92 protein-coding genes and 2 pseudogenes (2 of these 94 only partly in view) are annotated in these 115,343 nt (G+C 44.4%); 75 read left to right on the forward strand and 19 right to left on the reverse strand.

The annotated features are described in order from the left end of the window. Window positions 1-292 carry the start of a helix-turn-helix domain-containing protein gene (locus tag OM416_RS00800; RefSeq protein ID WP_264926183.1) on the reverse strand. It extends 476 nt beyond the left edge of the window, so the window shows 292 of its 768 coding nt (coding positions 1-292); the start codon lies at window positions 290-292; the stop codon falls past the left edge of the window. Between the two features lie 274 nt (window positions 293-566). Between OM416_RS00800 and OM416_RS00805 the strand changes: the two genes are divergently transcribed. The 14 genes from OM416_RS00805 (at window position 567) to OM416_RS00870 (ending at window position 21,729) form a co-directional block, all read left to right on the forward strand. Next, window positions 567-1,922, forward strand: coding sequence for an extracellular solute-binding protein (locus tag OM416_RS00805; RefSeq protein ID WP_264926184.1), 1,356 nt, complete (start codon window positions 567-569; stop codon window positions 1,920-1,922). Window positions 1,923-2,027: 105 nt separating this feature from the next. After that, window positions 2,028-4,925: an extracellular solute-binding protein gene (locus OM416_RS00810; RefSeq protein ID WP_264926185.1), complete on the forward strand. Its 2,898-nt coding sequence runs from the start codon at window positions 2,028-2,030 to the stop codon at window positions 4,923-4,925. A gap of 19 nt (window positions 4,926-4,944) precedes the next feature. Further along, window positions 4,945-5,901 (forward strand): carbohydrate ABC transporter permease, encoded by a 957-nt coding sequence (locus OM416_RS00815; protein ID WP_264926186.1) that lies wholly within the window; start codon window positions 4,945-4,947, stop codon window positions 5,899-5,901. 2 nt (window positions 5,902-5,903) lie between these two features. Beyond that, window positions 5,904-6,779 carry a carbohydrate ABC transporter permease gene (locus OM416_RS00820; RefSeq protein ID WP_026081082.1) on the forward strand — a complete coding sequence of 292 codons (876 nt, stop codon included), beginning with the start codon at window positions 5,904-5,906 and terminating at the stop codon, window positions 6,777-6,779. A gap of 15 nt (window positions 6,780-6,794) precedes the next feature. Beyond that, window positions 6,795-8,258 (forward strand): hypothetical protein, encoded by a 1,464-nt coding sequence (locus OM416_RS00825; RefSeq protein WP_264926187.1) that lies wholly within the window; start codon window positions 6,795-6,797, stop codon window positions 8,256-8,258. Beyond that, window positions 8,242-8,877 carry a YIP1 family protein gene (locus OM416_RS00830; RefSeq protein WP_124114702.1) on the forward strand — a complete coding sequence of 212 codons (636 nt, stop codon included), beginning with the start codon at window positions 8,242-8,244 and terminating at the stop codon, window positions 8,875-8,877. The genes OM416_RS00825 and OM416_RS00830 overlap by 17 nt, the downstream gene beginning before the upstream one ends. Before the next feature lie 17 nt (window positions 8,878-8,894). Beyond that, the gene (locus OM416_RS00835) at window positions 8,895-11,471 is read left to right on the forward strand and encodes a DUF5696 domain-containing protein (RefSeq protein ID WP_264926188.1); all 2,577 of its coding nucleotides are present in this window, start codon (window positions 8,895-8,897) and stop codon (window positions 11,469-11,471) included. A 53-nt stretch (window positions 11,472-11,524) separates the two neighbouring features. After that, window positions 11,525-12,370 (forward strand): carbohydrate ABC transporter permease, encoded by an 846-nt coding sequence (locus tag OM416_RS00840; RefSeq protein ID WP_264926189.1) that lies wholly within the window; start codon window positions 11,525-11,527, stop codon window positions 12,368-12,370. Window positions 12,371-12,387: 17 nt separating this feature from the next. Further along, on the forward strand, window positions 12,388-13,335 hold the full coding sequence (locus OM416_RS00845) for a carbohydrate ABC transporter permease (RefSeq protein ID WP_105598719.1): 948 nt from the start codon (window positions 12,388-12,390) through the stop codon (window positions 13,333-13,335). A gap of 285 nt (window positions 13,336-13,620) precedes the next feature. Then, on the forward strand, window positions 13,621-15,324 hold the full coding sequence (locus OM416_RS00850; protein WP_264926190.1) for an RICIN domain-containing protein: 1,704 nt from the start codon (window positions 13,621-13,623) through the stop codon (window positions 15,322-15,324). A gap of 290 nt (window positions 15,325-15,614) precedes the next feature. Then, complete coding sequence (locus OM416_RS00855) at window positions 15,615-17,966, forward strand: helix-turn-helix domain-containing protein (protein WP_264926191.1); 2,352 nt, start codon at window positions 15,615-15,617, stop codon at window positions 17,964-17,966. Window positions 17,967-18,241: 275 nt separating this feature from the next. Next, window positions 18,242-19,096 (forward strand): ABC transporter permease, encoded by an 855-nt coding sequence (locus OM416_RS00860; protein ID WP_319951898.1) that lies wholly within the window; start codon window positions 18,242-18,244, stop codon window positions 19,094-19,096. A gap of 27 nt (window positions 19,097-19,123) precedes the next feature. Beyond that, window positions 19,124-20,053: a carbohydrate ABC transporter permease gene (locus tag OM416_RS00865; RefSeq protein ID WP_264926192.1), complete on the forward strand. Its 930-nt coding sequence runs from the start codon at window positions 19,124-19,126 to the stop codon at window positions 20,051-20,053. A 35-nt stretch (window positions 20,054-20,088) separates the two neighbouring features. Continuing rightward, complete coding sequence (locus OM416_RS00870) at window positions 20,089-21,729, forward strand: ABC transporter substrate-binding protein (protein ID WP_264926193.1); 1,641 nt, start codon at window positions 20,089-20,091, stop codon at window positions 21,727-21,729. Window positions 21,730-21,956: 227 nt separating this feature from the next. Here the strand turns inward: OM416_RS00870 and OM416_RS00875 are convergent, their stop codons facing one another. Next, window positions 21,957-23,099, reverse strand: coding sequence for a glycosyl hydrolase family 8 (locus tag OM416_RS00875; RefSeq protein WP_264926194.1), 1,143 nt, complete (start codon window positions 23,097-23,099; stop codon window positions 21,957-21,959). 290 nt (window positions 23,100-23,389) lie between these two features. Here OM416_RS00875 and OM416_RS00880 point away from each other — a divergent pair, with 290 nt between their 5' ends. The 13 genes from OM416_RS00880 (at window position 23,390) to OM416_RS00940 (ending at window position 37,898) form a co-directional block, all read left to right on the forward strand. Next, window positions 23,390-24,673: an SGNH/GDSL hydrolase family protein gene (locus OM416_RS00880; RefSeq protein WP_264926195.1), complete on the forward strand. Its 1,284-nt coding sequence runs from the start codon at window positions 23,390-23,392 to the stop codon at window positions 24,671-24,673. 48 nt (window positions 24,674-24,721) lie between these two features. Beyond that, on the forward strand, window positions 24,722-25,495 hold the full coding sequence (locus tag OM416_RS00885; protein ID WP_264926196.1) for an alpha/beta hydrolase: 774 nt from the start codon (window positions 24,722-24,724) through the stop codon (window positions 25,493-25,495). 70 nt (window positions 25,496-25,565) lie between these two features. After that, window positions 25,566-26,201: a glycoside hydrolase family 11 protein gene (locus OM416_RS00890; protein WP_264926198.1), complete on the forward strand. Its 636-nt coding sequence runs from the start codon at window positions 25,566-25,568 to the stop codon at window positions 26,199-26,201. 138 nt (window positions 26,202-26,339) lie between these two features. Next, complete coding sequence (locus OM416_RS00895; RefSeq protein WP_264926199.1) at window positions 26,340-27,179, forward strand: formylglycine-generating enzyme family protein; 840 nt, start codon at window positions 26,340-26,342, stop codon at window positions 27,177-27,179. A gap of 263 nt (window positions 27,180-27,442) precedes the next feature. Then, window positions 27,443-28,555 (forward strand): response regulator, encoded by a 1,113-nt coding sequence (locus OM416_RS00900; RefSeq protein WP_264926200.1) that lies wholly within the window; start codon window positions 27,443-27,445, stop codon window positions 28,553-28,555. 4 nt (window positions 28,556-28,559) lie between these two features. Next, entirely contained in the window at window positions 28,560-30,341 is a 1,782-nt protein-coding gene (locus OM416_RS00905) for a sensor histidine kinase (protein WP_264926201.1), read from the forward strand. A gap of 13 nt (window positions 30,342-30,354) precedes the next feature. Further along, window positions 30,355-31,896 carry a response regulator gene (locus OM416_RS00910; protein ID WP_264926202.1) on the forward strand — a complete coding sequence of 514 codons (1,542 nt, stop codon included), beginning with the start codon at window positions 30,355-30,357 and terminating at the stop codon, window positions 31,894-31,896. A 139-nt stretch (window positions 31,897-32,035) separates the two neighbouring features. Further along, window positions 32,036-33,691, forward strand: a complete 1,656-nt coding sequence (locus OM416_RS00915; RefSeq protein ID WP_264926203.1) for an ABC transporter substrate-binding protein — start codon at window positions 32,036-32,038, stop codon at window positions 33,689-33,691. Window positions 33,692-33,803: 112 nt separating this feature from the next. Next, window positions 33,804-34,769, forward strand: a complete 966-nt coding sequence (locus OM416_RS00920; protein WP_264926204.1) for an ABC transporter permease — start codon at window positions 33,804-33,806, stop codon at window positions 34,767-34,769. Window positions 34,770-34,781: 12 nt separating this feature from the next. After that, the gene (locus OM416_RS00925) at window positions 34,782-35,684 is read left to right on the forward strand and encodes a carbohydrate ABC transporter permease (protein WP_062834432.1); all 903 of its coding nucleotides are present in this window, start codon (window positions 34,782-34,784) and stop codon (window positions 35,682-35,684) included. A gap of 250 nt (window positions 35,685-35,934) precedes the next feature. After that, window positions 35,935-36,309, forward strand: coding sequence for a response regulator transcription factor (locus OM416_RS00930; RefSeq protein ID WP_264926205.1), 375 nt, complete (start codon window positions 35,935-35,937; stop codon window positions 36,307-36,309). Beyond that, window positions 36,299-36,934, forward strand: a complete 636-nt coding sequence (locus OM416_RS00935) for a chemotaxis protein CheC (RefSeq protein WP_264926206.1) — start codon at window positions 36,299-36,301, stop codon at window positions 36,932-36,934. The genes OM416_RS00930 and OM416_RS00935 overlap by 11 nt, the downstream gene beginning before the upstream one ends. Continuing rightward, window positions 36,927-37,898, forward strand: coding sequence for a diguanylate cyclase domain-containing protein (locus tag OM416_RS00940; RefSeq protein ID WP_264926207.1), 972 nt, complete (start codon window positions 36,927-36,929; stop codon window positions 37,896-37,898). The genes OM416_RS00935 and OM416_RS00940 overlap by 8 nt, the downstream gene beginning before the upstream one ends. A gap of 155 nt (window positions 37,899-38,053) precedes the next feature. Here OM416_RS00940 and OM416_RS00945 read toward each other — a convergent pair whose 3' ends face one another. Continuing rightward, complete coding sequence (locus OM416_RS00945) at window positions 38,054-38,725, reverse strand: Crp/Fnr family transcriptional regulator (protein WP_264926209.1); 672 nt, start codon at window positions 38,723-38,725, stop codon at window positions 38,054-38,056. A gap of 184 nt (window positions 38,726-38,909) precedes the next feature. Here OM416_RS00945 and OM416_RS00950 point away from each other — a divergent pair, with 184 nt between their 5' ends. Continuing rightward, a complete protein-coding gene (locus tag OM416_RS00950) occupies window positions 38,910-40,088 on the forward strand; it encodes an adenosylhomocysteinase (RefSeq protein WP_264926210.1) in 1,179 nt (392 codons plus the stop codon). A gap of 676 nt (window positions 40,089-40,764) precedes the next feature. Here the strand turns inward: OM416_RS00950 and OM416_RS00955 are convergent. Continuing rightward, the gene (locus tag OM416_RS00955) at window positions 40,765-41,118 is read right to left on the reverse strand and encodes a helix-turn-helix domain-containing protein (RefSeq protein ID WP_319951881.1); all 354 of its coding nucleotides are present in this window, start codon (window positions 41,116-41,118) and stop codon (window positions 40,765-40,767) included. Window positions 41,119-41,382: 264 nt separating this feature from the next. Between OM416_RS00955 and OM416_RS00960 the strand changes: the two genes are divergently transcribed. The 5 genes from OM416_RS00960 to OM416_RS00980 all read left to right on the forward strand — a co-directional run bounded on the left by OM416_RS00960 (window position 41,383) and on the right by OM416_RS00980 (window position 47,702). Beyond that, window positions 41,383-42,486, forward strand: a complete 1,104-nt coding sequence (locus tag OM416_RS00960; protein WP_264926211.1) for a Gfo/Idh/MocA family protein — start codon at window positions 41,383-41,385, stop codon at window positions 42,484-42,486. A gap of 19 nt (window positions 42,487-42,505) precedes the next feature. Then, complete coding sequence (locus tag OM416_RS00965; RefSeq protein ID WP_264926212.1) at window positions 42,506-43,852, forward strand: NtaA/DmoA family FMN-dependent monooxygenase; 1,347 nt, start codon at window positions 42,506-42,508, stop codon at window positions 43,850-43,852. Window positions 43,853-43,864: 12 nt separating this feature from the next. Then, window positions 43,865-44,605, forward strand: a complete 741-nt coding sequence (gene nfsA / locus OM416_RS00970; protein ID WP_264926213.1) for an oxygen-insensitive NADPH nitroreductase — start codon at window positions 43,865-43,867, stop codon at window positions 44,603-44,605. 142 nt (window positions 44,606-44,747) lie between these two features. Further along, window positions 44,748-45,173: a MarR family winged helix-turn-helix transcriptional regulator gene (locus OM416_RS00975; protein ID WP_264926214.1), complete on the forward strand. Its 426-nt coding sequence runs from the start codon at window positions 44,748-44,750 to the stop codon at window positions 45,171-45,173. A gap of 210 nt (window positions 45,174-45,383) precedes the next feature. After that, window positions 45,384-47,702, forward strand: a complete 2,319-nt coding sequence (locus OM416_RS00980; RefSeq protein ID WP_264926215.1) for a glycoside hydrolase family 95 protein — start codon at window positions 45,384-45,386, stop codon at window positions 47,700-47,702. Between the two features lie 108 nt (window positions 47,703-47,810). On the opposite strand, the gene OM416_RS00985 is transcribed toward OM416_RS00980, so the two are convergent. Continuing rightward, entirely contained in the window at window positions 47,811-48,038 is a 228-nt protein-coding gene (locus tag OM416_RS00985; RefSeq protein WP_264926216.1) for an AraC family ligand binding domain-containing protein, read from the reverse strand. A 226-nt stretch (window positions 48,039-48,264) separates the two neighbouring features. On the opposite strand from OM416_RS00985, the gene OM416_RS00990 reads away from it, so the two are divergent. The 4 genes and pseudogenes from OM416_RS00990 (at window position 48,265) to OM416_RS01000 (ending at window position 52,693) form a co-directional block, all read left to right on the forward strand. Next, a complete protein-coding gene (locus OM416_RS00990) occupies window positions 48,265-48,429 on the forward strand; it encodes a hypothetical protein (RefSeq protein ID WP_264926217.1) in 165 nt (54 codons plus the stop codon). A gap of 164 nt (window positions 48,430-48,593) precedes the next feature. Continuing rightward, window positions 48,594-50,138 (forward strand): response regulator transcription factor, encoded by a 1,545-nt coding sequence (locus OM416_RS00995; RefSeq protein ID WP_264926218.1) that lies wholly within the window; start codon window positions 48,594-48,596, stop codon window positions 50,136-50,138. 98 nt (window positions 50,139-50,236) lie between these two features. Continuing rightward, window positions 50,237-50,350 (forward strand): annotated as a pseudogene (locus OM416_RS31870) (alpha/beta hydrolase); the annotation flags it as partial. A gap of 81 nt (window positions 50,351-50,431) precedes the next feature. After that, window positions 50,432-52,693 (forward strand): glycoside hydrolase family 3 N-terminal domain-containing protein, encoded by a 2,262-nt coding sequence (locus OM416_RS01000; RefSeq protein WP_264926219.1) that lies wholly within the window; start codon window positions 50,432-50,434, stop codon window positions 52,691-52,693. Between the two features lie 91 nt (window positions 52,694-52,784). Here the strand turns inward: OM416_RS01000 and OM416_RS01005 are convergent, their stop codons facing one another. Both OM416_RS01005 and OM416_RS01010 read right to left on the reverse strand, forming a co-directional pair. After that, on the reverse strand, window positions 52,785-53,432 hold the full coding sequence (locus OM416_RS01005; RefSeq protein WP_264926220.1) for a TetR/AcrR family transcriptional regulator: 648 nt from the start codon (window positions 53,430-53,432) through the stop codon (window positions 52,785-52,787). Next, window positions 53,425-54,627 carry an MFS transporter gene (locus OM416_RS01010; RefSeq protein WP_145147773.1) on the reverse strand — a complete coding sequence of 401 codons (1,203 nt, stop codon included), beginning with the start codon at window positions 54,625-54,627 and terminating at the stop codon, window positions 53,425-53,427. The genes OM416_RS01005 and OM416_RS01010 overlap by 8 nt, the downstream gene beginning before the upstream one ends. 249 nt (window positions 54,628-54,876) lie before the next feature. Here OM416_RS01010 and OM416_RS01015 point away from each other — a divergent pair, with 249 nt between their 5' ends. The 8 genes from OM416_RS01015 to OM416_RS01050 all read left to right on the forward strand — a co-directional run bounded on the left by OM416_RS01015 (window position 54,877) and on the right by OM416_RS01050 (window position 62,780). Further along, a complete protein-coding gene (locus tag OM416_RS01015) occupies window positions 54,877-56,859 on the forward strand; it encodes a glycoside hydrolase family 2 protein (protein WP_264926221.1) in 1,983 nt (660 codons plus the stop codon). 20 nt (window positions 56,860-56,879) lie between these two features. After that, on the forward strand, window positions 56,880-57,302 hold the full coding sequence (locus OM416_RS01020; RefSeq protein WP_264926222.1) for a DUF3237 domain-containing protein: 423 nt from the start codon (window positions 56,880-56,882) through the stop codon (window positions 57,300-57,302). Window positions 57,303-57,540: 238 nt separating this feature from the next. Further along, entirely contained in the window at window positions 57,541-59,121 is a 1,581-nt protein-coding gene (locus OM416_RS01025) for a histidine-type phosphatase (protein ID WP_264926223.1), read from the forward strand. Between the two features lie 151 nt (window positions 59,122-59,272). Then, entirely contained in the window at window positions 59,273-59,764 is a 492-nt protein-coding gene (locus OM416_RS01030) for an RNA polymerase sigma factor (RefSeq protein ID WP_264926224.1), read from the forward strand. After that, window positions 59,764-60,735 (forward strand): hypothetical protein, encoded by a 972-nt coding sequence (locus OM416_RS01035; RefSeq protein WP_264926225.1) that lies wholly within the window; start codon window positions 59,764-59,766, stop codon window positions 60,733-60,735. The genes OM416_RS01030 and OM416_RS01035 overlap by 1 nt, the downstream gene beginning before the upstream one ends. Before the next feature lie 264 nt (window positions 60,736-60,999). Continuing rightward, window positions 61,000-61,239: a 4-oxalocrotonate tautomerase DmpI gene (gene dmpI, locus OM416_RS01040; RefSeq protein WP_169479394.1), complete on the forward strand. Its 240-nt coding sequence runs from the start codon at window positions 61,000-61,002 to the stop codon at window positions 61,237-61,239. Further along, on the forward strand, window positions 61,239-61,784 hold the full coding sequence (locus OM416_RS01045) for an NAD(P)H-dependent oxidoreductase (RefSeq protein ID WP_264926227.1): 546 nt from the start codon (window positions 61,239-61,241) through the stop codon (window positions 61,782-61,784). Before dmpI ends, OM416_RS01045 begins: the two co-directional genes overlap by 1 nt. A gap of 30 nt (window positions 61,785-61,814) precedes the next feature. Further along, window positions 61,815-62,780 (forward strand): aldo/keto reductase, encoded by a 966-nt coding sequence (locus OM416_RS01050; RefSeq protein ID WP_264926228.1) that lies wholly within the window; start codon window positions 61,815-61,817, stop codon window positions 62,778-62,780. Between the two features lie 97 nt (window positions 62,781-62,877). On the opposite strand, the gene OM416_RS01055 is transcribed toward OM416_RS01050, so the two are convergent. Then, a complete protein-coding gene (locus OM416_RS01055; RefSeq protein WP_264926229.1) occupies window positions 62,878-63,423 on the reverse strand; it encodes a TetR/AcrR family transcriptional regulator in 546 nt (181 codons plus the stop codon). Window positions 63,424-63,771: 348 nt separating this feature from the next. Between OM416_RS01055 and OM416_RS01060 the strand changes: the two genes are divergently transcribed. The 5 genes from OM416_RS01060 to OM416_RS01080 all read left to right on the forward strand — a co-directional run bounded on the left by OM416_RS01060 (window position 63,772) and on the right by OM416_RS01080 (window position 70,380). After that, the gene (locus OM416_RS01060; RefSeq protein WP_264926230.1) at window positions 63,772-64,527 is read left to right on the forward strand and encodes a carboxymuconolactone decarboxylase family protein; all 756 of its coding nucleotides are present in this window, start codon (window positions 63,772-63,774) and stop codon (window positions 64,525-64,527) included. A 128-nt stretch (window positions 64,528-64,655) separates the two neighbouring features. Next, a complete protein-coding gene (locus OM416_RS01065) occupies window positions 64,656-65,537 on the forward strand; it encodes a LysR family transcriptional regulator (protein ID WP_264926231.1) in 882 nt (293 codons plus the stop codon). Between the two features lie 176 nt (window positions 65,538-65,713). Further along, the gene (locus tag OM416_RS01070) at window positions 65,714-67,603 is read left to right on the forward strand and encodes a beta-glucoside-specific PTS transporter subunit IIABC (protein ID WP_264926232.1); all 1,890 of its coding nucleotides are present in this window, start codon (window positions 65,714-65,716) and stop codon (window positions 67,601-67,603) included. Window positions 67,604-67,631: 28 nt separating this feature from the next. Continuing rightward, window positions 67,632-69,056, forward strand: a complete 1,425-nt coding sequence (locus OM416_RS01075) for a 6-phospho-beta-glucosidase (RefSeq protein ID WP_264926233.1) — start codon at window positions 67,632-67,634, stop codon at window positions 69,054-69,056. Window positions 69,057-69,144: 88 nt separating this feature from the next. Then, complete coding sequence (locus OM416_RS01080) at window positions 69,145-70,380, forward strand: MFS transporter (protein ID WP_264926234.1); 1,236 nt, start codon at window positions 69,145-69,147, stop codon at window positions 70,378-70,380. A gap of 59 nt (window positions 70,381-70,439) precedes the next feature. Here OM416_RS01080 and OM416_RS01085 read toward each other — a convergent pair. After that, window positions 70,440-71,006 (reverse strand): annotated as a pseudogene (locus tag OM416_RS01085) (GNAT family N-acetyltransferase). 30 nt (window positions 71,007-71,036) lie between these two features. Then, on the reverse strand, window positions 71,037-71,912 hold the full coding sequence (locus tag OM416_RS01090) for a LysR family transcriptional regulator (protein ID WP_264928757.1): 876 nt from the start codon (window positions 71,910-71,912) through the stop codon (window positions 71,037-71,039). A gap of 108 nt (window positions 71,913-72,020) precedes the next feature. Here OM416_RS01090 and OM416_RS01095 point away from each other — a divergent pair, with 108 nt between their 5' ends. From OM416_RS01095 to OM416_RS01150, 12 genes are all read left to right on the forward strand, one after another. Continuing rightward, the gene (locus tag OM416_RS01095; RefSeq protein WP_264926235.1) at window positions 72,021-73,412 is read left to right on the forward strand and encodes an MFS transporter; all 1,392 of its coding nucleotides are present in this window, start codon (window positions 72,021-72,023) and stop codon (window positions 73,410-73,412) included. A gap of 416 nt (window positions 73,413-73,828) precedes the next feature. Next, a complete protein-coding gene (locus OM416_RS01100; RefSeq protein ID WP_264926236.1) occupies window positions 73,829-75,193 on the forward strand; it encodes a cytochrome ubiquinol oxidase subunit I in 1,365 nt (454 codons plus the stop codon). Then, window positions 75,193-76,206: a cytochrome d ubiquinol oxidase subunit II gene (locus OM416_RS01105; protein WP_264926237.1), complete on the forward strand. Its 1,014-nt coding sequence runs from the start codon at window positions 75,193-75,195 to the stop codon at window positions 76,204-76,206. The genes OM416_RS01100 and OM416_RS01105 overlap by 1 nt, the downstream gene beginning before the upstream one ends. 14 nt (window positions 76,207-76,220) lie before the next feature. Continuing rightward, window positions 76,221-78,044, forward strand: a complete 1,824-nt coding sequence (cydD, locus tag OM416_RS01110) for a thiol reductant ABC exporter subunit CydD (protein WP_264926238.1) — start codon at window positions 76,221-76,223, stop codon at window positions 78,042-78,044. After that, on the forward strand, window positions 78,041-79,768 hold the full coding sequence (gene cydC, locus OM416_RS01115) for a thiol reductant ABC exporter subunit CydC (protein ID WP_264926239.1): 1,728 nt from the start codon (window positions 78,041-78,043) through the stop codon (window positions 79,766-79,768). Before cydD ends, cydC begins: the two co-directional genes overlap by 4 nt. A 242-nt stretch (window positions 79,769-80,010) precedes the next feature. Then, window positions 80,011-80,706, forward strand: coding sequence for a response regulator transcription factor (locus OM416_RS01120; RefSeq protein ID WP_264926240.1), 696 nt, complete (start codon window positions 80,011-80,013; stop codon window positions 80,704-80,706). Continuing rightward, window positions 80,703-81,956: a sensor histidine kinase gene (locus tag OM416_RS01125; protein ID WP_264926241.1), complete on the forward strand. Its 1,254-nt coding sequence runs from the start codon at window positions 80,703-80,705 to the stop codon at window positions 81,954-81,956. The genes OM416_RS01120 and OM416_RS01125 overlap by 4 nt, the downstream gene beginning before the upstream one ends. Before the next feature lie 105 nt (window positions 81,957-82,061). Next, a complete protein-coding gene (locus tag OM416_RS01130; protein ID WP_264926242.1) occupies window positions 82,062-82,751 on the forward strand; it encodes an ABC transporter ATP-binding protein in 690 nt (229 codons plus the stop codon). Continuing rightward, complete coding sequence (locus OM416_RS01135) at window positions 82,744-85,404, forward strand: ABC transporter permease (RefSeq protein WP_264926244.1); 2,661 nt, start codon at window positions 82,744-82,746, stop codon at window positions 85,402-85,404. Before OM416_RS01130 ends, OM416_RS01135 begins: the two co-directional genes overlap by 8 nt. Before the next feature lie 402 nt (window positions 85,405-85,806). Further along, complete coding sequence (locus tag OM416_RS01140) at window positions 85,807-87,216, forward strand: DHA2 family efflux MFS transporter permease subunit (RefSeq protein WP_264926245.1); 1,410 nt, start codon at window positions 85,807-85,809, stop codon at window positions 87,214-87,216. A 36-nt stretch (window positions 87,217-87,252) separates the two neighbouring features. Then, window positions 87,253-87,690 carry a DUF1064 domain-containing protein gene (locus OM416_RS01145; RefSeq protein WP_264926246.1) on the forward strand — a complete coding sequence of 146 codons (438 nt, stop codon included), beginning with the start codon at window positions 87,253-87,255 and terminating at the stop codon, window positions 87,688-87,690. Between the two features lie 38 nt (window positions 87,691-87,728). Further along, entirely contained in the window at window positions 87,729-88,991 is a 1,263-nt protein-coding gene (locus OM416_RS01150; RefSeq protein WP_264926247.1) for an acyl-CoA dehydrogenase family protein, read from the forward strand. An 88-nt stretch (window positions 88,992-89,079) separates the two neighbouring features. Here OM416_RS01150 and OM416_RS01155 read toward each other — a convergent pair whose 3' ends face one another. Then, complete coding sequence (locus tag OM416_RS01155; protein ID WP_264926248.1) at window positions 89,080-89,355, reverse strand: hypothetical protein; 276 nt, start codon at window positions 89,353-89,355, stop codon at window positions 89,080-89,082. A gap of 240 nt (window positions 89,356-89,595) precedes the next feature. Between OM416_RS01155 and OM416_RS01160 the strand changes: the two genes are divergently transcribed. The 3 genes from OM416_RS01160 (at window position 89,596) to OM416_RS01170 (ending at window position 97,234) form a co-directional block, all read left to right on the forward strand. Continuing rightward, complete coding sequence (locus OM416_RS01160) at window positions 89,596-93,645, forward strand: DUF2252 family protein (RefSeq protein WP_264926249.1); 4,050 nt, start codon at window positions 89,596-89,598, stop codon at window positions 93,643-93,645. A gap of 198 nt (window positions 93,646-93,843) precedes the next feature. Next, entirely contained in the window at window positions 93,844-95,460 is a 1,617-nt protein-coding gene (locus tag OM416_RS01165) for a helix-turn-helix domain-containing protein (RefSeq protein WP_264926250.1), read from the forward strand. Window positions 95,461-95,488: 28 nt separating this feature from the next. After that, on the forward strand, window positions 95,489-97,234 hold the full coding sequence (locus OM416_RS01170) for a sensor histidine kinase (RefSeq protein ID WP_264926251.1): 1,746 nt from the start codon (window positions 95,489-95,491) through the stop codon (window positions 97,232-97,234). A gap of 39 nt (window positions 97,235-97,273) precedes the next feature. Here the strand turns inward: OM416_RS01170 and OM416_RS01175 are convergent, their stop codons facing one another. From OM416_RS01175 to OM416_RS01190, 4 genes are all read right to left on the reverse strand, one after another. Beyond that, the gene (locus tag OM416_RS01175; RefSeq protein WP_264926252.1) at window positions 97,274-98,164 is read right to left on the reverse strand and encodes a carbohydrate ABC transporter permease; all 891 of its coding nucleotides are present in this window, start codon (window positions 98,162-98,164) and stop codon (window positions 97,274-97,276) included. An 18-nt stretch (window positions 98,165-98,182) separates the two neighbouring features. Beyond that, entirely contained in the window at window positions 98,183-99,073 is an 891-nt protein-coding gene (locus tag OM416_RS01180) for an ABC transporter permease (RefSeq protein ID WP_264926253.1), read from the reverse strand. An 88-nt stretch (window positions 99,074-99,161) separates the two neighbouring features. Continuing rightward, window positions 99,162-100,763, reverse strand: coding sequence for an extracellular solute-binding protein (locus OM416_RS01185; protein WP_264926254.1), 1,602 nt, complete (start codon window positions 100,761-100,763; stop codon window positions 99,162-99,164). A 186-nt stretch (window positions 100,764-100,949) separates the two neighbouring features. Next, the gene (locus OM416_RS01190; RefSeq protein WP_264926255.1) at window positions 100,950-101,960 is read right to left on the reverse strand and encodes an alpha/beta fold hydrolase; all 1,011 of its coding nucleotides are present in this window, start codon (window positions 101,958-101,960) and stop codon (window positions 100,950-100,952) included. A gap of 124 nt (window positions 101,961-102,084) precedes the next feature. Here OM416_RS01190 and OM416_RS01195 point away from each other — a divergent pair, with 124 nt between their 5' ends. Together OM416_RS01195 and OM416_RS01200 are read left to right on the forward strand one after the other, a co-directional pair. Beyond that, on the forward strand, window positions 102,085-102,969 hold the full coding sequence (locus tag OM416_RS01195; RefSeq protein ID WP_264926256.1) for a LysR family transcriptional regulator: 885 nt from the start codon (window positions 102,085-102,087) through the stop codon (window positions 102,967-102,969). Window positions 102,970-103,080: 111 nt separating this feature from the next. Next, window positions 103,081-103,545: an NUDIX domain-containing protein gene (locus OM416_RS01200; protein ID WP_264926257.1), complete on the forward strand. Its 465-nt coding sequence runs from the start codon at window positions 103,081-103,083 to the stop codon at window positions 103,543-103,545. Window positions 103,546-103,713: 168 nt separating this feature from the next. Here OM416_RS01200 and OM416_RS01205 read toward each other — a convergent pair whose 3' ends face one another. Further along, window positions 103,714-104,061, reverse strand: coding sequence for a winged helix-turn-helix transcriptional regulator (locus tag OM416_RS01205; RefSeq protein ID WP_264926258.1), 348 nt, complete (start codon window positions 104,059-104,061; stop codon window positions 103,714-103,716). Between the two features lie 134 nt (window positions 104,062-104,195). On the opposite strand from OM416_RS01205, the gene OM416_RS01210 reads away from it, so the two are divergent. Both OM416_RS01210 and OM416_RS01215 read left to right on the forward strand, forming a co-directional pair. Beyond that, window positions 104,196-105,122 (forward strand): DsbA family protein, encoded by a 927-nt coding sequence (locus OM416_RS01210; RefSeq protein ID WP_264926259.1) that lies wholly within the window; start codon window positions 104,196-104,198, stop codon window positions 105,120-105,122. A gap of 100 nt (window positions 105,123-105,222) precedes the next feature. Beyond that, complete coding sequence (locus OM416_RS01215) at window positions 105,223-105,795, forward strand: hypothetical protein (RefSeq protein WP_264926260.1); 573 nt, start codon at window positions 105,223-105,225, stop codon at window positions 105,793-105,795. Window positions 105,796-106,160: 365 nt separating this feature from the next. On the opposite strand, the gene OM416_RS01220 is transcribed toward OM416_RS01215, so the two are convergent. Further along, a complete protein-coding gene (locus OM416_RS01220; RefSeq protein ID WP_319951899.1) occupies window positions 106,161-107,654 on the reverse strand; it encodes an alpha-N-arabinofuranosidase in 1,494 nt (497 codons plus the stop codon). 226 nt (window positions 107,655-107,880) lie between these two features. Between OM416_RS01220 and OM416_RS01225 the strand changes: the two genes are divergently transcribed. Further along, entirely contained in the window at window positions 107,881-108,807 is a 927-nt protein-coding gene (locus OM416_RS01225) for an ArsR/SmtB family transcription factor (protein ID WP_264926262.1), read from the forward strand. A gap of 115 nt (window positions 108,808-108,922) precedes the next feature. Then, window positions 108,923-109,090: a hypothetical protein gene (locus OM416_RS01230; RefSeq protein WP_264926263.1), complete on the forward strand. Its 168-nt coding sequence runs from the start codon at window positions 108,923-108,925 to the stop codon at window positions 109,088-109,090. A 344-nt stretch (window positions 109,091-109,434) separates the two neighbouring features. On the opposite strand, the gene OM416_RS01235 is transcribed toward OM416_RS01230, so the two are convergent. Next, entirely contained in the window at window positions 109,435-110,265 is an 831-nt protein-coding gene (locus OM416_RS01235) for an AraC family transcriptional regulator (protein WP_264926264.1), read from the reverse strand. Between the two features lie 197 nt (window positions 110,266-110,462). Here OM416_RS01235 and OM416_RS01240 point away from each other — a divergent pair, with 197 nt between their 5' ends. Next, the gene (locus tag OM416_RS01240) at window positions 110,463-111,869 is read left to right on the forward strand and encodes a glycoside hydrolase family 4 (RefSeq protein WP_264926265.1); all 1,407 of its coding nucleotides are present in this window, start codon (window positions 110,463-110,465) and stop codon (window positions 111,867-111,869) included. 82 nt (window positions 111,870-111,951) lie between these two features. Here OM416_RS01240 and OM416_RS01245 read toward each other — a convergent pair whose 3' ends face one another. Next, window positions 111,952-112,839: a LysR family transcriptional regulator gene (locus OM416_RS01245; RefSeq protein WP_264926266.1), complete on the reverse strand. Its 888-nt coding sequence runs from the start codon at window positions 112,837-112,839 to the stop codon at window positions 111,952-111,954. A gap of 151 nt (window positions 112,840-112,990) precedes the next feature. On the opposite strand from OM416_RS01245, the gene OM416_RS01250 reads away from it, so the two are divergent. From OM416_RS01250 to OM416_RS01260, 3 genes are all read left to right on the forward strand, one after another. Then, the gene (locus OM416_RS01250; RefSeq protein ID WP_264928759.1) at window positions 112,991-113,737 is read left to right on the forward strand and encodes an acetoacetate decarboxylase; all 747 of its coding nucleotides are present in this window, start codon (window positions 112,991-112,993) and stop codon (window positions 113,735-113,737) included. A 14-nt stretch (window positions 113,738-113,751) separates the two neighbouring features. Next, the gene (locus OM416_RS01255; RefSeq protein WP_264926267.1) at window positions 113,752-114,783 is read left to right on the forward strand and encodes a ketopantoate reductase family protein; all 1,032 of its coding nucleotides are present in this window, start codon (window positions 113,752-113,754) and stop codon (window positions 114,781-114,783) included. A 191-nt stretch (window positions 114,784-114,974) separates the two neighbouring features. Then, on the forward strand, window positions 114,975-115,343 hold the 5' portion of the coding sequence (locus tag OM416_RS01260) for a hypothetical protein (protein WP_264926268.1). Its footprint extends 279 nt past the window's final position; 369 of the gene's 648 nt are visible here — the first part of the coding sequence; it begins with the start codon at window positions 114,975-114,977; its stop codon lies beyond the right edge, outside the window.

Raw genomic sequence — 115,343 nt, forward strand, 5'->3', positions numbered from 1 at the left:
CCTGATACGTCAGGGCTTTGCGTACGAACCTGAAGTGATCTCTTCCACCCATCAGGAGAATAGGTATCTGACTTTTTTTTCGAATGTCATTGCATAACCAGAGCCCCGCGGTATCAAACCTCTCTGTATGTACCATAACAAGGGAAAAGTCTCGTTCTGACAATGCAGTCAAAGCCTCAGACGATGAGAACACACAATTTCCTACGGTGTACTGGGATTTGCTCCTTTGCAGAAGCTGCTGCAACTCTCCGCACAAACGATGGCTGAAATCCACAAGTAAAATGTCATACATGAAGTAATACCTCACCTTCTCCTAAATTTCAATCTAATTAATCAACTGAAATATGGCTTGATTTTATTATGCGAATAAAAGAAAGCGCATACAATGTGCATATTTTTGTAGACAGTGCATTTCTTTACCAATTAAAACCTATAATGCACTTTGCTCGCACAAAATTACGAGAATCTATATTCACTCCGGGTAAACATCTGTATTCTGGCAGGTTGTTTGCGCTTTCATTTGAACGATACACTGTGAGAGCAAAAGACAATCAGGGGGGAAGACGATGAGAAAAAACAAGTTCATGCTACTGAGCCTGGTATTTGCGGTCTTGTTGGTGATTGCTGCATGCAGTTCTGCACCTACCGCTCAACCCGAGCCGGAAAAGACAACACCACAGGAGGAACAAAAACCCGCGGAAACTGAACCAAAGAATGAAAACTCTACGCCAGAAATGGATTTTGACATGGGCGGCAGAACGATCAAAGTGGTTGCTTGGTGGGACATGGAAATACAGGGGAACAACCCGGACAACATTCAACGCCTTGAGAATCTCGAAGCGCTGAAGAAAAAACACAACTTTAATATTGAATACGTTTCTATCGATTTTGGCGAATATCAGGAAAAGGTGGTTGCTTCCCTGATGGCCGGTGAACCGCTTGGCGATCTGGTGAGATTGGGCAAAAACTATGCCATTCCGGCATTGACCAAACAGGATCTGTTATGGCCGGTGGATGATTATATTAAAAACGACAAGGTATTCAACCAGAAAACAACCAAGGAATACATGCAGTATGAAGGCAAAGGTTATGGCTTTACCGAGGACCAGTCCTCGTTTATCAACGGAATTTTCTATAATCGCACGCTTATGCAAGAGCTCGGCCTGAAGCCACTTCAGGAGTATGTGGATGCCGATGAATGGAACTGGGATACATTCATCAGCGTTGCAAAGCAAGCGAACAAGGATCGAAACAATGATGGCAAGCTGGACACCTGGGGACTCGCTCAAACGGGCTTGCTGGAACCGATTCTGTATTCCAACGAGGCTTCTCTGACCAATGAGGATAAGCAGAACCTGGAAGATCCAAAAACGAAAGAAGCGTTGAACTTCCTGTCCAAACTGGCTACCGAGAAGGTCGGAAGAGCTTCTGAGGGCGGCGACTGGACAGAGCCATCCACGTTCTTCCGGCAAGGTAACACCTTGATGTATTCAGGTGCGATGTACGAAGTCGAAGGCATTATGACGGATATGAAGGATTATGATATTGGTTTTGTACCGTTTCCAAAAGGTCCAAGTGCAACAGCGTATCACTCCGGTGAGTCACGTTACCAGGCTATAACGATTCCTAAAGCGGTAGAGAATCCGGAACAACTGATGTACATCTGGGAGAAAATTAACGAGATCGATTCGATCTATGAGTATCCGGGGCAATCCACACTGGAGACACATCTGACCGATGAAGCAGATATCAACAACGCCAGAGAGGTTGCGGAAGGTATGTTGGTTCTAGACCATAACACATTCCCGTCTTTGCCTTTCTGGGACTTTGACGCAGAGCTCAAAGAAGGGGTATCCGTATCTACGTTGATCGAGAAATACAAGGCTCCTTTCCAGGCTGCGATTGATGAGGTATACAAATAAGCATCACGTTACACGGGCAGAACGCACCAGTGAAGGTGCGGTCTGTCCGGGTTAGTCAATCGTCCAGTTCTCGCAACACTTAGAGGAAAGGGGATACATTCAAACATGCGGTCACGTAAGAAAAAGGGACTAATCCTGGTTCTTGTCCTGGCCTTGGTGCTCTCCATATGGACACTATATCCATCGCGGGATCGTAATCCGGGAACGGTACATGCGCTTGAGGACTTTGAGGCGGTATCGGGGACCGAGGATTCATTCAGTTATGAGCATTATCTGACTGCTCATGACAATACGGCCAAACCGGATGAAATTGTACGCATCGAAGGTGAATCTTATGTTCAGGCAGAGGATGGGGAATTTGAGGTTGTGCAAGGGTACGCCGGATTAGACGGAAGTGCCGTAATTACGCCGGAAACCGGAACCATCCGCTGGGAAGTTCCCGTTCAGGTGAGCGGTTTGTACAACATTCGCATTCACTATTATCCCGTAGAAGGCAAAAGCTCAGGAATCGAACGCAGGCTTGAGCTTAACGGTAAGGTCCCGTTCAGAGGGGCCGATATTCTTCTGTTTGACAGAGTATGGGGGAATCGCGAGGATAACGTCCGACAGGACGATCGTGGCAATGACCTCAGACCAAGACAAGTGGAACAGCCCGAATGGCAGCTGACCTCCTTCAAGGATAGCGCAGGGTACTTCGAGGAACCGTTTCAGTTTTATTTTGACAAAGGCAATCAGCAGTTATCGCTCACTTCATTAAGAGAAAGCATGGCAATTGATTATATCGAGCTGTACCAGGAAAGCGAAGTTCCTTCCTATGCAGAGCTGGAGCAGACCTATGTCTCACGTGGCTTGAAAGAAGCCGCTCCTGTCATGCTGAAAGTACAGGGGGAGGAGGCTGTCAGCAAGTCATCTCCTACACTGGCACCGATCTCGGACCGATCAAGCCCTTCACTGGAGCCTTATAATGTATCGAAAATTCGGATGAACGCCATCGGGGGCATTAACTGGAAGCTGCCGGGCGAATGGATTGAGTGGGAAATCGACGTGCCGGAAGACGGACTGTACCAACTCGCTCTTAAGGTGAAACAGGATCAATTGCGTGGGATCTATGCCACCCGCAGTCTGACGATTAACGGCGAAGTTCCGTTCAAGGAAATGAAACGCATTCGATTTAACTACAGCCCGGCTTGGCAAACTCAGGTCTTGGGTTCGGGAGAAGATCAGCCATATCAGTTTCATCTGGAAAAAGGGAAACACCGAATCCGAATGACGGTTACACTTGGCGACATCGCTCCGCTGCTGCGGACCGTGGAATCCAGCGTGCTGGAACTGAATGAGATGTATCGCAAAATATTAATGATCACCTCCAATAGTCCGGACCCACTGCGGGATTACCAGCTGGAACGGCGTATTCCGGAGATGACGGAGGTGTTTGAACGACAAGCTGACACCTTGCGCTCTGTTGCAGATTACCTGGAAAAGGCCACGGGTGAGCAAAGTGACAAAGTGGCCGTACTGCACGCCATGGTACTGCAGCTTGAAGATATGGCGGCCAGACCAGAGACGGTTCCCAAACGGCTGGATACGTTCAAAATTAACGTAGGCGGTCTCGGCACGTGGATTCTATCGGTACGTGAACAGCCGATTACGTTGGATTACCTTGTCGTATCTCCGCCGGGTGAATCACTGCCAAAAGCGGAAGCGAGCACCATCCAGCAGGTGAAGCACGAACTGGGCGCATATGTTGCCTCGTATACCGAAGATTACGACAGCATTGGTAACGTGGAACAAAAGAAGGATGCCATCACCGTATGGATCACGACCGGACGGGATCAGGCCCAAGTTTTGAAAGGCATGATCGACGATTCTTTTACCCCGGATACGGATGTGTCCGTGCAGTTACGTCTCGTTCCGCCTAATATTTTGCTGCCCGCAACACTCTCGGGGGAAGGACCGGATGTAGCCATGCAGATGGGCGAGGACATTCCGGTGAACTATGCGATGAGGAATGCAACAGCGGATCTGAGCCAGTTCCCTGATTTTGAGGAAATTTCGGGCAGGTTCCGCGAAAGTGGATTGACGCCTTACCGCTATAACGACGGGGTATATGCCCTTCCGGAGCAGCAGCATTTTCCAATGCTCTTTTACCGCAAAAATATTCTGAATGAACTGGGCCTCGAACCGCCGAAAACGTGGCAGGACGTGTACAACGCCATCGCCGTGCTGCAGAAGCACAACATGGAGTTTTATCTGCCGATAGAGGATACGCTGAACAATGCCAACCTGGTTCCGAATTCAACCTTTGCGATGTTGTTATATCAGAATGACGGAACGTTCTACACCGATGACCAGAAGAAAAGCGCACTGGATTCGGAGATTTCTATGGACGCGTTCAAACGCTGGACGCAATTTTATACCAATTACAAGTTTCCGCTCAAAGCCGATTTTCCGAATCGCTTCCGTACTGGGGAAATGCCAATCGGGATTGCTGATTACACCACGTATAACATGCTGACGGTTATGGCTCCGGAAATCCGCAATCTCTGGGACTTTACGATTGTTCCGGGTACACAGCTTCCGGATGGGTCCATAAGGCACGAAGTAGCCAGCGCAACGAGCGCGGTGATGATGCTGGAAAATGCCGACAACAAGGAAGCGGCGTGGAAGTTCTTGAAGTGGTGGACTGATGAGCAGACCCAGATTGAATACGGGAGAGAAATGGAAGGCCTGATGGGAGCGGCTGCCCGTTATCCGACGGCCAATATCGAAGCCTTGAAGCAATTGCCTTGGCCAGTGAAGGATTATCAAAATCTTGAGAAACAATGGGAATGGGTACAGGGAATCCCGCAGCTTCCGGGAGGTTATTTCACGGGACGACATCTGGACAACGCCTTCCGCAAGGTGGTCAATGCGAATGAAAATCCGCGTGAAGCCTTATCGGACTATGTGTTGTACATCGATGATGAAATAGAGTTGAAACGCAAGGAATTTAATCTGAAATAGAGGAAAGGGAGGGTAACGGTTGCAAGCTAAAACTACTAAGACAGCCGCCGCTCCTGCCGTCCATACCCGCCAGGTCGGCTGGTGGTCCCTATTGAAGCGGGATCTGTATCTCAGCAGGCATTACTATGTGTTGATGGCACCGTTTATGCTGATTTTTTTCATGTTTACTGTCATTCCGGTTGGCATTTCACTCGGGCTCAGCTTTTTTCACTTCAATATGCTGGAGCTGCCGCGATTTGTCGGCTGGCAGAACTATTCCCGGCTTTTTCTGAACGACGACGTATTTCTGATCGCGCTCAAAAACACGCTGCTTTTCGCCGTAATTACAGGCCCTGTCAGTTATGTTGCCTGCTTTTTGTTTGCCTGGATCATTAATGAGCTGTCTCCTAAAATTCGGGCGGTCATGACACTGGTTTTCTATGCCCCTTCCATATCGGGCAACGTTTTCTTCATCTGGCTGATCATCTTCTCGGGTGACAGCTACGGGTATATGAACGGCTTCCTGATGCGCCTTGGCGTCGTACTGGAACCGATCCAATGGCTTGCAGACGAGAAGTATGTACTGGCAATCGTCATTATTGTACAGCTGTGGCTGAGCCTGGGAACCAGCTTCCTGGCCTTTATTGCAGGACTGCAAACCATTGATCGTTCTCTGGTTGAAGCAGGAACCGTAGACGGGATCAAAAACCGCTGGCAAGAGCTCTGGTACATCACCTTGCCTTCGATGAGACCGCAGCTGATGTTTGGTGCGGTAATGCAGATTACCGCTTCCTTCGCCGTAGCCGAGATCTCCATCGCACTGGCAGGTTTCCCAAGCGTGAACTATGCGGCACATACCGTTGTCACACATCTGATGGACTTCGGAACCATTCGTTTCGAGATGGGGTATGCCTCGGCCATCGCAACAGTCCTGTTTGCCCTGATGCTGGGAACGAATATTTTCACGCAAAAAATGCTTAGAAAGATAGGTGAATGACGATGACCAGCAAAGTACGTGCCGTGTTTGGCATGCCAAAAAGGCTTAATCGGTCATTTACCGTCAGCCTGATGTTATTTGCATTGCTGGGCGTGTTCGGCTCCTTTATGGTGCTTCCGCTCATCTATGCTGTCAACAATGCATTCAAGCCGCTGGATGAGCTGTTTATTTTCCCACCACGCTTCTGGGTGAACAATCCGACAACGGAGAATTTTGCCGATCTGATCAACCTCATGGGCAATTCGTGGGTGCCGTTATCCCGCTATATTGCCAACACATTGCTCATTACGATACTTGGCACAGCGGGGCATATCCTGCTTGCATCTGCAGCGGCTTATCCGCTGGCGAAGTATCGTTTTCCGGGTTCCAAAGTGTTGTTCACCATTGTCATTCTGTCCCTGATGTTCTCGCCGCATGTTACGGCGATTCCGAACTACATGGTCATGTCCTGGCTTGGCTGGATTAACACTCATGCGTCCATTATTGTGCCATCACTTGCGTTCTCGCTGGGACTTTTCCTGATGAAACAGTTCATGGAGCAGATTCCCGATGCTTTGCTGGAGGCAGCCAAAATCGACGGAGCCAATGAATACCGGATATTCTGGAGCATCGTGATGCCCAATGTGAAGCCGGCATGGCTCACGCTTATGATCCTGCAGTTTCCAGCATTATGGGGAACGGATGGCGGGAGTTTCATTTACAGTGAAAATCTCAAAACGCTGCATTATGCGCTCAGTCAGATTGTGCAGGGAGGGATTGCAAGAGCCGGTGTAGGTGCGGCTGTTGCCTTGCTGCTGATGATCGTACCGATCACTCTGTTTATCATCTCTCAGAGCAGTGTTATGCAGACGATGGCCACTTCGGGCATGAAAGAATAGAAAGGAGGCAGCGAGGTGCGGAGAAGCACAGGGAAAAAACGTAAATCGATCATCATGGGCATGATCTGCCTCCTGTTGTTCGTTCAAGAGGCGCCCTATGTGAGTGCAGACGGTAAAACGGATGCGTATCATTATTCCTTCTGGGGTGACGCAGTTCCTTCACCGGCGGCATATGAGGCAACAACCATTATCACCGGCAAGAAGCTGAACACAACTCCTATGAAAGAGCCAAGTGACATGCATGTTACCGCTAATCAGCATGTCTTTGTGCTTGATTCGGGCAATGGCCGCATCATTGAGATGGATCGCAACTTCAAGCTGGTACGGACGATTGATTCGTTTGTGCAGGAAGGTAAGGAAGATCATTTTAAAAATCCACAGGGATTGTACGTCATGGAAAAAGGCCATCTGCTGGTCGCTGATTCGGATAATCAACGGGTGGTCCACCTGGATGAACAGGGGAAGCTGGTCAAGATCGTGTCTGAACCAAAATCGGATCTGTTAAAAGCAGACTTCCAGTTTAAACCGATGCGGATTGTTATGGACAAAGGAGATCGTATCTACGTCATGGCCGAAGGTGTATTTGATGGATTCATGGAGTTCAGCGCCGATGGTACATTCTCTTCCTTCATTGGAGCGAACAGAGTTCAGGTGGACCCGGTGGAGTATCTGTGGAAACGGTTTGCAACACGGGAGCAGCGCAGCCAGATGGTCATGTTCACTCCAACGGAATTTACCAATCTGGATATGGACGAAGAGGGCTTTATCTACGCCACAAGCGGGGATCGCGGCAAAGATCCGGTCAAGAAGCTGAATGCCCAGGGTACAGACATCCTGCGCAGAGAAGGCTATCAGACGCCGCAAGGTGACTTGATGTATACGCAGGAAGCCGGCGCATCTCGACTGATTGATGTGGATGTGGGGGACAGTGACATGTATTCCGTACTGGATTCCAGCAAGGGACGAATCTTCACCTACAATGGAGACGGATATCTGCTCCATATTTTTGGCGGCATCGGGAACCGCCTGGGCCAGTTTAATACACCTGTTGCCCTGGAACGTGCGGGAGACCGGATGTTAGTTCTGGATAAAGCGCTGGGTGAAATCACCGTCTTTCAAACAACTCAATACGGACGTACACTCCACGAAGCGGTGCGCAGCTACTATAACGGTGATGAAGATCAATCTTCCGTGCTGTTTGCCCAAGCTGCCGAGATGAACGCTAACTTGGAATATGCATATGCGGGAATTGGCAAAGCATTGCTTCGTCAGAAGGAATACGCCGAGTCTGCGAAATATTTCAAGCGGAGCATGGAACCCAAAGGGTATTCCAAAGCTTTTCTTTTGTACCGCAAAGAGCTGATGCGTGAGCATTTTTCATGGATGATGTCCGGACTATTCCTGGCTGTCGCTGCGATTGTCACCGTCATCATCGTTCGCAGGCAGAAAAGGAGGACTACGAATGCAGGCATCAAGTAAGCAACTATACCAGTACCCGCTGCATCTGATTTTTCATCCGTTTGACGGATACTGGGAATTGAAATATGAACGGAACCAGAGAAATTCACTGCTGATTGCTTTCATGATCCTGGTGCTTCTGGTTATCACCAAAATTTTGCATGCCCAGTACAGCGGTTTTCTCATTAACCTCAGTAATCCAAAGTACCTGAACAGTCTGCTCGAAATGGTATATGTCATTATTCCGGTGCTGTTTTGGTGTGTGGCTAACTGGTCGTTAACCACATTGATGGACGGGGAAGGAAAGTTCTCCGAAATTTTCATGTCAACGTGTTTTGCACTGGTACCATTGTTACTCATTCATTTTCCATGGATCTGGCTGAGTCTTGTGATCTCTGCGCAGGAAACTGCCTTTTATTATTTCTCCAATGCACTCGCCGTTGCATGGACGGTATATCTGTTATTTGTGGGGAATATGACGGTTCATCAGTACACACCAGCCAAAACGGTGCTCACGATGCTGCTGACACTTGTAGCGATGGCGTTTATGGCATTTCTGTGCCTGTTATTCTTTAGTCTTGTACAGCAGATTGTATCGTTTGTCGTAACCATCTATCAGGAATTAGTGCTTCGGGGCTAAGGGAGGAGGAAATTGTTATGAATTATACCGTAGCCAAAAAAATAACAGGAATGCTGCTCGCGGGCAGTCTGCTTCTTGGCGGTTGTCAATTCTCGCCAACACCGCTCGCTCACGTGACAGTGACTGCCGCTGATCTAACGGACTTTCCCTCCCTGCCTCCCGGAGAGAAACTGAAATCATCTTTCAGCGATGTCCGCCTTCCCGGCATGGTAGGCATTGCGCAGAATGCTGCGCTGCAGTTGTTCATTAACGAAGAGACTGCCGAGATTGCTGTGATTCACACGCAGAGCGGCCAGATCTGGCGCAGCAATCCTGCAGATCGTGAGCAGGATGGGGTTGCAGCCGGGATAAACAAAGACCTTTTGTCATCACAAACGAAGCTCAGCTTCTTCAACAGCCTCGGACAGAGCGGCACCGTGAATTCCTTCACGGATAGTGTTGCACACAAGCAGATAAGCTACGAGGTGCTGCCAAGCGGCGCGCGGGTCCACTACCAGTTTGGAAGCACTGAGCGATCCATAGAAGACTTGCCGATGAAGATCAGCAAGGAGCGATTTGAACAAAAGCTGCTTGCACAGCTAGACAAGGCCGGGCAACGGGCCTTGAAGGTCGGCTATGCGGAAGACAAGGATGAAGGCGCTTACGTCCGGATTGATAAGGCGATGCAAGGATTGCAATTGTCCCGGGCCTTGAAGGCTTTTGACACAGCCGGTTACACATCGGAGGATCTGGCTCAGGATCATGCCGAGTTTGGCATTGAAGAGGAACGAAGTGGACCACGGCTGTTTATGCTTACGATGGAATATGAGCTGGATGGAGAGGATCTGCTCGTACGTGTTCCGTCCTCAGGCATTCATTTTCCGGAGGAATATCCGATCAACAGCATATCTGTAATGGATTACTTCGGGGCTGGGGGTTCAGAAGAAGAGGGCTCCATACTGGTGCCGGACGGTTCGGGAGCGCTGATCCATTTTAACAATGGCAAACTGCAGTATCCTGCCTATCAACAAGATATATACGGACCGGATATGACCATGAAACTACGGGAAGCAAGTTCGAATGAAGCCAGAGCCAGGTTGCCGGTATTTGGACTGATTCGGAAAGAGGGAGCTTTCCTGGGCATTATTGAAGAAGGGGATGCCGTTGCAGTTGTGAATGCCGATATCAGCGGCAAACTGAACAGTTACAACAACGTATATCCAAGCTTCTATGTCGTGAACAAGAGCGATGTGACGCTTCAGGCAAGTGATATGGTTCGTACACTTCCGAAATTCCAGAAGAAACCGACTCTGTCCGACTTCGTCGTTCGATATGCTTTTGTGGGGTCGGATAAAGCCTCGTACTCAGGGCTTGCATCTCTCTATCGGGATTATCTGATGCAAAACGGCGGACTTCCCGAGTTGAACGCCAGCAAGGAGCAGAGTAACGTTCCCTTTTATCTGCAACTGTTCGGTGGCATGACAACAAGGCAGCATATGCTGGGCATACCGTATGATTCAACGGAGGCTTTGACCACGTTTGATGAAGCCAAAAACATTCTCTCCGCCTTGACGGAGAAGAAGGTATCCAATATTCAGGTGCGTTATGCGGGATGGCTTAACGGCGGACTTCATCATCGACTGCCGGATTCCATCCAAGTAGACAGCGCGGTAGGCGGGAAAAAGGGATTGAGGGAATTCAGCGCATACACACAAGAAGCGGGTATCGGTTTCTATCCCGATATTGCTCTGCTGAATGTGCAATCCAAAAAAGGGTTCAAACCGTCCAAAGAAGCTTCACGCACATTAACTCAGGAACCGGCGGTCATGTATCCGATGAACCAGGCCATCCAGCGGCGGGACCGGGATCGTTCACCATCCTATGTGCTTTCGCCCAACAAGCTGGAGGACGTGACGGCAGACATGTTAGATGAGCTCAGGTCCCTTCAAAAGGATGGACTGTCGCTAAGCCTGAATGACCTGGCAGGACAGTTAAACAGTGATATGAATCCGAAAAAGCTGATGGACCGAACACAAGCGCTTGGCTCCGTAAAGAAGGCACTCGAACAGATCCAGCAGCAGGTTGAATCGCTTGTTGCTGAAGGCGGGAACGCTTATGCCCTGCCATATGTAACAGGTCTGACAGATGCGCCGATGAACAGCAGTCGTTTCAAGCTGGAGGATGAAGAGATTCCGTTCTATCAGCTCGTTGTACACGGCAGCATTGGCTATACGGGGACGCCATACAATCTCTCCACATATACCAATGCAAGGCAATATGTGCTGAAGCTGATTGAATATGGAGCCAGTCCTTACTTTGCATGGTTCAATGCGCCAAACCATGTTGTGAAAGAAACGGATTATGATGATCTCTACGCGGCGAATTATGAACAATGGATCGATCTGGCTGCCGAGATCTACAACGAGGTGAACCAGGTGAACCAACCGTTTGCCGGACGTTCCATGATGTCCCATGAATCCCTGGAGGAGGGCGTCTTCCGGACAACATATGAAGGTGGCGGGTTCGTAATTGTCAATTATAACGACTTCCCTGTAGAAGTTGACAACGATACAGTGGAAGCCCAAAGCTATGTGACTGGTGGTGAGCAGCTCTGAAGACGCTCCTGAAATGGAAATGGGGAAGTCGTACGTATGCTCAGCAGAAAGCCATGTGGGGCGTAATCTATGTGCTTCCCTGGCTCATTGGTTTTGTGTTGTTTTTCTTCATTCCGCTGTTAGCCTCTCTGCGATACAGCATGAGTACAATTCAGGCTAACGCGGAAGGCATAGCGATTCAGTTCAACGGTGTTGCCAATTACATTCAGGCGCTGACCGTCAATACAAGCTTTAACCGTGCGTTAATTGAGGCGATTACAGACGTACTCATCAACGTACCGCTTATCGTTATCTTCAGTCTGTTCCTTGCCGTTATCCTGAATCAGAAGTTCAGGGGCCGGGCTGTAGCGCGGTCGATCTTTTTCCTGCCCGTTATTCTGGCATCGGGAGTGATTATGACACTGGAGAGCACCAGCCTGATTGAAGCGGTTAATCAGAGCAGCACAGGTGGAAGCTCACTCGGGACATTTGAACTCGAAAATCTGATGGTTAACGCCGGAGTGAGCGATTGGATCGTCACGTATCTGAGCAGCGCCGTAGATCGGATCTATCAGATCGTCAGTCAATCGGGTGTACAGATTTTGATCTTTTTGGCAGGCATCCAGACGATTTCCCCTCAATTGTATGAGGCTTCGAAGATGGAAGGCGCGACGGGTTATGAAGCCTTTTGGAAAATTACGTTCCCAATGGTCAGCCCGCTTATTTTTGTCAATGCGATCTATACGATCATTGATTCGTTTGCCAATAACGCCATGACGGAACTGATCCGGGATACCGGATTCGTCAAATTTGATTTTGGATTAAGTTCTGCCATGGCATGGGTCTACTTTCTCGCCATTGCCTTCATTCTGGTTATCGTAAACATCATTTTCTCGAAGCGAGTCTTCTATCAAGATTAGAAAGGAGGGTGTCCCACGTGACAACATCACGATTATTATCGCTGGAGCATTGGAAAGGCTGGCTGTGGGCCATGATCCGATTCGTTCTGATTACCGGGCTTTCCTTCGTTATCCTGTTTCCCATATTTCAGAAGGTTTCCACATCCATCAAAGCTAAAGGTGATCTGTATTCAGCAGTGGTGGTGTGGATTCCACAGAACTTCTCCATCGACAATTTCAAAGAGGCGATACGCGTAATGGATTACTGGGCAACGCTATTTAATACGTTTGCTCTGTCTGCAACGACAACATTGCTGACTACAGCATCCTGTGCACTTGCAGGATACGGATTCGCCAGACTGAAATTCAGGGGAAGCAACTGGCTGTTTGCTGGTGTAATTCTGACGATTCTTGTACCGCCAACGACCATTCTCATTCCGGTATACCTGAATCTGAAAAGCTTTGACCTGATGGGGCTTATGACGCTTATAGCCGGCAAACCTGTTAATTTGCTTAATACCTATTGGCCGTTTATTCTGACAGCGATTACGGCCAATTCACTTAAAGCCGGCTTGTACATCTTTATCTTCCGGCAATTCTTCAGAGGTATTCCGAAGGAAGTGGAGGAGGCGGCCTATGTGGACGGCGCGGGCATCGGACGAACATTTTCAAGAATCATGCTACCTAATGCCATTCCGTCCATGGTAACAGTCATGCTGTTTTCCTTCGTATGGCAGTGGAACGACAGCTTTTATACGACAACTTATCTGACTTCAAGTAAAGTCATGTCAACCCAGTTATCGTCCCTTCCGTATAATCTGGCCCAGCAGGTTACTGACGGTGCAGCTTCCCAGGCCGATCCGTTCTATCTGAGCATGATCCAGGATACAGGAATTCTTCTTGCCATTCTGCCTTTGATCGTCATCTATTTGTTTGTGCAACGATATTTCGTAGAGAGTGTAGAGCGTACGGGAATCGTCGGTTAAATTAAGTTCTTCTGTAAGTTTGGAGTGGAATCAGAGTGGAATCAGACTGGAAGAGGGAGGAGGAACTTCATGCAATATTCCATCTGTGAAAAGGGGGCATGCAACAATCTCATGAACGTCTGCTTACACCAGAACCGCGACCCTTCCCTACGCAGGATCCCCCTGCTGGTGTGGAACGGATTGCGGGAGCGGGCACCGACTGAGCGATATGTTTGATCAGAGATACTCTGACGGAGCTTACCTCACAATATGGCAAGGCAATATATCAGATCAGGAGGAATTAAAGTGAAGAAGTTCATGACATCTTGTAAACTTGTACTCGTTCTGGCTTTATTGATCACAATTGCTCCATGGGGAGGCAGTCGCGCCGAAGCATGGGTGGGCATGCCGATGGGCAAGCTTCACGTAAACGGCAAAAACCTGGTGAACAGCAACAACCAGCCTGTGCTTCTGAACGGTTGGCATCAACCTTCAGGTGCCTACTGGACATATCAGGACAGCAATTATTATCTCAACCTGCACGGCAATAACCGTCATGCAGCTACACTGGCTTATCTGAAAGACATTACCGATACTTTTGCGGACACCACCCCGAAATACGGAAGCAATCATGGCTGGAATATGAATCAGGTACGTCTGTTCATCGATCGTCAGGACATGGGAGATGTGGCTGCTGGTACATATAACTTTGCCGGTGTGCAGACCGTTACGCAAAATGTAATTATTCCGTACATTCAATATGCCAAAACAAAAGGTGTCTATGTTGTCCTGGGACTGGACTTCACATTGAAGGATGATCAGGCAACAACACCTGCCAACCTGCAAAAATTCAACGAAATCTGGGGTTATCTCGCTTCACGCCCGGAAATCAAAAGTGCAGAGAACGTTCACTTCGAACTGATCAACGAACCAGTGAAATCCTATGCCAATGGACATTGGGGTGGATACAACGGGGAAAATGACTTTGTGGATCACTGGAATGACTTGCGTAATTTCCAAAATTCCATGATTTCAACAATTCGCAGCAAAGGTGCGGACAACGTCATCTGGGCGGCAGGTCTGGGATACAACCAATTTTACAGCTTGACGGCAAGCCATCCATTGACTGATCCGCTCAATAACTATGGATATGCGGTTCACTGGTACCCTGGTTATGGCGCATATGACAACTTCTCTATCCTGCAAGACCAGTGGAATACCAACGTGAAGGCAGCCGCTGACAAGTATCCGATTAATATTACCGAGGTAACCTGGTTCAAAAACAAACCTGGCGATTCGGCCTATTGGAACTTGTTTAATGGCAGCAATGAAGGCTTTGGTAACAATACCAAAACAATTTTTAATGCATCAGGCAATGTCAGCATTGCAGCACATATGAACGGTTTTATTCTAGGTGAAGGACCACGAAGCTCCTTTGCTGATCCTACGGCAGGCCTGAAGTGGGACGGGGATGCTTCACGGAGCGCGATGGGACGGTTCCTGTTTAACTGGTACCATGAACGTGCTCAGACTTACCCGGGCAGTGGAACAGGTGGACCAACAACAGGTCTTGTATCCGGTGCTACCTATAAAATTGTAGCCCGGCATTCCAACAAGGTTATTGATGTCCCAGGTGGTCAAAACGAAAACAATCTTCAGCTCCAGCAGTGGAGTGATCTGGGCGGCAACCCTCAGAAGTGGGTACTGACCTCGATCGACAGCGGCAACTACACTTTGACAAGTGTGAACTCACCTGACAAAGTCATCGACATTCGCAACGGTACCAACACCAATGGGGAAGTGGTCCAGCTCATGAGTAATCTGAACACAACCGCTCAGCATTTCAAAGTGAATGACCTTGGAAACGGATACTGGAGTATCATCAACGTGAACAGCAATAAAGCGATTGAAGTCGCCAACGCTTCAACTTCGGATGGAGCCAAGCTGCAGCAGAACACCTATACGGGTGCAACTAACCAGCAATGGAAATTTGTTGCCGTCAGCAATTAAAAAGCATAATGTTAAACAAAAACCTCCCCAAGCCACTCTTTGTCTTGGAGAGGTTTTTTGCGTACATTTTGATGCTTTGGCATGGAGGCCGTCCCAAGGTAGATACCACTATATTTGTGCGCCAAACGCAAAAAGACAATTATTTTTATGCAAGCATTGTAGGCTGTAGTAAGTAAATGTACCATAAGGAAGAAGTTGTACCTTCACCAGGAAGAAATACCCGTTGTATCATGGAACAGCTACCTTATCACAGAGAAATGTAAGCGCTTGATTAAAACGGGAGGGTACATATGCAGCTCCTATGGTCCAAATTTTCACCCGTGTTCCGCCGTTTCCTCATATCGTATCTTGTCATTCTGATGATTCCTCAAATTGCGGGATATGCCTCTTACCGAGCTTCCATTGAAGCGGCTCGTTCCAGCTCCATTGAGAACAGTTTGAAGTCGCTGAGTCTTGGCAAAGAGATCATTGAGCGAAATCTTCTTCAAGTCGAAGCCTTCACTAGACAGCTTGCCGCCAATCCCGATTTGCAAAATTTAATTGCTGGCCCGAAGCCGGATGATCTCTACAACGTCTACGGGATGAACCGCATGCAGCGGAGCCTCTCCATGTACAGCAGTACCAATGATTACTTGTCTCATTTCTTCATTCACATTCCAAACTACAATGCCATCATTACACCAAGAACCGTGTATTATCGTCCAGAGCATTATTATGCTGCCAATCAGCTGGAGGGTATGTCGTATGAGCAATGGCATGACCAAATTCTCAAACAACCTCACTTTAACGAAATCATACCGCTTCGAAACTATAAACGTGAAATACTCGGCACTGTGCTTGAAGACGTTCCCGCCATTACGTTTCTGCAATCTCTGCCTTTGAACAGCTTCAACAAACCGCAAGCCACGATTGGTGTCATGATTGATCAGGATCAGATGGCCAGCCTTACTCAAAATATTGTGGATCAATATGGCGGCTGGACTCTCGTCACTGATGCGCAAGGACAGATCATTTTCTCCCATGGCATTGAACAAGCCGAAGCAGAGCAAATGGTACAGAGTCGCCAGAGAGAAGGTAATGATGCGGAAACGGAGCTGAACGTGCAGAATGTACAGCCTGGAAGTGATGGTCGGCTGCTGATATCGATGCAATCCAGTCAAAATGGATGGAATTACATGGCAGGGATTCCGGAGAAAGCACTCATGACAAAAGCGGACCAAATCAAACAAGTCACGCTGGTCTTTACTTTGGCAACCATTGCCTTGGGACTGTCATTCGGGCTGGTTCTGGCCTATCGGAACAGTGCACCCGTTTACAGATTGTTGGCCTCTTTTCGGGAACAAATCACCGATTCCCCAGGCAGACGGGGCAATGAATATGATTTTTTGGCAAGCCATATTAATAATCTCATTGCGAATAACGACTCACTTAAAAGCGCCATGAATGAGCAGATTCCGTTATTGAGAGACGGTTTTATCAAACGGTTGTTAACCGGAGAAGTCTATACTTCACTGGAGTTGGAGGTTATCTCATCCCAGGCGCACATTTCTCTTCATAGCAGCAAGGGCTTGGCAGGCTTAGTGAAGGTAAACGGATATGCCAATCCGGACAGTGAGGAAACTATCCATGAACTGGGTGTCGCAAGACTACTCGTCAAACAAGTACTTACAGAGTGGAACGCTCAGGTTCTAATCACGGATTGGGGAACCGATCAGATTGCTTTTGCCTGTCCATTGGATGAGAACCCACTAAATGAAGCTATTGGGAGATGTGAAAAAGAGCTGAACAGCTTGATGGAAGTGATCTACCGGGAGCATCGGATATCCACAACCATTGGCACAGGTGCAGCTTACGAGGTCTGGAATGATGCAGGACGTTCCTTTGACGAAGCCAAACAAGCTCTGGATTATGCCATTCATATGGGAACAGATCATCTGGTGAGATTTGAAGATACGATGAAGGAAAATGAAATGTTCTATTATCCGATTGAGTCTGAACAGCGGCTGCTGAACACAATCAAAGTTGGGGAGCCTGAAGAGGCGATACGCATTCTGGAGCAATTATTTCTTCGTAATACAGAGGAGCGGGAACTGTCCTACGAGATGACACAGCAGTTCATCATGGAGCTGAAGGAGACTTTTCTGAAGCTGGACGAACCAAAATTCAAGCTGGATGCCTCCCTGCTGGAGGAATATAAAACTCGGGTGACATCCATTCAGATGACAGAAACGATCACTTCGCTGCGTGAAAAATTTAAACAGTTAACAGAAGACATCTGCGGTGATTTTCAGAGAAGAAGAGCAGGAGCACATGCGGATACTGTAAACGAAATGATTTGTTTTATCCAACATAATTATGGGGATGCAAACTTGACGATTTATCGGATTGCGGAGCACATGAGCAAGTCCGAGAAGTTTATATCCCAACTGTTCAAAGAACATACAGGAGAGAATCTTTCCGATTATGTAGAACGGGTACGCATTGATGCTGCCTCGAACCTGTTGCACTCCACTGGTCAGACCATTGACGAGATCGCGGAGGCCACGGGGTATAACAGTGCACATTCATTCCGCCGAGCTTTCAAGCGGGTACGTGGTATTTCCCCGAGTGTGTTTCGGAAAATGGACGTTCCTAGCGGTTAATGTAGGCTGTTTCTCGGGAACTATATTCGCTTTTTGTACTTTGCCGGCGCAACTGTACCTTTACGCATCCCCAGCCCAATCTTATGATTACTCAAAAAGTAAGCGCTACCAAATCGAGCTGGAGTTCAGAACGATTGGGAGCCAAGAATGGGGGGATGATTCTGAGAACAACAATGACCAGTGAAACGAAGTCCATGGAGAAACCAAGTAAACCGTCTATCTTGAAGCAAGCATTAACCAGAAGCTGGAGGCGACATTGGCAGCTATATCTGCTGATTCTGCCACCGATTGCTTACTTTATTATTTTCAAGTATGTACCCATGGTGAATGCGGTCCTGGCATTTAAAGATTACAACGTCATCAAGGGGATCTGGGGCAGTCCGTGGGCCGGAACCAAGTATTTCGAATTACTTTTCAAAAATCCGGCGTTTGTCATGCTGATCAAGAACACGCTCTACATTTCGTTTTACAGCCTGATCGTTTGTTTCCCAATTCCTATATTACTGGCGCTGGCGCTGAACGAAATCAAAAACATACGATTCAAAAAAACAGTACAAATGGTGACGTATGCTCCATATTTCATCTCTACCGTTGTTATGGTCTCCATCATTATGCTCTTCCTGTCTCCTAGGCTGGGTATTGTCAACACGATTGCCGGTGCCCTTGGGTTCGAAGCGGTGAATTTTCTCGGTGAGCCCGGACTGTTTCGATCCATCTACGTATTCTCCGATGTATGGCAGGGGATGGGGTACTCCGCTGTGATATATCTGGCTGCTCTGGCAGGTGTTGATCCATCCCTATATGAAGCGGCCAAAGTGGACGGAGCCAACCGTATACAGAAAATCATTAATGTTGATCTGCCTGGACTACTTCCGGCAGCCGTCATCATTCTGATCCTGAGTGTAGGGAATATCATGGCTGTTGGGTTCGAAAAAATATATTTGCTGCAAAATCCGCTCAATCTGTCTGCTTCGGAGATCATCTCCACGTATGTCTACAAAATAGGATTGCTGAATGCGAATTACAGCTTCGCTACTGCGGTTGGCCTGTTCAACTCGGTGATTAACCTGATTCTACTATTAATCGTAAACGCGGTCGCCAAGCGACTGTCCAATACAAGCTTATGGTAACGGGAGCGAAAGGAGGAGAACCAACCCATGCCTAACACACAGACACATGCAGGTCGCTCGCGGATCAAGAGCAGCAGTACGATCCGTGAATCCTGGGGAGACCGCGTATTTATAACAGTTGTTTACTTCATGCTGACTGTGGTGCTGATTGCCGTGCTGTATCCCTTGATCTATATTGTGAGTTCTTCGCTCAGCAGCCCTGCTGCCGTCTCCTCGGGAAAAGTCTGGTTGTGGCCCATTGACCTGACGTTCGACGGTTATAAATCTGTATTACGGAATGATCAAGTACTTACCGGGTATGCCAATTCCCTTTTCTATACAGCCTGCGGCACCTTCATCAGCGTGGCACTGACCATTATGATTGCTTATCCATTATCCAAAAAAACGTTTGTTGGTCGCAGCTCGTTAATGATATTTATTACCTTCACCATGCTGTTCTCGGGCGGTTTGATCCCTACCTATCTGGTGGTTAAAACTATGGGACTGATCGATACCCGCTGGGCGCTGCTGATTCCCAATGCCGTATGGGTATGGCAAGTCATCATTACCCGTACCTTTTTTCAGAATTCGATACCGGAAGAGCTGTCCGAAGCAGCAGACATCGATGGCTGCAGTGACATCCGCTTTATCTACAGTATTATCCTGCCACTCGCCAAACCGATTATCGCCGTATTATCACTTATGTACGCTGTTGGTCAGTGGAATGCATACTTTGACGCCCTCATCTATCTAAAATCACAGTCGCTCTATCCGCTACAGCTGATATTGCGCAGTATTCTTATTCTGAACAGCAGTACAGGGAACATGGATGCATCGGAAATGATCAAACAGCAGCAAATGGCTGAACTCATGAAATACTCGTTAATTGTGATGGCCAGCTTGCCGGTTCTGATCATCTATCCTTTTGTTCAACGGTATTTCGTGCAAGGCATGTTGATTGGCTCAGTCAAAGGATAAGTTCATTTCTATCTATCTGTGAGGAGAGGATTGCATTGAAAAAAGCAGGATTCATCATTCTTGCCTATCTGCTGTTTACCTCGTTGGTACTTGCCGGATGTTCAAGTTCTGATAAGGGGAACGGGGAAGGCAGCGATCCGTCAGGCAAGACGGCCATTAATGTGTTTGCTCACCAGGGTTCGGATACCAACCTGTCCACTAACAAATTCACGAAAAAAATGGAAGAGAAGTTTGATATTCAGTTCAACTGGACTACGGTTCCATTCGACGGTGCAGCGGAGAAAAGGCAGATTTCACTGGCTTCCGGTGATTATCCGGACTTGTATCTGCTTATCCCTTGGGTAGATCGTTTCTCCCAGACAGACTTGTTGAAGTTTGGTCAACAGGGGGTTATTTTGCCGCTGAATGAGCTGATTGAGGAGCATGCTCCCAATATTAAAAAAGTGCTTGAAAGCAATGACTATTATCGGGCCATGAACACTGCTCCCGACGGAAATATCTATGGTCTGACGGGTCTGAATGAATGTTTTCACTGTTCATACCCGAACAAGATGTGGGTCAACACCAAATGGTTGGAACAACTCGGTTTGACCGAACCTTCTACGACAGAGGAGTTTAAGGAAATGCTTCGGGCATTTAAAACGAAGGACCCGAATGGGAACGGTAAAGCCGACGAAGTACCGTTAAGCGGCTCGACTGAAAATTTCGGCGTGCACATTATCCCATACTTGATGAACGGTTTTATCTACGACGACGATCGGAATTATCTCATTGTTAATCAGGGGAAAGTGGAGACCGTAGTGAACAAACCGGAGTGGAAAGAAGGGCTTGCCTATATTAAATCCCTGTACGATGAAGGGTTGATTGATCCAGGGGCATTTACCCAAAATGTCGGGGCCTTCAAAAAAATTGGCGATAACGCCGATGCACAGCTTCTCGGTGCAGGAGCAGCGATGCATCCATCGTTATTTGTAACCACAGCCGAAGGTTCACCCTACGGGAATGATTACAATCCCATCCCTCCATTGAAGGGACCCAATGCTGCTTATGCTACGTACAACTATCCGATTGATCCCGGAGCGTCCTTTGTACTGACAAACAAAGCCAGTGAGGAAACGCAGATCGCGGCCATAAAGCTGCTGGATTATTTCTACACCCAAGAAGGGACTATGGCATCTTATCTTGGAGAAGAGGGCACAAGCTGGCGCAAACCACAGGAGGGCGAAGTGGCGCTCAATGATCAGATAGAGCCGCTATATAAAGCCATTCCGCTTCCTTCTGGTGAAGAACCTCGTAATGACAGTTGGGCTGCATTGAGTCAGTACAACCATCATCGGGCATATCGGGACGCCGAAGTACAGGGAACAGACATCTATGCCAATGATGGTTATGAGCGACGGCTCTATGAGGCGACATTGTTAATGGAGGGTGAGGAACCGAAAGAGGTTTTTCCACATTGGGCATTGTGGGTAGATCCGTCCCTTGCTGATGAAGCCAGCATGATGCAGACCAATCTCAAGGATTACATCGATCAGAACGCCCTGCAATTTATTACAGGTGCCAAAAGTCTGGATAAGGATTGGGATGAATATGTGAAAGGCCTGGAGGGACTGAACATGAATCGATATCTGGAGATTATGCAGTCTTCCTATGATACTTCGTCTGTTTCCAAATAATTAAAGTATCTGAATCATATCCAGTCAGAGCGGAAAAGTTACTGCCTGTATTTGCACAAACAAACGTTACCGGTTCGCAGTCAGTACTTGCGAGCCGGTAACGTTTGTTGTTTGTATAGATTAAATCGTAATATCATTGCATCCTTCTTAAAATTCTGTGGTTGAACCTGTCCTATAAGCCCAATATTCACAGGAAAGGTTCAACGGCTCGTGCACATTCCCTTGGTTTAGTACATGCGATATTGTCCGCTTAGAGCCAGCATGCTGAAAAAATACAGGCAATTGTCGTAATAACGTCGCTCTCCCTGACGCAGAGGTGTGTTCCAGAACTTACGAACGAATGTGTCAGCATGTGGACCGTCCGCAGCAAGTGATGCCATAGCATTGGTAGCCAGCAAACCTACAGGATGCAGTGAAGGTTCGTCGAAAGGTTCACCTTCTATTGTATAACGACGATAATCGGACATTTCAATATCACTGAAGAAGGATTGAATCCGGTTGGATTGATCGATCTGCCATTGATCCTTGCGGAACCACTCCCAGTCCAGCGCAATATTGGCAGCAGTACGATATGCATCACTGTAAAAATGCCTGAAATCTCCATGTGGCTGTATTGGAGCCGGAGAGCCGTCATAGTTCGCGTATTCAGGTGAAAGTCCGGTTACGGGATGGCAAGCTGTATGCAGATAAGCCCGACTTACTGCCGCCGCTTCATTCCAAAAAGCCTGATCAGCTTCATCCGCATATATAGCGAACAGTTCATAAAAATGAGGCAGATGGTAGGAGGGATCGCTAAACGGTGTCTCGGGTATGAATTTGATCAGTTTCGTTTCCGGGTCCCACATCGGGTCACCTTCGCCGTCTTCGCCCTGATGTATACAGGCACGAAGGATCTTGCGTGCTTGTTCCTTGTAATCATAAGGTTCAGCGCCATCGCCCCAGCGGTTGGAGGCAAAAAAAAGCGCCATGGCAAAGAACTCTTCACCGTCCGGCGCCGGTCCTTGCGACAAGCGTGTTCCGTCAGGCTTGCAATGCCAAGCGAAGTAATCTTTGTATCGACCCTCGGTATGCTGCATAAACGTGTGGGAGAAATTCCAGAGTCGGTCAAATTCTTCTTTTTTGTCCATTTGCACAGCCATCATCATGCCATAAGACATACCTTCAGAGCGAACATCGAAATTACCGGTATCCAGCAAATAGCCTTTGTCCTCACCCATGGGATAGTATATTCGAGTATTCTCATCGCCATAAAACAACTCTTTCCATGTGTCTTCCAATCTGGTGGTAATTTCATTCTCATCATAGCCTAATTCGAGAAACAGATTCGTATATGTACGCGTATGCAATGCATCCTGTCCCGTGATATTCATGGGTACTCTCCTTCGTCATGTGGTTTTTCAAAATTATAACATGGAAATAGTATACAAATTAAAGCGTTTACATGAAAAATTATAGGTGTTCGAATCTACGTGTTATTCTAGCCAACTTGAAATGATATAGTGGTTAAAATCCTATAGTTTGCCAGGTTGTTGTAAAATTATGTAAGCGCTACACTTTGGGAGAAGGGATCACATCAGCACTAATAATAACGCAAGTTGTGAACCTTCACATGTTGTTCGAGGATGATCAGAATCTAGCCGAAAGGATGTGATGGCGAGTTATGCTCCAGGATTCAGGAGATATTGGTGGGAACACAGAATTCACTGCACCGCGCGATCCAGTGGGAGTGCCAGAGTCGACAGTCGAGCATGATATTGACTTTGGATCACATGGATATCGCAATATGATTGACCGATCTCTTCTGAACAAAGGAAATAATGTCAGATTAAAACGAGCCATTGAGAAGGCAAAAAACGGCGAGCCTGTCGTGATGGCTTTCATTGGAGGTTCCATTACCCAAGGTGCTGGTTCGGCACCGATTCATCTCCAAAGTTACGCTTATCGCTCGTATCAGTCATTCAAGTTTATGTTTGCGCTTTCAAAAGACAGTCCGATCCATCTGATTAAAGCAGGTGTGGGCGGAACACCTTCAGAATTGGGGATTGTACGTTATGATCGGGATGTGCTACGGGAAGGTACCGTTCAGCCGGATATTGTGATTATCGAATTCGCTGTCAATGACGCAGACGATGAAACCCAAGGCAATTGTTACGAAAGTCTGGTGCTCAAAGCACTTGCTGCAGATAACAAGCCAGCGGTCATCTTGCTATTCAGTGTATTCGAAAATGACTGGAATCTGCAGGATCGTCTCGCTCCAGTGGGCTGGCACTATGACTTGCCAATGGTAAGTGTAAAGGACGCTGTCGTAGATCAGTTCCACAAGACAAAAGGTGAGGGCAACGTTATTTCCAAGAAGCAATTTTTCCATGATATATATCATCCGACTAACTTGGGGCATCGCATCATGGCCGATAGTTTGGAATACTTGTTCGACGTGACGAATCGAACTGAGTGGGACGAGCAAGATCATGATATTGAAAAGGCACCGCTAATTGGAAATGGCTTTGTGCATGTAAAGTTGTTGGATCGGAAAAACGGCAACAATATCGCCCGAATCGATGCAGGTTCTTTTGATAAAACGGATACGGATCTGCAGATGGCTGAGATGGATGCTCATGACTATGGTACACCCCAGTTCCCCAACAACTGGTTGCGAACGGGAGAGGGGAACGACACCCAGAGCAGCTTTAAGATGAGTTTGCGGTGTAAACGACTTATTTTGGTCTTCAAGGATTCCGGTAACGACGAATTCGGAACCGCAAAGATCAAGGTAGATGGGAAATTCATCAAACAAGTCGACCCGCGACAGGTGAACTGGACCCATTGCCATGCCACACTCCTTTTTAACGAAGATCATGTCGGTGAACACTCCATTGAGATTGAAATGGCAGAAGGCCATGAACATAAATGCTTCACCATTCTGGGCTTTGGCTATGTGGATTAACTGAGGGTTGATAGTCACTCATAACGATATGTTCGGTGAGAAAGGAGAATGACATTGATATCATCAGCACCAGCGGGATATGACCAATATCGGGAGAATATACCGCGCGGAGTAATGGAAATTATAGACTATCCTTCAACAACGGTGGGAAATTCGCGTAAAGCGATGGTGTACACCCCACCACAATACTCTTCCACCAATGCGTATCCTGTACTCTACCTGTTGCATGGTATTGGTGGAGATGAAGCCGAATGGCATAATCATGGATCTCCGCAAATTATTCTGGATAATCTGTGCAGCGATAACTTGCTTGAGACGATGATTGTGGTCTTCCCTAACGGTCGTGCCATGGCTAATGACCGGGCTGAGGGAGACCTGTTTGATCCTGAGAAAATTCAGGCATTTGAAAGATTTGAATTCGATCTGCTTCATGATTTGATACCTTACATCGAGTCCAACTATCCTGCGTACACAAGCCGGGACAAGAGGGCGATTGCCGGTTTGTCCATGGGCGGAGGTCAGTCTTTGAATATCGGATTGGGCAATCTCGGCCATTTCGCATGGATCGGTGCTTTCTCCGCAGCTCCAAATACCAGACCACCAGAGATTCTTGTTCCCGATCCATCAGAAACCACGTCACTTCTCTCGCTGTTATGGTTCTCTTGCGGTGATCAGGACAATCTCATCAACATCAGTCTCGGAGTTCACCAATATTTGACACAACACGGAGTACCACACATTTGGCATGAGGAAAGTGGAGGACATGACTGGCCCGTGTGGAAGAATGATCTGTATTTGTTTACACAACGCTTATTCAAGTAAGTTACCAGGAGAATTTCATGTCGGTTGGCGTTTCACCCAAATCTATTAAAATATCAGGAGGTATTATCCTATGTTCAAATTCAGCAAAAAATTAATGACGGTTGTTCTTGCAGCTTCCATGAGTTTTGGCGTCTTCGCGGCAACATCCAGCGCAGCAACAGATTACTGGCAAAATTGGACAGATGGCGGAGGAACGGTCAACGCAGTGAATGGATCGGGCGGAAATTACAGCGTGAATTGGCAGAATGTAGGTAACTTTGTTGTCGGAAAAGGGTGGACATCTGGTACGCCGAATCGAGTGGTCAATTACAATGCCGGCGTATTTTCTCCTTCAGGTAACGGCTACCTCACCTTCTATGGTTGGACCCGAAACGCTCTAATTGAATATTACGTGGTGGACAGCTGGGGAACGTATCGTCCAACCGGAACGTACAAGGGCTCTATGACTAGTGATGGCGGAACATACGATATCTATACAACGATGAGATACAATGCACCTTCCATCGATGGTACGCAGACTTTCCCTCAGTATTGGAGTGTTAGACAGTCCAAGAGACCGACCGGAGTCAATTCTACCATTACGTTCAGCAATCATGTGAATGCGTGGGCGAGCAAAGGGATGAACCTTGGAAGTAGTTGGTCCTATCAGGTGATGGCGACGGAGGGGTATCAGAGCAGCGGAAGTGCTAACGTGACTGTTTGGTAAAAATGACGATGTGATGCAGATGAACGTCTGCATTTGCAATTGGAATTAATATATTCCGGAAGCGTTGAGGACCGCTATTCACCAGACTAACGGCCCTCGACGTTACCGGATTCAAGCTTGGCTAAGGAGGATAGTTGAATGAGAAAGCTGGTATGGTTAACTGTAATCACCATAGTTGTTAGTTTAACTGCCTGTTCAGCAAGTAACTCTGAATTAAATGATGATATGGTATTCGTCGAAGGAGGAGCCTTGAAGAGCAGTAAATCTAGTCAAATTGAACGAAAAGAAGAGCTGGACTCCTTCTATATTGGCAAATACGAAGTGACTCAACAAGAATGGATGGAGGTCATGGGGGAAAATCCGTCTGGCTTCAAGGGAGATGACCTGCCTGTTGAAATGGTGAGTTGGTATGACGCCGTGGAATACTGTAATCAAAAAAGTATAAAAGAAAACCTGAAACCTTATTACAACATAGACAAAGACACACAGGACACGAATAACCACAATGAAAACGACAATATAAAATGGAATGTAACGATTAATGATGACGCTAACGGTTACCGTTTACCGACAGAAGCAGAATGGGAGTATGCTGCAAGCGGAGGTCAAAAGAGCTTAGATTATACCTACAGTGGAAGTAATAATCCCGATGAGGTCGCTTGGTACTGGAAAAATGCCGGTGATACCATACTAAATGGTGATTGGAGCTGGCCCGCTATTGAGAGCAATCGTAATCAAACCCAAAAGGTCGGTACCCAGGAGCCTAATGAGTTAGGAATCTATGATATGTCTGGAAACGTGAGGGAATGGTGCTGGGACTGGTACAGTGATTCGGAGACTGCAAATCAATCTTGGCGAGTGGTAAAAGGCGGTGGCTGGATTGGCGGCGTTAATAATAATGAAATCTCATTCCGAGGCAAATTTGATGCAAATGGTTATGGTCCTGATCAAGGATTTCGGATCGTACGTGGAGAATAGCGTTCTTTTCCGAAAGGAGACCTGCTCACAGTTCTACCTATACTTCGTCGGGTGAAAACCTATACTTTATCAGGTTGTTGTGTGCAATTGTAAGCGTTACACTTGAATTGCATGTTATGAGCGTGTTGCTCTTCTAGTTGGGCGAGCAGACAACAATCCTGCTGTTGTTCTGCTGTTTAGCGTGTTCGAGAATAACTGGAATCTACTATATAGAGGTAGACAAGTTTCATGTAACTGATCACGGAGGAATGGCAGGTGAGGTAATGTACAAGGTTATTGTTGCGGATGATGAGCCGTTTATGCTAGAAGGATGGAGAACCATGATAGACTGGCAAGCCTGTGGATATGAACTCTGCGGGACAGCAACGGATGGAGAAGAAGCGCTTGCTTTATTCAATGCTGTTGAACCGGATCTTGTCGTTACTGACATTCAAATGCCTGTTATGGATGGTCTGGGCTTGATCCACACCTTGCGAGAGGATCTCGCCTACACCTCGAAAATTGTTATTGTTACAGGATACTCCGATTTCAATTATGCCAAGCAAGCTATACGGTATCAGGTCGATCAATATGTGCTTAAACCTCTTGTCCCTGAGGAAATTCACCAAATTCTTACGGAGATGATTGAGCCTCTGGACAAACGTAGGGAGGAGCTCAAACAGCAAGATGGGATCAAATTTACAGATGATGTTCATATAGATCATCTTAATGAACAACGAATAAGTGAAGAATATGATTTAGAGCAAATGATGAATATTGCCAAAGACATATTGGTATTAATTGAAGCGGGGGACACAGATCCCATCGATAATGCAGTGAGTGAATTGATGTTGATGACTGAGAACGCAGAGGTTTCATTGGAATGGATACACCATGTCATCCGATACATTCATGGCGAGTTGCTACGAAAATATGGTAAAAGGGAGGTTTGCAGAGAAATATTATGCGAGAAGGAATGGCATGAGACTGCAAGTTGGTCTCTCGGAACATTGCAAGAGCTATGTGTTCGGATATCTGAGCAATTATCCCAGCCTGATCTGAAAAAGTTGGGTACAGGGCGCCTTGTTGCGGAAGCCGTTCATGAACTGCAGCAACACTATAGAAGTAAAATTAAATTGCAAGATGTGGCTAATCGTATTCACGTTAATTCTGCCTATCTGGGTCAGCAGTTCAAGCGGGAGATGGGGGTCAGTTTCAGCGACTATGTACACCAGCTTCGAATTGCGGAGGCACGCAAACTTCTGCGACGTACCAACATGAAAATCACTGACATTGCATTCAAGCTTGGATATCATGATGCCGAGTATTTTACTCAAAAATTCAGAGCGCATACAGGGGAGCTTCCATCCGTCTATAAAAACAAAAACCAAGGGTGATCACATGCGCCACAAATTCTGGATGTTCCGTAACGTTAATGATATTCCTCTCCGATCTAAATTTCTGCTTATTTATGTACTTAGCATCCTCCTTCCGGTAATAACGATTAATATCTTCTTCTATCAACGAACCTCTGCGGACATCAAGATTCGAGAACAGGAAAATCTGCGTAAATCCATCGACAGAGCGGCGGGGGAGCTACTGGGCATGATTGATGAGAGCGTAGCTCTGAGCCGAATTATCGCGGCAGACGATTCTCTCTATGAGCTACTTGATCGAACCTATCATTCCCCCGTGGATTATTACAACGAGTACCATGCATTTCTGCGAGATAAATTAACACGTTATATGTCGGCCAATATTTTGGAGGTGCGTATCTATACCGAGAACGATACCATTCAGACCGGCAGCCATTATATCGTGATGAAAGACAAGAATATACTTCCCGGATTAAAACAGCTGAAATCCACCAGCGGCGGTATTCTGGTGGTGGACTATATTGAGCCATCCGGATTTAACGCCGGAAGAAGGATCAGCGTGATTGGCAAAATGGATACCTATACTTCGTATGCGAATTATGCAAAGTATTCCAAGATTGATCTGGAAGTTAGCCGGGTATACAGCATTTTAAATCGTGAATCAGACAGTCTTCAGCTTCGTCTGGTGGACAGCAACAATCGTACAGTCGTTTCAAGCGGAGATTTTGGTGAAAACGTATTGTCCCAACCAGTTGACGATTCGATATCTAAGGCAAGCGGGAATTCTGCTTACACGCTCGAAAAATCGTTGGGTAATCTCGCCTACCTGAAGGGCTGGAAATTGATTGGCGTTGCTGATACGCGCCACCTTGACCATTTGCTAAAAGAAGCCCTTCATTCCATTTTGGGGTTATTCGCCATAAGCATTGTGGTCCCGTCTGTGTTAATCTACATTATTTTGCGCTCCTACCACTATCGGATTCGCAAGCTCTCCAGACATATGGAGAAGGTTCGCAATGAACGATTCGATCTTATCGAAATTCAGGAGGGCCGCGACGAAATTGGCGGACTTATTCGTACGTTTAATATCATGATTGGTAAAATCCATACGCTTATCAATGACGTGTATAAACTGGAAATTCGTCAAAAAGACTTGGAACTGGATCAAGTAAGGACCGAATTGTCCATGCTCCAGAGTCAGATGAATCCCCATTTTTTATTTAACACATTGAATGCCTTGCTGGTCGTTAGTACAAAGAATGGATATACAGAAGTAGTTGAGATTATTAAAAGTCTGTCCATGCTGATGAGACAGCTACTCAGTCATTCTGATAATTTGATTCCTTTGCAAGAAGAGCTCCAATTTACGAACCTGTATCTTCAGATTGAGAAGTTTCGCTTTGGAGAACTGTTTGATTACACCTTCGAGGTTGATCCTGACGCAGCATCCTTGCTTATCCCTCGCATGAGTATTCAACCGCTCGTTGAAAATGCATGCAAACACGGATTGCAGGCGCGCAAAGATGGAAGACAGATCAAGGTGACGGCGAGACGAAACGCATCTGAGTTGGTTATTCAGGTCATTGATAATGGAATTGGTATGGATACGGGGAGACTAACCGAGCTTCTGAGAGATATTCGTTCTGAAAGACCGAGGAACGGCGAGCATGTAGGCCTGCGAAATGTCTATCGTAGGTTGGAACTCTTTTATGAAGGGAATGCGATCTTTGATCTAAGTAGTGTACCTGGAAAGGAGACTATCGCGGGATACCGTATACCGATCTCCAGGCTGGAACAGAGGAAATAGGAGGTAGACTCTCATGTATAAAGTGCTGTTAGTAGACGATGAACCTTATGCCATTGAAGGGTTACAGCTTCTGATCAACTGGGAAAAGTATGGTTTTGAAATCAAAGGTGTATGTGCTAACGGGGAGGAAGCCATTCGTATGATGCAACAAGACCGACCTGATCTCGTGGTGACAGATATTCGTATGCCTGTCATGAATGGCCTGGAACTGGTCGAAGAAGCACGGCGTTTGGAATATGAATCTGTACTGTTCGTCATCACGAGTGGATACAGTGACTTCAATTATGCCAGACAAGCTATTCGATTAGGTGTCTCCAACTATCTAACCAAGCCGGTTGATAGTGCAGAAGCAGAGGAAATGTTGGAACGACTCCGTTTGCAGTTGCAGGAACGTGAGAAGCAAGAGCTTGTTCGGGAACATGCAAAGGTGCAAAAGATCAAAGCATGTTTGTCCACACTGATCAGGGATAAACAGAATATATCGGAGCAGGAGATGTCTGAGTTCGCTCCTCATTTGAATAAGTCCCATTGGACCTACCTGCGGATTACTTTCCAGGGAGATGTTCAGGAAGCTTCTTCAGTTGCTGAACAAACGGCTGAACTTACAACCTGTTGTTATGTAATAGATAGAACAAGAGGCACATTGGGACTTGTATGGGGAGTGGAAGCGCTCAGCAGAAGCGAGGCATCTGAATCCATCAAAGCTTACACCCAGCGCTTATTGAACAACATGCAAAATAACGGCTGTGAAGATATTCATATCGCCGTCGGGTTAATGGTCAGCAATCTTGAACAATTATCTGAATCCTTCCACACCGCACAGGAAGTTGGACGTTATTTGTTTTTTAACCAAGAGTGTCTTTTGTTTGCCGAAGATATCGAATTGGAGAAGTGGCAGTTTGATCCGGAAACTATGTCAGAGGTTGATCGTATTGCCGATCTGCTTGAGAACGGTTCTGTAGATGAACTCTCAAGTTCCATTCGGGATGTCTTTGAACTGTTTCTGCAGATGAAGGTTGCGCCAGAGATTGTACATATTTTCTCCACACATATCATGTTCCATGGACACTCCCTATGTAAAGAATTGGGAGGAGAGCCTAATGCTCTAATGAATGATTCGGCGAGCCGAATTCTGGAGAAGAGTCATCGAAATATAGAAGAGGTTGCTAGCAATCTGGAACATTTCTGTTTGCAGTGCAAATCGGAACTGGCTATTCTGCGTGAGAGACAAGTTGGGGGCATTCAGGCAAAGGTAGCTGAATATGTGCAGACGTATTACAGGGAGACCTTTACGATCCAGGAGCTCGCAGAACGATTCTACGTGAACCCGGTCCATTTAGGCCAATCCTTTATACGCAAGTACGGCAAAGGCGTAATAGAGGTGGTTCATGATCTGAGAATGGAAGAAGCGAAACGTCTGCTCCAGGACACAAATCAGACATCAAGTGCAATTGCAGAACAGGTAGGATATCGCAGTTACCAGCATTTTCTCAAACATTTCGAAAAACGCACAGCCATGAAACCTTTGGAATACAGGCAAAAGTTCACGACTTAATCCGACAAAGAAAAGAACCCCTCCTGATGAAGACCTGCAATTACAGGGGGGTGAAACTTAAATGTATATATTTTGTAACCGCATACATTTCTTCATACTAAAAACAGTAAGACATACTACTTCCAAGGAGGGCAAGTACATGGGGGGACTGAAAAAAAAGAAGCTTTGGGGTTCCGTATCACTCGTTCTGGCTTTAAGTTTGGCACTGGCAGGATGCAGTGGTGACAATGAGAAAGCGACTACACCGGATGGTAAAGAGGTATTGAACATCTCGGCCTTTATCGGAACGCCGAATCAGGCGCCAGCTAAAGATAACCGAATCTACAAGAAGATCCAGGATGAACTCGGCGTCAATCTTGAGATGGAGTTTCTGGTAGGTGATCTTCAACAGAAGCTCGGCGTTATGATCGCCGGGGGTGATTTCCCTGACTTGATCACAGCAGACACCAAATTGGTCTCAGCTGGTGCGGTCATTCCACTGGAAGATCTGATCGAGGAGCATGCACCCAATCTGAAGAAGCATTTCGGTAAAGACTGGAACCGGATGAAAGACTCCAGTGACGGACATATTTACTGGTTGCCTAACTATGGCGTGTATACAGGGGAGTTCATTAGTAACTATTATTCTGGCCCTGCCTTCTGGATTCAGAAGTCCGTACTGAAGGATGCCGGGTACCCGACTCCTAAAACGCTGGATGAATTCACACAGTTGATCCGTGATTACGCAGCCAAGAATCCAACCATTGATGGTCAACCGACAATTGGCTTTACTACACTGGCTTCAGACTGGCGGACGTTCCCATTGCTTAATCCACCAGAGCATCTTACAGGTCACCCCAATGATGGCGGTGTGGTTGTAGATGAGAATGGAGTGGCGAGTGTTTTTGCCGACAAGGACATCTCCAAACGATATTATAAGGAACTGAACACATTGTATAATGATGGATTGCTGGATAAAGAAGCCTTTGTTCAGAACTACGACCAATACTTGGCCAAAATCTCATCAGGACGCGTACTTGGCATGTTCGATCAGCACTGGAATTTCCAATCCGGTGAAGACCCACTCGTAGCTCAGGGTAAGATTGGTCAGACCTACGTAGGCTTCCCGCTAGTCTATGATACAAGTATTACAGATCATTATCTGGATCGTCCGGTTATCAACTTGAATAATGGTTTTGGTATCAGTAAAGATGCTGAAGATCCTGTAGCACTCATCAAATTCCTCGATAAGCTTATGGACGAGAAGTATCAGAAGCTCCTGTCATGGGGTGAAGAGGGTGTGGATTATCAGGTAAATGAAGAGGGAAGATTCTATCGTACGCCAGAGCAACGGAAAGAGCAGGACGATCCCGCATGGAGATTGATCAACAAAGCAGAAGGTTTCTACGCTGCGGCACCGAAGCTCGAAGGAACATTTGAAGATGGCAATGCGATTGGAGCGATCAACCAACCTGAGGAATTCTATGATAACCTCAAACCGGAAGATAAAGAACTTCTGGACGCATACGGCTTCAAAACATGGAGTGACTTCTTCTCTCCTGCACCAGAGAATCCGGTGTACTATCCAGCATGGCAGGTCGATCTGAAAGAAGGCTCGGATGCTGCGGTAGCGAACAAGCAAATGACAGACACTTCATTAAAATTCTTGCCTAAGGCAATCATGTCAAAACCGGATGAGTTCGATAACATATGGACTGAATATGTAGACGCTTACAAGAAAATTAATGTTCAATCGTATGAAGACCGAATTAATGAACAATTGAAATGGAGAATCGAGAACTGGTCTGTTAAATAAAAAAATGCGGCAATGATTCCCCTCGGAAGGTATCAACCAAAGGAATCTCAGGCGGGTGCCTTCCGGGAAGATCATGCATAATGTCGCTGCAAGCCAATAGGAGGAGTGAAAGATGGCGAACACGCCTGGAGCCATACCGGAGCAAACTACCCGTACAGCCGTTGCCAAAACACCATTATTAAAACGGTTGCGCGGACAAAGACAACTGATGTTCATGTCATTGCCCATCGTTGCGTACATTCTCGTATTCTCGTATTATCCCATTTGGGGTTGGGTTATGGCCTTTCAGAATTATAGTCCTGCCAAGAGTTTCTCCCAACAGGAATGGGTCGGGCTCAAGCACTTCAAGTTTTTGCTGACAGATGATGCATTTCTAAACGTGCTTCGTAATACCATTGCGATGAGCGTAATCAATATGGTACTCGGATTTGCGACAGCAATAATATTCGCCATTTTACTTAATGAGATCAAACATAAGTTCTATAAGCGAACCATTCAAACGATATCGTATTTGCCTCACTTTCTCTCATGGATCATTGTGACAGGCATCGTGGCAAGCTCCCTGTCTGTAGACGGCGGGATTGTCAATGTGGTGCTCATGAAGCTGAACATCATTCAAGAACCGATCATGTGGCTTAGTGTTCCCGAGTACTTCTGGGGCATTGTAGGCGCATCTCATGTGTGGAAAGAAGTAGGCTGGAATGCCATTATCTATTTGGCGGCCATCACGTCTATCGATCCCTCGCTTTATGAAGCGGCAGAGATTGATGGTGCGAACCGATATAAGAAAATGCTGTATGTGACTTTACCCGGAATCAAATCCATTGTTATCATTTTGCTGATCATGAATATGGGCTGGATTTTGGAAGCTGGATTCGAAGTTCAGTATCTGTTGGGTAATGGTGTGGTTGTGGATTGGTCACAGACGATAGATATATTTGTCCTGAAATACGGACTTCAGATCGGGAATTATTCTTTGGCTACCGCGGCAGGTATATTCAAGACGGTGGTTAGTATTACGCTGATCTTTGCAGCGAATTCTATTTCCAAACGGCTCGGGGAAGACCGATTAATATAAGGGGGACTAGAGATGGGAATCAATAAATCTCGGCTTGAACCGATTGTCTTCCATACGTTAAACGGTATACTGATGATCGCAATCGCGATCGTTACCCTGTATCCGTTTGTGAATACACTCGCTGTATCGTTCAATGCCGGTAATGACACCATCCGGGGTGGGATTTATCTATGGCCTCGGGTATGGACAGATCAAAACTACAGAGCTGTATTTGCAGGAGGGACCATCTTCAGCGCCTTTGGCATCTCGGTAGCGAGAACGGTGCTCGGAACAGTCTTGAGTCTGTTTCTGACCTCCATGCTGGCGTACACATTAAGCCGAAAGGATTATATTTTACGGAAACCAATCACCATTTTCGTTGTACTTACAATGTATTTCAGTGCAGGACTTATTCCAACCTACTTCCTAATGAAAGATTTACATTTGTTAAACAACTTCCTGGTGTACATTATCCCTGGGCTGATCAGTGCCTTTAATATGATTGTTATCCGAACCTATATCCAGACACTGCCCGAAGGACTAATTGAATCGGCCAAAATCGATGGTGCTGGAGATTTCAGAACATTCATATCCATTATTCTACCGCTGTGCCAACCGGTTCTGGCTACGGTTGCACTGTTCATTGCGGTGGGTCAATGGAACTCCTGGTTCGATACGTTTCTGTATGCGTCTTCTAAGCAAAACCTGAGCACTCTGCAATATGAGTTGATGAAACTTCTTTCTTCTTCCATGAACTCCAACAGCAGTGCAGCCGTTGCCAATGGTGCAGATCTCGGGGCTGCGCGTAACATGGTTACACCTGTATCTATTCGGGCAGCGATTACGATTGTAGCCGCATTGCCGATCTTGGTCGTCTATCCATTTTTGCAAAAGTATTTTGTTCATGGCTTGCAGCTTGGTGGGGTAAAAGAGTAAACTTAGATGCAGTTGCAGATAACCGATCAAAAACGGTCACGATGGTGACCGTTTTTTTTATGTTTTCAAGCGTCAGACGATGCCATGTCAATTGTGCACAAATCTAATCTGTTCAATAATGTTGTTGACAATTAAATTAAAGTTACTATACTTTATATTTACTTGATTCACCAGTCAGTCTCTCAAGAACTGTGAACAGCGCCTGACAATCCCGAACTCTTACCATTTTATCGAGGAGATTGAAGAGAAAATGAAAGTATTAATTGTGGAAGACTCCATATTCGTACAGAAATTGCTTCGAAAGCTGATTGTTGATCATATTCCAGAATGCGAGATTCAGATTGCTAGCAATGGAGAGCAAGGATATAACCTATTTCAGGATTTCCGACCTGATTTTATAACAACCGACCTGCTGATGCCTGGCTTGAACGGACAAGAAATGCTGCGAATGATCCGGGAAACGGATAGCGAAGTCAAGATTATTATTCTATCTGCAGACATTCAGAAGACGACTCGGGATGAAGTAGAGAATCTGGGGATCTCCGGATTTTTAAATAAACCGTTAACCGCGGAAAAGGCAAATACATTGATTCAACTGATTCAGGCGGCCTATCATGCTGAATGATTTACAGAAGGATTTGCTTACTGAACTTGTGAACGTTTACGTGGGACAAGCGGCTAACATGTTGTCAGAGATTGTAGACAAACGTATCGTTTTGAATATTCCGGAAGTGGAGCTGATCTCCATATCGGATGTTGATCCTGGAGATCGAAGATACAACATTTTCTTCAGTGAAGGTCATCTGTTCAGGTCGTCTTTGCAGTTTGGCTACGAATTTCAGGGAAAAGCATTTCTGATGTTTCCTGTTGAGCAGGCTAAAGTGCTGGCCAATATCTGTCTTGGAGAACTGGGTGAGACCATTATACCGGATGATCCGAGCTTGATGGATACCGATCTGGACGTGCTAAAAGAAGTTAGTAATGTGCTGCTTAATGCCATTATTGGAGAATTCGGAAATTTCCTGGAGATCAAACTGGAATATGTACTGCCTGATATTGAGCTGATCTATGTCACCAATTCAGATCAACAAATACTTTTGCAGAATGAAGTATATGTGCTGGTGCTGCACACGTCGTTTTTACTTGCCGATACCGATGTGACAGGCATTATTGTTATAGCGCTGAGTATGAACTCCATATCGAGCCTGTTGGCCAAAATGGACGCTTTGCTGGAGGCAGACCATGGGTAATCTCGTATCACAAGCTTTGAACAAAGCCAATATGGGAATTATGATTGTCGACAGGCAACTGAAAGTTGTGGTGTGGAATGGCTGGCTGGAACGCCTTACTGGCAAGAGTAGGGAAGAAGTCGTTGGCCAGAATCTGCTTGAAGTGTGTCCACGCTTTAAGTCCAATGTCTACCTGAATATTTTGCAAAATGCGCTGTATCATGGTCAGAGCAGGTTTTGTTCAAGCGCTTTACATAAAGCGTTTATTCTCCCTAGTGAAGGCGAGGATGAACATTTAATCAGGCAAAATATGCATGTTGAACCGCTCTATCAGGAAGATCGCTGTTATGCCCTTATTCAGATTACTGATATGACAAACATGAATACCCGGGTATATAAACTTAAAAACCTGATTAAGGAACTGGAGACCGAGTACACCAAAATCAAAATTTCCGAGAAGATCAGCAAGCATATGTCTTTGCATGATCCACTTACGGGTCTGCCTAACCGTCTTGCTTATAATGACCGTCTTGCATGGTCCATCAGCAATGCCCAAAGAAATGATAGCAAACTTGCTGTCATGTTTGTGGATGCTGACGGTTTCAAGCAAGTGAATGATACGTATGGACACGATGTTGGTGATCAAGTGTTGCTGGAGATGGCAAAGCGATTAAGTGAAACGATTCCAACGACAGACACTGTAGCACGTCTCGGCGGGGATGAATTCATCATATTAAGCCACCTGAAGGATGATCATGACGCTGAAATCATTGCCAAACAATTGGAGGCTGCATTCAGCACCCATTTCAAGATTGCCGGAAATTATATCAATGTTTCGATCAGTATTGGCATTAGCCTTTTTCCAAAGCATGGACAGGAACCTTCCGAACTTTTGAGACATGCGGATCGAGCCATGTACAAGATTAAAAAGAATGGCAAGAACGGATACGGAATCTTTGAACCAGAAATTGATCAAGAAATCTAAATATGTCTTTTAATAAAGTTGCTACAATAGCAACTTTATTTGTGTATACAATTACCATAAGAAAAAATACGTTTTCTCCTAAACGGTGAACGCCTGGTTCCTTCATATTTGAAAGGGCAGGCGTTTTTTTTATATAAGCTTTGAATCATTTATTTTTAAAAATCGGTTGAATATCGATGTAACTGCTCCATATCCAACACCTTTATTGTTCTATTTTCCTTAATGATGATCTGCTCCTCGGCCAAATCGCTTAACAATCTTCTAATATGTCGATCGGAGATGCCCATCATGCTTGAAATATCTTTCATGACAAAAGGAATCGTTACTGCTTCAAATTTTTCCGAGGTTTGTAGAATATATTTACACAGCTTATTTTTTGCAGGATACAGCAATGACCTTGCATTTTTTACTGAAGACTTCATGAGTTTATCCGTGAGAACCGTACACATATGCGATAAAAAAGAGACTGATTTGGTCAAATGCGAATGTACAATCTGCAAAGGGATCAGTAGAATGGTTGACTGTACAACAGCGACAGCAGTATGAAGATAATTGCATTGTTGAAAAAATTCCAAGTCACCCAACACTCCGTTTTTTTCTACATAATCGACAACGGCTACGTTTCCTTGATCAGAATAATTGTGAATGGCGACCCTGCCTTCAATTACGATATAAAAGTACTGCAATTCGTTGCCTGAGACGACAACCGTCTCGTTTTTCTTATACATTTTCACTTGCAATGTGGTCAAAGCTTCATCGGTAATGATTTCTTGTAAATTCGCTTTGAGAACGGCAGCTGTGATATCAGGATGAACCTTTATGGGCATAACACGTGAGGACTCCTTCGCTAACTATTGTAGATCGTCCATTTTCTCCCGATCATCATACATAAAGTGATTATTTGATGTACTCTCCAAAAGGCGGACATTTGTCCTTATTAACAGCCCTTTTTTAATATTATACTTACCTCGAATTATAAAACAACGGAGTGGTACATAGGGGGAGCTTGTGATGAACAGTATTGTTGATGATCAAAGTTTGGCTAGTGCGGGGTTAGTGAGAATGCAGTGGTTTAGAGAGAGAATGCCATTGGTCACAGAAGTGAATCAATTGTTTCAAGAGCAGCAAGTCCTTAAAGGAATGACTATTGCGATCAGTATGCATATTGAGCCCAAAACGGGATTTTGGGTAGAGGGTCTTCTAGCTAGTGGGGCTGCCCATATCTATTTAGTCGGGTGTCTTGGAACAACGAAGAAGGATACCGCTGCATATTTGGCATCACTCTCTAATGTTACGGTTTTAGCGAAAGAAGGAGATTGTTATGACGATCACAAACGTTACCTACAGATGGTCATGGAACATAAAATCGATCTCTTCCTCGACAATGGTGCAAGCCTGATTCTTGCTCACGATGAACTGAAACCTGATTGGAACCCAATTGGTGCAAACGAAGAGACACGTACAGGAAAGTTGTTGATTGAGAAGAGTGGGGTACAGCCTGATTATCCCGTGATCGTGATTGATGACTCGCCCTTGAAGCAGACTTTTGAGAACGCGCTGGGTGTTGGACAGTCTGTTGTAGATGGTTTCATGCGCACAACCAGTCTTCTCGTTGGAGGGAAAAAGGTTCTTGTTGTGGGATACGGATATTGCGGCAGCGGCATTGCTAAAAAGTTCCGGGGATTAGGCGCGACTACGTTAGTCTATGACATGAATCCTGTTTATCTCTTAAATGCAAAAACAGACGGGCATTGGGTCGGCGAACTGCACGAATTAATTCCCGAAGCGGATGTGATCATTACAGCAACTGGATCTTTTAATGTTATTACCGAGCAGCATATACCTTTGTTCAAAGAAAAAGTCATTCTTGCTAACTCAGGGCACTACGGGTTTGAAATCAATGTGGAAGAATTGAAAAAAGCTTCTCAGTCCGTTGAAGTCGTCAAAGATGGCATTGAACGAATAACTTTCACAGAGAAAAGTATTTATGTACTTCACAATGCCAATCCTGTTAATCTGGCAGGAGCTGACGGTAATCCCATTGAGATTATGGACATGGGCTTTGCACTAATTTCTTATTCTGCCTATCGAATAATTACGAATGTGGAATCACTGCAACATGGTTTGCAGCCCGTACCAAAAGATATTGATGGTCAAGTTAGTAAGTTATTTATGAAATCTATACAATAGAGAAGTCGACTTGAGATATACCCCTAGAATAAAATTGGGTAACTACGATCTATCTTATGATATTCTGGGGGAACATAGCTGAATTGGTTAAGAGTATAGAAGGTTGATTCTTAAGCTATGATTTCTATTTCGTTTGATGTAAGATTGACAAGGAATTAAGTTTATATTTTTACATATGAAGTTGAAAAAGTAGCTATTAAGAAATGTAGTAAGAAATTAGCCAGGGATACTTATAAAGGAGTGCACAGATTGAACGAAATAGTTAGTATGTTAATTATATTTTTGGTGTTGTTTTACTATATCCTATTAAAATACGGAATACCGATTATCTTAATAATAGTTGGGTATTTCATATTCCAAGGTTACAAGAAGCGCAGGGGTGTAAGAACGAGCGATAAGTCGGTGGCTCCTGATGGTAAGCAAGCTAATATTAAACCATAGGATTAATGTTGGTATGACCACATTTAGAGGGACCAGAGCATGGCCCAATTGAGAGCCGCTATATTAGCGGCTTTTTTGGTTATTATTAGAAAAGGAGAAAACATATCCTCCCCCCTTAACAAAGATAAGTAATAAGGAACCCTATTGATCATATTGATGTGCCTATACTGGCTGAAAATGCTATTGTTGACTGAAATTGATCATATAAACATCTTTTTCACGTCGTGTTCTAAGCTTACGTTGTCTCGCCGTATTCTTTACCGTAGTCCGCCATCTTTTCAAGGATCGGAAGTAATTTAATTCCTTTGTCTGTTAATGAGTACTCGACCCGTGGAGGAACTTCCGGATAGACATCACGTTGAATAACACCATCATTCTCCAACTCTTTAAGCTGCTTCGTGAGAGAGCCTTGAGATAGATCCCCAAGGAATTTTTTGATATCCGTATAACGACGTGTTTCATCTTTTAGATACCATAATATAAAATATTTCCAACGACCGGAAAGAACATTCTGAGTAAACGCTATGGCGTACATGTCACTTTTTCCATCTATAAACTCTTGATCAAATCCATCATTGCATACTCTCATTGCTATCGCTCCTAATCCAAAGGTACAAAAAGATGTACTATGTTCACTTAAATTGCCCTCTTTGCAAACGAAACAAAAACATCTAAGATGATGTCAACACCACAACAACTTTAGTTTACCTAAAATGTGAAAGAATAATAATGTATCTCGATTGGATAGTTAGCAAGCTAAATAAATATATCATAAAAAGGAGTGACTGATAAGGGCTGGAGACAAACCGATATTCGACCATAACATAAATTGTAACAAGGGGATGTTTTAACAATGAGTGAAAAAATTCGTACAGGTATCATAGGGGCCTCCATTAATAACGGGTGGGCGAGTGGAACACATATTCCAGCTATTCAGCATTTGGATGAATTCGAGCTTACAGCGGTTGGGACAAGTAATATGGTGAGTGCAAAGAAAAGCGCAGAAGCTTTCTATGCAGATCATGGCTTTGATAATATGGAGGAGTTGGCTCAGCATCCTAATGTGGATATGGTAGTTGTCAGTATTAATGTCAAGGAACATTATAACGCCGTTAAAGCCGTCGTGCCTGCTGGCAAACCAATCTATTGTGAATGGCCACTGGGGTCGAATACAGATGAAGCCTTGGAAATGCAGGAATGGATAGCGTCCGCACAATTGCCAAATGCGATTGGATTACAGGCCAGACAAGCTCCGGCCGTTCAATATGTAAAAGATTTATTGGCAGAAGGTTATGTAGGTAAAGTGTTATCTGCCAACCTGAAGATCTCTATAGATGGCATGGGTGGCGTTGGTGACAAGTCGAGTGCGTACTTGTTTGACCGGAAAGTTGGAGGGAACTTGCTGACCATTGTAGGTGGACACAATCTGGATGCATTTACCTATATGCTTGGGGACTTCACAGAATTGTCTGCCACCAACGCTCAACAGTTTCCAGAAGTTGAATTGGTTGATATTCAGAAAGTCATCAAGAAAACAACGGATGATCAGATCATGATTACAGGAAAATTGACTAATGGTGCAGCAGCCAGCGTTCATATTCAAGGTGGAGTTAAACATCAGACAGGACTCACACTTGAAATTTTCGGAGACAACGGCACGATTGTTCTGAGCGCCCCTGCATCCATTCAATTCGGATCACATCAATTACGCGGTGCAGGATCTACGGACAACGAGCTTCGTGAACTAACCATTCCCGATGCCTATTACTCGGCTCCACATTCTCTATATAACGACTCCGGAATTGTTCTAAATATGGCTCAGGCTTATCGTAAGTTTGCCAAAGATATTCAAGAAGGTACTACCTTAGCACCTACTTTCTCCGATGCGGTGAAACTTCATCAGTTACTGGATGCCGTCGAGAAATCAGCCCAGACAGGTGAACGCCAATTTCTATAATCATCAAGGAGAAAACGTTATGAATAAAAGAAGTGAAATGCAACTGGCTTTACAGATGGTTTCGGGTTATGGAGCCGAATTTAGCGCATGGAGAATGCCTGGCACGGATCCTGCAGCTTACACCAATATGGATAGTTATGTAGAACGGGCTAAATTGGCTGAACAAGGAAAATTTCAAATGATTTTCATCGCTGATACTCCAGGATTATCCAATAATTTAGGCCCACAGACACCTATGTTCCCTATGGACCCCATGTTGGCACTGATGGCAGTAGCAAGAGAGACACAACACATCGGGCTTGTGGCTACCCTCTCTACAACATTTAACTATCCCTACAACATTGCACGTCAGTTCAAAGCACTGGATGTTATCAGTCATGGACGTGTGGGATGGAATGCGGTTACCACATCCGATCCTGCAGCAGCGGCAAACTTTGGGGCACGTGTGGCAAGTCGCCAGGAACGCTACGACAGAGCACATGAAAGCATCCAGATTGTTCAGTCCTTATGGGGAAGTTGGGAATCAGATGCTTGGACGTTAGATGTGGAGGGAGGGGAATTTGCGGATATGGACAAAATCCAGACTATAAACCTTCAGGGTCAATATTATGCATCTCGTGGTCCTTTGCCCATTCCGCCCTCTGAGCAAGGGCAACCAGTGATTTTCCAGGCAGGGGGAGGAGGTGAAGGATTAGAACTAGCTGGGAAATATGCTTCGGGAGTGTACGCCAATCCTTATGATATTACGTCTGCCCGTGAACACAGACAAGCCATAAGGCAAAGTGCTGCACGTTTCGGTCGAAACCCCGATGATATCAAAATGTTTGCAGGTTTTATGTTTTCTCTGGCTTCAACGGAGGAAGAAGCTCTGGATCGTCGGAAACAGCTTATGAGTTTCAATCCTCAGGAAATCCCCAGCAGGGTAAGTTACCTCGGATCCATGGTTGGTTTACCCTTATCGGTAAACTCCGTAGATATAGATCAACCTTTAGCGGGAGATTTCTTGAAAAATGCATATGCCAACCCCATGGACCCACGTTCTCCGAGAGCCTTAAAGTTATTAAAAGAAGGACTCTCTGTAAGGGATGTTCTCGCTCACGGGGTCATCAACTATCATCCGGTTGTTGCAGGCACCCCGACACAGGTTGCTGACTTCTTGGAAGAATGGTTTTTGGCTGAAGCATGTGACGGATTCTCAGTCGTGCCCGATGTATCTTTTGATGGCGTTGCAGATTTTGTGAATCAGGTAGTACCTATCTTGCAGGAGCGCGGTTTGTTCCATAAGGAATATGAAGGGAAAACACTACGCGAGAATATGGGCGTTCCTTACGAATACGGATTGCAGGAAAATGGAATCAACGAATAAAGGAGAGTTTTTATGAATAACACACTTGAATTGCTTCATAACCATACATCGTTTCGTTCTTACACATCTCAAACCCTAACTGAGGAACAAATAGATGCAATATTTCAGGCAGCGAATCAAACTTCATCGTTCAGTCTTCTTCAGGCGGTATCCATTATTCGCATCACAGATCCAGTTCTTCGAAAAAAAGTCAGACATCTCTGTGTCGATCAACCCTATATTGAAGAAGCGGCAGAATTCTGGGTCTTCTGTGCAGATTTCAACCGAAATCATGAAATCGCTCCGGATGTGGATATTGAATATATTGAATTTCTGTTGATTGGTTCATTCGATGCCGGACTGATGGCACAAAATGCGTTAACCGCGGCTGAATCGCTGGGACTTGGCGGAGTGTTCATTGGTGGGGTCAGAGCCAATATTAGCGAACTATCTGACGTATTGAATTTACCTAAATATGTAATCCCTCTGGTGGGATTATGTATCGGTAATCCAGCTGGAGATAAGCCGGAACTGAAACCTCGGCTCCCTCAATCCATGGTATTGCTTGATAATCAATACCAACCAGTGGATCAAGAGAAATTAGCAATCTATGATGAGACCATGCTGAAGTATTATGAAAATCGTCCGACGAGAGCTCCTTTCACCGTAAAAAAAGTAAAAGGATGGAGTGACCATATCCAGGATCACCTCGAGAGAAGTATTCAACCGCAAATGATGACCTACTTGAACAAGCAAGGTTTTGCCAAAAAATAAGCTTTACGATAAATCCAATCTTTGTTATGGAACTTGGTTAGGAAAGGCCCTTATAACGATACTAAGGCGAATTGACACCTATATAACCACATGATACATTTAGTCTGCTAAATATAATTCGGATGTTAGGGAGGGATCGTTCATGACAGATACAGTAGATTGTGATATTCGACAGTCTTTAGATCGAATTTCCTCCCAAATGCGTCGAAATTATAGTGAATCTCTTCGGGAACTTAATCTCTATGTAGGACAAGATAATTTGTTGTATCGGCTGTGGTTGGGTGATGGGGTAACACAGATGCAACTAAGTGAACATATGAAATGCGAACCACCAACGGTTACAAACATGGTCAAATCGTTGGAGCAGAACGGATTTATATATCGTAAACGTGATGTACAGGATGCAAGGATTATGCGTATTTTTCTAACCAATAAGGGTAAAGAATTAGAAAAACCGGTTGAGCTTAAATGGAGAGAGCAGCAAGAGAAATTACTTCAATCCATTTCTTTAGAGGATCGGTTAATATTGAGGCAATTCATGCAACAAATGGAGCGAAACATACTATAACTTAAGCCAAGTTTCACCAAACTAAATGGAATGAACGATACAGAGTCGCTATTATAGCGGCTTTTTTTATTGCTGAGATAGGATTGTGATAATTCAAGTTAATTTTGTTCATTTAGATGCTCATCAGATTACAGTACACTGAAAGAACATACAAACGGAACACACTAAACATGAAAATGTGAGGAATTATAATTCGTTGGAGGGTTTAACGTGAAGACCAAAAATATCTGGTTTAACCAACCTGCTGGAAGATGGGAAGAGGCATTACCTATCGGAAATGGAACTCTTGGAGGCATGATTTTTGGGAAAACACAGATCGAGAGAATTCAGCTCAATGAAGATAGTCTATGGTACGGTGGTCCGATGCAGCGGAATAATCCTCAAGCACTTGAATCTTTATCTCAGATCAGAAGCCTGATTTTTGACGGCAAGATTAGTGAAGCAGAAGAACTCGCATCAGTTACTCTGGTAGGTGTTCCTGACGGGCAAAGACATTATGAGCCATTAGGGGACTTCTATATCGCTATGGATCACAGTGAACATGAACCGAATGAATATCAAAGACATCTCGATCTGGAACAAGGCAAGGTAAACGTGAATTATACCGCAGATCAATCCATTTACAGCCGTGATTATTTTGCTAGCTACCCGGATCAAGTACTCGTTGTTCATCTCAAATCTAGCGTGCCTGGAAAGTTATCTTTCTCCACTGTTTTTGGCAGGGGAACCGTTCTGGAATCAACACCATATTCCGATATTCTTAAGCATCCTGTGGGTTTCCAATCCTATCTGGACCGGATCGAGAAGCGTGGAACGAATAACTTGATCATCCGGGGAAGAAGTGGGGGGGAAGAAGGAATCCGATTTTGTTGTGCGATTCGCCTTATATCTGAAGGAGGGCAGGTTCACTATTCAAGTGGTCAATTTTCTTTGAAGCATGGTAATTCAGCGACTATTCTAATCTCGGCCTGCACAGATTTCCGAGTACATAAGGAACAACTCGAAGCGGAGTGCCTCCGCAGAATTGATGCTGCTTCCGCAAAACCATATAGCGATCTGCTCGCGGACCATGTCTCGGACTATCAATCCTTATTCAAAAAGATGGATATACATCTCGAAGATGAAAATAAAGATGTGAGTTGTTCCGAACTTCCAATCGATCAGCGCCTTGAACGGCTTAGAGCTGGTAAGCATGATCCGGAATTGATGAGTCTATACTTTCAATTTGGTCGTTATCTGCTTATCTCAAGCAGCCGTCCAGGTTCTTTACCGGCAAACCTTCAAGGGATATGGAATAAAGACATGCTTCCTATATGGGATAGCAAATATACGATTAATATTAATACACAGATGAACTACTGGCCTGCAGAAAGCTGCAATCTGTCTGAATGTCACGTTCCATTGTTTGATTTTATAGAGCGACTGCAAGTCCGAGGAAAGGAAACCGCTAGAACCATGTATGGATGCAAGGGGTTCGTTGCTCATCACAATTCGGATATCTGGGCAGACGCTGCTCCGCAGGATGTATGCATGACATCGACGTTTTGGATCATGGGGGGAGCATGGCTTTCATTACATCTATGGGACCACTACGAATACAATAAGGATGTTCAATTTCTCAAAAAAGCTTACTCCACGATGAAAGATGCGGCTATGTTTATTCTGGATTATCTAATAGAGGATCCATCCGGCAATTGGGTGATATGTCCTTCGTCCTCACCGGAAAATCGCTATATATTAGATAATGGAGAGTCCGGGGCTTTATGTTTTGGTGCTTCAATGGACAATCAGATTATTAGAGAACTCTTCACGCGTTGCATTGAAAGTACCCGAATCTTGCAAGAAGATCAGGAATTCGGAGAAGTGCTCCGTAGTGCTTTAACCAAAATACCGGAGACCTCTATTGGAAAACATGGACAGATCCAAGAGTGGAATAACGATTATGATGAATTGGAACCTGGTCACAGACATATTTCCCATTTATTCGCTTTGCATCCTGGAACGCAAATTACGCTGCAATCAACCCCTGATCTGGCTATGGCAGCTCGCGTAACACTCGACAGAAGATTGGAACACGGTGGTGGACACACAGGATGGAGCAGGGCGTGGATTCTCAACATGTGGGCACGATTAGAGGAGTCGGAACTTGCACACGATAACATCGTGGAACTTCTACGTTCCTCCACGTTACCCAATCTGTTCTGCGACCATCCTCCATTTCAAATTGATGGGAACTTTGGAGGTACTGCAGGGATTGCAGAGATGCTTCTCCAGAGCCATGACGAAGTAATCAGATTGTTGCCTGCTTTGCCAGCAGCTTGGCCAAAAGGATATATTCATGGTATTCGGGCTCGTGGGGGATTTAAAATAGATCTGGAATGGGAAAATGGTCGTCTATTCAATACCAGAATTCGCTCTATTGCAGAATCAAGAGTAACCGTATCCTATCTGGACCAAAAGATAGAATTAAATTTTCCTGGCCCAAATGATATGATTGAATTAAAAGGGGATAAATGGATTAACAAATAAGAACTTACCGATTACCTGAGCGAAGACCGGCTGACAAAATTGCCGGTCTTCGCTCTTTTTCTTTGCTGAGATAAGATAAGATACAGGCAAGAGTTAGCGTGTTCTTGTTCAATGCAATGTGTAAAGACGGTTCAAATATAACTTTTTCAGATTTATGGTAATTCTCTCATATTCGTTTTTGTCCAGGGCAAAGGAACGGTGCATCTCCTCTGGGCTAAGAACGAGCAGAACGTTACGTTGCAAATGGTAACAACGGTTCTCAATATAGCAGTTCACATTGCCACGAAGAAAAAAGTAGAGCTCATATGCATTATGTCGATGATAGAAGGTTCCCATATTATATGTGTAGTGGTGCGATAAAGATACAAAAGCTCACTCTAGATCGGATCAAACAGGGATTCTGAAGTCTCATTCATATTAGAGAAATGACCTCCTTGTCGTTTCACGCAATAAATATAGCCGTTTATGCAATGAAATTGCAGACGTGAACCTATAAAATGTAACCATCTAGCATAATGGATACATAATTGAAAGCGTTTCCGATAGGAAGTGTATAACGCGATTGGAGGAAATGATGGGTCTGATTTTCACGGCACGAAGTAGAGAGCAGGACAACGTAGAGTACACGGCATTGAACGAGCATGCTCTCAAGGATGACTTAAAAGTAATAAGCGGGGATGGTAGTGTTGGTACACCAGCCAGCACTTGGTTTTGTCTAATGCCATGAGCAAGCGGATCAGTCATCGAAGGACTTGTGGGGGACTATTGGGATTATGCACAGCACAAATGAATTTCTTTTTCGATAACTATGACAGACATCAAACTATATCCTGCCGATAGGAGAACATGCTACTGGCGGTTTATTTTCGCTTGTGGAAGGGGGCTGAAAGGATGTTAAAAATATTGTTGGTAGATGACGAGGTGTATGTACGAAAGGGGCTGCATGAACTTATTAGCTGGGTTGAACTTGATATGGAGATTATCGGAGAGGCAGAGAATGGTCTAGAGGCACTGAAAATGATTGAATGTCTGCAACCAGACGTGATTATCACAGATATACGTATGCCGATCCTCGATGGGCTTGGTCTAATACGTGCCGTAGAGGAAATGTCACATCTTGAGCCGGTGTTCATTATCATTAGTGGTTATCATGACTTCAAATATGCTCAACAGGCAATCAGATACGGCGTTCATGATTATATCCTGAAGCCTATTGATGAGGAAGAAATGACGGTGACGTTGCAGAAGTCGGCTAATCTCATCTGCAATAAAAGAGCACGTATCCTGTTGGATGAGAAAAAGGTCGGCGAGATCATGCTTGAGGATATGATTAAGGGCAATGTTAGGAGAGAGGATGAACATCGGTATGCCGAGCTGCTCGGAATCCGTCGTAACTCCAGTATGCTCATGGCTCTGATTGAACTCCAGACAGGATTAGACGAAAGAAAAATTACCAATGAACAGTTCATTGAAGCGGTACGTTCTCTGGAAGATGATTTCTTCAAAATGTACGTTATAGAGCAACAACGCGGTACATTTTCCTTATTGCTGCTATGGGTTGAGCATGATCAAAGGAACTCTGCATTACAAGACAAACTGAATAGTATTCATATCGAACTGAGCAGAAAGCTTAATTTGGACATCGGTCTTTACGCAGGAATGCTTGTAAAAGAAATTGGGAATGTTCCACAATCCAGTCAGGAGGCTGAAGAAGCTGCCAGGCATAAATATGCAGAAACTGGTGGTGTTGTGCGTTATACAGAGATCAAAGATAAACCACTGTTCGTTTTCAATGTATACCAGGACGAGGTGGATCAATTAATCTTGAGCTTGGAAGAGGGCAACAGGTCTGCTTACTACGAGATTGTAGAAGAGCAGTTCCAATTGTTTCATAGGAATCGATTCTCCCCTCAGGCTGTTTCAGGTTCTCTTATGCGCTGTATAACGGCCATTCTGGCTGTGGTCAACGAAATGGGTGGTACTGATGAAGGGTTGCAGCAACTGAAGGAGTTAGTTCAACAATCTCATGAAGGCTGGAATTTACGACTATTGAAAAATGCTTTTCTAATGGCGCTGGAAGAAGCCGAGGATTATATTTCCCATTTACGGATTGAACAGTCCAAAGGGGATATCGGCAAGATCAAACGGTATATTGATGCGCATTATACCGAGAACATTAATCTCAAAAGCATTGCTGCACGCTTCTACATGAATCCCGTTTATCTTGGACGATTATTCCGCAAAAGCTACAATCAATATTTCAATGACTATCTGCTAAACCTGCGGATTCAGGAAGCGAGAAAATTACTGCGTCAAACGGATCTCAGGATGTACGAGGTTGCTGCACGTGTAGGATTTCAAAATGCGGATTATTTCGTCACGCAGTTTGAGAAGCTCGTCAACATGTCACCTACAGAATATCGTAATCTACTATAAGTTGTTAACCCATTACGCTGCACAGATTGAGAAGCTGACCTTAGTGGAGGAACTCAATCGGATGTCCAAGGAGCTTCATGATACACTCGGGCACTTCTCATGCTGCCAAGTTGTTTTTTGACGATATCGAGAGTCAGCAAAAGGAGTTCGTCGCTTTTGAGGAATCGGCTCATTACCCGCATTATGAGGAGAAAGAAAGATTCATGAAGTGAATGACGGATACCTTCAAAACGCAACAAATTATACAGCAGTAACGTCTATTCATCCATAGAATAGCAACAGGAGTGAATTAAATGCATGTTAAATGGAAGACGATCATTGGAGCCGTTCTCGGCTCTATGCTTATAGGGGCGGGAAGTGCAGCTGCGGAAGAACGTTTTGTCGATCTGCAGCACTCGAAGTGGGCAGAGGATGGCATCACTTATATGGCGAAACGGGGAACAGTGGCCGGATATGGCAATGGGATATTCAAGCCTGGGGCACAGGTGACGAGGGCACAAGCCGTCACATTTATGGTTCGGGAGCTTTATCCGGAGCAGCTTCAAAGAGCAGTGGAAGGCACAACCTATTCGGATGTTCCAACTACACACCCCTTTTATAGAGAAATTACAATTGCAGCTAAAAATGGACTTGCGAGCGGATTCCCTAACGGGACCTTCCGTCCGGACGTACCGCTGAACCGCGCAGAGACTGCGGCGTTTCTCACACGTGCGTATTCACTCGCGGAAGGAAAGGGGTCCGCAAAATGGACAGATACGGACAGGCATTGGGCAGCAGCACCTATTCTTATCATGAGTTCCAATGGTCTGGTCGGCGGTTATTCGGATGCTACTTTTCGTCCAAATCAATCTGTCACGCGCGCTGAATATGCCGTGTTTATGTCGCGTGTGATTCGGTTCGAACGCGAAGCCGCCATTCGCACGCAAGATTGGGACAAGCTGATATCCTATATGACGGTAAGTGAGCAAGTTGGCCAGATGCTTATGCCTGACATTAGGCAGTGGAATGGTAAAGCGACGACGACCGTTAATGAAGGACTGAAACGCAGTATCCATGATCAGGACTTGGGCGGACTTATTCTTTTTGACAAAAATATTGTCGATGTGAAGCAGCTTACAACGTTCACACATGATATACAAAGAGAAGCAGGTGACATTCCTCTATTTCTTAGCATCGACCAAGAAGGTGGCGTTATTAAGCGAATACCAGGAGGAACGAACCTTCCCGGTCAGATGGCGCTTGGTGCAACTGGAGATGCAACACTAGCCGAAGCAGCTGGTCAGCTGACAGGAGAAGAGCTGAAGGCACTGGGACTGCAGATCAATTTTGCGCCAGTGCTGGACATCAACAGCAATCCAGATAACCCCATCATTGGTATACGGTCGTTTGGCTCGGATGCGGATATGGTGACACGGCTTGGTCTGGCAACGATAAAAGGGCTACAGCAATCAGGGGTCATGGCAGCAGTGAAGCATTTTCCGGGACATGGAGATACAACGGTAGATTCTCATCTTGGTATGCCTGTGCTTGCCCATAACCGAGAACGGCTTGATGCGGTAGAATTAAAACCGTTTCGGGCTGCAATTAAAAATGGTGTAGAGATGATTATGACCGCGCATATTGCTTTCCCTGCCATAGACAACGAACATGTCACTTCGCTCAAAGACGGTGAACAAGTGCCGATTCCTGCTACCTTATCAAAAAAGGTACTGACACGACTTCTTCGCGGAGAGCTGGGATATGAAGGACTCATCGTGTCGGATGCCTTTACCATGAATGCAATTGCGGAGCATTTTGGGGAGAATCAATCGGTAGAGCGCGCCGTTTCCGCAGGTGTTGATATCATCCTTATGCCGAAAGATTCAGCAGCGGCCCATCAAACGTTGGTGAACGCAGTGAACAATGACATTATAGCGGATGAAACCATACATGCATCCGTGAAGCGAATATTGGAGATGAAATCGAAATATGAACTGTTTGAACGCAGTCAAACTCTTGCGCAAAAGCTAACTCAGCTCAACGGTATCATCGGATCGAAGGCCCATCGAGCAGTGGAGCAGACAATTGCAGAGCGAGCAGTCACTCTACTCAGCAGTCGCGACGGTGTGCTTCCTGATCCAATGAAGCAAGGAGACCGAATTGTCATTGTCGCAGCCGAGCAGGACCAGGCGAAACAGATTGAGAAGCAACTATTGCAAGCCGCTAATAACCTGTCATTAAAGACAGAAATATCAGTTGTTGGTCAAGGCAATATGAATGGAACCCTTCAGGCGATTGGCAAAGCCAATTATGTCATTCTTGCATCTTACCAATTCCGTAATGTTGCCAGCCAGTTCGGTTGGAGCGATTATCAAACCTTGATTGATGCGATGAACAAGAGTAATCAGCGATACACCCTATTGTCACTCGGTAACCCTTACGAGATGATCTATTTGCAGAACGTGCGCTCAGGGCTTGCTGTGTATGGAAACCAGGAGACGAATACGTCTGCCGGGATCAAAGTTTTGCTTGGCCAACTGAAAGCTGGAGGAACATTGCCCGTACAAACGGATTAACGCCTCATTAATAATGAAGAAAAAAACGGATTCCAGCATACGGAATCCGTTTTTTATTTTAAACTTTGATTTACCGATCCATGCTAACATGCTATCCTTCGGGTGTTTCCTCACTACAGACAAAATGAAGCAGCATCTTCACAAATTGCTCCGTCATCCGAGTATCCATTGCACTGGATTTCGACGGATCGATCTTAACAACCCGTTGAAGCATGCCCATCATCGTTGTGAAGATAAACTGAGCCAGATCGAGCGGAGGGGACGGATTCTTAATACTACCGTCAGCAACGCCTTGGGATAAAGCGCCCATCAGGAAATGTTTTTCTTTCCCGTTCTGGTTAAACTTATCATACTGTTCTCTCAATTCTGGACTAAAATCATACATCTCATAGTTGATATCAAATAATTGAATGAATCGGATGTAGTCTGGATGCTCCTGGGCAAAAACAACCCATGCATTCAACATGACCGTGAGCTGCTCTCGACCGTTCATGTCCTCAATTGATGTACGGCTAACCTCATCGGTTAAATGTTCAATCAGTTGCATCTGAATGGCTAGAAGAAGCTCATCCATCGACTGAAAATGTTTATAGAAGGTCACTCTACTAAGTTCAGCTTTCGTGCATACATCCTTTATCTTCACCTGGAGCAATCCATATTTCAAAAAAAGCTCTTTACCTGCTTCTATCAGATCATCACGATTTTTATTTCTCAATTGTTGATGCCAGTTTTCATTCACTTGTATACAGTTGTCCTTTCCTTGAACGGAATGCTTTCATTGTAAGTGCAAGAGAAGCAAGAAGCATAATTGCACCAAAAATATACGGGAAGTTGATGTTTTTGTCAAACAGTAGCCCTGCGATCAGTGGGCCGAATACCGTTCCCAGACTGGAGAATGTGGTGTTCAGACCAGACGCATAACCTTGCCGATCACCTGCGTTTTTGGATATTAGCGTGCTGATTGCTGGTCGCAAGAATGAATTGAATGCAAAATATAGCGCAGAAGCAAATAATAGAAAGACAAGGTTGACCTTAATTAACATCAGCAATAACGCTATGGGTGTAATCATTAATGAAAGACGGATGAGCTTAACTTCACCAATTCTCTGCACGAACCAATCCAGTAGCCAAATTTGCACAACAATACCGATAATCGCTCCCAAGGTGATGATGATGGAGATCGTTGCGGCGTCAAATCCGTATTTTTGCTCTGCAAAAAGAGCGAATACCGTCTCATAACTCATGAGGCCAAAGGTCATGACGAGTAGCAAAATTAAGTATTTGAAATAAGGTACTTTAAACGAACTCCAGATTTTTTTGCCCAGGTGATCTCCCTTTTGTATACGAATGGAGGCCGTTCTTTTCTCAGGCGGAAGTGTCTCAGGCAGTAGCAGTGTAAGTAAAGCCGCTATCAATCCCAAACCAGCTGCGAAGAAATAAGGAATGCGAATGCCCATCTCGGCAATTAGACCACCCAGTCCAGGGCCAAGTACAATTCCCAGATTCATGGCTGCGCCAAAATATCCCATACCCTTCGCGCGAGTCTCTGGCGTTGTAATATCAGCTACATAAGCGAGGTTCGCAGGGACCATTAAGCCGAGACTGATTCCACCAATGAATCGTGCGACATACAGGAGAGGCAGCGAAGTGGAAAGTGCAAAGATCACATCCGAAACAACGGAAAGAAACATTCCGGCCATGATCAATTTTTTGCGCCCAAAGCGATCAGACAATTGTCCCCCGAGTGGTGAAAACAAGAATTGAGCCGCCCCAAAGGCCGCTACCAAAAATCCGGCGACGGTACCTCCCGCATGAAAAAGCTTCAGATACTCTGGCAATATGGGAATAAGCATTCCTTGCCCCAATAAAGCAATAAACAGATTCAACATTAGAATGAAGAGCGGCAGGCGAATTGATTTTGGCAATGTACTCATGTACGTATTATTCTCCTTTATTTACACAATGTTAACCTTTACAGTATGTAAACCATATTAATGGACTAGAAGGAGATTTGTAAATCTTTTTTTAGTGTGACAGTGAATTAAACGTTAATACGGTACTTCTCTCACCAACACCAGAAATGGTCACCAGATTGTCCATGACATTCAGCGGATGTTGAATGGCCTTACAGAGGAGTCTCCTATATCATATTAAAAAACAGCATGAGAAAGAGAGGAATCAGAGTGAGTGCTAGAACAATAGTTTCATTGGAAGAATCATGGTTGTTTCAGGCAGATACCGAGAATCTGGGCATGGAACTACAATGGTATAAAGAGGGGCCTCCCTTGGGTGAAACCGTTAAGATTCCCCACACGTGGAACGTGCAAAATGGGTTAGAGGAGTTCCGTGGAACGGGATGGTACAGTCATGATTTTTACGCTCCTCTGGAATGGAAAGGGAAATTACTGCGGTTACAGTTTGATGCAGTTTATCGAGATGCGGTGGTTTGGGTAAACGGAAAACGTGTAGGAGAACATACTCAATCAGGTTACACTCCATTTGTTATAGAGATCTCCGACACAGTCATCTTTGATACAACCAACCACATCGTAGTATCAGTGAATAATGAAAATAGCAACACGGCTCTTCCCATGGGAAATAGCTTTGATTGGGCTGACGACGGCGGAATTATTCGCGGCGTATCGCTGCTGGTTAGCGGTCGCACGGCAATCGACTATTCCAAACTTCAAGCGGCACCTTTCTTCTCGGACGATATGGACGGAGCTGTAGCTCCATACGGCATGTTATCTGGTGAGATTCGGTTGTGGGAGCAACCACCACATGAGTCCGAGTGCAAATCTGTAAAACTGAAAGTGATCATGTCGTATGAAGAAGACATGTTAACTTCGAAGGAATGGGAAATGTCCAGCGATGAAGGTATTCTAAGCTTTCAAGACATCAAGGTGGAACACCTTAAGTTGTGGCATTTTGATCATCCCCATTTATACACAGTAACCATTTCTTTATACTCGGATGGTGTCCTTACAGATGAGGTATGCACAGCAGTAGGATTTAGAGAGATTAGCTCAGAGGGAAATACATTGTTGCTGAACCGTGAGCCGGTACGTCTTATGGGGGTTGAATGGATGCCAGGATCGAATCCTATGAGCGGTATGGCAGAATCGGTAGCACAGTTAGAAGAGATGCTTCATCATATAAAACATGCGAATTGTGTTATTACCCGCTTTCATTGGCAGCAGGATAGCAAGTTGCTGGAGTGGTGTGATCGTAACGGGTTACTGGTACAGGAGGAGATTCCACATTGGCAGACTCCACAAGATCCTAATGATGAATGGTTGAACATTTCAATTAAGCATGCCCAAGAAATGATCCATCGTCACTACAATCATCCTTGCATCTATGCATGGGGTATCGGCAACGAGGTGAACGGACAATCCACTGTTACAGTTCGGTATTTTGAGAAACTCAAATCTCTGGTGCACGGACTTGACGATACGAGATTCATTAACTATGTGTCTAACACTGTGCATGAGAATCCTGCCCAGGATGCCACGGGTGTAGGTGACATGATCATGTGGAACGATTATATCGGGACATGGCATGGTGAGTTGGACAGGCCGGAAGTTATTCAAAATATGACTAGGAATTTACCAAATAAACCTCTCGTGGTAGCTGAATATGGACTATGTGAGCCTGCTTTTAATGGCGGGGATGAGCGTCGTACACAGATCCTGATGGAAAACACAAGGGAGTACCGGAAGCATCCTGCCATTGCAGCACTTATATACTTCAGCCTAAACGATTATCGTACGCAAATGGGGGAGGAAGGCGAGGGAAGGCTGCGCCAACGGGTGCATGGTTCCATGAGTTTAGATGGCACGCCCAAGCCTTCTTACGAAGCTTTGCGCCGATTAGCTTCACCAATCAACCTCAACGTGGAACTGGTTAAGGAGAAGGCCCAAGTTGTAGTAACCGTGGAGAACCGAAATGACATTCCATGTTATCGGATATCTGGTTATACGCTGAGACTGGTTAACCCGCTCGGTGATTGCATTACTGAACACATCCCGGATTTATCACCTGGGGAGAAGCACATGTTTTATTTTACCGACATTCCTGAGAATCGATGGAACGAACTTATGTTAGATATCATCAGACCCACCGGATTTTCGGTGAGTAGCGGTTTACTGATGACATACACGTAAATAACTGGAGGTGGGAACGCGTGAAATTAGAAGAGTTGTTCACGGTACATGTGAACATCGAGAAATCATTGGATCTACAGAATAGCGAAGGCGATTCGGTTGTTATGATTCCTTTTACAGGCAGCGCAACAGGAAAGTACTTTGAGGGAATCGTGTTAGGTGGAGGCGTGGATACTCAAATCATAGGAAAGAATGGGGATCCGCATACTCTCTCGGCAAGATATATGCTCCAAGGAACGGACAACACAGGGCATAGCTGTAAAATTTATATCGAAAACAACGGAAACATCGACAAAGCGCTGAAAACTGCATTGTTCCGCACTTCCCCCAAAATGATTACGAACAGCGAGGCTTTATCCTTTTTGAACAGTGTGACGCTTATTGGCGAAGGTCATCCAACGGAGTCTGGAGTAGATATAAAAATATATAGGGAGCTATTATAACGCGAAACATATGATAACTATTTTGTTCATGTGTCGGGGCGCAAGATAGCCTGTTTTGAAGAGTCAGAGTCGCTAATGAGCGGCTCTTTTTGTCGTCATGCGATTTTACGTCAATATTTATATGTATTCTTTTACATTAAATTAACAAAGTATGGGTACGGCGCGGACATTCTTCACCTATAGTATGATGAGCGAAAATAAACCGATATTAAGCGGAATAAGGAGAAAACTATTCAATATGATCATCAAAAAAATCGGAATTTCAGTAGTATCACTCACCATGTTGACATCAGTAAGTATGTTTGACGTATATGGTGCAGCTTCAAAACGCATGATCGAAGTGTCCGAACAATCGGCTAAGGTGGTTGTGAACGGTCAAAGGGTGGAAGGAGAATCGTTTCTATATAACGGAGTAACTTATGTACCGGCAAGAGCGATTGGGGAAGCCTTGGGAAAAGAGGTAGACTGGGATAACAACACTCAATCGGTGTTTGTTGGACAAAAGATTAACGATGAGCAGGGGTACCGTGGTACCAAAACGCCATATCCTTTCAAAGAAGCAAGTTATACAGAAGCTCCTGATGGATATGAGCCCGTATTTATTAACTACGTAGGAAGACATGGTTCCAGACATCTATCCAGTTCAAAGTACGACAAGACGCTTTTTGAACTGCTCGACATCGCTGAAAAGGATGGGCAGATTACCAATCTGGGTAAAGAGCTGAAGAAGGAAATTGGCAAACTGATGGTGGTTGAAAAAGATCATTATGGATTGCTATCCACCACGGGTGGAGAAGAACTGAAAGGAATAGGAAGCAGAGTCGGGCAGAATTTCAAAGAACTATTTACATCAGATAAAAAAGTAATTGCACAAGCAACTTTCAAAGATCGAACGCCACAGAGCAGAGATCAGTTTATTGAAGGGTTAAAGGATAGCTTGGGGGATAACAAGGTAGACATTCTGGCTTCAGCCTTTGAAGAAGAGCAAGATCCTTATCTACGTCCCTACGATTTAGCTACAAGGTATAACGAATATGCTGAAGATGGAGACTGGGTTAAGTTATATGAGGAATATGTCACACAGAGCACAGGAACGCGTTATGCAAAAGAAGTACTTTTGCAATTTTTCTCTGAAGACTTCTACAAGCGGTTGAACGCTGGAGAGTTCGAGCTGAAGGATGAGAAGGGAAAAGTGAAGCTCAGCAACCCAACCGAGGCTGCTTCTAATCTATATGAACTGTACATCATCTCTTCGAATATTAAAGGAGAAGGTGAATTCGAATTCGGGCGGTATTTCACAACCAATCAGTTAAAGTGGTACGAGAGCGTTGACAATATCAATGACTTTTATGAAAAAGGTCCATCCTTAACTTCAACAAATCTGCCGCAGAATATCATTTCACCCCTGGTCAAAGAACTGATCGTGTCAACCGAACAGTCCATTCAACAGAAAGACACGGCTGGTATATTTCGTTTTGCTCACGCAGAAACCATCATTCCACTATCTTCATTCCTGGATATCGCTGGAGCGAATGTTAGTGTAGATAAGCCGCAGGACGTGACCCAAAACTGGAATGGCTCGGTCATCTCACCAATGGGGGCAAATATCCAATGGATTCTGTACTCCAACGGTAAAGATGTTTTGGTGAAAATGCTTAGAAATGAAGAAGAAATCGCCTTCCCAATCGAAACCAAGACCTACCCATACTATAAGTGGGAAGATGTGAAGACATATTACCAAAACAAACTGCAGAAGGTAGGCGTAAGCTTGGACAGCAGTTTGGAAGATAATATTGAACTTTTACAGAAGAAATTCTAATTGGTTGAACGAAGAAAGCAACTCCACTCAAAGGAGCTGCTTTCTTTTTTTGCATTTTGAATGAAATGGATCAATAAAAAAATCCTAAAACAAAATGTGACCAAATGCCGTCCTTAAGAGTGTTAGAGGTATAAAGGAGGGCATACCAACCATGCAGCGATCAGTTCCCCAGCTGGGCGATCATGTGATGAAAGTCTATGAGACATACGCGGATACGCTGTTCCGGATTGCCATGGTGCACCTCGGCAGACGAGAAGACGCGGAGGAAGCCACTCAGGATACCTTCATCAAACTAATAGAAAAAGCCCCTATATTCAACGATGCGGAACATCAGAAAGCATGGTTGATACGGGTCATCACCAATCATTGCAAATCCTTATTAGGCAGAGGCTGGCGCAAACGGGAGGTCAAACTGGAGGGAGTCGATCCTCTTACAACAGACAACCCTGAAGATCACGCGCTGATCGAACTCGTGTTGTCACTGCCCGTCAAGTATAGATCGGTGGTTCATCTGTATTATTACGAAGATTATCCAATCCGAGAAATCAGCGAGATCCTGCAGATTAGCGAATCAGCAGTGAAAATGAGATTAAAGCGAGGAAGACAGTTGTTAAAACTGGAGCTGGAAGGAGAGGAACTGTGATGAACGAAGAACAATTCAAACAAAACTACAAGAAAGCGGTGGATCATATGAAAATAAACGAGCAAATGAAAAAACGGGTAGAACAATCTTTAAACACGCAACATCAGGGGCCAAAACGCCATCGCAAACCATTATACATTGCAGCAAGCGTCGTTATCGCTGCCAGCATCGGACTCGCTGCGCCAAGTGTATGGCAACAATTCAATGGACCAACCGCACCAACACCCCAGGTAGCAGGGGTTACCCCAGGCGCATCGTTTGACCCCATTGTAATTCCGAAGATGGAGCTACCGGATTCAAACGGCAAAGGTGCCATGGCGAGCATGTTACCAGTGGTTGTCTATGAGGGGAACGTCTATTTACAGTCCGAGACTTTACTTGAAGGCACCAGTGCGCTCAACCTACGCGGCGAAAAACTCGGTACCACTACTGGCGGCATCGATGAGTGGAGCGGCCAGGATAAATACACGGAGTTTGCTTCCAACATTGGCGAAGCAGACATCTATATGGTTAATGGCTATGATAAGGACTTCCGGATCATGTCCTACACCGAGATCGATGGTCAGGTGTATGCTCAACTATTCGACAAAAATAACGGGATCACCATCAGTAGCGGAGCCGACTTGATCGGAAAGCTTCATCTCGAAGGCAACATCACTTCTGCGCAATGGGAGACGTTCGACAGCTGGAACAACGGATTGCAGCAGCTTCAGCCGTTAGCAGCGGACGAATCACTGGAGAGCTTCGTCTCTGCGTTATCTGCTGCCAAACCGATTGCAACGAGTCCGGAATTGGAAGAGAACCTTTACAGCAAGGAAGATCGCAAGATCATCTATCTCACGTTGGAAGACAAAACGCAGGTCCCACTGGTTCTGTTCGGTGAAGGTCTGGTTCGTTACGGTAATGTTCCGGCATTCCTGGAAGTTGAGGAAGGCGCGTTTCAATCATTCTGGAACAGCCTGGGCGAGTAAGGAAAACACAGCGATACAAGTGCAAGGAGTAGATGGAGAAGAGCGAACAGGGCATGAAAGTGCTTTGTTCGCTCTTTTTATACATAAAAATTAGAATATCATATTAATCCATATACATTATAATAGGCAATTGTAATTATTGTGTTGAGTAATCCACACATCTCGAAGATTTGCTCATTGTAACTGTCCTGTTTCTGTTTAAAATAATGAAAGTAAGTTGATCAGTGATCTATATGAAAATCCAAATAAAAGGAGACAACACCAATGCCCGTAATTACAGTTGAAGCAGCAAAATTGTCTAAAGAACAAAAAAGAAAGTTAGTACAAGAACTTACCGAATCAGCTTCAAATATTATGAACATACCTCAGCAAGCTTTTTTTGTATTTGTGAAGGAGAATGATACAGAGAACATAGGCGTTGCTGGACAGCTTATTGCAGACAGACAGCAGAGCGATTCGCTTAAAAGCGAGGAAAACAACACACAACAAGGAGACCGACTATAATGAAAACACTCATTCTTGTATTTCATCCAAATTTGGCAACTTCTCGTGTGAACAAGCGATTGACCGAAGAAATGGAAAAGCAGTCCAACGTTACCGTTCATCGTCTATATGAGGCTTATCCTGATGAGAAAATTGATGTAGCGGCCGAGCAACAATTGATGGAAGGACATGACCGCATTGTTTTGCAATTCCCTTTCTACTGGTACAGTAGCCCATCATTATTGAAAAAATGGCAGGATACCGTCCTGACTTATGGTTGGGCTTATGGTAGCCAAGGAAATAACCTACATGGAAAAGAGCTTCTTGTTGCCGTTTCTGCTGGTGCCCCAAAAGAAAACTATATGTCAGACGGGCATTTTAAATATTCGATTACAGAGCTGTTACGTCCATTCGAGGCAACCAGTAATATGATTGGAACTCGCTATCTGACACCATACATATTGACTGGCGTAATGCAACACCTGTCAGATGAGGAACTTGAGAAAAGTGCCGAGGATTACGTGACGTATGCGTTGAACCCAAAAGTTGAGCAGATATCTAGCTAATAAAAACTCATAGTAAGAAGGTGATCTTAAATGAAGAGTGTTCGATTATCAAATAACACCAATGTACCACCGATTGCTTTGGGCACTTGGTCTTGGGGAACCGGCGAAGCTGGAGGAAATACCGTGTTCGGGAATCAACTGACAGAAGCGGACCTCCAACCAGTCTTTGACGCAGCTATGAATGCCGGACTCTGGTTATGGGATACAGCAGCAGTATATGGAATGGGTTCCTCGGAGTCCATATTGGGGAGCTTTGCCAAACAACATGATGCAGTCTTGATTTCTACGAAGTTCACACCACAAATTGCGGGCGATCACGATAAAGCAATGGAGGAACTTTTAGAAGAAAGTTTAGCAAGACTTCATGTGGATCATGCAGACATCTACTGGATACATAATCCCGCAGATGTAAAAAGGTGGACCCCACAACTAATTCCTTTAATGAAAAGTGGAAAGGTTCGTCATGTAGGAGTATCCAATCATAATTTGGATGAAATCAAACTGGCAGCCAGTATATTGGCGGAGGAAGGCTTGCGAATTTCAGCTGTGCAAAACCATTACAGCTTGCTTTATCGCTCGTCCGAGAAAGCAGGAATTATTGATTACTGTACAGAGAATGATATTGTATTTTTCTCCTACATGGTACTGGAACAAGGAGCATTAACAGACAAATACAGTGCACAAAATCCTTTACCTAGTGGTACAAGGAGAGGGGAAGCCTTTGGTCCTGATCGCCTTGCTAAGCTCGAAAGTTTGATTCACGTTATGAGAGAAATAGGTAGCAAGTACAGTGCCTCTGTTGCCCATATTGCAATGGCATGGGCTATTGCGAAGGGTACCGTTCCGATTATCGGTGTAACGAAAACGAGCCACGTCGAGGATGCTGTAAAAGCCATTGAAATCACTTTGTCTACGGAAGACATCACTAAACTGCAGATCGCAGCAGAAGAAACGGATGTCGAGGTTCCAGGCGAGTGGGAAAAAGCAATGCACTAACTGAACTCTTATAAACAAATAATAAATCCTCATTTCCTAGCAGAAGTGAGGATTTATTATTTTGTTGCTTCTGTTTGAATCCTGCAAGGTAAGGGGATCAGAAGTTTCTATCTAACAATACCCCAGTCTGTTCTGCCATAACCCGAGGAGGTATGGACATTCCATTTTTGAACCACCATTCCACACTTCCAACAACTGCGGCTGCAAGAAATTGAAGAATAACTTCGTCATCCATGCCTTTATTCTTTCCTTCGGTAGTATCAACCTCAATCTTATATTCCTGGACAACCAGATCAATGAATCGGCTGTGAAAATAAGTGGCACTTTTCGTGTTTAACATGGTTGAGAAAAATAAGTGGTTTTTGGAAAAATATTCAAACCAAACGTAGTTCCCTTCTTGAAAACTCATTTCGGATGCAGCGTGGCATAGATCACGGAGATTGCCAATATGCTCTTCGATAATTTTATCGAGTAGGTCATATTTATCCATATAGTGTAGGTAAATCGTGCCTCGATTAACGTTTGCCCTATCTGAAATATCACGGATAGTAATTTCTTCGAAAATTTTTTCAGCCATCAACTCAAGTACTGCTTTCTTAATAGCGTCTTGAGATTTGATCACTCTTCGATCCAGTTTAACCATTCAAAAACCTCCGTCTTAGACCCTAACATTGTATTATTCGGAAATCCTTTATCATGAGAGAACACTGTTTCAATGCTCGGTTTTTAGCATTATAAACACGGTTTGGTTAAATAATCAATATGCATATCATTCACTGTAAATGGCTTTCTTTAGCGTCAGCGGGAATCGAGAAACTCTTATTTCATTGATTATAATAGTCCTTTTATTCAAAACAGACCTCATTTAACAGTATTCATTTGATAGGATTAGGCAATAAAATGATATGAATAGGATATAGTTTCTTTTCTCTTTCAATGTAAAATGAGTACACCTAACTTTAACTAAAAAGAAACAGGAGGTTTGATGAATATGAATCGAATTGACAAGAGCCAAGAAACATATAAAAAACTATTCGGCGATGGAGTTCCAGCGGCATATGCTAAACATCCTGAATTTCAGGACATATTGAGTCGCTTCATATTTGGTGAAATTTTCGATCAAGGTGCCCTTGATGATAAACAACGCGAGCTTATTACCCTGGTCGTACTTACTACGAATCAAACGTTGCCTCAGCTCAAGGCACATGTTCGTGCCGCGCTAAATGTTGGACTGACACCCGTGGAGATCCAAGAAGCAATCTACCAATGTGCACCATACTTAGGATTCCCGAAAACTTTAAATGCCATATCGGAAATGAATGAAGTTTTCGAAGAACAACATGTTGCACTGCCTCTTGAGAGTCAACAACGGGTTGAAGAAGATAACCGCCTTGACAAAGGACTTGGTATCCAAAAAGAGATTTTTGGCGATATTATTGAGAAAAACCGGAAAAATGCCCCGTCAAATCAAAAGCATATACAGGACTACCTTTCAGCATTTTGCTTTGGTGACTTCTATACCCGTGGAGGTCTTGAGCTGAAAACACGAGAGCTACTTACTCATTGTATACTAAGTGCACTCGGAGGTGCGGATAGTCAAGTCAAAGCACACGTTCAGGGTAACATCAATGTTGGCAATAATAAAGAAACAATGATCACCGCTCTAACTCACTGCCTTCCCTACATGGGATTTCCCAGAACACTAAATGCTTTAGCTTGCGTTAATGAAATCATTCCAGAGAAATAATCTTCTTTATTTGAAACAACAGACAGTTGATTATCCCAATCAACTGTCTTCTTCTGGTTAACAGGAAGGTATAGTAAAGAAATGAATGATTCAGGAGACACTTAAATGAATGTAAATCAGGAGGAATTATGGAGTTAAGAGTACTTCGATATTTTTTGACAGTAGCTCGTGTAGAAAATATCACACATGCTGCAACGATCTTACATGTGACACAGCCTACGTTAAGCAGACAGTTGGCTGATCTGGAAAAAAATTTAGAAACTCAATTGTTTATACGTGGGAAAAGTAAAATAACACTGACAGAAGCAGGCATGCTTTTACGTCAAAGAGCAGAAGAAATTCTCACACTTGCGGATAAAACAGAGAAAGAGTTTAAAGATCAGAACAATCTGGTTGGAGGAACCATATCGATCGGGAGTGTTGAATCATTAACGTCCAATGTTATTTTACAATTATTAAAAGACTTCAATATGGAGTATCCGCAGGTTAAGTATCACATCTATAGTGGAACGGGGGATGACATAAAGGAGCGAATCGATAAAGGACTGCTCGATGTGGGCATTTTGTTAGAGCCCATTCACATTGAGAAATACGATTTCATCAGACTGCCCCAGAAGGAGCGCTGGGGAGTCCTTATGAAGACCTCATCACCTCTTGCACAGAACGAATATGTAACTTCAACCGATTTAGCCGGAGTGCCTCTGCTCATATCCAGCCGATCTGTCGTACAGAATGAGATTGCAAGCTGGTTTGCAGATGAATATGCACATCTAAACTTCGTTGCGACCTATAATTTAATATCTAATGTACTTAACCTTGTAGAGGAGGGGTTAGGGACGGCAATCTGTATTGAGGGTGCGCTTGCAATGAAGCAGTCTGACACATTATGCTTTAGACCTTTTCATCCGGAACTTCAGTTTCCAACAGTGATTGTCTGGAAAAAACATAAGGTATTCAGTCAAACTGAGGTACGTTTTTTGGAACATATCAGGCATGCCTTTCAGGCATAATAAAGTATAAATTATAGGTATTGGCTATAGCTGTTTATCAGATGATATTTTAAAGGTGTAGTGAATGCAGCCTTTATGTATTACAGATAAATAGCTTTTTTGTTGCATGGAAAGTTATTTAAAGCGCTTTCGATTTTATTCATTTAGGCGGCAACAACAAGAGGGGGCATTATGGGATGAGCAAGAAATACGAGAAGTTGGCTCAAGATATTGTAGAGAAAGTGGGCGGTAGTGAGAATGTATCCACTCTGACTCACTGTATGACTAGGCTTAGATTTGCACTGAATGATACCAGTAAAGCAGATCAAAAAGCGCTTAAGTCGTTTGATGGCGTTATTGATGCGGTTGAGAGCGGCGGACAATTTCAAGTCGTTATCGGCACACATGTTGAAGACGTTTACAAAGAAGTGATCAAACAACTTAAACCTAACGCGAGTTCATCGGGTGAACCAACTCAAGCTAGAAAAATTAGTATTTTGGGGAAGCTAATCGATTTCGTCTCCGGAACATTTAGTCCGATTGTTCCTGCTATTGCTGGTGCTGGGATGATCAAGGCACTACTCGCTCTGCTTATTTTGTTCAACTGGATTTCAAAAGATTCCCAAACCTACTATGTCGTAAGTCTTATGTCGGATGCCATTTTCTACTTTTTACCATTCTTGTTGGCATTTTCGGCTGCAAACAAATTAAAGTGCAGTCCCGTGTTAGCTCTCGTTTTAGCTGGTATTTTGCTCCATCCAAACTTGACGCAATTGCGTGTAGATGGAACTGAAGTAAGTGTTTTTGGAATCCCGCTAACTCTTGTATCTTATAGTTCATCTGTAGTTCCAATTCTCTTAATAGTTTGGTCACAATCATATATTGAATCTATGTTTAAAAGGATCATTCCGAATGCAGTGAAAATTATTTTTGTTCCCATGTTCACTATTTTAGTGACGGGAATTCTGGCCTTAACCGTATTGGGACCACTGGGGTCATTTTTCGGAACGTATTTAGCGATGGGCTTTGAATTCTTGGGCGCACATGGTAGCTGGCTGGTTATTTTCCTGGTTGCAACCTTCTGGCCAATACTGGTTATGTTTGGACTACACCATAATATTGTTCCTCTGTCCATTGCTCAAATCACCACATCAGGTTATGAGAATATCCTCGGTCCTGGAGCGATGATCAATTGTATAGGTCAAGGTGTTGCGGCATTAGTTGTAGGGATGAGAACCAGGGATAAAGCATTAAAACAAATTTCTACTTCCAGTGGGATCACAGCGTTGATGGGAATCACGGAACTAGCTCTTTACGGTGTAAATTTACCGAAGAGATACCCACTTGTCGCGGGTATGATTGGAGCTGCCAGTGGGGGACTCTTTGCAGGGCTAATGGATGTTTCCCGTTACGCAACAGGCGCTTCAGGAATCCCGGCGATTCCGCTGTACATTGGTGAAAATATCTGGAATCTATATAATATTTTGATCGCCCTTGTGATAACAACTGTTGTAACTGCTGTGCTTACCTATTTGCTCAGTTTGAAATATGAAAAAGACGCACCTTCACAAAATACTGTTTCAAGTATGAATGAGGTGAGTAGTGTTGCGGATGAAGTCATACCATTTAAAGATTCCGTTATTGCAACTCCACTTAAAGGTCAACTCATTCAACTTCAGGATGTACAGGATGTCGCGTTTGCCTCAGAGGCAATGGGTAAAGGAATTGCTATTGAACCCAGCGAGGGGAAAGTCATTGCTCCATTTGATGGTATGATTGTGTCCCTATTTCCTAAGAAACATGCTATTGGACTATTATCCGATGAAGGAGTCGAAATTCTTATTCATGTCGGCTTAAATACAGTAAAGCTGAACGGAAAATATTTTGAGGCTTTCGTGGAAGAAGGTCAGAGAATCACGAAGGGACAGACTTTGCTGACATTTGATCTGGAAAAAATCAGAGAAGAAGGATATGTCACTCAAACGCCTGTTATTGTAACCAATACGTACAGTTACTCGGATGTGATTGCAGAAACAAGTCAAAAAAATATTGATTTTAACAACACATTGTTGGTTGTCAAAGCTTAACAAAACTACAAGTTAGGAGTGTGTTTTAATGACTTTAAGAAAAGACTTTTTGTGGGGTGGGGCAGTTGCTGCTAATCAATGTGAAGGTGGATATGCCGAAGGCAACAAGGGACTATCCACAGTTGATGTGATACCGGCAGGGAAAGATCGTGTTCCTGTCATGCGAGGGCAATTAAAAATGTTAGAGTGTGATCAAGAGCATTTTTATCCAAGTCATGAGGCTATTGATTTTTATCATCGATATAAAGAAGACATTGCTTTATTTGCAGAGATGGGCTTTACGTGTTTCCGTTTATCTTTGGCATGGACACGGATCTACCCTAATGGAGATGACGAGCTCCCCAACGAAGAGGGCTTGCAATTCTATGAGAATGTATTTGATGAATGTTTGAAATACGGCATTGAACCTCTTGTCACCATCACCCACTTTGACGTCCCTATTCATTTGGTGAAAACCATTGGATCGTGGAGAAGCCGAAAAATGGTGGATTATTATGAGAAACTGTGTGAAACGATCTTCTCCCGTTATAAAGATAAAGTGAAGTATTGGCTTACCTTTAATGAAATAAACATGCTGTTGCATTTACCTTTTGGAAGCTCAGGTCTAGTGTTTGAAGAAGGTGAGGATGAGGACGCTGTGAAATATCAGGCAGCTCATCATCAATTGATCGCAAGTGCAAAAGCGACTGAAATTGCGCGTAGAATTAACCCGGAAATGAAGATTGGCTGTATGTTAGCAGGTGCCAACACTTATCCGTATACATGTGCACCAGATGATGTCTGGAAAGCCATGACAAGGGATCGCGAGCATTACTTCTTCGTCGATGTACAATCCCGAGGAGAATATCCAAACTATGCCAAGAAAATGTTAGAACGAATGAATATTCACTTAGCCATGGAAGACGGGGACGAGGAATGCTTGAAAAATAATACGGTTGATTTCGTTTCGTTCAGTTACTATGGTTCACGATTGACCAGTGCAGATCCGGCAGTAAACACACAAACGGCAGCTAACCTGTTTCCGACACTGCGCAATCCACATTTGAAAACGAGTGAATGGGGATGGCAAATCGATCCTGAAGGTCTAAGAATTACAATGAACTCCTTGTATGATCGATATCAGAAGCCACTATTCATCGTTGAGAATGGATTAGGAGCGATAGATACTCCTGATGAGACGGGATATATTACGGATGACTATAGAATCGAGTATTTGCGTCAACACATCCAAGCCTTCATAAAAGGAGTGGAAGAAGATGGCGTTGACTTGTTGGGTTACACATCTTGGGGTTGTATTGATTTAGTAAGCTCAAGTTCTGGAGAGATGAGTAAACGATACGGTTTCATACATGTCGACAAAGATGACGCTGGAAAGGGTACGTTGAAACGCAGCAAGAAAAAATCCTTTGAATGGTTCAAAAAAGTTATCCAAAGTAACGGTAAAGAACTCTAATCGACTGAGCAGTAACGTATGAAGTCATCGACTTATGCGTTACTGCTTTATCCATTTATCGCAGCATCGAGCGCTAAATGCTGGCCATATGGAGCAAATACAAACAGTAAAGGAGTTGATTTTTATAACATCCATGGAGAAGCTTAAAACATATTCGTTATTGTCCGTTGCGTTATTAATTTCTTCAGGTCCAGTGATTGCCGCTAACATTCCTGCGATAGCCAATGATTTTCCAGAGATATCGGTAACACATGTAGGATTATTAACGACCATACCTTCATTGTTTGTTATTCTTGGTGTGTTAATCGCTAATCGACTTGAACTTTTGATTGGTAGGAAAGCAACTATACTCACTGGATTAGGACTTGTTCTCATTGCGGGAGTATTTCCTGCATTGTATCATGACCTTTTTTCGTTGCTGTTCATTTCTCGCTGTTTGTTTGGGTTAGGTGTAGGTTTGTTTAATCGGCTCATCATTCAGATGATCAGTGATATGTATCATCTGAATCCAAGTAAACAAGCAACCGTAATTGGCTTAGAAAGTGCCTTTGAGGGATTAGGAGGCATTTGTCTGACACTACTCGTTGGTCAACTATTGAAAATGGGCTGGCATACATCATTTTATGTCTACGCCCTGGCACTTCCTATTTTCATCGCGTTCCTGATTTTCGTTCCTTCTGATAAAAAAGAGCTTAATAGCAGAGAAGAGGTCACAACGAATCCAAGCCACACAAATAATAAAAAAGCCCTTCAAGTCATGATTGGCTATGGTCTCTTATTATTTGTGATTGTAGCTATCTTCATCAATTATAATTTACAGATTACTCCTTTGATTTTGGAAAAAAATATTGGAAGTGCGACAAACGGAAGCAATATGATTGCATTTATAGGTTTGGGAGCTTTTGTTGCCGGCTTTTCTTTTGGAAAAGTATACAAAACATTCGGGAATTATATCGTTCCATTATCGATTCTGTTACTCGGAAGCTCGATGTTCATTACCACAATATCGCAAAGTATCATGCTTACTACCGTTTGCTCAATGATCATCGGGTTTTCATTCCGCTGTATAATGCCCTATTTATTGCATACGTTTGCTCAACAAATCGCGAAAATGGCAAAGTTGGGTACTACCATTGTTCTGATCTCGTATAACTTGGGAGCCACACTTTCGCCGTATGAAGGAAGGTTAATTACTCAACTGTTGCAACTAGATACAGTGCAATCATTGGTCTCCAGTAATGCAATGATCCTATTGTTGATGTCAGTAGCCAGTTTTGGAGTAGTAACCCTTCATCGCAAAAAGAAGAATATTCAACAAACATAGAAAACAGGGAACTTCTTGATATGGAGTTCCCTTGTTTTAGAGTGAGTTGTATAAACCCTTTAATTAGAATTTTTGTAATAAACCAAGTGCTCGGTCCACTCATCATTTTCGTGTATAAAGCCTTTACGTAGGCATTCAAATTCCATACCAACACTCTCTGCTAGTTTCATGGAAGGGGTGTTATCCACATTAATATGAGCTTCTATGCGGTGGAATTTCAGATGTTCGAATGCCATATGAAGAGCCTCATTTACCGCTTCTTTACCATAACCTTTTCGCCAATACTGATTATGGATCGTGTATCCGAAGCTTCCCCATTGAAAATGATCTCGGGCCAAGGTCGCAATATCAATCATACCCAGATATGTACCATCATGCTTTCTAAACACACCAAATACATAAACGGCATCTGTACGCGCTAACTCCTGGTGTCGATCTACCAGATCATGAAATCAATCCAGTGTACATTCACTCATATCCATTTTTCCTTTATCATGGCGGTGTTGGGAAGGCGAGCGGTTTTCAAATGCATTCAACCAATTTTCATAATCGTCTTTCTGTAATGGTCTGATGACTAACCGTTCTGTCTCTGCAATATAATCAAATCTTTCTGCTTTTAATTTCAAAATGATATCTCCTCCGGATTAAATTCCCCCTCAAGTCATAGCACTGAAATAGTCCATAACTACGCTACGAAACGCTAAAGCGGCTTTTGAAATATAAATGTTTTTGTGCGAAAGAAGAGCAATTTCCCGAACGAGTCTGTGCTCCTCTACCTGCAAGAATCTAACACGTTCATTCGGGTTTCTGGCTGTGCTTGGTATAAATGCGAGACCGATCTCCGCCTCCACAAGGGCGGTTAATCTTGCAGGCTCATCACCTTCATATACATACTTCGGTACAAAACCAACAGATTGACATACGTAATCTACCATATCACGAACACCATACCCTTGCTTAACCCCTACAAATCGCTCGTCCTTAAGCTCAGTTAATTGAATGCTACTTCGGTCTGCATATCGATGACCCATAGGAACGGCTACTACGATCGGATCGTTATATAGTATCTGACATTCGATGTCGTCACCTTGAATCGGAGGGGAGGCCAGACAAAAATCTACCTCGCCCCGATGTAGAAGTCTGGACATGTTTTCTAACGAAACCATTTGCACATGGAACTGAATATCCGGCTTGTTTTTCCGGAATTCCCGCAGTATACCTGGCAATGTGCTCGCCGTAGTCACCGCCAATTGCAGTGTGCCCTGATCCGGGTTGGAGAGGTCAGCAATTTCCCGCTGTCCCTGTTCCAGTTCGAATAGGGCTTTTTCCGTTCGGTGAAGAAATGTTCTTCCAAAGTCATTTAGTCGCAGCTTTCTTCCGATTCGATCAAATAAAGGGACTCCCAGGTCGTCCTCTAATCGTTGTATCGTTTTGCTCAGGGAGGATTGCGTAACATGCAGCTTTCCAGCGGCTTCGGTAACATGCTCGCATCGGGCCACCGTCAGGAAATATTTGAGTTGAAGAAGCTCCATTTGTACCATCCTTCATTCCTTCTAGTTCATTAAATCATAACATACAATGCGTTGGAATAAATGAATAGTTTCAAGTAAGATGACAGCAGAAGAAGGAGAGGTGCACCAATGAACGTTCGAAAAAAAGGATTGATGTTAGCTGTTGGACTCGGAATCATGTTGAATCCGTTAAATTCCTCCATGATTTCTGTGGCTATCTCAAGATTGCAACTCGTGTATCAACTTGATTTTACAGCCGTTTCGTGGATTATTTTATCGTTCTACATTGCCAGTGCTGTGGCTCAACCCGTCATGGGCAAGTGTAGTGATTTGTTCGGGCGCAGGAAGATTTTCCTCATGGGTCTTGTTATTGTTTTCGTTTCATCCATGTTAGCTCCATGGTCTCCCAGCTTTTCATGGCTTATCGTATTTCGAATCGTTCAATCGATTGGCACAAGCATGATGGTGGCTGTCGGAATGGCGATTGTGAGAATGAACGTGACTGAAAAACAAGCATCCGCCTTGTCTACCTTGGCGATATTCCTCTCTGGAGCAGCTGCAATTGGACCTTTTATTGGTGGTGTATTGATTCATTGGTGGGACTGGCATAGCATATTCATCGTTAATATTCCGTTTGTCATGGTAAGCTTTTGGTTCGGCTGGAAAAGCATCCCGAAGGACGAGACATCTCCGTCTATCTCTGGTCATATGTCCATTCGGCAATGGCTTGCGTTAATTGATGCACCAGGTATCCTGATGTTTACGGTAGCCTTGGTGACTCTACTCATTGGTTTACTTTCAGTGAATTCCACAGGAGATATTTCATCTTGGCATCTACTGACAGGAGGAATCGGGATAATTGCACTAGTTATATTCATCCGACATGAATTAAAAGCAACTACACCTTTTATCCCTCTGCGAACGTTTGCCAGATACCCCGAAATGACGTGGGTCAATGTGCAATACATGCTGGTGAACATCCTGTTTTACGCTCTTTTTTTTGGCGTTCCTACGTACTTGAAGCAGGTACGTCATCTCAACGAAGTCTATACAGGAATGAGTATGCTAGCCTTGGGGGTGTGTTCACTAATTATTTCTCCGATCGCCGGGCGCTGGATTGACAGATCGGGATCACGACCAGCTCTGATCGTATCCGCTGGTTTAATGACAGTCGGCTCGCTATTTATCGCCGTCATGAACGAAACTTCCCCAATCGTCATTATCATTGTTGCTTTAGCTTTATTTGGCATAAGTAACGGCTTAAACGCGGTTGGCATGCAAGCAGCTCTGTTCAAAAGCACACCCAAAGAAATGATCGGTGTAGCATCGGGGATTTTTAATACATCACGCTACCTGGGGACCATCTTATCGTCATTATTGATTGGGATCGTCATGAGAGATACATTCAGTGTGACAGGATTTCAGATACTTGGCGTCATCCTTACAGTGCTTGCTGCATCGTTAATCATTATGAGCATACGTAGCAAGGAGGATGGGGTGAATCCAGAGCAGGTAAACTAAGCGAAACTGCCGTTTAATACCACGGTTGCACCCAATGAAGCAATAGCTCCATTGGGTGTTTTTTTTGTTTTTCACCAAGTTGTCAGAAAGAGTTGATCCTTTCTTGAACGTTTAGGGTAGAAGACGTGACTTTGATTGAATTAGATAAAAATAAAGATATAATAATTTTGATTATTAGGTCTTGCAGAGCATTTTCTATGCATTCGATATCAGGAATCAACAGGAGTAAACGCAAAGAACATGTGGCAAGATATCGTTGTCATTTACTTTGTGAAATTTTTCTCTTAATTCGTTCACATGAACGATTAGGAACGTCCAAACCTGGTATTTAATGCAACTAATGAGTAGCAGACCTGGTCCTAAGCAAAAATTGATCACAAAAATGAAACAGAGTTTGAAAGGAGGCAACACAAAGAATGGCTATTGATACGGTGTTATGGAGCAGGCTGGTGACGGGTTTGACGCTCGGATTCCACGTGATTTTTGCAACACTTGGTGTCGGCGTACCATTGATGATTGCTATTGCAGAGTTCATCGGTATTCGGAAGAAGGATCACCATTACATACTTATGGCAAAGAGGTGGTCCAGAGGGTTTGTCATATCTGTGGCTGTTGGTGTTGTGACTGGTACAGCGATATCACTGCAGTTGGCCCTGGTATGGCCGAATTTTATGAAGCTGGCCGGGAATGTCATTGCACTGCCACTATTTATGGAAGTATTTGCATTCTTTTTTGAAGCCATCTTCCTGGGAATTTACTTGTATACGTGGGATCGGTTCAAAAATCCGTATATCCACTGGCTGCTGACTATTCCGATTGTCGCCGGGGCAGGCATGTCTGCTGTGTTTATTACAACAGTGAACGGATTCATGAACCAGCCTGAAGGTTTTGTCATGGAAGCAGGTCAATTCATGGCAGTGAACCCCGTGCAAGCGATGCTGAATACGGCGACGTTCTCCAAAGTGTTCCATGTATTAAGCTCGGCTTATCTGACAGGAGCTGCCCTGTTAGCAGGAATAGCAGCCTTTGCGATGCTGAGAAAAGGAGTGTCAGCCTACCACAAAAAAGGCTTGAATCTCATGATGGCCGTTGTGCTGGTATTCAGTTTATTAAATTCCTTAGCTGGAGATGTATCTGCCAAGTTTTTGGCTGAGCATCAGCCGGAGAAACTCGCAGCGGCCGAGTGGCATTTCGAGACAGAAAGCGGCGCGGATTTGATTTTATTGGGATGGTTGAATGCTGAACATGAAATTATAGGTGCACTTCATTTGCCTAAAGTGCTCAGCTTCCTTGCCTTTGGAGACTTTAACGCCGAGGTAACCGGGCTGAACGAATTTCCACCAGACGAGCAGCCACCACTGCTTGTGCATTACTTGTTCGACTTAATGGCTGGAATAGGTTTCGCTCTACTTGCTATATCAAGTCTGTACTTCCTGTTTGTGTTTTGGAAGAAACGTAATCAGTTTAACAAGTGGATGCTTCGTATGGTTGCACTTAGTGCACCGCTTGCTTTTCTGGCTGTTGAGATGGGCTGGTTCTATGCAGAGATCGGGCGGCAGCCATGGATCATCCGAGGTTATATGCGGGTAGAAGAGGCCGCTACTTCTTCACCGAGTGTGAGAATTTTATTTTTCGTCTTCTTGCTTCTCTACATCCTGCTAGGCGTTATGTGTGTCGTCGTACTGAGACGGTTGTTCAATAACAATCCTGCTGACCTTGAGATGGAGAAATGGTTGAAAGAGAAGAATAATCAATCGGCCGAGAAAGGGGAGCAGGTCTGATGAGTTATGAATTGATTGGGATATCGGTACTCTGGCTGTTTTTGTACGGCTATCTTATTGTAGCATCCATTGATTTTGGAGCAGGTTTCTTCGCCTTTTATGCACGCCTGACGAAGCAGGATCACCTGATTAATCGTCTGATCTCTCGCTATCTATCACCGGTCTGGGAGATCACCAATGTATTCTTTGTCTTTTTCTATATTGGCATCGTCGGATTCTTTCCGGATACCGCCTATTATTATGGCTCCGCGCTGCTTGTTCCAGGAAGTATTGCCGTCATTCTACTTGCCATTCGTGGGTCGTTCTACGCTTTCGAAAATTATGGTTCCAAAAAAAGTATCGTGTACTTGTTTTTATACGGAGCAACAGGTTTGCTTATTCCGGCGTCGTTGTCAGTAGCACTGACATTGTCTGAAGGTGGCTTTATTTTGAAGCAGGGGGATACCGTTTCCCTGGATTACTGGGCGCTGTTTACCAATCCATTATCGTGGAGCATCGTTGGTCTAGCCATCGTGTCCGTATTGTTCATTAGCGGATCATTTCTCACATTTTACGCTTCACGGGCAGAGGATCATTCGGCATTGAAGCTGATGCGGAACTATGCATTGTTCTGGAGCACACCGACCATTATTCTCGCGCTGACTGCATTTATATATTTGGGTCAACACAATGAGCGTCATTTTCAAAATATGATGGATTTATGGTGGCTGCTGGCGCTTTCCGTTGCATTTTTCATGATTGCCATGTGGCTGTTATATAACGGACGCCGTTATGGTATAGCTTTTATATGTATCATGCTGCAATTTTTCACAGCCTTTTTCGCTTACGGCATTGGGCAATATCCTTACATTCTTGATCCATACATCACCATTCAGAGCAGCGCCACATCGCCTGCAATGGGCTTCGCTCTAGTGGTCGTGTTTATCGGTGGTCTGTGCCTGTTAATTCCTTCTCTGATTCTGGTCTTCAAACTGTTCCTGTTTGATGCGGATTATGTGAAAGGGAAAAAATAAAGGAGGAGCGTTCAATGAAGAGGAGAGCCAAATCCAATCTGATCTCGCAGCAAATGTCTTTACAACGAAAAAACAGGCTTTTCCTTGCGATCATCTCGCTGGCGCTTGGTGTAGCTATTGTAAGTCAGGCCACATTGGTGGCTGAAGCAGTCCAGCGAATCTTTGTAGAGAAAGCTTCCTTTTCATCCGTGATCCTGTTGCTTGTTCTATTGCTGGCTGTTATGGCTGTACGCACACTGTTGACGTATGGCAATGGGAAAGTGGGCTTGCATATGGCAGCCCGTGCCAAGACGAATATGCGAGCAGCCGTTTTACAGAAACTGACGCAAGCCTCCATGCCTTCAACCCTTCGTGGACAGACGGGAGGAAAGGTCAGCGTTGCTTTGGATGCTGTGGATGAAGCCGACAGTTATTTCAGTCAGTACATGCCACGAATGATGGAAGCTGCGATGATCGCGATTCTGATTCTGGTTGTTACGTTTACGCAGCACGCCAACACAGGCTGGATTATGCTTTTTACGGCGCCATTTATTCCACTGTTTATGATTTTGGTGGGGCTCCAGACGAAGAACAAATCAGAAGAAAAATACGCGCAACTGGCCGAGTTCTCCGGTACGTTTCTGGATTCGCTTCAAGGGCTGGTTACGTTGAAAATATTCGGACGGGCGAAACGTCAGCAGCAGGAGATTGAACGCAGCAGTCTGGGTTATCGTGATGCCACCATGGGCATTTTGAAGATTGCATTTACAAATACATTTATGCTGGAATCGATCGTGATGTTAAGCATCGGTATCGTCGCGCTTGAACTGGCTATCCAGTTACTCGTTTTCAAATCGATGACCTTCCACACGGCCTTTCTCGTGTTGTTACTCGTGCCCGAGTTTTACAGTCTGTTGAAGAATACGGGAACGGCATTTCACAGCGGGCGAACTAGTATGGGGGCGATTCGTAAAGTGGAACAGATGCTTGCGGAAACCAATATCAAGAGCACACAAATGGAGCGGGAAGAAGGATCGGATCAAAGCGATATAACCGATGTCGATGCAACAGCACAGACGGAAGAGCTCCGTACAGCTCGTGCCGAGTTGATAACAATGCCCCCGACCATTGAACTGAACGATGTCCGATTCCAGTACACGCCTGATTCCTTTGGATTTGAGACAGGACAGATCTCGATTGGACCTGGAGAGCAGATCGCTATTGTAGGCAAAAGTGGCTCAGGTAAAACCACGCTGCTTCATCTCATAGCCGGTTTGCTGAAACCAGATTCGGGGGCGGTTCTGGTTAACGGAACAGAGATTTCGCAACATGATGAGGCTGCATGGTTCGAGCGTGTTAGCTACATTACACAGCATCCATATATTTTTGCAGGTACATTTGCCGAGAATATTGAGATTGGCGCGGGTCGAATCGTCTCCAGAGTTGAAATTGAGCAGGCAGCAGAGGAAGCAGGACTTTCTGGCGTTGTTGCACAATTGGAGCAGGGGTTGGATACATTTGTTGGTGAAGGTGGCCGGGGGTTATCTGGAGGGGAAAAGCAAAGACTTGCCTTGGCACGTGCTTTTCTGAAGAGACCAGCTGTCATTTTGTTCGATGAACCCACCGTGGGCTTGGATCTGCATACTGAGCGGGTACTGCAACAATCCATTGCGTCATTAGCCAAAACGGCAACGATGATTACGGTGGCACACCGTTTATATACGATTCAACATGCGGACAACATTTTGTTTATGGACAATGGGGTATTAGTGGATTCAGGTCATCATAACGAGCTTCTAGCACGTTTGCCGCAGTATGCAGAGATGGTGGATGTCCAACGGAAAGGAGGGTTAGCATGAATGAGCTGACGATCTTGTCAAAAGCGATGATTCAGGAGCGCAAGGATATCTTGCTTTCGATATTGGGCGGATTCATCGCCGGCATAGCAGGTGTAGCTCTCTTTTCCGCGAGCGGCTACATGATATCTCAAACGGTATTTGCGCCACCGTTGTACACCTTAATAGTACTCACCTCGATGGTTAAACTGCTCGGTTTCCTTCGGGCGGCAAGCCGCTACGGAGAACGGTTGTATTCCCACAGGGCGACATTCTCCATGCTGAGCCGTTTGCGGACGTCCTTTTTTGCCAAACTGATTCCCGTAACGCCGGGTATATTGAACAAAAATCGAAGCGGGGATCTGCTTGCGCGAATCGTAGGTGATGTCGAAAGCTTGCAGAATTACTTTTTGCGAGTCGCATATCCACCAATCATGGTCGTTATGGTGTTTTTGGCTACCATGCTGTTCACTTCGGCTTTTTCGATCTGGATTGCGTGCTTGTTAGTACTAGGCATGCTAATCACAGCATTTGTTGTACCAGGCATTGTCTTGTTAGGTCAGCGAAAAATACACGGACGTGTCCGCCAGCAACGAGCTTTGCTGTCCACGGAAGTAACCGAAGTGTTGTATGGTTTCCGTGATCTGAAAGTATACGGCCAATTGGAACAGCGTGAGCAGCAGCTCCAGCAGGCTTCCGCTGCATTGGCAATAGAACAGAAACAAGCGGCTTCGCACTTGCTGCGCGGGCAATCCATGCATGTTTTTGTAACGTATCTCGTTACATGGGGTGTGTTGGCACTGAGCGCTTTCTTAATTGTGAATGGAGCGTTTGCCGGTGTATTCCTAGCCATGCTGATCCTGGCTACGCAGACCGTGTTCGAAGAAGCTGCGGCAATGGCTATACTACCTTTGTATAAGCAGGATAGTGAACACGCCGCTCAACGACTGTCGGAAACGGTGCCGACCTCCGATGTGCAACCTGCACAGCCAAGCGGTGAAGTGTCAGCCGATCAGGCGGTTTCGATTGAACTATCCGGTGTTAGCTTTCAATATGAAGGGGAATGGAGACCGGCGCTGAGGGAGCTCTCCCTGCAACTTGTAGCAGGTTCCAAAACAGCGATTGTTGGCCCAAGCGGGTCAGGTAAGTCAACGATTATCGATCTGTTACTCAAGCTGCGTGCACCAACGTCTGGCGATATACGATTAAACGATGTTCCGGTGAAGGAACTGAATGAAGAGAGCATTTGGCAAAACGCGAATGTCGTGTTGCAGCAAAGTCATTTCTTCCGGGGAACCGTCCGGGATAACCTGCTGTTGAATGGAGAAGAGCATTCGGATGAACAACTGTCGGCTGTGCTGGATAAAGTGCAATTGCCGAACAAGTTGTTGACCGATATGGTGTATGAAAAAGGGGAGAACCTGTCGGATGGCGAGAAGCAGCGGTTAGCTCTGGCACGGGTCATGCTGCGTAAAGGACGATTATGGCTTCTGGACGAACCGACGTCTTCACTGGATTACGTCACAGAGCAACGTGTATTGCAGCATCTTCTGGCCCAGGCAGCCGAAGATACACTTCTCCTGATCTGCCATCGGCTGACGGGATTGGAAGAGATGGATCGGATTGTGGTCATGGACCAGGGCAAGATCGTGGAATCGGGTTCTTTCACCGAGCTGATCGAGCAAAAAGGTTATTTTTATGAAATGAAGCAAATTGAACGACAAATGATTGGAGATACAGGGGCGTAAAAATGTAAGATCAGTCCTGATCGTGGTGTCAGTAGTACTTCATAGCAGGCTAAAGAACAGTCACTGATGTTATCTGTTATCATCAGTAAATCGTTCTTTAGTCTTTTTGTCTATCCATTGAGATTAACCGTTAAGTAGGCAAACATTCACGTGTATGAACTCAAATGATGTATAATGACGCAGGAACTCTATGATCAACATGAAAATAATCTAAATTCAAATAGCATGAGCTGAGGTGTACGATGAATCGCTTATTACTCGTAGAAGATGATGAAAATCTGGTGTTTGGTATTCAATATACATTGTCCAGTGAAGGATATGAGGTCGTTGTGGCAGGTAGCTTGGAAGAAGCCAGGCAGGCACTGCAGGCAGAGTCGATCGATCTGATTTTGTTGGATGTCAATTTGCCTGATGGATCGGGATATCAACTGTGCAGTGAGATTCGGGTAACGTCGCAAGTGCCTATTATCTTTTTGACAGCTTTGGATGAGGAAGCAAATGTAGTCGCAGGACTTGATCTCGGAGCAGATGATTATGTAACCAAACCTGTTCGAACCAGAGAACTTATTTCACGCATGAAGGCCGTATTGCGACGCAATAACAAGGGAAAACAAGAAGTAAGACAATGGATATCCGACAACATTCAGGTGCGTATTTTAGAAGGAACGGTACTTAAAAACAACAGAGAGATTACACTGACGGCGCTTGAATATCGACTACTATTGTTGTTGATCTCTCACCCCAAGCAGATATGCAGCAGAAGTTCGATTCTGACTCATCTATGGGATCTCTCGGGCGACTTCATTGATGATAATACGCTCTCTGTTCATATCCGCAGGTTAAGAGAGAAAGTCGAAGATATTCCCGCAGCACCACAATATATCGTAACGGTTCGGGGGATCGGATATAAATGGAACGTGGAAGTTATAGGAAAATGAACATGATCGAAGTCCTGCGAAATCCAGAGTGGAAATCCATTGCCATTAAAGTACTTGCTCTGCAAGTTATTTTGTCGTTCGTGATGTTCTTTTACATGCAGCATCAAGTCAATAGCATCAATACAACCATTGTGAATCAGAATAGCGCCCTAATTGGGCATTTGTTAATGGAAGATCCCCAGTTGGAGAATGAGGTGATTCACTTCATTACTCGAGGTGCCCAGGCCGATGAACTTGCTGAGGGGCAACGTATCCTTGCCCAATACGGTTATCAGACGGGTATGTCTTTAGAAGATCAGCCGGCTCTTTCAGGACGAGCATTACCCTTGAAAATAGCGGCTCAAGTATTGTTGTTCCTGATCCCACTCATGGTATTGCTTCTGTGGGAGTATCGTAAATTTTTCATGAAAATCAGAACTATTTCTCATGCAGCAGAGCAGGTTGTGGAACAGCAATTCGATAAAAAACTGCCTGAGACGGAGGAAGGAGACTTCGGCTCACTTGGCCGGAGCTTCAATGCGATGGCTGGAAGACTAACCAACAGCCTGGAGCAACTCCAACAGGAAAAAACCTTTCTGCGCAATCTGTTATCCGACATTTCCCACCAGCTCAAGACACCTCTGGCTTCTCTGATTGTGTTCAATGAGAATCTGCTGAATGAACCCGGGATGAAAGAAGAAATGAGAATAACGTTTCTGGAACGAAGTCGGCAACAGCTTGATCGAATGGAATGGCTCATCATCAGCCTGCTGAAGCTGGCACGGGTCGAAGCAGGTGCAGTCGGATTTCGAAAAGAACGGATCGAGCTAAGGGAGATGGTGGAGAGCGCTGTCTATTCACTTCGGACGGTAGCAGACCAGAAACGGCAGACGATCACCATCCTCGGCAGTGAGAATGCGTTTGTGCAAGCAGATGAAGAATGGCTCAAGGAAGCTGTTATAAATTTGATTAAAAATGCACTGGAACACACCCCAGCAGAGGGAGAGGTTCAAATCCATTTGGAAGAAAACGCACTGTTTGATACGATCGTTATTCAAGACAACGGCGAAGGCATTCATCCCGATGATATGCCTCACATTTTCAAGCGATTCTATAAAGGCAAGAATCATAACAAGCCCAACAGTATAGGCATTGGTTTGGCTTTGACCAAATCGATCATTGAGGAACAGCATGGGATCATCACGGTGGAGAGCGCGCTCCGAGAAGGGACTACATTCAGAATTTCATTTTTCAAAAAAGAGTGGACTTAAGAAGAAGCTTACGAAAATGTAAGCTTCTTCTTCACTTCAACGTAAGGTTCCACACCTATACTAACAATCAAGCAATGTTAATCACACAACTGGAGGTATAATAAGGTGGAAATTTTGAAGACCAATCATTTATCTAAAATATACGGAAGTGATGAGGCAAGGGTGGAAGCGTTGAGAGAGGTTAATCTGTCCGTCAATCAAGGAGAATTCGTTGCAATAGTTGGGGCCAGTGGTTCTGGCAAAAGTTCATTGTTGCATCTGCTCGGGGGAGTCGATCAACCGACAAGTGGTCAAGTCCTCATTGATGGTGTGGACCTGTATTCTCAAAGTGAAAATGAACTCGCGGTGTTCAGAAGACGCAAAATCGGTTTTATTTTTCAATCGTACAATCTGATCCCGGTTCTAACTGCGGAAGAAAATATCAAATTGCCAATGCTACTTGAGAACAAACATGTGGACGAGGGTTATCTTGAGGAATTATTAAGCGTGTTGGGACTCAGCGATCGAAGGCAGCACCTTCCGTCCCAATTATCAGGTGGGCAACAGCAGCGAACTGCAATTGGACGCGCATTGATCAATAAACCATCGATTATTTTGGCTGACGAACCAACAGGCAATCTGGATAGCAAGAACAGTAAAGAAATCGTAGATCTGCTTACCTACTCCGTCAGAAAGTATAATCAAACCTTGATTATGATCACACATGATCTGAATGTAGCCCAGAGAGCGGACCGTGTTGTAAATATAAAAGATGGCACACTCTTGCAGCAAACTGGGGTGAGAGATCGTGAATAAGTATACTAGTCTTACCCAAAAATATTTGCTAGGGCAGAAAAAAAGATCATTACTAACGATCGTCGGCATTATTTTGTCCGTGACACTACTTACAGCTATCGGAACCATTGGCCTCAGTTTCAGAGACAAGGTGGTTCGGCAAACCGTTCAAGAGTACGGGGATTACCATGTTTCTTTTAACGGATTACCCGGAGAAGCCGTCTCAAAAGTCGTCAATAACTCTTCCGTAGAAAGTGCTGGGATCATCAGCAGAGAAGGATATTCAGTCATCAGCAAAACAAGTGAGAAAGAAAAGCAGGAAAATCCGTTTGCTGCACCGTATCGATATTTGAATCTCAAAGGGTATGATGCCGATGCGATGAACAAGCTCCAGGTTCATTTGGATTCGGGCAGACTGCCCAAAAATTCGCATGAAGTTATTCTTTCGACCTGGAGTCTGGATAGTTTTGCGACCAAACCGAAACTTGGTGATTCACTAACCCTAAGTCTTGGCGAGCGAACTGTCGCATCAACCGGGGAGATCAAACCCATCAATGGCCTGGGTGATTTTGGCTGGGATCTGGATGAAGATTTCCGTCCCCAAAAGGAGAGAGAATTCACCGTTGTGGGATTTATGAAGCCAGCTGCTAATGCTTCGTGGTCTTCCAGCTTCATCTTACCAGCCATCACGTATGAAGATAATGTAAAAATCGATGTGGACAAAAACTATTTTATCTTTGTCAAAATGAAATCGATGAATCAGATTCAGGCGAAAACGGAAGCGATGATATCTTCATTGAAGCTAGACGAAGTGGATCAAGGCTCTGCTATAGCGTTGGATAAGGATATTCAATATAAAAATATTCGAGTCGAATATAATAATGAATTACTTAAGCTGTATGGCAAAAGCACCTATGAAGGTGTAAACCATAGTTTGTTATATGCATTCGCAGCAATCATCATTATTATTATGGGTTGTACGAGTGCGGTGATATATAATACGTTTCATATTTCTGTCTTGGAGCGGATCTCCCAATTCGGAATGCTGCGGTGCATTGGGGCTACCCCAACACAAATACGTAAATTAGTTCTCAAAGAGGCGACAATACTCAGTCTGATTGCCATTCCTGTTGGATTATTGACGGGAACTGTCTTTATGAAGCTTCTGTTCTACAACATCAGCTTTTTGGCGTTGGGATTTCTGAATGATATGCAAATGGTCATCTCCCTGCCAATCCTGATCATAGCTGGTGTACTGGGATTATTGACTGTTTATATATCTGCTATCGGACCTGCGAGATTGGCAGCCAAAGTATCGCCACTTGAGGCGGTGTATAGTTCGGGAAGCACGAAGGTGGAGATCGTAACATCTGTCCGAAACTCAAAGCTGCTGGGAAAACTATTGGGTATTGAAGGACAGTTTGCTAGTCGAAACATCAGACGCAACAAAAAGCGGTTCCGCATCACTGCTTTTTCCATAGTGGTCAGCATGATTCTATATATTGTCTTTAGCGGACTGGCTGGTTTGCTGGGGCAGACATCACAATCAGATATCGATTATTCCTATTCGGTTCTATATGGAGGATCTTCCCAACGGATCGATGATTCTGTATATGCTGACATTATTAAGCTTGATGCAGTAGAACATGCCTATCCGTTTTACATTAATCAAGTGATGGTTACCGTTCCGAAAGAAAAAGTTAATCCCAAGTACTATGAACTCCGTCCGGGAATGTATTCTGTTGAAGAAGGAAAGGGATATCGCACAGATAACAATTACCTCGAATCCTACGGAAATAACGGACTGGATGCTCTGAAATCCAGACTAACGGCTGGTACGATCGACCAAGAGCAGATGGACCGGGAAAATGGCGTTATCGTCAATCAGAAATTAAGAATGACAACCGAGGAAGGCAGACAGATCATTATTAATCAAACCCAATTCAAGGTTGGGGATCACATCAAAGTACGTGCCTTGGACTCGGATGGGAAGGGTCAAGGATTCACAACACTGACGGTAACTGGAATTACTGATCAAGGCTTGTTGTCGAGCAGCTATAATGAGAGTGCTGTTATTGAATTTATAACGACGCCGAAAGTCGTAGAGAAGGTTACAGGTAACGATAAGTACTCCAGAATTTTTATTCTTGCCAAAACTGATATTTCCAACAAACCGATCACGGACTATCTCAAATCCCTGACCCAAAAAGATGCCGGTTACAGCTATACAGATAAGGTACAGCAACTTGCCCAAGCCAAAAACGATGCGACAACCGCCAAGATCTTTTTATATGGATTTATCGGTGTCATTGTCCTGATTGCGTTCCTGAATATACTAAACACCGTCAGCACCAATCTCATTTTACGAACCAAAGAATTTGCGGTGCTCAAAGCTATTGGAATGACACAGCGCAATGTAAGGAAAATGATCTTGTTGGAAGGCATTTTATACGGCCTGTACTCTGCGCTATACGGTACTGTACTCGGAATAACACTGAGCTATGGGATACATTATCTCTTCAAAGGTGCTTTTGATATAGCTTGGACGATCCCATGGGTCAGCATGGTTCTCGCTTGTGCAGGTGCCATAGCAACAACTCTGATTGCCACAGTTTGGCCAATGTATCGATTAAATCAAACGAGTATTGTGGAGGCTTTGAGAAAGGAAACTTAGAGACGTCGGGTAACTATAAAACAAATTATTGCTTGAAAAGTCGCATAGATTGCGGCTTTTTTTTGTTTTAGAGAATCTAAAAAAATAAATGGGGTTGACTTTTCTTTTGGTTGAGGGGGGTACTTGACATGCGTGTGGTATGATCAAAAAGTTGAAAGTTCTCCACAACAGATTTGGAGAGAGAATGAGATAAGTATGCAAGAGGAGGTTTTACATATGCACGTAACACAATGCGCTGCCTGTTATCGCGGTTCTGGTCAACGTTCTTTCTAATAGAGGTTTTAGCACTGCGCAGGTTCTGCAATGCAGTGAAAATTAGGAAGACACAGAGGAGTGAAGGTTTTGCAAACAGGTACTATTTCAGAAGAGCAAAAAGTTTCAAATGTTAAGGTGTTACCCATTATGTTTGCATTAATGCTTGCCGGGATCATTGGTACATTTAATGAAACGGCAATTAATATTGCGATTAGCGATTTAATTAATCAGTTTACGATCACGGAATCCACAGTCCAATGGTTAACGAGTGGTTATTTACTCACACTGGGAGTCTTAGTTCCACTTTCAGGATTGTTAATTCAGTGGTTTACAACGCGGCAACTGTTCCTGACATCAGTCATCATTTCCATCGTAGGATCAGCGATTGGAGCGATGGCAGGAAGTTTCGAAATATTGCTATTCGGTAGAATACTTCAAGCGGCTGGCGCAGCCTTGCTCTTCCCATTGATGTTTAATACTGCACTCATTATATTCCCAGCTGAGAAACGAGGGAAAGCGATGGGGCTAGTTACTCTTGTGTTCACAGCAGGACCAGCTTTGGGTCCAACCATCTCAGGTCTATTGATTGATAATTTGAGCTGGCACTGGATATTCTGGGTATCGTTAATGACGCTGGTGATTGCTTTAGTAGTAGGCGTTACATTTATAAAAAATGTAGCACCCATAACTAAACCACGTATTGATATTTACTCATTGGTTTTGTCAACCATTGGTTTTGGCGGATTGGTTTACGGTATTAGTACTGCTGGAGAGGGTGATCATGGCTGGGGTAACCCTGTAGTTATTGTATCTCTGATCGCCGGGGTTATCGCATTGATCCTTTTTGTCATTCGCCAACTGAACATGAAAGAACCCCTTATGAACTTGAGAACTTTACAGAATCCGATGTTTGCTATCGGTACCTTGCTGGTATTCATCTGTATGATGGTTGATCTGGCCGCTATGTTTATTCTTCCCATGTTTATGATTCGTGTTCTTGAATTAAGTGCTCTGGCAGCTGGGCTTATCCTTCTTCCAGGCAGTATTGTTTCTGCTGTACTGTCTCCCGTTGTAGGGTCACTCTTTGACAAATTCGGGCCTAAGTTTTTGGTCGTTCCTGGTCTAATCTTAACTGCGGCCACCCTATGGTTCTATTCTGATATTACGGTTGCATCCTCAATCGCTTTGATCGTTGTATTGCATACCTGTCTGATGGTTGGAATTATTATGGTGTGGATGCCTGCCCAGACGAATGGTCTGAACCAGCTACCTGCTGAGATGTACCCGGATGGTACGGCGATTATGAATACGCTGCAGCAAATTGCAGGAGCAATCGGGATTGCAATGGCAGTGAGTGTCATGACAACGGGAACTGCAGACTTTATGAGGAATGTCGCTGATCCTTCAAATCCAGCTAATGCAACATTGGCATTGACTGCAGGTATGCAGAACGCATTATTATTTGCAATGTTTGTGGCTCTGGCAGGTCTTGTGCTGGGCGTATTTGTTAGACGAGTGAATGTGCAGAAGTGGTCAGGGGACTCCGATTGGTCATAATGCTTCTCAAGAAGAAAATGAGGTGAGCCTATGCATATGTCTGAAGCCGATCTCATGGAACTCCTTACATCGAACCCGCATGTGAAAATTCGAGAACCAGATCCGCGGTTAGTGAAACCTCGGGAACCTTTAGTTGCTCAACGTCCAACCTTTGATAGCCAAGCGGAGGAACGCTTCTATAATAAGCGGGTTGTTCCTTTGATTATTGCGGGTTACCTTCATAAGCTAGAGCTTCATAAAACATTTGAGATCATGGAAGCTGTAGAACACTGTGGCAAGAAGTACAGAAAACGTGTCTATACCCCTGACTTCTATATGGAACTCAAAGACGGTTCTGTTGAAATCGTCGAGGTGAAAGGACGGATGATCAAAAAAATGCAACGTGATTATCCTCTTCGTCGTCAGCTGTTTATTTTAAAGTACTGTCTTCCGAATAACTGGAAATTTATTGAGGTACATGATGATGAGATATAGCAAGGATGGATAACCCGATACAGAGGAGAGTGTTTGGAATGTCAAACCTAAATACAGTCATTTCACTTGCCGAGGAAGAGCAACAACTTCTCCAGCATGCTACGGAATTAGTTCCATTTTTAAAGGAATACGGTACGAAAATTGATAAAAACATGCACATACCGGAAGAAGTTATCGAAAAGCTTTCAAGTGCAGGACTCTTTAAACTTAGAACACCGAAGAAATATGGTGGCTTTGGAGTTAGTGTACGAGCAATGATTGAGATTGTCTCTGAAGTGGCGAAAGGCAATGGTTCCGTTGGATGGGTGATTCAAAATATAAACGGAAATAATTATAGTGCATCACAGCTACTTCCCTCAAATGTGGTGAGTAAAATCTTCAATCAAGTCAACGAAGTAAGATTTTGCTCGGTACTTCAAGCCAGCAAAACAGTGGTGAGGAAAGTTGAGGGAGGTTATCTGGTTGAGTATGGTCGTTGGGCCTTTGGTTCCGGGTCTAAGCATGCAACACATGCATTGTTGAATTTAAAGGATGCGATTGGAATGCAGCAAGATACCAAAATGCAGCTTGCTGTTGTTCCAATGGATGAAATTAAAATTATTGATGATTGGCACACGATGAGTCTAAAAGGATCAGCAAGTAACAGTTTGGAAATGAATAATGTTTTTATTTCCGATGAGTTTGTCGCTTATGAGGATGCAGAGCAAGTTGATGAAAGCATGCTGCAGCATCTAAAAGGCGAAGACCGATTCAAACCTTATTTATTTTTGATAACAAGTCTCACCACTGGGATTAGCACAATTCTGGGACTTGCAAGAGGAGCGTTGGAACACTTTGTTGAAAAGGCACCCCTTAAGGGAATAGCCATGACAATCCACAAATCCCAGGCAGACATTGGACATATCCAGTACAAGGTAGGACTAGCCGCCATGAAGATTGAATCTGCTCATCTTCATATCCATCGATCCGTTGAAATTCTAGAAACTTATGAAAAGAATCATGAGCTCCTGGATCAACAAAACTTCGTACGAGTTCAAACGGATATTGGATATGCGGCCATGTTATGTTGGGAAGCCGTTGAAATGTTAGTGGTCGAAAGCGGCGGAAGTGTAATTCTGGATTCGAACCGATTATCCCAAATATTCCGTGATATTCGTGGTGGGGCTAATCATGCGTTTACCACAGCTTCTACTTGCATGGAACTCTACGGAAGAGTGCTTCTGGGGCTGGAACCACAGCATATTGTAACGCTAAGCAGTGCACATGTAATCAAAAACACGTTAAAACAGGTGCACGTATAAAATACTGACAATGTCACGTCACTAAGAGCCACTGATCTGAATAATCAGATCAGTGGCTCTATATCGTCATACAACAAGACATTTACCTTTAGATAACAGCAGATGATTCAGACGCTTTATTTTTCTTGGCAAGTGGTTTTTTCCTCAAAGTTCGATCATACAGATAGGGTTTTCCGTGATACTCCCAAGCATTCTTTTGTTTCTGCTTTTTATGTATATCCACCTTTATTTCCAGATTGGCAACGTTGCTCTGGAATTCAGTAGCAATTCGTTTGCACCATTTCAGTCCACTTTCTTCAGATGCACTGAAATGAACGCGTAAGAGATATCCGTTCACCGTTAATTCAAACTTGTATAAATTCATGATATGTATCCTTTCCAGGTAGGGAATTCTATACTGTACAACATTCGATAATCTAATTATAACAGGAACATACGTTCTGTAAAAGTGATATTTACGTTAGGGAGTGAATTTTAAATATACTCAACACAAATATAATAAGTACATATATTATATTTAATACTCATTTGATTTTTCTTTACTCCCGCTTAATACATGCTTGTTATACTAACTCGTATTTGAATATGAGAGGGGTAAGACAGCATGAGAATTTATGGACAGCGCTGGTTAGCAATTATTCTTGTCATGGTCATGATTGTTCAGTCGGCATGGTCATTTGTAGGAATCCAAATTGCTGGAGCAGCTTCGTATGAAACTGGACATCTGGCAAAAAACGTAGTAATCAGTCAATTTTACGGTGGTAAAAAAGACGATGTGGAGGATACCTACAGTAATGACTTCGTCGAGTTACATAATCCCACAGGAGAAGCGATTTCTCTGACGGGCTGGTCCATTCAGTATGCAGACAGTCAGAAGAGCAAGTGGAAAAAGGTTGATCTGGGGACAGTGAACCATTCCATCCCTGCCTATGGTTATTATCTCATTAGTCTTGACAGTAATGGAGCAGTCGGAGCTGCGCTTCCGCAAGCTGACGAGCAATCTTCCGCCATCAAACTGAGCAATAAAAGTGGCAAAATTGTTCTTCTGAGAACAGATTCGACTTTAACGGCAATGGACCCCACGACAGATCCCCTGAATGCAGACATAGTGGACTTCGTTGGTTATGGTGCAGATGCCTATTGGGGAACTCCGGCTTCTGAAAGTGGCAAGCAAAGTACAATGCAACGTTTGGTCTTCGATCCTTTAAACCCAGATCAACCTGCTAACGCTGCTTTATTCCCGGATCGCGGTAACAACTGGGATACGCGTGACAATGGCAGAGACTTCGAGAAAGTAAAAGGAGCACCGGTTCGTAACTCTGGAAATACGGCAGCTTACGTTATTCTTGAACAGGAACAAACGATTCAAATGCAGTCCGAATCCATGGTAAGCAATGAGGATAACAAAGTTATGCTGACTGCTGTTGGAGGAAAATTGAAACAGGGTCCATGGTCTTCGAGTGAGTTTAACGTGCTCGGCCTGCCTAACGGAATATTTGCTGAGGCAGCTGCGAATGGAGATCAGATTCAATTGACTTTCAATGGGGATGGGACGGGTCGTGTTCTTGCTGAGTCCGAGTTATTCTTCGAGATTCATCCCGAGGCGTGGAACCAAATCAACAAACCATCTTCTACGTTAAACGTTTATCAAGGCAGCCATCGCGTTACAATAGCAAAATTCACGCCTGATCATCAGATTGTGGCATCACCCGATTCGAACTCTGCTTTCATTCACATGACAGGTTCACATGACCTTAGTACGAATGTTCGAATTGAACTAAGTCAAGGCCTTCCAATCGATGGCATCCTTGCACCTGAAGCTTATACGTTAACAGGACTTCCATCCGGAAACTGGGAACTGGCTGCGGTAGGTGAATCTGCTGATCGCTCCGTTACCATCTCTATCGAAGGCAGATCAGATACTCCAGTGTCTGAACAAATGAAGCTTAATATTGTTCTGAATCAAGAGGCAATACAGGACGGTAATGAATGGCTCGCTTCAGAGGCAATGGAGCTGACACTTGGTCGGTACATTAAGCCGGTTCTTACGGATACAGCACGAAAAGATTGGGTCGAGAAAAGTATAATTGCGGACAATACTTTCTTTAATGATCCAGTTACCAAAGAGTACAAATATGGAACTGAAGGCCTGGCCGCGAATGAGTACACTTTTTTAAGAGGCACAAATGCTTTGTTCAAAGCTGATCTTGCTTCAGGTCTAATAACTTCCCCTGCTGAAGTTATTAAGGATTGGGCGAACAAAGACATTCTGACCTACACTGAAGGTGATGCTCACATTCAAAACGTGGGTACATTCAATGACAGCACCAAGCAGATGGTGTTCGGTCTGAATGATTTTGATACCGCTGGGATTGGAAGTTTTTATGAAGAGCTCCTTCGCTTCGTTACAAGCGTGTACATTCTTCCGTATGATAAAGACAGCTCAGGTATTCAACATCTGCAAACGTCTGATTACCGTGATGTATCAAGGGTCTTTTTGGAGACATACAAAGATACACTCGTGGATATCCAAAATAATAAGGGTCTGAAAGGTACCAAATTGACAGCCAGTAATGTAACAGATTATACGAAAGCAGTCATGAATAGCGTTTCGAAGAAATCATATGAAGAAGCACTTGAAAAATTACTCGGAAAGCGTGCGCTGAATGGCAAGCTTAACATTGCAGGTAACCCCGATAAATTCGAAAAAGCTACTGAAGCGGAATTAAGTGCGTTGCAATCAGGATGGGAAGCATATAAAGCAGAAGTAAGACACCATTTTCCAAACCTCACAGATGAGCAGTTCGAGGATTACTTTACCATGAAGGATGCCGTACGACGTATTAATCAGGGTGTAGGCAGTATTGGCGTCAAACGGTTCAACGTTCTGATCGAAGGTCCGAGCGACAATCACACAGATGACATTTTACTGGATGTGAAAGAGCAGACCCCGGACGCTTCTGAATCCAAGAATGCCTACCTGAACATGGGTGTTGACGTTGATACCTATCTGGGCACGTTGGTTGCAGCTCAGCGTTCATACCTGATTCGTGAAGTTTCGCCTTTCAAAGGAGACTATACGGACAAGACTTTCCAGAGTAAAGAAGAGCTGCAGCAATACTTGATCGACGCTGCCAAATCATACGCATATGCGAGCTCACGTTTGGATTCGATATCCGATACGTTGAACTATGCTTACGAAGATCGTTTCGTGTCGGATATCATTCCGAGCTGGGATGCACTCGTGCCAGCAATCCTGAACGCAGCTGAGGATTATTCGCAACAGATCGTAACCGATTTTAATCTTGTGAAAGAAGATATGCGATCAGGTAAGTTAATTGATGTAGCCACACTAGATAATTTAACTGTTAGCCAAGGCACGATGCAACCATCCTTTAATCCTGAAACTACACAATACCGTGTTACGGTTGATGCGAACACAGAGAGCATTGATATCACAGCGAAATCCACAGATGCCAAGGCAGCATTAACGGCAAAAGGAAGTTCGTATGCTAACGCTCACTCCCAGACGTTCGCTTTGTCTTCAGGACAAAATCAAATCCCGTTTGTCGTGACTGCACGAAACGGATTAACTCGTAGCTATAATCTGACCGTATTACGTGGTGCGTTAACGCAACCCACGCCTTCGAATCCATCAGGCGGTGGCGGCTCAGCCGGTTCAAGTGGTACGAATGGAAACAGTGGAACACCATCTAATACTAATCAGGTAATACCTGCCGGTGGCGGAGAATTCGCATTCCAAGGAGTCACCCTACGGGTACCGAACGGTGCACTACAGGCGAGCACTACAATGGACATCACCAAAGTTCCAGATGCAGCATCATTGCTTACAGGAACACCATATCAATTGTTGGGAGATGTATTCCAAGCCAATTCTAAGATGTTTCTTACACCGGTGACAGTAACCTTACCTTTCGACCAAACCAAAGTTTCACCAAATCAGGAAATCCGTTTGTACGGTTATAATGAAGCAAACAAACAATGGGAACCGTTTAATGAGGTTAAAGTAGATCGGGAGAAAGGGACCATATCTGGATCAACGAGCTATCTGGGAACATTTGCGATACTCTTATCAGCCGGACACGGCATATCCTTACCTGAAACTTCGCTAACGTTCAGCGATATCCAAACACATTGGGGAGCTGCCAATATTTTTGAATTGGTGTCGCTCGGGGTCATTAATGGGTATCCCGATCAGTCGTTTAGACCTGACCGCAACGTTTCCCGAGCTGAGTTGATCAGCTTGATTGTTAAGGCTTTGAAGCTAGAGACTTCGGCAGAATCAGACTTCACCGATACAGATGCTCATTGGGCTCATGATGCTATTACCACAGCACATGCACTTGGGATAGCAAACGGCTATAGTGATAATCGTTTTGGACCGAATGAATGGGTTACGCGAGAAGAAATGGCTACCTTTGTCGTGCGAGCTGCGCAATGGGAAATCAGTAATACATCGATCAGTTTCACAGACGCCTCGCTTGTATCCAATTGGGCTCAACCAGCGATTTCCAAAGCCATTGCTGAAGGTATATTAAACGGATATACAGACGGTAGCTTCAAGCCTAAGGACAAAACAACGCGTGCTGAGGCAGCTGCAATGATCCTTCGTCTGATTAAGCTTCAACCATAACGAAACTCTAGAATGATATTAACAAACAAAGGCTATTTCAGGATGTAAAGATCCTACGAAATAGCCTTTTGTTATTTATTGATCCATGAGGAATATATTTTTTTGAAGATCCTCAACTCAAGAAGGTTCGCTAGACACCTTTGCAACGGATCGTTTAATGGTAAAATATCTAAAAATGGTTCATGTTGGGGGATGCGCATGTATAAACTGATGATCGTTGATGATGAATTGCTCATGCGGGTTGGAATTCGTTCCATGCTGAATTGGGAAGAGTACAACTTCTATGTTGTTGGTGAGGCTGGAAATGGAAAAGAGGCATTGAACCTTGCGCTTGAAGTGATGCCTGATCTAATTATTACGGATATCAAGATGCCGATTATGGATGGGCTGCAGCTTATACAAGAGGCTTCGTATGTACTGAAAACCTGTAAGTATGTCATTCTGAGTAACTTTGACGAATTTCATTATGTAAAAAAGGCACTAAAACTTGGCGCTTCAGACTACTTGATTAAAAGCGAGATTACAGAAACTGCCCTTATCGATCTTCTGAGTACCGTTGGACAGAAGCTACAAAGCGAACATGTTCATCCAACCTACACATCTTCTAGGGCACATGATTATTCCAACAGCCTAAGACATCTAAAGGACACCTTCTTCCAAGATATTGTAAGCGGATTCATAAGTGAAAAGGATATTGTCACTAAAGCGGAAGAACTGCATTTTCGTATACGATCGGACCAGTTGGTCGTCATCAAGTTCGTCGTGAACTATTACGAGGATGCGAAGAGGAAATATATTGAAAAGGGGGAGAAGCTACTCTGGTTTTCGATGCTTAATATTATGGAAGAGATCATTCCATCGAAATGGGAGAAAGAGATTTTCGTTGAAAGTTCTTCTGAATATTGGCTTATCGTTAATGTACTTCCAGAGAGCCAATCTGTACACGCCGACTTGAATAAACTATGTAATAAATTGCTGTCTTCAATCAAGGATTTTATGAATCTATCACTCACGGCTGGTGTGAGTAGAATGACTTCCGGTTTACCTCACATTAAAATGGCCTGCCAAGAGGCAGAAATGGCTCTACAACAGGGTTTCTTCACAGGGAGCAACCAAGTGTTGTATTACGGTGATATGGTTCAATCCCCCGATAGAAATGAAGTAAAAAGAGCTCTGAGCCCGCAACAAGAAAGAGATTTTATGAAGTTGTGGGTAAGTAAAGACATCCAAAAGGCGAAGGAGTTCCTTGAAGGAATTCGTTCGGACCTGGAAGCGCAGCAGGCGGATGAGAATAGCATTCGCAAGCAATATATCATGGTAATGGAAACGATACACTCCCATCTATCCCGAGCTACGGAAAGAGGTGCGCCTTCTTTAACAGAGAAATCGCCATATGAAACTGTTCTGAAGGGTGAGTACTGGGAGGATATCCACCAGGATATGCTTGCTCACATTACGCATTACTTTAAAACCGATTCCCAAACGAAGCAGGAAAGTACCTATACAGACCTCGCCATTGCATTAATCGACAAGTATTATGCCGAGGATATTTCGCTGCAAAGTATCGCTAGCCAAATCAGTGTTAATCCGTCGTATCTCAGCCGATTGTTTAAGCAGGAAAAAGGAGAGAACTTTATCACGTACTTGACACGAGTTCGGATTGAACATGCCAAGGCGTATCTATTGAGTAGAGGAATGAGAGTGTACGAAATCGCAGAAAAAGTGGGCTACCATAATTACACGTACTTCAGTAAGATTTTCAAAAAATCGGTAGGTGTCACTCCAGAGGAATATCGAGAACGACAGCAGGCATGAATGTAACCGGTGAATAGAGGTGCAGCATATGAAGCTTGTCCAGCCCTTCCAAATCAAGCACAAAATTATGGTGATCTGTATGACAGTCATTATCCTTCCTGTATTGGTAATGACAATCAATTCGTACTACTCGTCAGAGCGGTTATTGGCACAGAACTATACAACGTTGCTAAGTGATCTGGCCAAACAGACGAATATTCGTATCGACGAGTTCCTCAAGGAGATTGAGAAAATCACGCTGTTAGCCAGCAATGGCCTTAGCAACAATCTATCTGCGACCCATGAAGGAAGTTTTCCGATCCAGGATTTTCTACGGGAGGGTAACGAACAAAATGAGATTGCCGCATACAATATTCTGATGAATTATATCATGATGAAGGACCGTGTATTCTCCATTTACCTCTACAATATGAACGGGGGACAGGATCTGTTCGTCAGTCCACACCAGCCCATTGACCCAGACTTCAAAGTGGCGAACGAATTGTGGTTCAAAAAGTTCATGCACGATAATGATCGAACCATTACGCTCACAACACGAATCGATGAGCAATTGGAGAATAAAATACTGGGAGTGTCACATGCTCGCAAAATTCATGATGTGGCTAGTGGTGAACTGCTTGGCGTGATCGTTGTGAGCATTGATATCAAATTCATCGAAATCGTCAATCGAAACTTACAGGAAGGGCTACGTTCCAGATTCATGATCGTTGATGAGAATGACAAGATTGTATATAACGTAAACGACCGATTAATTGGTACACTGTTCCGTGACAACGTTCGTCCGCCTGAAGCATTAAATGTCGTAGTGACCAGTCCCCTTAGTCAGCAAAAATGGACAACGTACCTATATATGCCCTTGGATGAGCTGACTGCTGATGGCAAAATATTGGGCCGTAATCTGGTGACACTCGCCATTGTCATTGTTCTTTTTGCTGCGGTTATATCCATCTTTCTATCTCATGTCATTACAACTCCGATTAAGAAGTTGCTCCGAAATATCGCTTTGGTCGAGAAAGGTCAATTTGAACAAGTTGAACCTATTGCCTCCAGAGATGAGATTGGACATTTATCCATTCGATTCAACAGAATGTCGCATGAATTGAAGCGGATGGTCGAACGGATGCAGCAGGAAGAGATAGAGAAAGCCAAGGCCGAGATGCGTGCGCTCCATGACCAGATCAAGCCTCATTTTCTATATAACACACTGGGGTCGGTGAAATGGATTGCCTCGATGCAACAGGCTGACAAAATCGTGGAAATGACCGATGCACTAATCTCGATGCTTCGTTATGCAACCAAATCCGATGGAACCCTCGTAACCATTCGTGAAGAACTCGATAATATAGCGAATTACGTAACGATTCAGAATGTCAGGTACTATGATTGTATTCAAATGAGATATGAGGTTGAGGATCGAATGCTGGATTATCGCATGCCCAAAATGATTCTACAGCCCATTGTGGAGAATGCGATATTTCATGGACTCGCCGAACTCGAAGAAGACGGAATCATTACCATTCGGATTCAACCACAGCAGGATGAAGTTGTGATCCAAGTCTGCGATAATGGCGTCGGTATGGATCATCATACGATGCAGAATTTAATGGAAGAGAAGTCCGGTGCAGGTACGGGAACGAATGGCATTGGATTGCATAATGTGCAGCGGCGGATTCAACTTCATTTTGGTAAACCCTATGGAATACAGGTGGAGAGTAAAATAGGTGAAGGTACCATTTTCTCGATTCTGCTGCCGGCCATCTCAGAGTTTAGATAGAACAAAAGGGCTCGCAGGTTGAACTGCAAGCCCTTTGTTTCACCCTTTGACGCTACCTAGCACCAAACCCTTGGTAAAGTATTTCTGTAAGAACGGATACACGAGTAAAATCGGAATGGCACCCAAGAACATTTGAGCGGCACGCCCCGTTCTGGCGTTCATCATGGATAACAGTTGCGTATAATCTGATCCAGATTTCAGCATGATTTGCTCAAAACTCTGCAAGAGGGTCTGGAGGTAGCTTTGTAATGGATAATTGGCTGGATTGTTCATATAGATAATACCATCGAACCATGAATTCCAGTGGGCGACGATACTGAACAAACCGACTGTTGCGAGAGCGGGCTTGAGGAGTGGGAGTAGAATACGAAGCAATACCTGTACAGGCCCAGCACCATCGATAATTGCTGATTCTTCAATTTCCTCGGGCAAACCCCTTATGAAATTCATGAGAATAATCATGCTGAATATGGGGAGAGCCCCAGGCAGGATCAGAGACCATATGGAATCGATCAGTCCCATTTTGACGACAACGAGATAGGTTGGAATTAGTCCTCCACTGAATAACATGGTTATTATGAAAAATCCCATATAGATATTACGTCCCATTAATTTTTGTTTTGACTTGGAGAGGGGATAAGCCGTGAGCACGATCAGAACCAGATTCACCAACGTTCCGAGAACGGTTCGCTGGATGGCAACCCAGAGGGAGGAGAAGAAGGACCCTCCAGTTAACGCAAATTCATAGGCCTTTGTTGTGAATTCCACAGGCCAGAACGTAACACTCCCCGCAGATACAGCTGCGCTGCTACTGAATGAAACAGCAAGCAGGTTGATAAACGGCAGGATACAGAGTAGAGAGATCAGAAGCAATATGGTGTAGTTTAGGATAAGAAACAAACGCCTACTCATACTTTTATCATAGATCATAGTGTTAGTTCCTCCTTCTTAGAAGATGCGATAGCCAGCTACCCTGTAGGCCAGGATGTACGATACGGCAACCAGAACACTGGAAATGATGGATTTGAATAATCCAACAGCGGTACCGATTGAATACTGTGCCTGCTGAATTCCCAGACGGTAGACATAGGTATCAATAATATCACCGGTCTGATAGACAACAGGGGAGTAGAGATTATAGATTTGGTCAAAGCCAGCATTGAGTACGTTTCCAAGTGAAAGCACGGTCATTAAAACAATGGTTGGCATGAGGAGAGGCAATGTAATGTAGATGGTCTGCTTCCACCGTTTCGCTCCGTCGATCACAGCGGCCTCGTAAAGTCCCGGGTCAATACTGGTCAAGGCTGCTAAATAAACAACTGTGCCAAAGCCGAAGCCTTTCCATATATCACTCACGATCATCGTCCAAGGAAAAATAGAGGGTGTGCCAAGAAAGGAGATCGGTGCAATCCCGAAAACGCCTAGAAATGTATTGATAATGCCTTCGGAGCTAAGGATATCCAGCATGATGCCGGCCATAATGACCCAGGAGAGGAAGTTCGGAATGTAGACAAGTGTTTGGAATGTACGTTTAATTCCACTGTGTAGTACCTCGTTAAGCAGTAATGCGAAAATAACGGGCACGATTATACCACCGATAATCTTGAAGACAGACATGTATAGTGTATTCCAGATCGTTCTTACGAAGTTTGGCTGATTAAAGATGTGGTTAAAATTATCCCATCCTACCCATGGCGAGTTGAACCCGAGGCCCGGATTGTATTTCTGAAACGCAATAATAAGTCCGTAGAAAGGGATGTAACTAAAGATGAAGACCAGAACCAGGCTTGGGATCAACATGAGATGGTAAGCACGCTGTTGCTTCCATTTGCTCAGCATTCGTATTCCTCCGTTCTTGGTGCGATATATTGTAACCGCTACCAAGAAGAGACGAGAACATTAGCATCCCTTCTTGGCAACAGACTTATTATTTTCCGTATGCCTCATTGACTGCCTGGGTTGCGTCATCGCCTCCGGCTGCACGCCAATTCTGGACAATGACATCGAAATAATCGATACTTTCGCTACCCATAATAATCTTGGTGAAGCCTTCGGTCAGGATATCATCCAAGGTTGTGCCGTAGCTTGATAGGATTTCTGGCGTAACACCCCATAGGGCCGTCTTGGTGTAGTTCTCGCTGTCCAGTACTTTCTTGGCAAGACCATACGCATTCTTTGGAGCACCTTGTTGCAAATAGTCGCCGACTGCTCCTGGTGTAGCATTCTCCATAAATTCCACACTGTTGTTATATTTTTGCCACATTCCCGAAGTCGTGAGTGCACTGGTATCCTTCGATTGAAGGGCAGCGGAGACCGCCTCAAATTGCTCGTAATCGGAATCCGGATTAAGTACACGGAATGCTCCAACAACATGGGCAATATCGTTGTCCAGCAAGGCGGATAGTGTTTCTGTAGATTCCTTGCCATTGCCTTCATCAACGATATAAGCATAGTCGTTCAAAATTTTGATCACTTCTTCAGGGCTTTTGAATCCCTTTTTCATAACGATATAATTGTTGTTGGCGAAGAAGATGGATTGTTTGGCTTCTTTCCCATCGACGGAAGGGATGATATATGGGTAGAAGATGGCGTCCTTACCCAGATTGGATACCGTATCGACACCCGGGTTATAACCCCACCACTGGTAATAAGGCTGCATGCCCACTTTGCCGGCTACAATGTCCGCGTTCATCGCATTAAAGTCTTTGATTGCAAATTCCGGATCAATGATGCCCCGCTTGTACCATTCTGACCACTCAGCCAGCGCATTCTTCATCTCAGGCTGTACGGAACCGTACACGAGTGCTCCACTATTATCCTCCATCCACATATCCGGATGCGCATTCCATGCAATAGCGAGCAGGTTGAGGTAATCTAACGATTGGTCTACCGCTATACCATAACCACCGTGCTTTTCCATAAATTTTAGTGCGATATTCTTGATGTCTTCCACAGACTTCGGATCCTGGACTCCCAGTTCTTCTTTCCAGTCGTTCCGGATCCAGATGAAGTCTGGTTGTTCAATTAATCCCCAGTGCATCTGTGGTATGCCGTACAGCTTACTGTCCTTCTTTCCAGATTCGTAACTGTCTGCATCTGCTTCCATATAACCTTTGAGACGATCTGAAGCGTGTTGATTAAAGACCTCGGAAAGGTCCATGACCATGTCTGCTTCGACCAACTGTCTGAGTTGTGATGGATTCACTCTGAATACGTCAGGAAGATCGTTCGAGGCGATAGCCAAATTCAGTTTTGTATCGTACTCATCGCTGACCCAGTCTGTTTTGACATCGATATTAAACTTCTCTTTGTAGCGCTTAATCCACACATTGTTTGTGATGTCGTCTCCTTTTGGATATTTCGCAGAAGTGTATTCTGACGTCACGGTGTGGATCGTTGTCGTTCCAGCCTCGTTGGAATCCGTGTCCGTCGTTGAACCTTTATCAGTACCGCTTCCATTGCTACAGGCTGCGAGTAATAAGGTTGACATGCACACAGACAAGACTAAGGCTTTTGTTTTCTTGATCATTTCTTTTCCCCCTTATCAGTCATATTTCAATAACGCTTTCTTGAAAATATTCTAAACGAGAAAGGGGGAACGGGATATAAAGGTTATTGACGAGAACCGGTATCTTTTTTTACTTTTGAGTTGTAGCGCAGAAAAGATAAATGAGCTTTGTGCACTTTTTTTACTTTGTACTCCTTCTTTTTTTACTCACGTCTCCAAAAATTGCTTTAGATGACGATCGATAACGAGTGAATCCTCTTCGTTAGCTCCGATGCCAAAGCAGTGTCCCCACTTGGACTCTATGGGTTGATACACAGCGTTCGGCATATGTTGAACATCATACGAACTATCTTCTGGTGTGAAGAACAAGTCACTTGATCCTGGCATAACGAGTGCAGGAGAAGTGATCTTGCTTAACGCCTGTTCGAAGTTGCCGTCATCTACGGGATTATCGCTAATGTCTCCATATATTCCTGTACGTAACATGGTAATCAGGTCATTGGCATCGAAGGTTAAAAACACCTGGTCCCAGTAATCTTCCACATAAGATTTCAAGGTATCGTAACCTTCGGTTTGATACAATTTCTCCAAATAATACGCCTGCGAAAACCCCCATGGAGCATAAGCTCTTCCCATTGCTGCGAGACCGGCAACTGGAGGACGCTCATATCTACCATTTTTAAAATTCGAATCTGCCTGTAACGCCGCGATCATTGCTTCGAATACCAACTGTGTATGGGGTCTACTCTTTGCCGTTCCGCCAAAGGGGGCAATACGCTCGACCATCTCAGGATAACTGGTTCCCCATTGATAAACCTGCATGGCTCCCAGAGACCAGCCCACAACAAGTTTGATTTTGGAGATACCGAATTTTTGAGTGATGAGTTGATGTTGGGCACGCACATTGTCATACATGGAGATGAGAGGGAAGTTGTTCTTATCATATGGGGCAGGGGTATTACTTGGAGAGGAGGATAATCCGTTACCCAACATATTGGGCACAACGATAAAATAACGACTGGGGTCCAGTGCTTTGTCCATTCCAATTAACCATTCATTATCTGTGTGAAGTCCAGCAAACCACGTTGGAACGACAATTACATTGTCCTTTGTGGCATTTAAGTTTCCATAGGTCTTGTAAGCGATAAAGGCTTGAGGCAGCTGTTGCCCCGATTGAAGTAGTGTATCTCCAAGGTTATAGGTTTCATAATCGTTCATGGATAGATCCTCCTTAAAATATAGTAATAACTTGATTTCACTCTACAATACGTCTATCATCAATTCAACGAAACGTTATCGAACATAACATTCATTTATTTTGAACATAGGAAGTGACTGATTCATGGAAATACGCCAGCTAAAAACCTTTTGGACACTTGCATCGACCTGTAGCTTTCATCAAACTGCTGAATTATTGAGCTATGTACCCTCTACCATAACCATGCAAATCAAATCGCTGGAAGAAGAGCTCGGGGTGAAATTGCTGGATCGATTAGGCAAAAAGGTCGTGTTAACGGATGCTGGCCAACAGTTTCTGCCTTACGCCACTAAGATATTAAACGATGTGGAGGAAGCAAAGTGCATATCCAGTCAGCACGGAGAATTGGCGGGAACGGTTGTGATCGGAGCAGACGAAGTGCTGTGTGCATATCTTCTTCCAGCCTTGTTCAAACGCTTCCGAGCGGATTATCCGGGTGTGCGGTTATTGTTCCGCCCCTTGTCTGGCCAAGAGCTTAAATCGAGTCTGAGAGAAGGACATGCCGATGTCGTTTTTGTATTGGATGAGCCTATGAATTCCAAAGACCTTCATTCCGAGTTTTTAAAGGATGAGACCTTTCAAATGGTCGTTTCTCCCGATCATATGTTAGCATCGCTTTCCGCGTTGGTCATTGATGACTTCCACAAACAGCATTTTTTACTGACCGAAAAGAACTGTTCGTATCGCACTCATTTTGACCAATCCATAACAAAGAAAGGTGCTGATGCTCTGACAGAGCTGGAGTTTCAAAGTGTAGAAGCCATTAAACAATGTGTTGCGGCTGGTCTAGGGATCGCTTTATTGCCTGAAATGGCTTTGAAGAAAGAGTTGAGCGAAGGGGAAGTGGTTGCTCTGCCGTGGGATTTATCAGATGTATCCTTTTCTGCGCAAATGCTCTGGCATCGGGAAAAGTGGATCTCTCCGTCTATGGCTGCTTTCATGGAGGTCGCCAAGAGTGAGTTGATTTGATTGTTCAGAATTTGTTTAGATGTATGTGTTAAAATGTTCTTTATGGAGATCGTGAGGTTAAATGGAATCAACCTTCAACAACATGATACAGATATATATGGGGGATTAGTAATGGAGAGAAAGATTAGAAATTCTGCAAAAGCATTGATCATTAAATACGGGAGAATGCTTGCGATCAAGCAGGATGATAATGGCGATGTGATCTATATATTGCCTGGTGGGAGCCAGAATGCAGGTGAAACGCTGACGGATGCTGTGAAGCGTGAAGTTGGGGAAGAAATCGGAGTCGATGTAGAACCGTTATCATTGGAATTCGTCATTGAAGGGGTATACGGTGAAGCTCTTCATCGTGTAGATTTTGTTTTTTTATGCGAGTACATAGGTTTAATGGACCATGACAGTTCTATTGTGCCAAGTGACGAAAATCAAGTGGAATATGAATGGCTCGAAATTAAAAATATAAACGAACTACCTTTATTTCCTGCAAAATTACGAAAGCAGATCATTCGATTGGTTGAGGGAGAAAAAACGGTTATGTATTTGGGAAGTGAAGAAGATGAGGACCTGTGTGGTTAGATGTGCACACGGGTGTGTTATTCGTAAACAAGGGGCAGTCTTGTATGTATAAAGGAAAGGCTATTTCAAAGGACATGATGGTCCAGAGAAATAGCCTTTTTGCCGTTAAACAAAGTGTACAGAGCGATTAGAAAATGAACATCTAAGGAGCTACATTTAGGCCAGGTGTTATATTTCTGGTTCCTTCACGCCTGCTGTCATATTTTTCTGACCCCATATTACCATGGATTCAATTAAAGGAACCAATTCCTTGCCCGATTCAGTGAGCGAATACTCCACTCTCGGTGGCACCTCGTTATATTGTTCCCGATGCACGATGCCGTAATGAATCAAATCCTTCAAACAGTTCGTTAGCATCGTTCCGGTAATGCCAGGCAGTCTTCTTTTTAATTCATTGTAACGTATACACTCATTTTCGCTGAGGATTGCCAGGATCGGAAGATTCCACTTGCCTCCAATGACCTGAAATGCATAAGTCGCTGGACATAACTGATCGAAATTAAACTCGTATTTCACTTGATACCCTCCAATAGTATACTTTTTGATACTTAGTCAGAAAAAGAATCGTACTTGTTCAGAAGATTGTAGACATTATAATCAAACTAAGACAAGAAAATCAATTCATAAGACAAGATAGAGGCGGGATAAACGTGGGTAACGAATCTATGATGTGTGATCTGGAAACAGGCATATGTGGTGTGAACGAGGAAGAGGCGATGCAAGAAATCAATCTGAATCACGTTGAGAAAAGGATAACTCTTTATTACGCAACAGATCCGATATGCTCTCACTGCTGGGCGCTTGAGCCTGTGCTTCATCGGTTTATTGAGGAATACGGTCATTATTTTACGCTGCAAATCAAAATGGGTGGGCTCCTGGCTAACTGGAATGGTTTCTCGGATGGCGCTAACGGGATTCAGAAGCCTTCGGACGTTGCAGCGCATTGGAAGGAAGTAGGTGAGCATTCACGTATGCCCATCGACGGTTCCTTATGGCACGATAATCCAATACTTTCTTCTTATCCGCCATCTCGCGTATTTAAGGTCATTCAGAGTACACATCCTGGGAAAGAGCATGACTTTTTAAGACGTGCGCGTGAAGCCGTGTTTGCATTTAATCGAAATATTGGAGAAGATGATGTGCTGACGGATATCGTCAATCATCTGGGCTTGAATGGAAAACAAGTGGTTGAAGCGGCTGCACAGCAATCTGCACAAGATTTATTAGAGGAAGACTTTGAGAGTGTGTCTAGTTTGGGAGTTAGAGGTTTCCCATCCATTATTATTGTGAATGAAGAGAACCAGGGTATAAAAATTGTCGGAGCGCGTTCTCTTGAAACATATGTGCAAGCACTTCAGCAGGTGCTCGGTGGTGATCTGAAACCAAAACAGATAACCTCGTTGGAACAGAAAATCAATGAGGGACACCTTCTTTTTTCTAAAGAAATGGAGGTCTTGTACAATATCGAAAAGAGTGATATTGAATCATATGTGAAATCTGAATTGGCAGAGCACACATATCGTATGGGTCATATTTTGAATGAGATGTATATTGAGCATGTGGTAGGAACCATGTAAGAATCTTCCTGCTTTCAGCACACGGATGTACTATTCGCACAGGCAAGTCGTCCACCCATTGCGTAGACTGAAGTAGATCAAGTCAAGTGAGGTGAATTCCATGGCTAAAACCAATGAAATACACGTCCGGGTGAAACGGCTCAAGGATCGCCCAGTCTGCGTGACTCTTCATAATGGCGAGACGTACGTCGGGTACATCTCTGGCGTTAACAGCGAAGGCGTAGTGCTTACCGGGGGAGGAAAGCTTACTCAGGCCGCAATCACAGCACCCTCATCTGAAGGCAGTGCTCGCAAAACCAAACCGAAAGCAGGGGCTACGAGAAAAACAGCATCCTCTCGAAAACGTAAACGGGTGAACAGCACACGTAAGTCGCAAGTACGATCCCGGTCGATGTCTCGCTCAACGTCTAGGCAAGCCCAGGTATCATCTTTCATGCCTATGCTAGGCTCATTGTTAGGTGGCTTTGGCGGTGCAGGCTCGATTGGAGGTATGTTAGGCGGTGGTATGCGGTTGTTTGGCATGATCCAGCGATTTACACCTGTGGTCAAAATGGGGTATGGCATGATTAAGCAGATTCAGCCATTTATGGGGGCAGTTCAAGGGCTGATGACTCCAGCAAGCCAAGCAGCTCAGGCTGAAACCGAAGGTGAAGAGGAAGCACAACAAGGATAATACTTGAAATGAAAATCGTGAAATAGAACACAACCTTCGTTGCATTTGGAAAGGAAGTATTGCTAGTGTGTTGGGTGATTTGATCTCTTTCTGATCTGTTCTGTTCCTTATCTTCTCCGCTAGATGCTAACTGCAAGCTGCTCTCCGTACGCCAAACGGAGGGTGGCTTATTTGCTTATGCTGTATAAGAGGAATAGAAACTGAAGATTTCCAATACGCACCAAACGTCTAACTTTGGAACTATGTAGTTGGGCCGACTACCCTCATGCAGCAAAAAGCACCGTGCGCAGGGAGCTGCACGCGGTGCGAAAAGCAATGCTGTATTGCAGAGTGGAAACAGATTCTATTCCGCTGCTATGAAGCCTTTAAGCCTGTTTAGTTTTCAGACGAATGACGTTCCACGACGCTTTGTTCAGTACAGCTTGCACTTTACCTTGATCTACGGTTGTGTACCCACCGTTATGAGGAAGGACGTTGCGCGGGTTTTCTTTCGTATTGGTTGCTTTCAGATCGTTATTCTCCAGTACGATATGTTCCACGAATGTCGTTTCTCCGAAGGAGCGCAGGTCTACGTTGAGTTCCAACTGCTCATCCAGATGTCTGTTCACCGCAAAGATTGTGATCGTGCCGTTTTCTTCATCATGCACACTGATCGCTTCAAGGTAAGGCACGTCCGTGAAGTCTTTGGAATCATATTTAGGTGAAGAGGTGATGGACCGCAGCACTGTACCGCGTCCGAAATTGGAGGCGTGCAGGAACGGGAAATACGTTGTCTGGAACCAGATTGCTCCGTTATTTTCCGTCATGATTGGTGCAATGGTGTTAATCAACTGAGCAAGACAAGCCATTTTTACACGGTCGGCGTGCTTGAGTATGGTAATCAGGTAACAGCCCACGGCTAGTGCATCTTCATGCGTGTATACATCTTCAAATTCAGGAGGAGCAATCTGCCAGCGTTCTTCCATACGGCTTGTGCCAATGGATTTCCAGACATTCCATTCGTCCAGGGACAGCATCAATTTTTTCTTGCTGCGTTTTTTGGCTTGTACAAAATCACAGATCGAAGCCACACTATCAATAAATTGATCCAGGTCCAGCGATGTCGCCAGGAAGTCATACGTGTTGTCCCTATTGTTGTTGTAATACTGATGCAGGGACAAGTAGTCCACATTTTCATAGGTAAGATCCAGCACGGTTGCTTCCCAATCTGCAAATGTACTCATGTCACGGCTGGAACTGCCGCACGCCACCAGTTCAATCTCCGGATCAACCCATTTCATTGCTTTGGCTGTCTCATTGGCAATACGTCCATACTCATGTGCAGTCATCGCACCAATCTGCCAAGGTCCGTCCATTTCGTTGCCCAGACACCACGTTTTGAATTTATGTGGGTCCTTGTAGCCGTGAGAGATCCGCAGATCACTCCAGTATGTGCCGGATGGATGGTTGCAGTATTCCACCAGGTTTCTCGCCGCGTCGATACCCCGAGTACCCAGGTTAACCGCCATCATAACTTCGGTTCCAACCAGCTTAGCCCAGTCTGCAAATTCGTTCGTTCCTACGGCATTCGTTTCAATCGTCCACCATGCTAGTTCAAGTCTGCGTTTACGCTCCGCTACCGGACCGACGCCGTCCTCCCAATTGTAACCGGATACGAAATTGCCGCCCGGATAACGAACGATTGGCACATTCAAAGCTTTAATCGCTTCGATGGCATCTTGACGAAAACCTTGAGCATCTGCCGTCGGATGACCTGGATCATATATACCGCCATATACGGCACGTCCCAGATGTTCTATAAATGAACCATAAACACGCGGATCTACTTCAGCAATCTGAAAGTCTTTATCGATAAGCATTTTGGATGTAAGCAATGGGAAAACCTCCATAGAATTAATTTTAGGTGTATAAGAAACATTAATTTCACTTTGAGTTCGCATAAAAGCAAAATCAACTTATTGATTTGTTATCTAATGTGTATCATAATGCTATTATATTGAGCAAGCTTATTCTACAGGGTTCGCTAAATAGCGAATTCTAAATCATTAATATATTGAATTCTAGAGAGATAGGGAAGTGAAGTTCATGATGCTTGGCACGGATTCCTCATCCTTGATCATATATGAGGCGCTCGCCAGCGAGGCCCGTTTAAATATCGTTCGCTTATTATTGCAAAACAGGGAGATGCATATCAATGCGCTCGCCAAAGAGCTATATCTGAGCAAAGCTATCGTTAGTACACATGTGAGCAAATTGCAAAAAGCAGGCATCGTAGGCAGTCGCATGAAGCGTGAGAATGGTGGAACGTATAAATACTGCTTTATTCTGCAAGAATTTATGACTATCAATCTCTCTCCTGAACCAGTGGATGCTCCTTACCATGAAGTCTCTATTCCGGTAGGTCAGTATACAGATTATGAAGCGTGGCCGACCTGCGGGATTGCGACAACTACGCAGATGATTGGACAGTACGACACACCGGCCTGCTTCATGGACCCGGACCGGGTGAATGCGGGTATTCTTTGGTTGGCACGAGGTTTTCTGGAATATAAGATTCCCAATTATCTGAATACAGAACAGCATCTCCAGGAAATTGAAATTTCACTCGAACTCAGTTCGGAAGCACCCCAAGTCAATGAAAACTGGCCGTCGGACATCCGCTTTTCCCTTAATGGAAAACACCTGGGAACATGGACAAGCCCAGGGGACTTTGGGGATCGTAAAGGCAAACACACACCACTATGGTGGAAATTGGACGTCAACCAGTATGGTGTACTGAAGGTGCTGCGCATTAACGGAGAAGGGACATTTATTGATGGACAGCGCATCTCGGATGTACGTATCCATGATCTGCAATTGGATTCTTCCACCTACTGGACGTTTGGATTAAGACCGGAAGAAGGGGTGCCTGGTCGGGGCGGACTTACCTTGTTTGGGAAAGGGTTCGGCAACTACGATCAGGACATTTTGATTCGGTACTATTACGAGGATGCCGCGTTGAAAAAGGACTAGAATAATCTGGAATTTTAGGATAAGGTATAACCATCTGAACAAAAAGGAACAAGAGGGACGTGAATCCCTAATTCTCCGAGTGTCTTTTTTGCCTGACAGAAAGCGGGAAGATTACATGGCCGAACTGGAGTATGTCCGGTATTTATTTGAGCACGGTGCACGTGTCTCGAATGTAGTCAGCTCGAAAAAGGGTCATCTGTTAGAAGAGATCACCACTTATGATGAGCATACGTTCTTTATCTGTATGTTTGTGAAGGGTACCACTTACCGAATACTATTATAATAGCGGAAAAGTTCTGGGCAAAATGCATCATCTATCGAGAAAGAGTACACTCCCGTTCATCGCCGGCATCATTTGATGGACAATTACAGCGGTGAATATATCGATAACCTGGTACCTGAATCATTCTCTTTGCTTAAGGAGAAGATGGTCGCGCTACTGAAATGTCTGGAAGAGGATATACCGTATAAAGGGTTTTTCCATGAGATGTACTCCACTGAAACTCCTTTTGAGTATGAGGAACGCTGAAGGGACCTGCACTTAAACTACGTCATGAATAACCAATGATTCATCAAGTATGGAGGCAGCCGGATGTACCGGTTGCCTCTTTGTTTGTCTGCGGCATGTTATTCGAATTTGGAAGGAGCTACGTTGTAAAATTTTTTGAATGCTTTGGAGAACGTAAAGGGATCGGGATAGCCCAGAAATCCGGCAATTTGCTGGATCGTATATTTTTTCTCATACAGATAGTCTCTGGCCCGGTTCATTTTGATCTGATTGATGTACTGTCCGGGTGTAATACCCAGAATTTTTTTGAACAACGAAATAAAATATTTCTCAGAGACGCCAGCAATAGCGGCAAGTTCGTTAACTCGGATGGCACGATGCAGATTCGCATCCACGTATGGGAACACGTTCTGCAGAACTTCCAGACTTCCTTCAATTTTCCTCGGTTTTTGGTCTTTCAGAAACTCACCGTGATACAGCCCTTGCCCATGTAATTCCAAAATTTTGGCGATGACGAGAAGGAGAGAGGCTTTCAAGTAAAGTGGACTGGCGGAAGCGCCGCTACTCTGCTTGAATCTTTGATAGGACGAGGTGAACAGCGTTGATTCCTCTTGAATCAGATTGCCAGGTACAATGCCGGGGAGTTGAAACTCGCCGAGAATCCGCTTCTGCTCAGCGATGCTGAAATCAAAGTGCATGTATACGAATCGGCATAACTCTCCGGTCGTGGAAGCCGTGTAGGGCATATCCGGATAAAAAAACACCACGTCACCCGGTTCTGCCATATGCTCGATTCCATTGATGGTAATTTGCACGGAGCCTGCTGTAATGAACCACAGATCATAATCGGAATGAGACTTGCGCTCCGTCCAATTACTGTCGTGTGTTTGTTCCAAATAAGAGCTCATGCGAAGTGTGATATACTCCGAAAGTTCGTCGATTATACTCATATTTATAGTTCCTGCATGCATCTAACCCAACTCATTCCTCTCTACTTTATGACATCCTCTATTTTTAACTATCATATCAAAGGTTTTACTTCTTGTTAATTATCGTACGATATGACATGTTTTGAAAACTATCACACATTCCGATTCCAGCTCACTCACCTATAATGAACTTATATCGTTATGAGGAGGGGTTATTAATGAATGCTACAAACACACAGCATCCGAAGGTAGTCGTTATTGGGGCAGGCAGCCTGTTTTTCGGTCGTCAGTCCATCTGGCAGATGGTTCACTCCCCCTATTTGAATCAGGGAACGCTGGCTTTGGTGGATACGGACGAGGAACGGCTATCGAAAATGGTAACACTGGCGGAGAGGGTCGCTCGGGAGAACAACGTATCCTTAAAGATTGAGGGTTCGGTGGATCGAAGACAGGTGCTTCCGGGAGCTGACTTCGTTGTACTCAGCTTTGCGGAGCAATCGGTGAAGTATCGGGGCATTGACTGCCAAGTTTCTCTAAAGTATGGAATTCGCATGTGTTCCGGCGATACGATTGGTCCTGGCGGAATCTTTCGCGCTATGCGGGAACTGCCGGTTATCATGGAGTGTGCCAAAGACATCGAGGAGCTGTGTCCGGATGCGTGGGTGATCAATTATATTAACCCGTCTACCGTTCACGGCATCGCTTTACATCGTTACGCACCGAAACTCAAATCGTTTGCACTGTGCGATAGTCATCATATGCCGCATAAAAAAGCCTATTATGCCGTACGAGCCGGTATCATTGGAGACAATAGCCAGTTCACGGAAGAGATCAATCAGAAATTCGATTTCCGCATCGCTGGTGTCAATCATTTCACTTGGCTGCTCAAAGCCGAATATGAAGGGGAAAATGTGATGCCTACAATCGCAGAAGCCATGCGCAAGCTGGCAGGTGATGAGAATAATGGCGGTGATCGCGGCGCAAAAGCTCTTTTCAACGATGCGATTACCTATGAACTGTATGATATGTTCGGAATCATTCCCACTTGTACGGCGCATACGAAGGAATACGTTCGGTATTGGCAGGGCCATGGCAAAACTGCGGACGCCATCCCGCCATTATCGATCTGGGAGACAGAGGACAGATATGAGCGTCACGACGAAATGTGGCGCCAGGTGGATGACTTTCTAGCGGGGAACATCCCAATTGCCGATTACATGAGTAGCTTCGGACCAGATCATGCGACCGACATCATTGAGAATATGGTAGGGAACTTGGGCAAAAAATTCTTCATCAATACGCTCAATCAAGGCGCAGTAACCAATATGAATACCGATTCGTTCCTGGAACTACTATGCGATGTAGATATGGACGGGGTGAAACCACTCCATGTAGGCGAGATGCCGCGTGGGATAAGAGGGATGCAAGAACTTGTGCTGGATACCCATGAGCTTACAGTAGAAGCTGTTCTGGAACAGAGCTATGAGAAACTGAGAAGGGCGATGCTCACTGATCCGCTTGTGAATTCCATCAGTGACGCGGACAAGATCATCCATGAATTGTTGGAACTGGAACGTGAGATGATTCCGGACGTTTGGTACAAGGATAGACTGCAGTATAGCTAAGAACAGATAACGATCAAAGACCACGTCGATTCCTTCCAAGGGACTAACGTGGTCTTTGCTTTTATCTTTCTAACAAGAGATCCTACTCCACTTTAAACAAGCCAGCATGGTCTTCATAGTACGAAGTAATAAAATCACGAAATTCTCCAACAACAGGAGATAACCATTTTTGTTTGACCCAGGATAGGCTAATTGGATATATCGCTGAATCATCAGCAATTTTTACATAACGTAACCCCAGTGTTCTACATACGGAGATAGGAAGTAGTGCCACACCCTGATTAAGCCTGATAATTTCAAGCAAAGTATGAGAATCGACCTCAAATGCAAGGTTGGGCAGGAAGCCTGCTTTTTCACAGAGCATGGTTGTAAACCGGCTGTACTCCTTATTATCGGCAAGGGAAATAAAGGGCTCATTTGCAACAACATTTAATGAAATGCTTGTTTCTCCGCCGTGTGCATGATTAGTGGGCACAACCAGAACAATGTCCTCCTCAACAAGAACAACACTCTCAATCTCCTCATCCTGAATCGGATGTCCCGTAATGCCCAGATGCATGTCGCCTTTCTTCAGTCCTGTAATAATTTCACTGCGGGTTCCAATGCCTTGATGAAGCTTGGTTTCGGGGGAACCGTTGATATAGTCACTAATAAGACCTGTGAGGAACCGAGTATTCGTAATCGAGATCCTGATTGTATTGGAAATCTTCTGTTCCTCCGCTTTAATCTCCATCTCTGCATTTTCAATTTCAATAAAAATCCTGTTCACATGTTTCAATAAAATTTCACCTGAGGAATTCAATTGAATGTTTCGTCCTCTCCTATGAAATAAGGGGGTGCCCAGTTCATCCTCAAGTCTTTTGATCGTCAAGCTTAGGGAAGGTTGAGCAATGTTCAATTGCGCAGCTGCCTTGGAGATATGTTCAATATAGGCAACGGTCTGAAAGTATTTGAGTTGAAGCAATTCCATTCATTCGCACTCCTTATTTATTCTGATAAATATATATAGTACTTATTATGTATTATATTAAATTTAAATATTGATGTAGAATTTTTTTATGAGATACAGATCAAATTTTAAATACCAAAATTCAACTAAATTTATGAGGTAGGTGTCTTTGATGAAAATCGATGTGAATAACATAGCTAAAAATCTGAATACACCCCTAACGGCACCGGCATACCCAATGCCACCGTACAAATTCGTGAATCGTGAATACTTGAATATTATTTATCGAACCGATGAAAAAGCTTTAAGGGCAGCTGTACCAGAACCTCTCGAAATTACTGAACCCCTGGTTAAATTCGAAGTGATGTGGATGCCGGATGTTTCTGGGCTGGGTGCTTATACCGAAGCTGGACAAGTTATCCCTGTGGAATTCAATGGGGAGGAAGGCGATTATGTGCATTCAATGTACGTAGACAATTTCCCCGCAATTGCGAGTGGTCGAGAGCTCACCGCCTATCCGAAAAAGCTGGGTGCGCCCAAGTTATATACCGATTCAGATACACTTGTCGGCACACTTGATTATGGAACGTTGCGTGTAGCTACGGCAACCATGGGCTATAAACATGTGGAGATGGATAAAGAATTAGCCAAACGTGAAATTTGCCGACCTAATTTTATGATTAAGATGGCTACCGACTATACCGGGAATTTAAGAATATGTGATCTGATCCGTACTCAAATTACGGACATCGAAGTGAAGGAGGCCTGGACAGGACCTGCACGGCTTCAACTGTTCGAACATGCGTTGGCACCTCTTGCAGATCTGCCTGTGTTGGAAGTGGTGTCCGCTTCTCATATCCTTACCAATCTAACCTTAAACGCTGCACAACCTGTATATAACTACCTGGAAGAAAAATAAGGAGGATAAATAAAATGAGAATTGCAATTGTAGGAGCAGGATCTTTGGGAACCATCGTAGGTGCATACCTTGCGGATGGCGGACTTGACGTTGAGTTAATTGATGCATATCAAGAACATGTAGATGCTTTAAATCAAACGGGTGCTAAAGTGACGGGTACCACAGAGTTTCAGGCCAAAGTAAAAGCAATTACTCCTGCTCAGAAATCAGGACAGTATGACCTCGTGTTACTTTTAACCAAACAACTCTACAACGATTCCATCCTTCAGGAGCTACTTCCATTCTTGAATGACGACAGTATGGTGTGTTCCTTGCAGAACGGGATTCCGGAAGAAAAAGTGGCGTCCATCGTGGGTGAAAAACGTGTCATTGCTGGCTCCGTTGAATTCGGCGCTACGTTCATCGAACCAGGTGTGTCAAGTCTGACTACCGAGTATACTCAATTTAAACAGTATGCTTTTCAGATTGGCGAATTAAATGGTGAAATCACCGAACGAATTCAACGCGTGAAATCGGTGTTGGACCTTGTGGGTGGAACTCATATTTCCGATAACCTGGTTGGAACTAAATGGTCCAAATTGTTGATTAACAATGCCTTCAGTGGTTTATCGGCCGCATTGAATGGTGAATACGGGGACATTATCGATCAAGAAGCCGGCATTGTGAGTGCAGTTCATATTGCGGACGAGACAATTAAAGTTGCTCGTGCCAATGGGGTCACTTTGGTTAAAATGAATGGATTCGACATCGCTTCACTCGAACTGAACAGCGAAGAAGATATCCCTGAACGGGTGAAAACATTACGTTACGTGATGGAGCCCTCCAGACTGCTCAAAGCAAGCATGCTTCAAGATTTGGAGAAGAACCGCAAAACGGAAATTGATTATATTAATGGGGTTGTTTCTAGCAGAGCAGAAGGTACTGGAATTGCGACACCTTATAATGATTTAGTTGTACAACTGGTTAAATCTGCTGAAGAAACTCAAACCGTTCCTCATTTTGACACGAATATAAAAGCTTTTGAAGAACTATTAAGTGCACAATAATAATTCAATTATTTCAGCTGAAAGTCGCTAATATAGCGGCTTTTTTGTTGTATAGTAAATCCTATCAGGTTTGATTTTACGACGGACAGAATATTTTTCGTAATTTCTGTTTCCTAAGATTATACAAAAAGGGGAATTAATTTTGATATAATATAACTTGCTTGTTATTTTACTATTCGAAGGAGATACATATGAGGAACTCTTGGGCAGAATTCGTCTTTTATTTGGCTGTGTTTGTCTTTGTTTTGTTTATGACTTGGAATGACTATTCTTTATTTTTGACAATAGGGGTTGTGCTTATAGCCACTCTTATCGCATTTATTAAGCATGTTTTTTATCCTTTAGTATTTGATAAGCGTATAGATCGTCTAGAGTCCTTTTTATCTAAGCAGCAAAATACACCTGGGACATACATTATTTATGTTCTTGCGAACAGACTTGATGATGAGGTAGAACTAGTCATGGAGCAAATTATGCAGAAATATAAACGGAAATCGACGCAGGCCTCGTTCAAGGCAGCTTATGGATTATATCGCAAAGATATGTTTGCTATTCGGCAA

The organism is Paenibacillus sp. LS1 (assembly GCF_026013365.1).
Lineage (GTDB): Bacteria > Bacillota > Bacilli > Paenibacillales > Paenibacillaceae > Paenibacillus.

Coding starts and splice junctions, on each gene's coding strand:
- OM416_RS00985 (WP_264926216.1), bottom strand. CDS start 48,038: ATGGGAACCTTCTATCATCGACATAATGCATATGAGCTCTACTTTTTT.
- OM416_RS01000 (WP_264926219.1), top strand. CDS start 50,432: ATGCATGTTAAATGGAAGACGATCATTGGAGCCGTTCTCGGCTCTATG.
- OM416_RS00925 (WP_062834432.1), top strand. CDS start 34,782: ATGGGAATCAATAAATCTCGGCTTGAACCGATTGTCTTCCATACGTTA.
- OM416_RS01060 (WP_264926230.1), top strand. CDS start 63,772: ATGAATCGAATTGACAAGAGCCAAGAAACATATAAAAAACTATTCGGC.
- OM416_RS00855 (WP_264926191.1), top strand. CDS start 15,615: ATGCAGCTCCTATGGTCCAAATTTTCACCCGTGTTCCGCCGTTTCCTC.
- OM416_RS01125 (WP_264926241.1), top strand. CDS start 80,703: ATGAACATGATCGAAGTCCTGCGAAATCCAGAGTGGAAATCCATTGCC.
- OM416_RS00975 (WP_264926214.1), top strand. CDS start 44,748: ATGACAGATACAGTAGATTGTGATATTCGACAGTCTTTAGATCGAATT.
- OM416_RS01120 (WP_264926240.1), top strand. CDS start 80,011: ATGAATCGCTTATTACTCGTAGAAGATGATGAAAATCTGGTGTTTGGT.
- dmpI (WP_169479394.1), top strand. CDS start 61,000: ATGCCCGTAATTACAGTTGAAGCAGCAAAATTGTCTAAAGAACAAAAA.
- OM416_RS01160 (WP_264926249.1), top strand. CDS start 89,596: ATGAGAATTTATGGACAGCGCTGGTTAGCAATTATTCTTGTCATGGTC.
- OM416_RS00900 (WP_264926200.1), top strand. CDS start 27,443: ATGTACAAGGTTATTGTTGCGGATGATGAGCCGTTTATGCTAGAAGGA.
- OM416_RS00930 (WP_264926205.1), top strand. CDS start 35,935: ATGAAAGTATTAATTGTGGAAGACTCCATATTCGTACAGAAATTGCTT.
- OM416_RS01140 (WP_264926245.1), top strand. CDS start 85,807: ATGTTTGCATTAATGCTTGCCGGGATCATTGGTACATTTAATGAAACG.
- OM416_RS00895 (WP_264926199.1), top strand. CDS start 26,340: ATGAGAAAGCTGGTATGGTTAACTGTAATCACCATAGTTGTTAGTTTA.
- OM416_RS01065 (WP_264926231.1), top strand. CDS start 64,656: ATGGAGTTAAGAGTACTTCGATATTTTTTGACAGTAGCTCGTGTAGAA.
- OM416_RS00885 (WP_264926196.1), top strand. CDS start 24,722: ATGACATTGATATCATCAGCACCAGCGGGATATGACCAATATCGGGAG.
- OM416_RS00955 (WP_319951881.1), bottom strand. CDS start 41,118: ATGAGAGTATGCAATGATGGATTTGATCAAGAGTTTATAGATGGAAAA.
- OM416_RS01100 (WP_264926236.1), top strand. CDS start 73,829: ATGGCTATTGATACGGTGTTATGGAGCAGGCTGGTGACGGGTTTGACG.
- OM416_RS00840 (WP_264926189.1), top strand. CDS start 11,525: ATGTGGGGCGTAATCTATGTGCTTCCCTGGCTCATTGGTTTTGTGTTG.
- OM416_RS00875 (WP_264926194.1), bottom strand. CDS start 23,099: ATGAATATCACGGGACAGGATGCATTGCATACGCGTACATATACGAAT.
- OM416_RS00920 (WP_264926204.1), top strand. CDS start 33,804: ATGGCGAACACGCCTGGAGCCATACCGGAGCAAACTACCCGTACAGCC.
- OM416_RS01200 (WP_264926257.1), top strand. CDS start 103,081: ATGGAGAGAAAGATTAGAAATTCTGCAAAAGCATTGATCATTAAATAC.
- OM416_RS01035 (WP_264926225.1), top strand. CDS start 59,764: ATGAACGAAGAACAATTCAAACAAAACTACAAGAAAGCGGTGGATCAT.
- OM416_RS01195 (WP_264926256.1), top strand. CDS start 102,085: ATGGAAATACGCCAGCTAAAAACCTTTTGGACACTTGCATCGACCTGT.
- OM416_RS01150 (WP_264926247.1), top strand. CDS start 87,729: ATGTCAAACCTAAATACAGTCATTTCACTTGCCGAGGAAGAGCAACAA.
- OM416_RS01185 (WP_264926254.1), bottom strand. CDS start 100,763: ATGATCAAGAAAACAAAAGCCTTAGTCTTGTCTGTGTGCATGTCAACC.
- OM416_RS00865 (WP_264926192.1), top strand. CDS start 19,124: ATGCCTAACACACAGACACATGCAGGTCGCTCGCGGATCAAGAGCAGC.
- OM416_RS01245 (WP_264926266.1), bottom strand. CDS start 112,839: ATGGAATTGCTTCAACTCAAATACTTTCAGACCGTTGCCTATATTGAA.
- OM416_RS01030 (WP_264926224.1), top strand. CDS start 59,273: ATGCAGCGATCAGTTCCCCAGCTGGGCGATCATGTGATGAAAGTCTAT.
- OM416_RS01240 (WP_264926265.1), top strand. CDS start 110,463: ATGAATGCTACAAACACACAGCATCCGAAGGTAGTCGTTATTGGGGCA.
- OM416_RS01080 (WP_264926234.1), top strand. CDS start 69,145: ATGGAGCAAATACAAACAGTAAAGGAGTTGATTTTTATAACATCCATG.
- OM416_RS01215 (WP_264926260.1), top strand. CDS start 105,223: ATGGCTAAAACCAATGAAATACACGTCCGGGTGAAACGGCTCAAGGAT.
- OM416_RS01055 (WP_264926229.1), bottom strand. CDS start 63,423: ATGGTTAAACTGGATCGAAGAGTGATCAAATCTCAAGACGCTATTAAG.
- OM416_RS01180 (WP_264926253.1), bottom strand. CDS start 99,073: ATGCTGAGCAAATGGAAGCAACAGCGTGCTTACCATCTCATGTTGATC.
- OM416_RS00995 (WP_264926218.1), top strand. CDS start 48,594: ATGTTAAAAATATTGTTGGTAGATGACGAGGTGTATGTACGAAAGGGG.
- OM416_RS00880 (WP_264926195.1), top strand. CDS start 23,390: ATGCTCCAGGATTCAGGAGATATTGGTGGGAACACAGAATTCACTGCA.
- OM416_RS01155 (WP_264926248.1), bottom strand. CDS start 89,355: ATGAATTTATACAAGTTTGAATTAACGGTGAACGGATATCTCTTACGC.
- OM416_RS01175 (WP_264926252.1), bottom strand. CDS start 98,164: ATGATCTATGATAAAAGTATGAGTAGGCGTTTGTTTCTTATCCTAAAC.
- OM416_RS00950 (WP_264926210.1), top strand. CDS start 38,910: ATGAACAGTATTGTTGATGATCAAAGTTTGGCTAGTGCGGGGTTAGTG.
- cydC (WP_264926239.1), top strand. CDS start 78,041: ATGAATGAGCTGACGATCTTGTCAAAAGCGATGATTCAGGAGCGCAAG.
- OM416_RS01045 (WP_264926227.1), top strand. CDS start 61,239: ATGAAAACACTCATTCTTGTATTTCATCCAAATTTGGCAACTTCTCGT.
- OM416_RS01105 (WP_264926237.1), top strand. CDS start 75,193: ATGAGTTATGAATTGATTGGGATATCGGTACTCTGGCTGTTTTTGTAC.
- OM416_RS00890 (WP_264926198.1), top strand. CDS start 25,566: ATGTTCAAATTCAGCAAAAAATTAATGACGGTTGTTCTTGCAGCTTCC.
- OM416_RS01190 (WP_264926255.1), bottom strand. CDS start 101,960: ATGAACGATTATGAAACCTATAACCTTGGAGATACACTACTTCAATCG.
- OM416_RS00810 (WP_264926185.1), top strand. CDS start 2,028: ATGCGGTCACGTAAGAAAAAGGGACTAATCCTGGTTCTTGTCCTGGCC.
- cydD (WP_264926238.1), top strand. CDS start 76,221: ATGAAGAGGAGAGCCAAATCCAATCTGATCTCGCAGCAAATGTCTTTA.
- OM416_RS01095 (WP_264926235.1), top strand. CDS start 72,021: ATGAACGTTCGAAAAAAAGGATTGATGTTAGCTGTTGGACTCGGAATC.
- OM416_RS00940 (WP_264926207.1), top strand. CDS start 36,927: ATGGGTAATCTCGTATCACAAGCTTTGAACAAAGCCAATATGGGAATT.
- OM416_RS01170 (WP_264926251.1), top strand. CDS start 95,489: ATGAAGCTTGTCCAGCCCTTCCAAATCAAGCACAAAATTATGGTGATC.
- OM416_RS00935 (WP_264926206.1), top strand. CDS start 36,299: ATGCTGAATGATTTACAGAAGGATTTGCTTACTGAACTTGTGAACGTT.
- OM416_RS01230 (WP_264926263.1), top strand. CDS start 108,923: ATGGCCGAACTGGAGTATGTCCGGTATTTATTTGAGCACGGTGCACGT.
- OM416_RS01070 (WP_264926232.1), top strand. CDS start 65,714: ATGAGCAAGAAATACGAGAAGTTGGCTCAAGATATTGTAGAGAAAGTG.
- OM416_RS00820 (WP_026081082.1), top strand. CDS start 5,904: ATGACCAGCAAAGTACGTGCCGTGTTTGGCATGCCAAAAAGGCTTAAT.
- OM416_RS00915 (WP_264926203.1), top strand. CDS start 32,036: ATGGGGGGACTGAAAAAAAAGAAGCTTTGGGGTTCCGTATCACTCGTT.
- OM416_RS01025 (WP_264926223.1), top strand. CDS start 57,541: ATGATCATCAAAAAAATCGGAATTTCAGTAGTATCACTCACCATGTTG.
- OM416_RS01255 (WP_264926267.1), top strand. CDS start 113,752: ATGAGAATTGCAATTGTAGGAGCAGGATCTTTGGGAACCATCGTAGGT.
- OM416_RS01250 (WP_264928759.1), top strand. CDS start 112,991: ATGAAAATCGATGTGAATAACATAGCTAAAAATCTGAATACACCCCTA.
- OM416_RS01145 (WP_264926246.1), top strand. CDS start 87,253: ATGTCTGAAGCCGATCTCATGGAACTCCTTACATCGAACCCGCATGTG.
- OM416_RS01225 (WP_264926262.1), top strand. CDS start 107,881: ATGATGCTTGGCACGGATTCCTCATCCTTGATCATATATGAGGCGCTC.
- OM416_RS00830 (WP_124114702.1), top strand. CDS start 8,242: ATGCAGGCATCAAGTAAGCAACTATACCAGTACCCGCTGCATCTGATT.
- OM416_RS00835 (WP_264926188.1), top strand. CDS start 8,895: ATGAATTATACCGTAGCCAAAAAAATAACAGGAATGCTGCTCGCGGGC.
- nfsA (WP_264926213.1), top strand. CDS start 43,865: ATGAATAACACACTTGAATTGCTTCATAACCATACATCGTTTCGTTCT.
- OM416_RS00945 (WP_264926209.1), bottom strand. CDS start 38,725: ATGCCCATAAAGGTTCATCCTGATATCACAGCTGCCGTTCTCAAAGCG.
- OM416_RS00965 (WP_264926212.1), top strand. CDS start 42,506: ATGAATAAAAGAAGTGAAATGCAACTGGCTTTACAGATGGTTTCGGGT.
- OM416_RS01010 (WP_145147773.1), bottom strand. CDS start 54,627: ATGAGTACATTGCCAAAATCAATTCGCCTGCCGCTCTTCATTCTAATG.
- OM416_RS01075 (WP_264926233.1), top strand. CDS start 67,632: ATGACTTTAAGAAAAGACTTTTTGTGGGGTGGGGCAGTTGCTGCTAAT.
- OM416_RS01235 (WP_264926264.1), bottom strand. CDS start 110,265: ATGAGTATAATCGACGAACTTTCGGAGTATATCACACTTCGCATGAGC.
- OM416_RS01220 (WP_319951899.1), bottom strand. CDS start 107,654: ATGCTTATCGATAAAGACTTTCAGATTGCTGAAGTAGATCCGCGTGTT.
- OM416_RS01165 (WP_264926250.1), top strand. CDS start 93,844: ATGTATAAACTGATGATCGTTGATGATGAATTGCTCATGCGGGTTGGA.
- OM416_RS00960 (WP_264926211.1), top strand. CDS start 41,383: ATGAGTGAAAAAATTCGTACAGGTATCATAGGGGCCTCCATTAATAAC.
- OM416_RS00805 (WP_264926184.1), top strand. CDS start 567: ATGAGAAAAAACAAGTTCATGCTACTGAGCCTGGTATTTGCGGTCTTG.
- OM416_RS01050 (WP_264926228.1), top strand. CDS start 61,815: ATGAAGAGTGTTCGATTATCAAATAACACCAATGTACCACCGATTGCT.
- OM416_RS01090 (WP_264928757.1), bottom strand. CDS start 71,912: ATGGAGCTTCTTCAACTCAAATATTTCCTGACGGTGGCCCGATGCGAG.
- OM416_RS00905 (WP_264926201.1), top strand. CDS start 28,560: ATGCGCCACAAATTCTGGATGTTCCGTAACGTTAATGATATTCCTCTC.
- OM416_RS00910 (WP_264926202.1), top strand. CDS start 30,355: ATGTATAAAGTGCTGTTAGTAGACGATGAACCTTATGCCATTGAAGGG.